Origin of the sequence: Burkholderia sp. Bp8991 (genome assembly GCF_003853795.1) — a bacterium.
GTDB lineage: Bacteria > Pseudomonadota > Gammaproteobacteria > Burkholderiales > Burkholderiaceae > Burkholderia.
Window position 1 is genome coordinate 1 of sequence record NZ_QTQJ01000014.1, and the last position, 111698, is coordinate 111698.

General features: G+C 68.4%; 108 protein-coding genes and 1 pseudogene (1 of these 109 running past the window's edge). 53 read left to right on the plus strand and 56 right to left on the minus strand.

The window, feature by feature from the left end; all coding sequences use genetic code 11:
• The 8 genes and pseudogenes from DIE02_RS17395 to DIE02_RS17430 form a co-directional block, all read left to right on the plus strand.
• Positions 1-158 (plus strand): annotated as a pseudogene (locus DIE02_RS17395) (aspartate aminotransferase family protein); the annotation flags it as partial.
• 62 nt (positions 159-220) lie between these two features.
• Positions 221-1336, plus strand: a complete 1116-nt coding sequence (locus tag DIE02_RS17400) for a polyamine ABC transporter substrate-binding protein (RefSeq protein WP_124529594.1) — start codon at positions 221-223, stop codon at positions 1334-1336.
• 188 nt (positions 1337-1524) lie between these two features.
• The gene (locus DIE02_RS17405; protein ID WP_124486635.1) at positions 1525-2679 is read left to right on the plus strand and encodes an ABC transporter ATP-binding protein; all 1155 of its coding nucleotides are present in this window, start codon (positions 1525-1527) and stop codon (positions 2677-2679) included.
• A gap of 10 nt (positions 2680-2689) precedes the next feature.
• Positions 2690-3676 (plus strand): ABC transporter permease subunit, encoded by a 987-nt coding sequence (locus DIE02_RS17410; RefSeq protein WP_124486636.1) that lies wholly within the window; start codon positions 2690-2692, stop codon positions 3674-3676.
• Positions 3673-4512 carry an ABC transporter permease subunit gene (locus DIE02_RS17415; protein ID WP_044847895.1) on the plus strand — a complete coding sequence of 280 codons (840 nt, stop codon included), beginning with the start codon at positions 3673-3675 and terminating at the stop codon, positions 4510-4512. The genes DIE02_RS17410 and DIE02_RS17415 overlap by 4 nt, the downstream gene beginning before the upstream one ends.
• Before the next feature lie 102 nt (positions 4513-4614).
• The gene (locus DIE02_RS17420; RefSeq protein ID WP_124486637.1) at positions 4615-6189 is read left to right on the plus strand and encodes a DUF3138 family protein; all 1575 of its coding nucleotides are present in this window, start codon (positions 4615-4617) and stop codon (positions 6187-6189) included.
• Between the two features lie 112 nt (positions 6190-6301).
• Positions 6302-7606: an FAD-binding oxidoreductase gene (locus DIE02_RS17425; protein ID WP_124486638.1), complete on the plus strand. Its 1305-nt coding sequence runs from the start codon at positions 6302-6304 to the stop codon at positions 7604-7606.
• Between the two features lie 25 nt (positions 7607-7631).
• A complete protein-coding gene (locus DIE02_RS17430; RefSeq protein ID WP_124486639.1) occupies positions 7632-8933 on the plus strand; it encodes an FAD-binding oxidoreductase in 1302 nt (433 codons plus the stop codon).
• Positions 8934-9081: 148 nt separating this feature from the next.
• Here DIE02_RS17430 and DIE02_RS17435 read toward each other — a convergent pair whose 3' ends face one another.
• The 9 genes from DIE02_RS17435 to DIE02_RS17475 form a co-directional block, all read right to left on the minus strand.
• On the minus strand, positions 9082-9756 hold the full coding sequence (locus DIE02_RS17435) for a DUF799 domain-containing protein (RefSeq protein WP_044847891.1): 675 nt from the start codon (positions 9754-9756) through the stop codon (positions 9082-9084).
• A 10-nt stretch (positions 9757-9766) separates the two neighbouring features.
• On the minus strand, positions 9767-10207 hold the full coding sequence (locus DIE02_RS17440; RefSeq protein ID WP_044847890.1) for a DUF4810 domain-containing protein: 441 nt from the start codon (positions 10205-10207) through the stop codon (positions 9767-9769).
• 55 nt (positions 10208-10262) lie between these two features.
• The gene (locus DIE02_RS17445) at positions 10263-10934 is read right to left on the minus strand and encodes a CsgG/HfaB family protein (RefSeq protein WP_185500359.1); all 672 of its coding nucleotides are present in this window, start codon (positions 10932-10934) and stop codon (positions 10263-10265) included.
• Positions 10935-11385: 451 nt separating this feature from the next.
• Positions 11386-12741: a glutathione-disulfide reductase gene (gene gor, locus DIE02_RS17450; RefSeq protein ID WP_124486640.1), complete on the minus strand. Its 1356-nt coding sequence runs from the start codon at positions 12739-12741 to the stop codon at positions 11386-11388.
• 244 nt (positions 12742-12985) lie between these two features.
• Positions 12986-13210 carry a hypothetical protein gene (locus DIE02_RS17455; protein WP_014895816.1) on the minus strand — a complete coding sequence of 75 codons (225 nt, stop codon included), beginning with the start codon at positions 13208-13210 and terminating at the stop codon, positions 12986-12988.
• 375 nt (positions 13211-13585) lie between these two features.
• A complete protein-coding gene (locus DIE02_RS17460; RefSeq protein WP_044847888.1) occupies positions 13586-14707 on the minus strand; it encodes a porin in 1122 nt (373 codons plus the stop codon).
• 360 nt (positions 14708-15067) lie between these two features.
• Entirely contained in the window at positions 15068-15868 is an 801-nt protein-coding gene (locus DIE02_RS17465; protein ID WP_124520520.1) for a YoaK family protein, read from the minus strand.
• A gap of 58 nt (positions 15869-15926) precedes the next feature.
• Entirely contained in the window at positions 15927-16454 is a 528-nt protein-coding gene (locus DIE02_RS17470; protein WP_044847886.1) for a chromate transporter, read from the minus strand.
• Complete coding sequence (locus DIE02_RS17475) at positions 16451-17065, minus strand: chromate transporter (RefSeq protein WP_124486641.1); 615 nt, start codon at positions 17063-17065, stop codon at positions 16451-16453. The genes DIE02_RS17470 and DIE02_RS17475 overlap by 4 nt, the downstream gene beginning before the upstream one ends.
• Positions 17066-17161: 96 nt before the next feature.
• Here DIE02_RS17475 and DIE02_RS17480 point away from each other — a divergent pair, with 96 nt between their 5' ends.
• A complete protein-coding gene (locus tag DIE02_RS17480) occupies positions 17162-18046 on the plus strand; it encodes a transcriptional regulator GcvA (RefSeq protein WP_124486642.1) in 885 nt (294 codons plus the stop codon).
• Positions 18047-18673: 627 nt separating this feature from the next.
• Here the strand turns inward: DIE02_RS17480 and DIE02_RS17485 are convergent.
• From DIE02_RS17485 to DIE02_RS17545, 13 genes are all read right to left on the minus strand, one after another.
• Positions 18674-19981: a solute carrier family 23 protein gene (locus tag DIE02_RS17485; protein ID WP_124486643.1), complete on the minus strand. Its 1308-nt coding sequence runs from the start codon at positions 19979-19981 to the stop codon at positions 18674-18676.
• Positions 19982-20215: 234 nt separating this feature from the next.
• The gene (gene flgL, locus DIE02_RS17490) at positions 20216-21454 is read right to left on the minus strand and encodes a flagellar hook-associated protein FlgL (protein ID WP_124486644.1); all 1239 of its coding nucleotides are present in this window, start codon (positions 21452-21454) and stop codon (positions 20216-20218) included.
• Between the two features lie 23 nt (positions 21455-21477).
• The gene (gene flgK / locus DIE02_RS17495) at positions 21478-23460 is read right to left on the minus strand and encodes a flagellar hook-associated protein FlgK (protein WP_124486645.1); all 1983 of its coding nucleotides are present in this window, start codon (positions 23458-23460) and stop codon (positions 21478-21480) included.
• A 192-nt stretch (positions 23461-23652) separates the two neighbouring features.
• Positions 23653-24408 carry a flagellar brake protein gene (locus DIE02_RS17500; RefSeq protein WP_124486646.1) on the minus strand — a complete coding sequence of 252 codons (756 nt, stop codon included), beginning with the start codon at positions 24406-24408 and terminating at the stop codon, positions 23653-23655.
• Positions 24409-24641: 233 nt separating this feature from the next.
• A complete protein-coding gene (gene flgJ, locus DIE02_RS17505) occupies positions 24642-25640 on the minus strand; it encodes a flagellar assembly peptidoglycan hydrolase FlgJ (RefSeq protein WP_044847879.1) in 999 nt (332 codons plus the stop codon).
• The gene (locus tag DIE02_RS17510) at positions 25641-26819 is read right to left on the minus strand and encodes a flagellar basal body P-ring protein FlgI (RefSeq protein ID WP_124486647.1); all 1179 of its coding nucleotides are present in this window, start codon (positions 26817-26819) and stop codon (positions 25641-25643) included.
• Positions 26820-26824: 5 nt separating this feature from the next.
• Positions 26825-27514 (minus strand): flagellar basal body L-ring protein FlgH, encoded by a 690-nt coding sequence (flgH, locus tag DIE02_RS17515; protein WP_044847878.1) that lies wholly within the window; start codon positions 27512-27514, stop codon positions 26825-26827.
• A gap of 21 nt (positions 27515-27535) precedes the next feature.
• The gene (gene flgG / locus DIE02_RS17520; protein WP_014895799.1) at positions 27536-28324 is read right to left on the minus strand and encodes a flagellar basal-body rod protein FlgG; all 789 of its coding nucleotides are present in this window, start codon (positions 28322-28324) and stop codon (positions 27536-27538) included.
• A 35-nt stretch (positions 28325-28359) separates the two neighbouring features.
• A complete protein-coding gene (flgF, locus tag DIE02_RS17525; RefSeq protein ID WP_044847877.1) occupies positions 28360-29118 on the minus strand; it encodes a flagellar basal-body rod protein FlgF in 759 nt (252 codons plus the stop codon).
• A 20-nt stretch (positions 29119-29138) separates the two neighbouring features.
• Positions 29139-30380, minus strand: coding sequence for a flagellar hook protein FlgE (gene flgE, locus DIE02_RS17530; RefSeq protein WP_044847876.1), 1242 nt, complete (start codon positions 30378-30380; stop codon positions 29139-29141).
• 28 nt (positions 30381-30408) lie between these two features.
• Positions 30409-31155 carry a flagellar hook assembly protein FlgD gene (locus DIE02_RS17535; RefSeq protein WP_044847875.1) on the minus strand — a complete coding sequence of 249 codons (747 nt, stop codon included), beginning with the start codon at positions 31153-31155 and terminating at the stop codon, positions 30409-30411.
• A 67-nt stretch (positions 31156-31222) separates the two neighbouring features.
• Positions 31223-31648 (minus strand): flagellar basal body rod protein FlgC, encoded by a 426-nt coding sequence (gene flgC / locus DIE02_RS17540; RefSeq protein ID WP_044847874.1) that lies wholly within the window; start codon positions 31646-31648, stop codon positions 31223-31225.
• 37 nt (positions 31649-31685) lie between these two features.
• On the minus strand, positions 31686-32174 hold the full coding sequence (locus DIE02_RS17545) for a flagellar basal body rod protein FlgB (RefSeq protein WP_124486648.1): 489 nt from the start codon (positions 32172-32174) through the stop codon (positions 31686-31688).
• A gap of 205 nt (positions 32175-32379) precedes the next feature.
• Between DIE02_RS17545 and flgA the strand changes: the two genes are divergently transcribed.
• The 3 genes from flgA (at position 32380) to DIE02_RS17560 (ending at position 34677) form a co-directional block, all read left to right on the plus strand.
• Positions 32380-33699 carry a flagellar basal body P-ring formation chaperone FlgA gene (gene flgA / locus DIE02_RS17550; protein ID WP_124529596.1) on the plus strand — a complete coding sequence of 440 codons (1320 nt, stop codon included), beginning with the start codon at positions 32380-32382 and terminating at the stop codon, positions 33697-33699.
• A gap of 119 nt (positions 33700-33818) precedes the next feature.
• The gene (gene flgM / locus DIE02_RS17555) at positions 33819-34151 is read left to right on the plus strand and encodes a flagellar biosynthesis anti-sigma factor FlgM (RefSeq protein ID WP_124486650.1); all 333 of its coding nucleotides are present in this window, start codon (positions 33819-33821) and stop codon (positions 34149-34151) included.
• An 85-nt stretch (positions 34152-34236) separates the two neighbouring features.
• Positions 34237-34677: a flagella synthesis protein FlgN gene (locus DIE02_RS17560; protein ID WP_039317824.1), complete on the plus strand. Its 441-nt coding sequence runs from the start codon at positions 34237-34239 to the stop codon at positions 34675-34677.
• A gap of 198 nt (positions 34678-34875) precedes the next feature.
• Here DIE02_RS17560 and DIE02_RS17565 read toward each other — a convergent pair whose 3' ends face one another.
• Positions 34876-36726, minus strand: a complete 1851-nt coding sequence (locus DIE02_RS17565; RefSeq protein ID WP_124486651.1) for a M24 family metallopeptidase — start codon at positions 36724-36726, stop codon at positions 34876-34878.
• A gap of 432 nt (positions 36727-37158) precedes the next feature.
• Here DIE02_RS17565 and DIE02_RS17575 point away from each other — a divergent pair, with 432 nt between their 5' ends.
• Positions 37159-37971, plus strand: a complete 813-nt coding sequence (locus tag DIE02_RS17575; RefSeq protein WP_124486653.1) for a helix-turn-helix domain-containing protein — start codon at positions 37159-37161, stop codon at positions 37969-37971.
• Positions 37972-38059: 88 nt separating this feature from the next.
• On the opposite strand, the gene DIE02_RS17580 is transcribed toward DIE02_RS17575, so the two are convergent.
• Genes DIE02_RS17580 through DIE02_RS17595 form a run of 4 tightly spaced genes read right to left on the minus strand, consistent with a single transcriptional unit; the run spans position 38060 to position 42972 of the window.
• Entirely contained in the window at positions 38060-39301 is a 1242-nt protein-coding gene (locus DIE02_RS17580; protein ID WP_124486654.1) for a multifunctional CCA addition/repair protein, read from the minus strand.
• Complete coding sequence (locus DIE02_RS17585) at positions 39298-39945, minus strand: glutathione S-transferase family protein (protein ID WP_124486655.1); 648 nt, start codon at positions 39943-39945, stop codon at positions 39298-39300. Before DIE02_RS17585 ends, DIE02_RS17580 begins: the two co-directional genes overlap by 4 nt.
• Positions 39946-39999: 54 nt before the next feature.
• A complete protein-coding gene (locus DIE02_RS17590) occupies positions 40000-40962 on the minus strand; it encodes a complex I NDUFA9 subunit family protein (RefSeq protein WP_044847866.1) in 963 nt (320 codons plus the stop codon).
• 57 nt (positions 40963-41019) lie between these two features.
• On the minus strand, positions 41020-42972 hold the full coding sequence (locus DIE02_RS17595) for a lytic transglycosylase domain-containing protein (RefSeq protein ID WP_124486656.1): 1953 nt from the start codon (positions 42970-42972) through the stop codon (positions 41020-41022).
• Between the two features lie 8 nt (positions 42973-42980).
• Between DIE02_RS17595 and DIE02_RS17600 the strand changes: the two genes are divergently transcribed.
• On the plus strand, positions 42981-43586 hold the full coding sequence (locus DIE02_RS17600) for a 5-formyltetrahydrofolate cyclo-ligase (RefSeq protein WP_044847864.1): 606 nt from the start codon (positions 42981-42983) through the stop codon (positions 43584-43586).
• 71 nt (positions 43587-43657) lie between these two features.
• Here DIE02_RS17600 and DIE02_RS17605 read toward each other — a convergent pair whose 3' ends face one another.
• Positions 43658-44170, minus strand: coding sequence for a winged helix DNA-binding protein (locus DIE02_RS17605; protein WP_059448486.1), 513 nt, complete (start codon positions 44168-44170; stop codon positions 43658-43660).
• Between the two features lie 148 nt (positions 44171-44318).
• Between DIE02_RS17605 and pxpB the strand changes: the two genes are divergently transcribed.
• Genes pxpB through pxpA form a run of 3 tightly spaced genes read left to right on the plus strand, consistent with a single transcriptional unit; the run spans position 44319 to position 46858 of the window.
• Positions 44319-44975 (plus strand): 5-oxoprolinase subunit PxpB, encoded by a 657-nt coding sequence (pxpB, locus tag DIE02_RS17610; RefSeq protein ID WP_044847862.1) that lies wholly within the window; start codon positions 44319-44321, stop codon positions 44973-44975.
• Positions 44972-46039, plus strand: a complete 1068-nt coding sequence (locus DIE02_RS17615) for a biotin-dependent carboxyltransferase family protein (protein ID WP_124520540.1) — start codon at positions 44972-44974, stop codon at positions 46037-46039. The genes pxpB and DIE02_RS17615 overlap by 4 nt, the downstream gene beginning before the upstream one ends.
• 54 nt (positions 46040-46093) lie before the next feature.
• Positions 46094-46858: a 5-oxoprolinase subunit PxpA gene (gene pxpA, locus DIE02_RS17620; RefSeq protein WP_124486658.1), complete on the plus strand. Its 765-nt coding sequence runs from the start codon at positions 46094-46096 to the stop codon at positions 46856-46858.
• A 571-nt stretch (positions 46859-47429) separates the two neighbouring features.
• On the opposite strand, the gene DIE02_RS17625 is transcribed toward pxpA, so the two are convergent.
• The 10 genes from DIE02_RS17625 to DIE02_RS17670 form a co-directional block, all read right to left on the minus strand.
• Positions 47430-48575, minus strand: coding sequence for a TraB/GumN family protein (locus DIE02_RS17625; protein WP_124486659.1), 1146 nt, complete (start codon positions 48573-48575; stop codon positions 47430-47432).
• Positions 48568-49584 carry a peptide ABC transporter ATP-binding protein gene (locus DIE02_RS17630; protein ID WP_044848858.1) on the minus strand — a complete coding sequence of 339 codons (1017 nt, stop codon included), beginning with the start codon at positions 49582-49584 and terminating at the stop codon, positions 48568-48570. Before DIE02_RS17630 ends, DIE02_RS17625 begins: the two co-directional genes overlap by 8 nt.
• The gene (locus DIE02_RS17635) at positions 49581-50579 is read right to left on the minus strand and encodes an ABC transporter ATP-binding protein (RefSeq protein ID WP_044848857.1); all 999 of its coding nucleotides are present in this window, start codon (positions 50577-50579) and stop codon (positions 49581-49583) included. Before DIE02_RS17635 ends, DIE02_RS17630 begins: the two co-directional genes overlap by 4 nt.
• A gap of 2 nt (positions 50580-50581) precedes the next feature.
• A complete protein-coding gene (locus tag DIE02_RS17640; protein WP_044848856.1) occupies positions 50582-51499 on the minus strand; it encodes an ABC transporter permease subunit in 918 nt (305 codons plus the stop codon).
• A gap of 4 nt (positions 51500-51503) precedes the next feature.
• Positions 51504-52514 (minus strand): ABC transporter permease subunit, encoded by a 1011-nt coding sequence (locus DIE02_RS17645; RefSeq protein ID WP_044848855.1) that lies wholly within the window; start codon positions 52512-52514, stop codon positions 51504-51506.
• Between the two features lie 117 nt (positions 52515-52631).
• Positions 52632-54260, minus strand: coding sequence for an ABC transporter substrate-binding protein (locus tag DIE02_RS17650; RefSeq protein WP_044848854.1), 1629 nt, complete (start codon positions 54258-54260; stop codon positions 52632-52634).
• Positions 54261-54574: 314 nt separating this feature from the next.
• Entirely contained in the window at positions 54575-55882 is a 1308-nt protein-coding gene (locus tag DIE02_RS17655; RefSeq protein WP_124529598.1) for an MFS transporter, read from the minus strand.
• Between the two features lie 188 nt (positions 55883-56070).
• Positions 56071-56382 carry a high-potential iron-sulfur protein gene (locus DIE02_RS17660; protein ID WP_021163765.1) on the minus strand — a complete coding sequence of 104 codons (312 nt, stop codon included), beginning with the start codon at positions 56380-56382 and terminating at the stop codon, positions 56071-56073.
• Between the two features lie 186 nt (positions 56383-56568).
• Positions 56569-57678, minus strand: a complete 1110-nt coding sequence (locus DIE02_RS17665; protein WP_124486661.1) for an NAD(P)/FAD-dependent oxidoreductase — start codon at positions 57676-57678, stop codon at positions 56569-56571.
• Between the two features lie 151 nt (positions 57679-57829).
• Positions 57830-58810, minus strand: coding sequence for an AAA family ATPase (locus DIE02_RS17670; RefSeq protein WP_044848851.1), 981 nt, complete (start codon positions 58808-58810; stop codon positions 57830-57832).
• 227 nt (positions 58811-59037) lie between these two features.
• Between DIE02_RS17670 and DIE02_RS17680 the strand changes: the two genes are divergently transcribed.
• The 8 genes from DIE02_RS17680 to DIE02_RS17715 all read left to right on the plus strand — a co-directional run bounded on the left by DIE02_RS17680 (position 59038) and on the right by DIE02_RS17715 (position 67239).
• Positions 59038-59766 (plus strand): nitroreductase, encoded by a 729-nt coding sequence (locus DIE02_RS17680; protein ID WP_124486663.1) that lies wholly within the window; start codon positions 59038-59040, stop codon positions 59764-59766.
• Positions 59767-59912: 146 nt separating this feature from the next.
• Entirely contained in the window at positions 59913-60401 is a 489-nt protein-coding gene (locus DIE02_RS17685) for a hypothetical protein (protein WP_124486664.1), read from the plus strand.
• Positions 60402-60406: 5 nt separating this feature from the next.
• The gene (locus DIE02_RS17690; protein ID WP_124486665.1) at positions 60407-61222 is read left to right on the plus strand and encodes an endonuclease/exonuclease/phosphatase family protein; all 816 of its coding nucleotides are present in this window, start codon (positions 60407-60409) and stop codon (positions 61220-61222) included.
• Between the two features lie 359 nt (positions 61223-61581).
• Positions 61582-62352 (plus strand): ferredoxin--NADP reductase, encoded by a 771-nt coding sequence (locus DIE02_RS17695; RefSeq protein WP_059535031.1) that lies wholly within the window; start codon positions 61582-61584, stop codon positions 62350-62352.
• A 416-nt stretch (positions 62353-62768) separates the two neighbouring features.
• The gene (rqpS, locus tag DIE02_RS17700) at positions 62769-63587 is read left to right on the plus strand and encodes a quorum system sensor histidine kinase RqpS (protein ID WP_124486666.1); all 819 of its coding nucleotides are present in this window, start codon (positions 62769-62771) and stop codon (positions 63585-63587) included.
• A gap of 7 nt (positions 63588-63594) precedes the next feature.
• Entirely contained in the window at positions 63595-64251 is a 657-nt protein-coding gene (gene rqpR, locus DIE02_RS17705; protein WP_124486667.1) for a response regulator transcription factor RqpR, read from the plus strand.
• 215 nt (positions 64252-64466) lie between these two features.
• Complete coding sequence (locus DIE02_RS17710) at positions 64467-65873, plus strand: amino acid permease (RefSeq protein ID WP_124486668.1); 1407 nt, start codon at positions 64467-64469, stop codon at positions 65871-65873.
• Between the two features lie 340 nt (positions 65874-66213).
• The gene (locus DIE02_RS17715; protein WP_124486669.1) at positions 66214-67239 is read left to right on the plus strand and encodes an XdhC family protein; all 1026 of its coding nucleotides are present in this window, start codon (positions 66214-66216) and stop codon (positions 67237-67239) included.
• A 165-nt stretch (positions 67240-67404) separates the two neighbouring features.
• Here DIE02_RS17715 and DIE02_RS17720 read toward each other — a convergent pair whose 3' ends face one another.
• From DIE02_RS17720 to fliE, 6 genes are all read right to left on the minus strand, one after another.
• Positions 67405-68139 (minus strand): PepSY-associated TM helix domain-containing protein, encoded by a 735-nt coding sequence (locus DIE02_RS17720; protein ID WP_124486670.1) that lies wholly within the window; start codon positions 68137-68139, stop codon positions 67405-67407.
• 312 nt (positions 68140-68451) lie between these two features.
• On the minus strand, positions 68452-68772 hold the full coding sequence (locus DIE02_RS17725) for an EscU/YscU/HrcU family type III secretion system export apparatus switch protein (protein WP_124486671.1): 321 nt from the start codon (positions 68770-68772) through the stop codon (positions 68452-68454).
• Positions 68769-70163 (minus strand): flagellar hook-length control protein FliK, encoded by a 1395-nt coding sequence (locus DIE02_RS17730; RefSeq protein ID WP_124486672.1) that lies wholly within the window; start codon positions 70161-70163, stop codon positions 68769-68771. The genes DIE02_RS17725 and DIE02_RS17730 overlap by 4 nt, the downstream gene beginning before the upstream one ends.
• A gap of 75 nt (positions 70164-70238) precedes the next feature.
• Complete coding sequence (locus tag DIE02_RS17735) at positions 70239-70571, minus strand: flagellar protein FliT (RefSeq protein ID WP_044849239.1); 333 nt, start codon at positions 70569-70571, stop codon at positions 70239-70241.
• Complete coding sequence (gene fliS / locus DIE02_RS17740) at positions 70568-71002, minus strand: flagellar export chaperone FliS (protein WP_044849240.1); 435 nt, start codon at positions 71000-71002, stop codon at positions 70568-70570. The genes DIE02_RS17735 and fliS overlap by 4 nt, the downstream gene beginning before the upstream one ends.
• Before the next feature lie 196 nt (positions 71003-71198).
• Positions 71199-71543, minus strand: coding sequence for a flagellar hook-basal body complex protein FliE (fliE, locus tag DIE02_RS17745; protein WP_044849241.1), 345 nt, complete (start codon positions 71541-71543; stop codon positions 71199-71201).
• 251 nt (positions 71544-71794) lie between these two features.
• Here fliE and fliF point away from each other — a divergent pair, with 251 nt between their 5' ends.
• From fliF to DIE02_RS17780, 6 genes are read left to right on the plus strand one after another with little or no spacing between them, the layout of a single operon-like run.
• Positions 71795-73558: a flagellar basal-body MS-ring/collar protein FliF gene (gene fliF / locus DIE02_RS17755; protein WP_044849242.1), complete on the plus strand. Its 1764-nt coding sequence runs from the start codon at positions 71795-71797 to the stop codon at positions 73556-73558.
• Positions 73548-74543, plus strand: a complete 996-nt coding sequence (fliG, locus tag DIE02_RS17760; protein ID WP_124486673.1) for a flagellar motor switch protein FliG — start codon at positions 73548-73550, stop codon at positions 74541-74543. The genes fliF and fliG overlap by 11 nt, the downstream gene beginning before the upstream one ends.
• Complete coding sequence (fliH, locus tag DIE02_RS17765; protein ID WP_124486674.1) at positions 74536-75219, plus strand: flagellar assembly protein FliH; 684 nt, start codon at positions 74536-74538, stop codon at positions 75217-75219. The genes fliG and fliH overlap by 8 nt, the downstream gene beginning before the upstream one ends.
• On the plus strand, positions 75213-76754 hold the full coding sequence (gene fliI / locus DIE02_RS17770; RefSeq protein ID WP_124486675.1) for a flagellar protein export ATPase FliI: 1542 nt from the start codon (positions 75213-75215) through the stop codon (positions 76752-76754). The genes fliH and fliI overlap by 7 nt, the downstream gene beginning before the upstream one ends.
• Positions 76755-76759: 5 nt before the next feature.
• Positions 76760-77218: a flagellar export protein FliJ gene (gene fliJ, locus DIE02_RS17775; protein ID WP_044849246.1), complete on the plus strand. Its 459-nt coding sequence runs from the start codon at positions 76760-76762 to the stop codon at positions 77216-77218.
• Positions 77219-77249: 31 nt separating this feature from the next.
• Positions 77250-78623, plus strand: coding sequence for a flagellar hook-length control protein FliK (locus DIE02_RS17780; protein ID WP_124486676.1), 1374 nt, complete (start codon positions 77250-77252; stop codon positions 78621-78623).
• 53 nt (positions 78624-78676) lie between these two features.
• Here the strand turns inward: DIE02_RS17780 and DIE02_RS17785 are convergent, their stop codons facing one another.
• The gene (locus DIE02_RS17785) at positions 78677-80317 is read right to left on the minus strand and encodes a GMC family oxidoreductase (RefSeq protein ID WP_124486677.1); all 1641 of its coding nucleotides are present in this window, start codon (positions 80315-80317) and stop codon (positions 78677-78679) included.
• Positions 80318-80534: 217 nt separating this feature from the next.
• On the opposite strand from DIE02_RS17785, the gene DIE02_RS17795 reads away from it, so the two are divergent.
• Positions 80535-80999, plus strand: coding sequence for a hypothetical protein (locus tag DIE02_RS17795; RefSeq protein ID WP_124486678.1), 465 nt, complete (start codon positions 80535-80537; stop codon positions 80997-80999).
• 39 nt (positions 81000-81038) lie between these two features.
• Positions 81039-82481, plus strand: a complete 1443-nt coding sequence (locus DIE02_RS17800; protein ID WP_124486679.1) for a coniferyl aldehyde dehydrogenase — start codon at positions 81039-81041, stop codon at positions 82479-82481.
• 79 nt (positions 82482-82560) lie between these two features.
• Here DIE02_RS17800 and DIE02_RS17805 read toward each other — a convergent pair whose 3' ends face one another.
• Both DIE02_RS17805 and DIE02_RS17810 read right to left on the minus strand, forming a co-directional pair.
• The gene (locus tag DIE02_RS17805) at positions 82561-83592 is read right to left on the minus strand and encodes a serine/threonine protein kinase (protein WP_124486680.1); all 1032 of its coding nucleotides are present in this window, start codon (positions 83590-83592) and stop codon (positions 82561-82563) included.
• Positions 83593-83641: 49 nt separating this feature from the next.
• Positions 83642-83854, minus strand: coding sequence for a hypothetical protein (locus DIE02_RS17810; protein ID WP_011886311.1), 213 nt, complete (start codon positions 83852-83854; stop codon positions 83642-83644).
• Positions 83855-84677: 823 nt separating this feature from the next.
• On the opposite strand from DIE02_RS17810, the gene DIE02_RS17820 reads away from it, so the two are divergent.
• Together DIE02_RS17820 and DIE02_RS17825 are read left to right on the plus strand one after the other, a co-directional pair.
• Positions 84678-85559 (plus strand): DMT family transporter, encoded by an 882-nt coding sequence (locus DIE02_RS17820; protein ID WP_124486682.1) that lies wholly within the window; start codon positions 84678-84680, stop codon positions 85557-85559.
• Positions 85560-85866: 307 nt separating this feature from the next.
• The gene (locus DIE02_RS17825) at positions 85867-86052 is read left to right on the plus strand and encodes a hypothetical protein (RefSeq protein WP_014895742.1); all 186 of its coding nucleotides are present in this window, start codon (positions 85867-85869) and stop codon (positions 86050-86052) included.
• A gap of 119 nt (positions 86053-86171) precedes the next feature.
• On the opposite strand, the gene mgrA is transcribed toward DIE02_RS17825, so the two are convergent.
• Positions 86172-87215, minus strand: a complete 1044-nt coding sequence (gene mgrA / locus DIE02_RS17830) for an L-glyceraldehyde 3-phosphate reductase (RefSeq protein WP_124486683.1) — start codon at positions 87213-87215, stop codon at positions 86172-86174.
• 184 nt (positions 87216-87399) lie between these two features.
• Between mgrA and DIE02_RS17835 the strand changes: the two genes are divergently transcribed.
• Positions 87400-87606, plus strand: coding sequence for a DUF3185 family protein (locus DIE02_RS17835; protein WP_044847854.1), 207 nt, complete (start codon positions 87400-87402; stop codon positions 87604-87606).
• Between the two features lie 158 nt (positions 87607-87764).
• Here DIE02_RS17835 and DIE02_RS17840 read toward each other — a convergent pair whose 3' ends face one another.
• Positions 87765-88538: a phytanoyl-CoA dioxygenase family protein gene (locus tag DIE02_RS17840; RefSeq protein ID WP_124486684.1), complete on the minus strand. Its 774-nt coding sequence runs from the start codon at positions 88536-88538 to the stop codon at positions 87765-87767.
• 353 nt (positions 88539-88891) lie between these two features.
• Here DIE02_RS17840 and DIE02_RS17845 point away from each other — a divergent pair, with 353 nt between their 5' ends.
• The gene (locus tag DIE02_RS17845) at positions 88892-89233 is read left to right on the plus strand and encodes a hypothetical protein (protein WP_044847852.1); all 342 of its coding nucleotides are present in this window, start codon (positions 88892-88894) and stop codon (positions 89231-89233) included.
• Positions 89234-89352: 119 nt separating this feature from the next.
• Here the strand turns inward: DIE02_RS17845 and metK are convergent, their stop codons facing one another.
• Positions 89353-90540, minus strand: coding sequence for a methionine adenosyltransferase (gene metK / locus DIE02_RS17850; RefSeq protein ID WP_044847851.1), 1188 nt, complete (start codon positions 90538-90540; stop codon positions 89353-89355).
• A 264-nt stretch (positions 90541-90804) separates the two neighbouring features.
• On the opposite strand from metK, the gene lpxL reads away from it, so the two are divergent.
• Positions 90805-91689, plus strand: coding sequence for a lauroyl acyltransferase LpxL (gene lpxL, locus DIE02_RS17855; RefSeq protein WP_044847850.1), 885 nt, complete (start codon positions 90805-90807; stop codon positions 91687-91689).
• Positions 91690-91710: 21 nt separating this feature from the next.
• On the opposite strand, the gene DIE02_RS17860 is transcribed toward lpxL, so the two are convergent.
• Together DIE02_RS17860 and DIE02_RS17865 are read right to left on the minus strand one after the other, a co-directional pair.
• Positions 91711-92013, minus strand: a complete 303-nt coding sequence (locus DIE02_RS17860) for a HigA family addiction module antitoxin (RefSeq protein WP_044847849.1) — start codon at positions 92011-92013, stop codon at positions 91711-91713.
• A gap of 14 nt (positions 92014-92027) precedes the next feature.
• Positions 92028-92306 (minus strand): type II toxin-antitoxin system RelE/ParE family toxin, encoded by a 279-nt coding sequence (locus DIE02_RS17865; RefSeq protein ID WP_124486685.1) that lies wholly within the window; start codon positions 92304-92306, stop codon positions 92028-92030.
• 419 nt (positions 92307-92725) lie between these two features.
• Here DIE02_RS17865 and dapF point away from each other — a divergent pair, with 419 nt between their 5' ends.
• The 8 genes from dapF (at position 92726) to hslU (ending at position 100895) form a co-directional block, all read left to right on the plus strand.
• Entirely contained in the window at positions 92726-93595 is an 870-nt protein-coding gene (dapF, locus tag DIE02_RS17870; protein WP_124486686.1) for a diaminopimelate epimerase, read from the plus strand.
• A 39-nt stretch (positions 93596-93634) separates the two neighbouring features.
• On the plus strand, positions 93635-94360 hold the full coding sequence (locus tag DIE02_RS17875) for a DUF484 family protein (protein ID WP_124486687.1): 726 nt from the start codon (positions 93635-93637) through the stop codon (positions 94358-94360).
• Positions 94361-94373: 13 nt separating this feature from the next.
• Complete coding sequence (xerC, locus tag DIE02_RS17880; protein ID WP_124486688.1) at positions 94374-95294, plus strand: tyrosine recombinase XerC; 921 nt, start codon at positions 94374-94376, stop codon at positions 95292-95294.
• A 76-nt stretch (positions 95295-95370) separates the two neighbouring features.
• Positions 95371-96585 (plus strand): class I SAM-dependent rRNA methyltransferase, encoded by a 1215-nt coding sequence (locus tag DIE02_RS17885; RefSeq protein WP_044847844.1) that lies wholly within the window; start codon positions 95371-95373, stop codon positions 96583-96585.
• A gap of 198 nt (positions 96586-96783) precedes the next feature.
• Positions 96784-97857 carry a GTP-binding protein gene (locus DIE02_RS17890; protein ID WP_124486689.1) on the plus strand — a complete coding sequence of 358 codons (1074 nt, stop codon included), beginning with the start codon at positions 96784-96786 and terminating at the stop codon, positions 97855-97857.
• Positions 97858-98349: 492 nt separating this feature from the next.
• Positions 98350-98766 carry an RNA polymerase-binding protein DksA gene (gene dksA, locus DIE02_RS17900; RefSeq protein ID WP_006477498.1) on the plus strand — a complete coding sequence of 139 codons (417 nt, stop codon included), beginning with the start codon at positions 98350-98352 and terminating at the stop codon, positions 98764-98766.
• A 238-nt stretch (positions 98767-99004) separates the two neighbouring features.
• The gene (hslV, locus tag DIE02_RS17905) at positions 99005-99541 is read left to right on the plus strand and encodes an ATP-dependent protease subunit HslV (protein ID WP_006760749.1); all 537 of its coding nucleotides are present in this window, start codon (positions 99005-99007) and stop codon (positions 99539-99541) included.
• Positions 99542-99551: 10 nt separating this feature from the next.
• On the plus strand, positions 99552-100895 hold the full coding sequence (gene hslU / locus DIE02_RS17910; RefSeq protein WP_044847842.1) for an ATP-dependent protease ATPase subunit HslU: 1344 nt from the start codon (positions 99552-99554) through the stop codon (positions 100893-100895).
• An 85-nt stretch (positions 100896-100980) separates the two neighbouring features.
• Here hslU and DIE02_RS17915 read toward each other — a convergent pair whose 3' ends face one another.
• From DIE02_RS17915 to DIE02_RS17925, 3 genes are all read right to left on the minus strand, one after another.
• A complete protein-coding gene (locus DIE02_RS17915; RefSeq protein ID WP_044847841.1) occupies positions 100981-101523 on the minus strand; it encodes a response regulator transcription factor in 543 nt (180 codons plus the stop codon).
• A 13-nt stretch (positions 101524-101536) separates the two neighbouring features.
• A complete protein-coding gene (locus DIE02_RS17920; protein ID WP_124486690.1) occupies positions 101537-102943 on the minus strand; it encodes an ATP-binding protein in 1407 nt (468 codons plus the stop codon).
• Positions 102944-103056: 113 nt separating this feature from the next.
• Entirely contained in the window at positions 103057-103281 is a 225-nt protein-coding gene (locus DIE02_RS17925) for a cysteine-rich CWC family protein (RefSeq protein ID WP_124486691.1), read from the minus strand.
• Between the two features lie 404 nt (positions 103282-103685).
• On the opposite strand from DIE02_RS17925, the gene argB reads away from it, so the two are divergent.
• The 7 genes from argB (at position 103686) to DIE02_RS17970 (ending at position 110745) form a co-directional block, all read left to right on the plus strand.
• Positions 103686-104585 carry an acetylglutamate kinase gene (gene argB / locus DIE02_RS17935; protein ID WP_006490510.1) on the plus strand — a complete coding sequence of 300 codons (900 nt, stop codon included), beginning with the start codon at positions 103686-103688 and terminating at the stop codon, positions 104583-104585.
• Entirely contained in the window at positions 104582-105373 is a 792-nt protein-coding gene (locus DIE02_RS17940) for an HAD-IA family hydrolase (RefSeq protein ID WP_124486692.1), read from the plus strand. Before argB ends, DIE02_RS17940 begins: the two co-directional genes overlap by 4 nt.
• Positions 105340-106002, plus strand: coding sequence for a nucleoid occlusion factor SlmA (gene slmA, locus DIE02_RS17945; protein ID WP_124486693.1), 663 nt, complete (start codon positions 105340-105342; stop codon positions 106000-106002). Before DIE02_RS17940 ends, slmA begins: the two co-directional genes overlap by 34 nt.
• A 417-nt stretch (positions 106003-106419) precedes the next feature.
• Positions 106420-107565 (plus strand): homoserine O-acetyltransferase, encoded by a 1146-nt coding sequence (locus DIE02_RS17955; protein WP_124486694.1) that lies wholly within the window; start codon positions 106420-106422, stop codon positions 107563-107565.
• Positions 107562-108170: a methionine biosynthesis protein MetW gene (metW, locus tag DIE02_RS17960; RefSeq protein ID WP_044847830.1), complete on the plus strand. Its 609-nt coding sequence runs from the start codon at positions 107562-107564 to the stop codon at positions 108168-108170. The genes DIE02_RS17955 and metW overlap by 4 nt, the downstream gene beginning before the upstream one ends.
• Positions 108171-108290: 120 nt before the next feature.
• Positions 108291-109712, plus strand: a complete 1422-nt coding sequence (locus DIE02_RS17965; RefSeq protein ID WP_124486695.1) for an AmpG family muropeptide MFS transporter — start codon at positions 108291-108293, stop codon at positions 109710-109712.
• The gene (locus DIE02_RS17970) at positions 109702-110745 is read left to right on the plus strand and encodes a M48 family metallopeptidase (RefSeq protein WP_124486696.1); all 1044 of its coding nucleotides are present in this window, start codon (positions 109702-109704) and stop codon (positions 110743-110745) included. The genes DIE02_RS17965 and DIE02_RS17970 overlap by 11 nt, the downstream gene beginning before the upstream one ends.
• Positions 110746-110809: 64 nt before the next feature.
• On the opposite strand, the gene DIE02_RS17975 is transcribed toward DIE02_RS17970, so the two are convergent.
• Positions 110810-111698, minus strand: the 3' portion of a protein-coding gene (locus tag DIE02_RS17975) for an AraC family transcriptional regulator (RefSeq protein WP_044847827.1). 56 nt of this gene lie beyond the right edge of the window; 889 of the gene's 945 nt are visible here — the last part of the coding sequence; the start codon falls outside the window, past its right edge; the stop codon is at positions 110810-110812.

Genomic DNA, 111698 nt, shown 5'->3' on the forward strand with positions numbered 1-111698 from the left:
GCGACTTCTGCTTCAACGGCAACCTGATCATGCGCGCGACCGGCGACCGGATGCTGCTGTCGCCGCCGCTCGTGATTTCGCGTCAGGAAATCGATGAACTCGTATCGAAGGCGAAGAAGGCCGTCGATGCGACCGCCCAGCAACTGGGCCTTTCGTAACGACTTTGCCTACAGGCGTGCGGCGGGTGCCGCGCGCCGCCATAACCCAGGGGAATTCCACCATGCGTGCCTGCTTTCTTCGCCAAGCCTGTTCCATCGCGGCCCTTGCCGCGGTGGCCGCGTTCACGTCGGTCGCCAGCCCGTCGGCGCATGCCGACGAGCTGAACGTCTACAACTGGTCCGACTACATCGCACCCGACACGATCCCGAACTTCCAGAAGCAGACGGGCATCCACGTCAAGTACGACAACTACGACAGCGACGACACGCTGCAGGCGAAGCTGCTGGCGGGCAGCTCGGGCTACGACATCGTCGTGCCGACCTCGAACTACATGGCCAAGCAGATCCAGGCCGGCGTGTACCAGAAGCTCGACAAGTCGAAGATCCCGAACCTCGCGAACCTCGACCCGCTGCTGATGAAGATGATCTCGGACGCCGATCCGGGCAACCAGTACGGCGTTCCCTGGGCCTACGGCACCGACGGCATCGGCTACAACGCGCAGGCGGTGAAGAAGGCGCTCGGCGACAAGGCGCCCGTCGACAGCTGGGCGCTGGTGTTCGACCCGGCCAACATGGAAAAGCTGAAGAGCTGCGGCGTGTCGTTCCTCGACCAGGCCGTCGACGTGTTCGCGGCCACGCTGCAGTACATGGGCAAGGATCCGAACAGCAAGAACCCCGGCGACTACCAGGCTGCGTTCGAAGTCCTGAAGAAAGTCCGCCCGTACATCACCCAGTTCAACTCGTCCGGCTACATCAACGACCTCGCGAACAACGACGTGTGCGCCGTGCTCGGCTGGTCGGGCGACGTCGGCATCGCGCACCGCCGCTCGTCGGAGGCGAAGCGCCCGTACGACATCAAGTTCTCGAACCCGAAGGAAGGCGGCCTGCTGTGGTTCGACGTGATGGTGATCCCGAAGGATGCACCGCACCCCGAGGCCGCGCTGAAGTGGATCAACTACGTGTCCGACCCGAAGGTCAATGCGGCGATCACCAACACGGTGTTCTACCCGACCGCGAACAAGGCCGCGCACCCGTTCGTCACGCCGGCCGTCGCGCAGGATCCGACCGTCTATCCGCCCGAGGACGTGCTGAAGAAGATGGTGCTGATGAAGCCGATGCCGGCCGACATCCTGCGCCTCGAGAACCGTCTGTGGGCGCAGCTGAAGACGGGCCACTGATCACGAACCATCACGGCGGCGCAGGCATCGGCTGAACGCCTGCCCGCCAGAGATCCGCGGACGCTTCGTCCGCCCGCGCGCACCGCGCGCTGTTCCATCCGGCACGAGCCGTTGTCCGCGAGTCGCGTTGTACGCCTCGCGCGGGAACGCTCACGCCTGCAATCCGTGAAGAACGAATGGTGACTCCCATGCAATCGATACCCTCTTCCGCTGCCGCACGCCACACCCAACCGGCCGCCGCGGCCCGCACGAAGAACGATGCGTTCGTGCGCATCGAAAACGTCGTGAAGAAGTTCGGCGACAGCACGGCCGTCGACAACGTGAACCTGACGATCGCGAAGAACGAGCTGTTCGCGCTGCTCGGCAGCTCCGGCTGCGGCAAGTCGACGCTGTTGCGCATGCTCGCCGGGCTCGAGACGGCGACCTCCGGCAAGATCTTCGTCGACGGCGAGGACCTCGCGTCGCTGCCGCCGTACCGCCGCCCGGTCAACATGATGTTCCAGTCGTATGCGCTGTTCCCGCACATGTCGGTCGAGTCGAACGTCGCGTTCGGGCTGAAGCAGGAAGGCACGCCGAAAAACGAGATCAAGGAACGCGTGGCCGACGCGCTCGCGCTGGTGCAGATGAGCAAGTACGCGAAGCGCAAGCCGCACCAGCTGTCCGGCGGCCAGCAGCAGCGCGTCGCGCTCGCGCGCTCGCTGGTGAAGCGCCCGAAGCTGCTGCTGCTCGACGAGCCGATGTCCGCGCTCGACAAGAAGATCCGCCAGAAGACCCAGCTCGAACTGGTGAACATCATCGAGAAGGTCGACGTGACCTGCGTGATGGTCACGCACGACCAGGAAGAGGCGATGACGATGGCGAGCCGCCTCGCGGTGATGAGCGAAGGCAAGATCGTGCAGATCGGCACGCCGGGCGAAGTGTACGAATACCCGAACAGCCGCTTCTCGGCCGAGTTCATCGGCTCGACGAACCTGTTCGAAGGCCGCGTGGTCGAGGACGAACCCGATCACATCTTCGTCGAAAGCGACGACCTCGAGGCACGCATGTACGTGAGCCACGGCGTGACCGGCCCGCTCGGGATGCCGGTCGGCATCTCGGTGCGGCCGGAGCGCGTGCACGTATCGCGCGAGAAGCCGGGCTCGCATCACAACTGGGCGCGCGGCGTGGTGACCGACATCGCGTACATGGGCGCCTACTCGCTGTATCACGTGCGTTTGCCGAGCGGCAAGACGGTCGTGTCGAACCTGTCGAGTTCGCACCTGATGCACGACAGCGCGCCGGCGTGGAACGACGACGTGTTCGTGTCGTGGTCGCCGGCCAGCGGCGTCGTGCTGACGCAGTGAGGACGACATGATGAGAACTTCCGCCTCCACTCCGTCCGCGCCGGTTTCGACCGGTGCCGCCGCAACGACACAGGCTTCGAAGCGCCGCAGCCGCTTCGCCGCGCTGTCGCGCTTCCTGCCGTCCGGCCGCGGCGTCGCGATCGGCGTGCCGTTCCTGTGGCTCGTGATCTTCTTCGCGCTGCCGTTCGTGCTGGTGTTCAAGATCAGCTTCGCCGACCAGGTGATGGGGATCCCGCCGTACACGTCGCTCGTCGAGATCAAGGACGGCGTCGTGCACTTCGCGCTGCAGCTGTCGCACTACGCGTTCCTGCTGCAGGACGACCTGTACATCGCAACCTATCTCAGCTCGCTGAAGATGGCCGCCGTGTCGACGCTGCTGTGCCTGCTGATCGGATTCCCGATGGCGTACTACATCGCACGCTCGGAGCCGGGCCGGCGCAACGTGCTGATGATGGCCGTGATGCTGCCGTTCTGGACGTCGTTCCTGATCCGCGTGTACGCATGGATCGGGATCCTGAAGGATGACGGCCTCCTGAACCACACGCTGATCGCGCTCGGCATCATCCACACCCCGCTGCGCCTCTATCACAGCGACGCGGGCGTCTACATCGGGATGGTCTATTCGTACCTGCCGTTCATGGTGATGCCGCTCTACGCGCACCTCGTGAAGATGGACCTCACGCTGCTCGAGGCCGCCTACGACCTCGGCGCGAAGCCGTGGGTCGCGTTCACGCGCATCACGCTGCCGCTGTCGAAGAACGGGATCATCGCCGGCAGCCTGCTGGTGTTCATCCCGGCAGTCGGCGAGTACGTGATTCCGGAACTGCTCGGCGGCGCCGACACGCTGATGATCGGCCGCGTGATGTGGGATGAATTCTTCAACAACATGGACTGGCCGATGGCGTCCGCGGTGACGGTCGCGATGGTGCTGCTGTTGCTGGTGCCGATGGCGCTGTTCCAGTACTACCAGGTCAAGGAACTGGAGGACGCGAAATGATCAAGCCGAGCAAACCGCTGTCGACGGGCGTCCTCGCCTTCGGCTTCCTGTTCCTGTACATCCCGATCATCAGCCTGGTCGTGTACTCGTTCAACGAGTCGAAGCTGGTGACGGTGTGGTCGGGCTTCTCACTGAAGTGGTACGCGGCGCTGTGGCAAGACGACGAGCTGCTCACCGCCGCGTGGCTGTCGCTGAAGATCGGCCTCCTGACGGCCACCGCGTCGGTCGTGATCGGCACGTGGGCGGGCTTCGTGCTCGCGCGCTTCGGCCGCTTCAAGGGCTTCACGCTGTACACGGGGATGATCAACGCGCCGCTGGTGATTCCGGAGGTGATCCAGGGGATCTCGCTGCTGCTGCTGTTCGTGGCGCTGGAGCAGATGTTCGGCTGGCCGAAGGGCCGCGGGATGGTGACGATCTGGATCGGCCACGTGATGCTGTGCGTGTCGTACGTGGCGATCATCGTGCAGTCGCGCGTGAAGGAGATGAACAAGTCGCTGGAGGAAGCCGCGCTCGACCTGGGTGCGACGCCGCTGAAGGTGTTCTTCGTGGTGACGTTGCCGCTGATCTCGCAGGCGCTGCTGTCGGGCTGGCTGCTGTCGTTCACGCTGTCGATCGACGACCTGGTGCTGTCGGCGTTCCTGTCGGGGCCGGGCTCGACCACGCTGCCGCTGGTGGTGTTCTCGCGCGTGCGGCTCGGGCTGAACCCGGAAATGAACGCACTGGCGACGCTGTTCATCACCGCGGTGACGATCGGCGTGATCGTCGTGAACCAGATGATGATCGCGCGCGAACGGCGCCGGGTGGCCGACATGAAGGCGGCGTTCGCGGCGGCCTGATGCCCCGCTTCCCTTTTCATCGATAACAAGACCCGCGCGCCGCGAGAAGCGGCGCGCGGGCCGATCACAGATTGACCAAGCGCACGACAAGGAGAATCCGCAATGAAGAAGAAACTGATCTGCCTGCTGGTGGCCGGCGCGTTGCCCGGCATCGCGCTGGCCGACTCGACCTCCGCCGAAATCAAGGCACTGCAGGCGCAGGTCGCCGCGCTGCAGAAGCAGATGAAGGCAATGCAGGCGCAACTCGCCGCGAAGCCGGGCGGCACCCCGGTCGCGCAGGCCGGCGCGACGACCTCGGCTAAGCCGGTGATCGTGGCCGCCGACCCGTCCTCGCCGGACTACGGCAAGGCTCAAGCCACGCTGACCAACGACGAAGTCAGTGAAATGAAGCAGCAGATCGCGAACCAGCAGCTGAAGGTCGACTCGCTGACGGACGCGGCCAACACCGGGCCGCTCGCGGGCCTGTCGGTCACCGGCTACATCGACCCGACCTACATCTACAACCGCGCGGCCGGCACGTCGTCGTTCCTGTTCGCGAACCACGAGAACGCGTACAACTACTTCAACAGCACGTTCGGCGATCTCTACCTCGACATCAAGAAGACCTTCGGCGTCGGCCCGATGGCGCCGTCGGCGGAGATCACGCTGATGCCGAACCGCGGCAACGGCATCACGCTGCTGCAGAACTCGCGCGGCTCGATCACCGACAACCTGCTGAACACCGCGGTCGTCAACGTGCCGATCACCGCCGAGACGACGCTGGTCGCCGGCTTGATCCCGAGCTTCGGCGGCTACGAGGTGCAGCAGTCGAACCAGATGCTCACGCTCACGCACAACCTGCTGTACGATTTCTCGGATCCGGGCAGCTACGTCGGTGTCGGCGCGAACTACACGAAGGGCGCCTGGGCGTGGAAGTTCTTCCTCGGCAACGAGCAGTACCGCACGTACGGTTCGGTCACGCAGACGGGCACCAACGCGCTCGGCGACCCGATCTCCACCAGCAACAAGGTGCCGACCTTCACCGCGCGCGCGGACTACACGTGGTCGAGCGCGCTCGACATCGGCGGTTCGTTCAACATCGGGCGGCAGACGCTGGCGAGCGCGATCGACGACCAGGGCAACGTCCACTACGGCCCGGGCGGCGCGGCACCGAGCGCCTACGGTTCGTTCTTCTTCGGCGAACTCGACGCGACCTACACGCTCGCCGACATTCAGTACAACGCCGAAGTCGACTACGGCCGGCAGCAGCATGCGGCGTTCAACGGCGGGCTCGCGCAGTGGTACGGCCTGTCGCTGCTCGCGCACCGCAAGTTCAACGCGCCGGTGGTCGGCCGCATGGGCGTGACGCTGCGCTACGACCTGCTCGCCAACTCGAAGAACGGCGGCGGCGGCGGCGGTATCGCGCTGAACGGCAACGGGATGGATCCGAGCAACGGCTTCGGCGTCGACGCGGACTGTCTCGCGCAGTCGAAGGCCGGCGGCGGCCTGGGCTTCGAGTGCAAGGGCGCGGTGCGCCAGGACGTCGCACTCGACCTGCTGTTCTATCCGACCCAGCAGATCACCGTGAAGGTCGAATACCGGCACGACTGGGCGAACAACAAGGTGTTCCTGCGCAACGACGGTTCGTACGGCAAGTCCAACGACCTGCTCGCGACGCAGTTCATCTATTCGTTCTGATGCGGGCCGCGCGGGACGCCCTGCCGCGCGCATGGCGTCCCGCATCGTTTCACCCGGCCGGATCGCGGTGCGTCGCGCACCGGCGCCGGCCGTCTTCGACGGAGTCGGTTTGATGACGCAGTCTTTCACCCGCCGCGCCGACGCGCTCGCGCGCGACTCGTACTACGAAGCAACCGCCACGCGCCCCGTGGCCGACGACCCCGTGCTCGAGGAAGCGATCGACGTCGACGTGTGCGTGATCGGCGCGGGCTTCGCGGGCCTGTCGACGGCGCTCGATTGCCGTGCGCGCGGGCTGTCGGTCGCCGTGATCGATGCGCATCGGCCCGGCTGGGGCGCATCGGGCCGCAACGGCGGACAGGCGATCACGGGCTTCGCGAAAGACGAGGTGATCGAGAAGCAGCTCGGCGCCGCCGGTGCGCGTGCCGCGTGGTCGCTGTCGCTCGACGGCGTCGCGCTGATCGCCGAGCGGATCGCGCGCCATGGAATCGACTGCGACTTCACGCGCGGCTACCTGACGGTCGCGACGAAGCCGCGCCGCATCGGCGACCTGCGCGCCTGGATGGATGCCGCGAGTTCGCGCTGGGGCCATCCGTCGCTGTCGTGGCTCGACACCGACGCGATCCGCGCGCGCATCGCGTCGTCCCGCTATCTGGCGGGCGTCTACGATCCGCTGTCGGGCCACCTGCATCCGCTCAAGTATTGCCTCGGCCTCGCCGAGGCCGCGCGCCGCGAAGGCGTCGCGCTCCACGCGCACACGCCCGCGCTCGACGTCGTGCGCGGCGCCCGGCCGGTGGTGCGCACGCCGTCGGGCGAGGTGCGCTGCCGCTTCGTCGTGTCGTGCTGCAACGCGGGCCCCGGCGGCATCCTGCCGGCCGCGACCGCCGCGCGCATCGCGCCGGTCGCGTCGTACATCATCGCAACCGAACCGCTCGGCCGCGCGCGCGCCGACGCGCTGATCGCGCAGCGCGAAGCCGTGTGCGACAACAACTTCTTCCTCGACTACTTCCGGCTGTCGGCCGACCACCGGATGCTGTTCGGCGGCCGTGCGAACTCCGCGGGCGCGTCGCCCGACACGCTCGCCGACACGATCCGGCAGCGCATGGTCGGCGTGTTCCCGCAGCTCGCCGACGTGCGCGTCGACCACGCGTGGGGCGGCTTCGTCGACGTCACGCGCAACCGCGCGCCGGACTTCGGCGCGCTCGATCCGAACTTCTTCTACGTCCAGGGCTTCAGCGGGCACGGCGTCGCGCTGACCGGCATCGCCGGACGTGCGATCGCCGGCGCGATCGCGGGCGACACGCGCGCGTTCGACCTGTTCGCACAGCTGCGCCACCGGCGCTTTCCCGGCGGCGACGCATGGCGGCAGCCCGCGCTCGAACTCGGGATGCTGTACCACCGCGTGCGCGAGCTGTTCTGAACCCCCTTCATTCGTTTTCCTGAACATGCAGACATTCGCCAACCAGCCGCACGTCGCGTCGTACTACGCGGCGACCGCCAACGATACGACCCGCCATGCGCCGCTCGCCGGCGCGACCGACGCCGACGTGTGCGTGATCGGCGCGGGCTTCACCGGCTTGTCCGCCGCGCTCAACCTCGCCGAGCGCGGCCATTCGGTGACCGTGCTCGAGGCGTCGCGGGTCGGATGGGCAGCGAGCGGGCGCAACGGCGGCCAGTTGATCGGCGGCTTTGCATGCGACATCGACACGTTCGGCAACTTCATGCCGGAAGGCGACGTGAAGCGGATCTGGGACATGGGGCTCGAAACGCTGTCGCTCGTGAAGTCGCGCATCGCGAAGCACGACATCGACTGCGCGCTCGTGCCCGGCTACCTGACCGCCGCGAACACCGAGCGCGACGCGGATGCGCTGAAGCGCTGGCGCGACGAGGCCGCGAAGCGCTTCGGTTACGACCGCTTTCATTTCGTCGAAGCGGACGAACTCGGCGACTACGTGCAATCGGCGCGCTATCGCGGCGGCCTGTACGACCCCGACAGCGGCCACCTGCATCCGCTGAACTACACGCTCGGGCTCGCGCGCGCGGCCGCCGACGCGGGCGTGCGGATCCACGAGGACAGCTGCGTGACGCGCGTGCGCGACGTGTCGGGCGGCCACGTCGTCGAGACCGGCCAGGGGCAGGTGCGCGCGCGCTTCGTGGTGCTCGCGTGCAACACGTACGTCGGCACGCTCGCGCCCGCGCTGTCGAAGAAGATCATGCCGGTCGGCACCTACGTGATCGCGACCGAGCCGCTCGGCGCGGCGCGCGCCGCCGCGCTGATGCCCGCGCGCGCGGCGATCTGCGACAGCCGCTTCGTGCTCGACTATTTCCGGCCGGCGCCCGACACGCGGCTCGTGTGGGGCGGCAAGGTCAGCTATTCGACGCGGCCGCCGCGCAATCTCGCCGACGCGATGCGCGCGGACATGCTGAAGACGTTCCCGCAGCTCGCGGACGTGAAGATCGACTACGCATGGGGCGGCTTCGTCGACATCACGATGAACCGCGCGCCGCACTTCGGGCGCGTCGCGCCGACGCTGTATTTCGCGCAGGGTTTCTCGGGGCACGGCGTGAACACGACCGCGCTCGCGGGCAAGCTGATCGCCGAGGCGATCGACGGCCAGGCGAGCCGCTTCGACCTGTTCGGCAAGATCCGGCATCGCGACTTCCCCGGCGGCGCGACGCTGCGCACGCCGGCGCTGGTGCTCGCGATGAGCTGGTACCGGCTGCTCGACGCGTTCGGCATGCATTGAGCGGCGGCGCACGGCACGACGCACGCGACGTACCGGCCACGCAAAACGGCCGCGCAAGCGCGGCCGTTTCATCGAATCTCGCGGCTTCGGCACGGCATGCAGGCGACCTTGCCTGCCCGACGCGCCGAAGCCGAGGTCCGCGCGCCGGTCAGTCGGTCCCGTACTTCGGCGAACGCGGCCCGTACAGCAGCCCGTTCGGCGGCCCCGCGGACAGCAGCCTGCTGCTCGTCAAACCGGCCACATCGTGCGCTTCGTCGGTCAGCGAATGCGCGACCTGCTTGACGGCCGCCTGCACCAGCATCCCGACGACCCCGAACGCGTTGACGCTCATGTTGTTGCCGACTTCCTTGCCGGTCGCACGGCCCTCGCCCTGCCACAGCACGTCGCCGGTCTTCAGGTCGACGAGCTTCGCCGACGCCGCGACCACCGTCGTGCTGTCCACCACCTGGTAGACGGATCCGTATTGCGTGATCTTCGCGTACAGCGCGGCGTCCGCGCCGAAGATTTCGCGCAGCTTCGCCGGCGACGTGCCCTGGATTTCCGCGGCGTTCGTGAGGCCGTTCTGCTTGAACGTCTCGTCCATCACCGCGACCGGTACCACGTAGTAGCCCGACTCGGCCAGCGGCTGCGTCATCTGCGACAGCACACCGTAGGTCGCGCCGACATCGGTCGTCTCGTTGAGCGGCGGCAGCACGAGGATCGAGCGCGGCTGGCTCTTCTTGAAGGCCGTGTAGTCGGGGCGTTTGACGGGCTGCGCGCACGCGCTCAACAGCGCGACGATCGACAGCACGGACAGCAGCTTGAATGAAAGTGTCTTGATCATGGCAGGCACGTCACTGTTTGGCGGGAGTCGGATCGGCATTCTTCTGGCCGGCGATCGTCTGGCCGGCGGCCGACGGATTCGCGGCCTTCGCGGCCTTCGCGTCGCCGGCTTTCTTCTTCATCAGGAAATCCATGAACGACGCGGATTCCGGAAAGAGCGCCTTCTCGGCCTGGAATTCCTGCCCGGCCTGCTGTTCGCTGCCGACGCTCGCGTAGAGCATCCCGAGATGTGCATGGAAGCCCGGCGGCGGCGTCTTGCCCTTCGCGCGAATCTCCTGCAGCGCCTTTTCGAGCGCGTCGATCTGCTCCTGCGGGGACTTCTGCCCCTTGAAGTATTCGTACACCTGCGGCTGATAGCCGTTCCATTGATAGAGCGGCGGCGTGGTCGGCGCCGCGCAGCCCGCGAGCAGCATGACGGCCGCCGTCGCCGGCAGCCAGATTCCCCGTTTCATGGTCTTGTCTCTTCTGGTTGGTGAATGATTCGTCGCCCCGTACTGCGCACGGCGCCTATTGCGGTGCCTTCAGCGTGCCGGCGTCGACCTGGTCGACGAGATGATTCACGGCTTCCTGGATCGCGAGGTCCAGCACCTTGCCGTTGAGCGTCGAGTCGTAACCGGCCGTGCCGCCGAAGCCGATCACTTCGCGGTTCGACAGGCTGAACTCGCCCGCGCCCTGGCTCGACGCGACGACTTCCGACGTCGTCGTGTCGACGATGTTCAGGTTGACCTTCGCATACGCGACCTGCGTCTTGCCGCGGCCGAGAATGCCGAACAGCTGGTGATCGCCGACGTCCTTGCGGCCGAACTCGGTCACGTCGCCGGTCACGACGTAGTTCGCGCCCTTCACCGCCTGCGCCTTCTTCATGAAGCCGGCTTCCTGCTTGATCTCGTCGAGGTTCTCGCGATCGAGCACGTTGAAACGGCGGCTCTGCTGCAGCCGCGTGACGAGGATCGTCTTCGCCTGTCCGCCGAGGCGGTCGATGCCGTCCGAGAAGATGCCGCGCATGTAGCTCGAGCGGTTGTCGAACTTGCCGACCGCGATCGCGACGGGCTTGCCCGCATACGGTTTCTGCGCGCTGCTCACGGCCGGCACGTCGAGCGTGCGCGACGATTCGGTCGCGCAGCCGGACAGCGCCGCGACGAGCGCCGCCGCCACGAGAACGGTGCGTCGTGTCTGAATGTTCACTGCGGGTCTCCTTACGTGAAAAGATTGCCCGGAACGGGCTCGCCGGCTTGCCGACAAACCGGCGGTCGATGCGATGATCGAAGCGGCCGGGGCGCGCATCGGCGCGCGCGCGACTTCATCGCCCGGACGGCGATGGAGATGGCGGCATGCGAAGGGAAAGTGCGCGCAACGGACATGTTGCGGCGAGACGCGAACGCGCGGCGCATGGATCGACGACCCCGCTTGCGCCGGCTACCGCGTGATTCTGGTTACTGCGCTGTTGATCGCGCATGATCGGCCCCGTATATGATTTTGGCCGATCATACCAAGTCTGATTGTCGAGACGGGATTTCTTTAGAAGAATTGACGATCTTTACAAATCGCCGCGAATCCGTGGTACGTCACACGCCGGCGGAGCGTGCGCGGGACGCCCGCGCCGGCCCGCGAGCCGGCGCGCCGCTGGCGGTCAGTCGGCCACCTTCTGCCGCATCGTCACGAACTCCTCGGCCGCGGTCGGGTGAATGCCGATCGTGTCGTCGAATTGCGCCTTCGTCGCGCCCGCGCGAATCGCGATCGCGATGCCCTGGATGATCTCGCCCGCGTCGCGGCCGACCATGTGCGCGCCGATCACGCGCTGGCTGTCGCGCGCGACCACCAGCTTCATCAGCGTGCGCTCGTTGCGGCCCGACAGCGTGTGGCGCAGCGCCTTGAAGGACGTGCGGTAGATGTCGACGTCACCGTGCACGCGACGCGCATCGGCCTCGGTCAGGCCGACCGTCGCGACCTCCGGCTGGCTGAACACGGCCGACGGGACGTAATCGTGATCGGCCGCGACGCGCGCGCCGCCGAACAGCGTGCGCGCGAGCAGCGCGCCGTCGCGGGTCGCCACCGGCGTGAGCTGCGGCCGCGACGTGACGTCGCCGAGCGCATGGATCGAAGGCACCGACGTCGCCGAATACGCATCGACCGCGATCGCGCCGCGCGCGTCGAGCATGACGCCCGCGCGCTCGAGGCCGAGCCCTTCGACGTTCGGCACGCGGCCGGTCGCATAGAGCACCGCGTCGTACGGCCCGTGCTGCGCGTCGCCGACCTGCACGGAGAGCGTGCCGTCGTCCGCGCGCGCGATCGATTCGACCACCGCGCGCGCGTGGATCGCGACGCCCTGCTTCGTCATTTCGTCGGTGAGGAACTGGCGCACGTCGTCGTCGAAGCCGCGCAGGATCTTCTCGCCGCGATAGAACAGATCGACCTGGCTGCCGAAGCCGTTGAAGATGCCGGCGAACTCGACCGCAATATAGCCGCCGCCGACCACCGCGATGCGCTTGGGGCACGCCGGGAGCGACAGCGCCTCGCGCGACGTGATCGCATGCTCGATGCCGGGACGGTGCGGCAGCGCCGGCCGCGAGCCGGTCGCGATCGCGATGTGGCGCGCGCGGATGGGGCGCTCGCCGATCGCGACCGTATGCGCGTCGACGAGGGTCGCGCGTCCTGCGTGCATCGCGACGCCGGATTGCCGCAGCAGGTCGATGTAGATGTCGCTGAGCCGGTTGATCTCGCGATCCTTCGCGGCGATCAGCGCGGACCAGTCGAGCGTGCCGGCGCCGAAGGTCCAGCCGAAGCCCTTCGCATCGTCGAGTTCGTGCGGATAGTGCGACGCGTAGACGAGCAGCTTCTTCGGGATGCAGCCGCGCAGCACGCAGGTGCCGCCGATCTGCTCCTGTTCCGCTATGCCGACGCGCGCGCCGTATGACGCCGCCATCCGGGCGAGCCTCACGCCGCCGGAGCCGGCCCCGATGACGAACAGGTCGTAGTCGAAATCCATCGCAAGCCCTCATCGCAGTTCGGATGACGGCACGATAGCAAGATTCGGGAATTCGTGCGGAACGTGGCGCCGCAGGACGCGCGCGCCATAAAAAACGGCGAGAGACGTTGCCTCTCGCCGGTCAAACCGGCTGCCGGGTGTGCCATGCGTCACCGATCGACCACATGCCCGGCCTGCCGGCCGCGCGGCACCGGTCCGCCCGGATGCGCGAACGGCGCACCCGCGGCGGGACCAGCCGCCTTGCTCAGGCCTGCGACGTGTCGCTGCCGTCCGTCGCCTGCGTATCGTCTGCCTGCTGCGGCTGCTCTTCCTTCTTCTCGAGCATGCCTTCGATCGCCTCGGCGCCCTTGAAGCCGGCGACGGCCGCCGCCGCCTTGGTCAGCAGGCCCGCATCCGGATCGACCTTCTCCGCCGCCTCGACGGCTGCCACTGCGCCAGCGATTTCACCCACGGTGTTCAGGATACCCATCGTCATCCCCTTTCAAGAAATTCGTGAGCGCATCGTCCCACGAAAAAAAACCGGCGGACCGTGTTTGTCATCACCGGATACACAAGTTACGCACCAGGCCGGCCGCACGCGAAACGCGCGCCGGAACGACGCCCGCGCGTGCGTTGCGGCACGCGGCGGACCCTGCACGCAGCGTAGCGGAATCGCTTCGCGCGCACTGTCAAAGTATGTTCTGGAATGCCGACGGAACCCTTACGGGCGGCGTGTTCCCGATGGAGCAATCGCTGAATGGTCGTCTGCGCGCAGGAAGGCGCGTGGCGAAAAAAAAGAGGCTCCTTCCTGGAGCCTCTTCGATGCGCGCCGAACCGGGGCCGGCGCACGCGTTGACGATTTTCGTCAGAAGATATTGCGCAGGCCGATCGCGATGCCGGTCTGGTTGCTGCGACCCGGCAGCTCGACGTTCGCCGCGCCGTTCGTCTTGTTGAAGTCGACCGTGCCGTAGACTTCCGTGCGCTTGCTGAGCGCGTATTCGGCGATGCCGACGATCGCGTAGCGGTTTCCGCTCGCGAGCGTGCCGTTGGCGGTCATCGCGTTGCGCATGTGGTCGTAGTAGAACGCGCCCGTCAGCGTCAGCGGCGTGCTGACCTGCCAGCTCACGCCCGCGAACGGACCGTCGTCGATCCGGCCCGTGCCCTTCGCGACCGGAATCGACTGCTGCGCGAGCAGGCTGTCGACGAAACCGGTGTCGTCCTTCGAGCGCAGGTAGCCCGCATAGATCTTCGCCTTGCTGAACGCATACACGACGTTCGCGTGGTAGATCGTCTGCTTGCGTGCGGAGTTGTCGCTGTTCTGCTGCGCGCCGGCCGCGATGCTGAGCGGGCCCGTCACGTACGACAGCGACACGCCCCATGCGTTGCCCTTGCCGAGCGAGCCCGGGATCTGGCCCGAGAAGCCGCCGGCGCCGGTCGATTCGTAGTTGGTGCCCGTCGAGTACATCGCCTTCGCGGTCAGGCCCGCGAACGTGCCCGTGTACTTGATCTGGTTGTCCGCATACAGGCCGCCGCCGAGTGCGACCGGCAGCCATGCATTTTCGAGGTAGTTGCCGACCGTCAGCGGATCGTAGGTGTCCGACAGCAGGTCGAACAGCGGCGTCTTCTGGCGGCCGAGGGTCACCGTGCCGTACGGGCTGTCCAGGCCGACGTATGCCGCACGGTTGAACAGGCGGCCGCTGTCGGCGAATGCGCCGTTCTGCAGGTTCACGCCGCTTTCGAGCTTGAACACGGCCTTCAGGCCGCTGCCGAGGTCTTCCGTGCCGTAGATGCCGAAGCGGCTGTTGGTGATCGCGCCGTTGGACATCGACAGCAGGCCGTCGTTCTTGGCGTTCGCGTTGGTCAGGTAGCGAACGCTGACGTCGGCGACGCCCCACAGCGTGACCGAGCTTTGTGCTGCTGCGTACTGGCTGGCGAAGGCCAGCACCGCGCCCCCTGCGATGGCTGCGAGCCGGGTGGTCTGCTTCATGAGCTTTCCTTTTTGTAGGTGTCTCCATTCATGGCCGGCCGCGTGCGCAGCCGGGTGGCGATCGCGGACGCTCATGGCGCGCGCGATGTGGGCTGAATCATAAGACCAGTGCGCACGCCGAAAGAAATTGAAACGCGCGGTCGCGCGCGATTGTCGCCCTGGAACAACGTTTCCCGCGCCGGGCTTGCCTGTCGCGCGACGGATGCGGGTCGCGGCGATGGCGGGACGAAGGCTGGCGCTGTAAGGCGCGGCCGGAGCAACCGGTTTGCGCTGGGGCAGCGTGGCGGATGGTGCCGCAATGAGCCGGTGATTCGGTCGCGCGGCGGACCGGCGGGCCGCATGGCGGCGGCCCTGCGCGCGTCAGGCCGGCCGCGGCGTCCCGCCGTCGGGGTTGCTGCCGTTGCTGCCGTTGCTGCCGTTGCTGCCGTTGCTGCCGCGAACTTCGGCGCCCCCGTTGCCGGCCGCCCCATCGCCACTGTCACGCCCACCGCCCGCGCGCCGCCGCGCCCGGCGCACGATCTCCGCGAACGCACCGGCGAGCAGCAACACGGCGCCCCACAGCGCGACGTCCGGCACGAGCCGCGTCACGAGGCCGCCGACCACCGCGCCGGCCAGGAAGCAGAAGCTGATCGTCGCGAGCAGCGCCGAATCGTGCAGCGCGCCCGCGTCGTAACGGGGAATCAGCCCGACGAACAGCTTCTGCGCGGCGCGCCGCAGGTTGCCGGTCGTCATCACCGACGTGTACGACAGTTCCTCGAGATGAGTAAACGACAGTGTCTGCAGCGTCGCGACGAACGAGATTCCGGGAATCAGCCACGCGCTCGACGCGCCGACGAGCCCGCTCGCGGCGACGCCGAGAAACGCGATCTCGACGATCAGGCTCGCGAACGCGGTGTGCCGCATCCAGCCGCGCTGCGCGGCGAGACCGAGCAGGTGCGCGACGAACACCGCGACCACGAAACCGCCGAGCGGCGGCACGTGATGCAGCGCGGCCGCCCATTCGCCGGCCGACACGTTGATGCCGAGCAGCGCGACGTTGCCGGTCATCGTGTTCGCGAACACGTGGCCGTGACCGACGTACGTGTACGCGTCGAGATAGCCGCCGGACAGCGTGAGCAGCGCGGCGACGGTGAGATTGCGGCTGGCGCCGTCGAGATCCATCAGGCCTCCCGTGAAGAGTCGCGCCAGTATCGCGCACGGGAGGCCGGTTGTGCGCCGCTCACTGGCCGATGCCGGTGAGCCCGATCAGCGCGCCGGCCGCGAGCAGCCACAGCGGATGGATGCGCGTGCGCCACGCGAGCACCGCGCATGCGGCGGTGATGCCCCACTGGATCGCGGTGCGGTTCGACGCTTCCGAGATCAGCACCGCGCTGGCCGCGACGAGCCCGGCCGTGACCGGCATCAGCCCCTGTTGCACGTAGCGGCGCCACGGCCGGTCGCGAAAGCGTTCCCACGCGTGCAGCGCGAGCACCGTGACGATCGACGACGGCCCGAACTTCGCGATCGATGCGACCAGCAGCCCGGCCCAGCCGGCCACATGCCAGCCGACCAGCGGCACGATCATCATGTTCGGCCCCGGCGCGGCCTGCGCGAGCGCGAACAGCGCGGTGAACGCGTGCGCGCTCATCCAGTGGTGCACGTCGACGACCTGCCGCTGCATCTCCGGCAGGATCGTGTTGCCGCCGCCGAATGCGAGCAGCGACAGCTGGCTGAAGATCGTCGCGATCGCGATCAGCGTGTCGTTCATGACCGGCCTCCGTCGCGCACGGCGGCGCGCTGCGGTGCCGACGCCTCGCGGCGCCGCGACGCGAGCCAGATGCTCACGGGCGTCAATACCAGCATCGCGCTCAGGAGCGGGATGCGCAGCACCGCGATCGCGGCGAATGCGAGGGCCGCGATGCCGGCCGCGGTGCGCGGCGCGTGCAGCAGCGGCTTCGCGACCTTCACGGCCATCGCGACGAGCAGGCCGGCGGCCGCGGCGGCGAGCCCGCCGAACAGGTGCTGCACGCGCGGATCGCCCTGCGTCTTCGCATACAGCACACCGAGCCCGACGACCACGAGCGTCGGGCCCGCGATCAGCCCGAGAATGCCGGCGAACGCGCCCGCGACGCCGCGAAAGCGCATGCCGACGGCGACCGACAGGTTGATCACGTTGCCGCCCGGCAGGAACTGGCACAGCCCGAGCAGATCGGTGAATTCGTCGGCGGTGAGCCATTTGCGGTCGTCGACGATCGTGCGCCGCGCGAACGGCAGCGCGCCGCCGAACGACATCAGGCCGAGCGACAGGAAGCCGGTGAACAGCTCGGCGAGGCCGACACGGCGTGGATGCGCGGCAGGCGACGGAGAAACGGATTGCATGGGGCTCCTCATCAAACGATGCCCCGAGGTTACCGCCGTGCGGCACGCCGGCAAAACGATTTTATCGGCGCGTCCTTGTGATCTAGAATCACAAGCATGGCACGCGATCTCCCGCCCTTTTCCGCGCTTCGGGCCTTTGAAGCAGCGGCGCGACATGAAAGCTTCAGCGCCGCCGGCGACGAGCTGCATGTGACTCATGGTGCCATCAGCCGGCAGATCGCCGGGTTCGAGGCGTGGCTCGGCAAGCCGGTGTTCCACCGCTACGGCAAGCGCGTGAAGCTCACCGACGAAGGCCGCCGCTATCTGGATACCGTCCGCGCCGCGTTCGACAGCATCGCGCTCGCCACCGAGCAGCTGCGCAACACCGGGGCCGCGCGCGTGCTGCGCATCAATGCGCTGCCGACCTTCGCGATGAAATGGCTGCTGCCGCGCCTGTCGCGGTTCCAGCGCGACGTGCCGAACGTTGAGCTGAAGCTGTCCACGTCGAACGCGCCGCTCGATGCGCTCGACGGTTTCGACGTCGCGATCCGCCGCGGCCCCGGCCACTGGCCGAACTGCACGAGCGGCCACTTCCTCGACGAAAGCGTGATTCCGGTCTGCAGCCCCGCGCTGCTCAAGCGCGCGCCGATCACCCGCGCGGACGATCTCGCGCGGCACGTGCTGCTGCATTCGGACACGCGGCCGGAAGGCTGGCGCGACTGGTTCGCGGCGGCCGGCGTGACGATGAAGGGGCGCAAGCGGCAGTCGTTCGACCACTTCTACCTGGCGCTGCAGGCGGCCGTCGACGGGCTGGGCGTCGCGCTCGGCCCGCTGCCGCTGATCGACGACGAGCTCGCGAGCGGGCGTCTGGTGATGCCGCTCGACGGGCCGCGCATCGCGACACGCAGCTACTGGTGGATCGCGCCGGGCACGCCGGCCGACGATCCGCTGGTCGCGCAGTTCTGCGCGTGGCTGGAAGCGCTGGGGAATGCGAACGGATGACGCGCGCCGCGTCGCCGATACCCGATCAAAACGACGCGGCGTGCCACCTCACGTCCCCGTCCGCGTTGCAGGAATGAAACCGATCCGCGCGCAACGCCCGCGATTCCCCTGCGGAATCGATGTCGCGCGCCCCTGCGTTTCCTCGTCGCTCCCGCCACCGGACGTCAGGCTTGGCATGCGGCCGACCGGCCCGCCGCCGCGCGTTTCAGCGCTGAAACATTTTCGCGTGCGCCGCCTTGCACCGGCGTCACGCGGCCCCCGCCGAGCCCCCGTTTGCGCGGAAGTCCGCGTGCTGGCCCGTTGCTTGCTGAGGGAGCCGTGCAGACCACGAAACCTGCACGGGCGAACGACCCGATGCAGGTGACAAACATTCATCCAGCGGGTCGGGGGAAATCATGTCGAAACTCATATCGGCCGTCACACGGTTGCTGTCCTGCATCACTGCTGCTGTTGCGCATCCGCTGATGCCGACGGCACGACTTCGCACCGTCGAGATCCGCTGTGCCAACACGGTCCACGCCAGCACACGACGTCACGACACCGTGATCCGGTAATCGAAATCCGCAGCCCGCGCGCTACGACGACCATGCGCGCCGTTCGCGCGGGCATTGCCGCCGGCGCCGCGGCTCACACCACCGGCCCCGGCTCCTTTTCCTTGCGCAGGATCGCGTACAGGATGATCGCGCCGAACGTCGCGGTGCCGATCCCGCCGAGCCCGAAGCCGCCGATCTTCAGCGAGAAGTCGCCGGCGCCGAGCACCAGCGTGACGGCCGCGACGATCAGGTTGCGGTTGTCGGAGAAGTCGACCTTGTTGACGACCCAGATCCGCGCGCCCGTCACCGCGATCAGCCCGAACACGACGATCGACACGCCGCCGAGCACCGGGCCCGGAATCGTCTGGATCACCGCGCCGAACTTCGGCGAGAAGCCCAGCCCGATCGCGATCAGCGCGGCGACCGCGAACACGAGCGTCGAATAGATCCGCGTGACGGCCATCACGCCGATGTTCTCCGCATAGGTGGTCACGCCGGTGCCGCCGACGCTGCCCGACACGATCGTCGCGAGCCCGTCGCCGATGAACGCACGGCCGACGTAGCGGTCGAGGTTGGTGCCCGTCATCGCGCTGACGGCCTTGATGTGGCCGAGGTTCTCCGCGACCAGGATCACCGCGACCGGCGCGAGCATCAGCATCGCGTGCGGATCGAACACCGGCGCGCGGAAGCTCGGCACGCCGAACCACGCGGCCTGCGCGACGATCGCGAAATCGACCGGCTTGCCGAGGCCCATCCCGTTGGTCGCGATCGCATAGATCACGTAGGCGATCACCAGCCCGACGAGGATCAGCAGGCGCTGCATCATCCCGCGCGCGAACACCGCGACGCCGCCGACGCACAGCACCGTGACGAGCGCCATCACCGAGTCGAAGGTCGATGCCGACACGCCCTTGACCGCGATCGGCGCGAGGTTCAGCCCGATCACCGCGACCACCGCGCCGGTGACGACGGGCGGCATCAGCGTCTCGATCCAGCGCGTGCCGATGGCCTGCACCAGCGCGCCGAGCGCGACGTACACGACGCCGCACGCGACGATCCCGCCGAGCGCGACCGGGATGTTCGGGTTCGGGCCGCTGCCGCCGTAGCCCGTCACCGCGATCACGAGGCCGATGAACGCGAAGCTCGAGCCGAGGTAGCTCGGCACGCGGCCGCCGACCAGCACGAAGAACAGCAGCGTGCCGATACCCGACATGAAGATGCACAGGTTCGGGTCGAAGCCCATCAGCAGCGGTGCGAGCACGGTCGAGCCGAACATCGCGACGACGTGCTGCACGCCCATCGCGACCATCTGCGGCCACGCGAGGCGTTCGTCGGGGCCGACCACGCGCGAGACCGCGCCGGTCGGTTGCACCCGCCAGCGCGGGAAGTAGGAATCGGACATGGGGAAAAGGGCTCCTGTCGTACGCCGGCTGCGGGACAGTGCGCCGGTCTGGAATCTGGCGCGAGTTTACGGAGCGGAAATGGGGCTGGCAAGCGCGAACCGCCGGGGCGGCGGCCGTGGCTGCCCGGCGGGCATCGGCGGGAGAATCGGCGCTGCGCGACCGCATCGGCGGCGGCCGGCCGGCGCACCGCGCGATGTAAGCGGGCGCTCACATCGCAGCGGATGCCACGCGGATCACGGATTGATGTACTGGAACAGCGACATGTTCTGCAGTTGCGCGTAGGCCTTCTGCGCGCCGCTCAGCGCGTTCTGCACCTGCAGGTACTGGCTGATGGTCGTGACCATGTTGGCGCTCGTCAGGTCCGACAGGTTGCTGGTCGTCTGCAGCGCCGCGGTCTGGTTGACGGTCTGCATCGCCTTGACCTCCTGCTCGCGGCCGCCGACCGAAGCCAGCACGGTCGTGACGTTGCGCATCGAGTTGCCGATCTTCGTCGCGGCCGTGCTCAGCGTGTTCGACAGCGCGGCGGTCGCCGTCGGATTGCCGCTGATCGGCGTCTTCAACGCCGTGATCATCGAATCGAGCGTCGAGAACACGTCGACCCCGCTCGCCTGCGGCGCGGGCGTGACCGAAAAGGTGTCGGTGGGCGACGGCGTGCCCGACACGGCGACCTTCATCCCGTTGCCGAGCGCGATCGCGGTGCCCGACGTATAGGCCTGCGCGGGCCCGGGAGTCGGGGGTGAAATCGAGTTGTCGGTCACCGTGTAGGTCGGCGCGGCCGCGGTGCCGCCGAAGGTGATCGTGAACTGATGGCCGTTGGTCGCAGCCGACGGATCCGTCACCGTGACGTTGCCGATGGTGGCCGTGCCGGTGTTGGCCGCGCCGGCCGCCTGGACGGGCGAGTTGCCCAGCGCCTGCACCGACATGAACACCGACAGGCCCGAGTCGCCCTGCGGCACGCTGCGCGAATCGTCGATCTGCACGGTGCGCGTGCCCGTATCGCCGACATAGCTGATGCTGCCGGCGGCGTCCTTCGTGAACGGCGCCGTCGAATTCTGGTAGCCGGCGAACAGGTAGTTGCCCGCGCCGTCGGTCGAGTTCGCGAGCGACACCAGCTGGTCGCGGTAGCCCTCGAGCTGCGCCGCGAGCGCCGCGCGGTTATTGTCGGCGAGCGAGCCGTCGCCGGCGCGCACGATCAACGACTGGACGCTGCCGAGTACGTTGCCGACGCTCTGCAGCGCCTGGTCCTCGGCCTGCAGCGACGCGAGCGCCGTGCTCTGGTTCGCCGCGTATTGCGACAGCGTGGCCGACGTCATCGACAGCTGCACGGCCTGCGCCGCGCCCAACGGGTTGTCGGCCGGCGTCGACAGGCTCACGCCGCTCGAGATCTGCTGGTAGAGCTGCGCGAGCTGGGCCTGCTGATCGTTCATCTGGCCGACGTTCAGCTGGTAGAACTGGGTCGTGGAAATCCGCATCGTTTCTATCCTCTCGAATCCGCTCAGCTGAACAGGCCCAGCACGGTCTGGAACAGCGAAGCCGCCGTCTGGATCACCTTCGCGTTCGCCTGGTAGAGCTGCTGGTACTGCATCAGGTTCGCGGCTTCCTCGTTCTGGTTCACGCCCGACACCGACTGCTGCGCGGACGTGATCTGGCCGACCAGCGCCGTCTGTGCGGTACTCGACGACTTGAGCTGGCTCGCCGCGTTGCCGATGTTGTTCACATAGTTCGCGTAGGCGCCCGTAAGCGTCGTCGTGCCGCCGCCGAGGGTCTTCGCGTTGACGAGCCGCGACAGCGCGAGCGCGTTGCTGCCGTCGCTCGTGCCGCCCGCGTACGGCCCGATCGTGAACGAATCGCCGTCCGACGGCGTGCCCGACAGCGTGACGGTCACGCCGTTCAGCGCACCGGCGGCCGTGCCCGACATCGTCATCGCCGCGCCGGTCGACGGGTCGTACGGCACGGGGTCGGTCGGATTGCTGATCGTCACCGACGTCGGCGGCGTGCCCGGGATCGTCACCGTGGTACCGGCCGGGAAGCCCGACAGCGACTGCGTCGCCGCGTCGTAGGTCAGCTTGGTCGACGGCACCTGATAGCCGGAGGTCACCCCGCTCAGCGCGATCTTGGCGGTGCCGATGTTGGTGCTCGACGCCGACGTGACGGCCGGCGACGCGGCCGCGATCGCCGAGCCGCTCGTCGTCGCGAGGCCGAAGCCCGTCAGCGCGCCGCGCGTCGGCAGCACGGTGAACTGGTCGCCGGCATTCATCGCGCCGGACGAGAACGAGAAGTTCAGCCCGCCGAGCGAGACCGGCATCGGCCCCGCCTTCTGGTCGACCACCGACCCGCTCGCGCGGTCGGTCAGCGTGTAGTTCGTGCCGTCAAACGACAGCGTGTAGTCGCTCGTCGTAGGCTGCGACGCGTTGGCGAACGAGACGGACAGCGCCGCGTTGCCGGTATTGCCCTGGTTCGAATAGACGGTCGGGTTCGCCACCGTGAACAGGTTGCCGCCCGGATTGCCCGCCAGGTCGACGCCGAGCGCGTTCTGCCCGTTGACCTGCGCGGCGAAGCTGGTCGCGAGCGCGCCGAGCTGCGCCTGCGCGGGGTCGAGCGTCTGGCTGCGGAACGCGAGCAGGCCGCCGAGCGTGCCGCCCGACAGCGACGCATCGGGCAGCGCCTGGTTCGGCCCCGGCGGGTTCGCGCCGGCGATCCCCTGCGACACGACGGTCAGCTCGCTCGGATCGGACGACGACGTGACGGTCGCGAGCTGGTAACTCTTGTCGGCAAGAACGAGCGGCTGGCCGCCCGCGAGGAACACGCTGTAGCCGCTGTCGTTGCGCACCACCTGCACGCCGGCGAGACTCGACAGGTTCGACACCGCGAGGTCGCGCTGGTCCATCAGCTGGTTCGGCGGCTGCCCCTGGCTGCTCGCTGCCGAGATCTGCTGGTTCAGCTGCGCGATCTGCTTGGTGTACGTGTTGATCTGCGACACGGTGTCGGTGAGCTGCGTATTCACGCTCTGGCGCAGCGCGTCGTACTGCTGGCCGGCCGCGTTGAGCTGGTTCGCGAGGATCTGCGCGTTGCTGACCGCGGTCTGCCGCACCGACGGATCGGACGCGTTGTTCGCGACGTTCTGCAGCCCGGTGAAATAGCCCGTGATCCCGGTCGAGATGCCGGTCGTCGGGCTGCCGACGTAATTGTTCAGCTGCGCGACGAGCGAATACCACGTCGACAGCGAGCCGCCCTGCGACTGCGCGCTGTTCAGCTGGTCGCTCAGGTACTGGCTGTACTGCCGCTGCACGGTGACGGTATTCACGCCCTGCGGCATGTAGCCGCTCGCCGTGTACTGACCGCTCGCCTCGGCATAGACCGGGCGCTCGACCGAATAGCCGGGCGTCGCGGCGTTGCTGATGTTCTGGCCGGTCGTCGTGAGGCCCCAGAGCGCGGCATTGAGGCCGCTGACACCGAGGTTCATGAGTGAGTTGGACATGCGCGATCCTGATGAGCCGGCCGCGCTGCGGCCGCCGGGTTGCGTGACTCCCGGTATAACGGCCGCGGATCGGAAAAATTGAGGGAAAAATGCGCGCGCGACGCGCGCATGCGCGTCGTCCGGCGAGCGGCCCGGCGCACGCTGCCGGCGCCGGTGCGAGAGCGGCCCCGAACCGGGCCGCGAGCGGATGCGTCAGGCCCGCGCGAGCGAGCGGCGCTTCATCTCGAGCTGCGTGATCAGGCGCTGCAGCGTGTTCTCCGCGCTGCCCGGCAGCGACATGAAGCGAAAGCCGAGCTGGTAGCGGCGCGAGCCGTTCGGCATCTGGGTCGAACGCTGCGACACGAGCTGCAGGTCGAGCGACAGCTTGCCGTGGCCGTTCAGCTCGAGCTCCACGCCCGGCAGCAGCGTGCCGACATCGAGCGTCTCGACGCGCTCGTCGGCGGTCCGCAGGCCGACGCCGCCGAGCGACAGGTTATGCACCTCGAACATGAAGCCCTCGCCGTCCGGCAACCGGCCGCGGCACAGGAACGGATCGACGATCGGTGCATCGACGCGGAAATACTCGCGGCGCTGGATGCACATCAGCACGTCGGGGAAATCGGCGACGAACGCGGGCAGCCCCTCGTAGCGCGTCTCGCGCGGCGTGTTCGTGGTGAATTCGACGCGCACGCCTTCCGGCGCGGCCGCGAAGGTGCAATGCGACGCGCCGAGGATGCCGGCGTTCTGCTCGGACAGCGCGCCCCAGTCGAACGTGAACGTGCGCGCGCCGACGTCGACCTCGAGCAGGCGCGTGACGAGCTGGCCGCCCGGGTACTGGACGGTCAGGAAGTCGCCCCGGTTCACGAGGTTGCGCAGCTGCACGCCGATCTCCAGCGGATTGCGGCGGGCGTAGTCGGGCCCGGAATGGCCCGCATCCAGGCTCGGATCGGTCGACGTTTCGATATTCATGGCTAGCCGGTTTTCTTTTCAGGGCGCCCGGGCGACCGGTGCGCAGTAAAACCGGGCCAGAACATGGCCCGGTTACAGGTCTCTCACACTTAGCGGCAGTGCTCACCGAAAGTTTAGATCGAAACGCCGGTATTTTTCGCGCAAACGTTGAAAACCGCGCGCGGCGGGATGCCGGGCACGGTTCGTAAGATTGTAAAAACGGCGGCAGGCGGGGCCGTTGCGGCCCTGCCCCGTCAGCCGATCTGCTGCATGATCGAGATCAGCTTCTTCGCGTAATTCGGGTCGGTCGCGTAACCGGCCTTCTGCATTCCGTGCGCGAAACCCTCGACGCTGCGGCTCGCGCTGAGCACGCCTGCATAGCGCGGGTTGTTCTTCAGCAGGTTCGCATAGTCGGTCATCGCGTGCTCGTACGAGTCGTACGCGCGGAATTTCGCGACGACGCGGCGCGGCGTGCCGTTCACGTATTCGGTCGTCAGCGCCGACACCGTGCGGCCCGTCCAGCCCTTGTTCGCCTTGATGCCGAACACGTTGTAGCTCGTCGAGCCGTCGCTCGCGCGAATCTCGCGCTTGCCCCAGCCCGATTCGAGCGCGGCCTGGCCGACGATGAAGCGCGCCGGGATGCCGGTGGTCGCGCTCGCCGCCTGCGCCGGGCCGGCGAGCCGGTCGACGAACGCGTCGGCGTCCTGCACGCCGCTCGCGCCCTTCAGCGGCGGCGTCAGCGCGCTGCCGGCCGTGTAGCCGCGCGAGCCGGCGAGCCCGCCGTTGTTCGCCGCGTTCGCGTAGGCCCGCGCCATCGCGTTCATCGCGGCGAGGCTGCCTTCGTTGCCCGACGTGCCCGAGCCGGCCGCACCCAGGCCCGCCGCAGCGAGCCCGGCCGCGCCCGCGTCGGCCGCCGTGTCGCTGCCCGTGCCCTGCCCCGCGTTGCGCAGCAGCTGCTTCATCAGCGCGTCGGCCACGCCGATCCCGCGCTTCGACATCTGCTGCGCGAGCTGCTGGTCGAGCATCGACGTGTACATCTTCGACGTGTGCGAATCGAGCAGCCCGCCGTCGGGCGACGCATCGCGCATGCTCTTGAGCATCATCTGCGTGAACATCGCGTCGAACTGGCCCGCGACCGCCTTCGCACCGGCCTGCGGCGACTGCTTCGCCTGCGCGCGCAGCGCGTCGAAGCCCTGCACGTCGAGGGCGAAGCGCTGCGTCAGGTCGTTCGCGTTCGGAAGATTCGCCGCCATTTAGATCACCTCCAGGTCTGCGCGCAGCGCGCCGGCCGCCTTCATCGCCTGCAGGATCGACATCAGGTCCGCCGGCGTCGCGCCGAGCGTGTTCAGCGCCTTCACGACGTCGGCCAGGTTCGCGCCGGCCGTCACCATCTTGAGCGCGCCGTTGTCCTGCTTCAGCTGGATCTGCGACTGCTGCGCGACCACCGTCTGCCCGTTCGAGAACGGCCCCGGCTGCGACACCACCGGCTGCGTGTTGACGACCACCGACAGGTTGCCGTGCGCGACCGCGCAGCTTTGCAGCGTGACCATCTGGTTCATCACGATCGAGCCGGTGCGCGCGTTCAGGATCACCTTCGCGGCGGCCTTGTCCGGGCTCACGTCGAGGTTCTGCAGGCGCGCCATGAACGCGACCTGCTGCGCGGAATCCGCCGGCGCGGCGAGCTGGATCGTGCGGCCGTCGAGCGCCGTCGCGGTGCCCGGGCCGAAGCTCGAATTGACCGCGGACACGATCCGCTGCGCGGTGCCGTAGTCCATGTCGTTCAGCTGCAGCTGCAGCACGCCGTTCATCTGCGCGATCGCGTTCGGCACCGCCCGCTCGACGATCGCGCCGCCGACGATCCGGCCGGCCGCGAGCTGGTTCACCTGCACGCGGCTGCCGTTCGCACTCGCGCCCGCGCCGCCGACCGCCATGTTGCCCTGCGCGAGCGCGTACACCTGCCCGTCCGCGCCCTTCAGCGGCGTGAGCAGCAGCGTGCCGCCGCGCAGGCTCTTCGCGTTGCCGAGCGACGACACGGTCACGTCGAGCGCCTCGCCCGGCCGCGCGAACGGCGGCAGCGTCGCGGTCACCATCACGGCCGCGACGTTCTTCAGCTGCATGTTGTTCAGCGACGACGGCCCGCCGTTGGCCGAGCCGTTGTTGATCGAGATGCCGAGGTTCGCGAGCATGTTCGCGAGCGTCTGCGTCGTGAACGGCGTCTGCATCGTCTGGTCGCCCGTGCCGTCGAGGCCGACGACGAGGCCATAGCCGATCAGCGGGTTGTCGCGCACGCCCTGGATCTGCGCGAGGTCCTTCAGGCGCTCCGCGTGCGCGGGTGCCGCGCCGAGCGCGCACGCCGCCAGCACGAACGCGGCGGCGATCCGCGCGACGGCACGCGCACGGGACGACAGGCGGTGGAAAAGAGGCTGCTGCATCGTCATCACCACGGTGCGATGTTGAGGAAGAAGCGCTGCAGCCAGCCCATCGTCTCGGCTTCGTTGATGTAGCCCTTCGACGAGTATTCGATCTTCGCGTCGGCGACCTGCGTCGAATAGACGGAGTTCGCGCCCGAGATCGTGTTCGGGTTGACGACCCCCGAGAAGCGCACGAATTCGTTGCCCTGGTTGATCAGCATCTGCTTCTCGCCGCTGACCACGAGGTTGCCGTTCGGCAGCACGTTGGTGACGGTCACCGTGATCGTGCCGTTGAACGTGTTCGCCGCGCTCGCGCCGCCGGTGGCCGCGAACTTGTTGGTGCCGGCCGCCGACAGGTTCGCCTTCGCGAACAGCCCGCCGAGGAAGCCGGCCGTCGGCACGTTGAAGTCGGTGTTGCCCTGGCGGTTCGTGTTCGCGCCCGACGACTTGGTCGCGTTGATGTTCTCCGCGATCATGATCGTCAGGATGTCGCCGACGTTGCGCGGCCGCTGATCCTCGAACAGCGGCCGCCCCGCATAGCCGGGGTTGTAGATCGAGCCGGGCGCCTGCATCGACATCGGCATCGGCGGCTGCGCCGTCATCGGCTGCTGGATGATCGGGTCGCGCGGAATCTGCGCGCAACCGGCGAGCGCGGCCACCGCGACCGCGCACGCGGCGCGAACGGGGGCTGACGGGAGGAGGCGAACCTGCTTCATGGCGACGACGGGACGTTCCGGTTAGCTCTTCATCTGCGTGACGGTCTGCAGCATCTGGTCGGACGTCGTCACGGCCTTGCTGTTGATCTCGTAGGCACGCTGCGTCTGGATCATGTTGACGAGCTCTTGCACGACGTTCACGTTCGACGCCTCGACATAGCCCTGGTTGAGCACGCCCGCGCCGTTCAGGCCCGGCTGGGACACGTTCGGCGCGCCCGACGACGTGGTCTCGGCGAACAGGTTCTCGCCCTTCGCCTCGAGGCCGGCCGGGTTGATGAAGGTCGCGATCTGCAGCGAGCCGATCTGCACCGCGTTGCTCGAGCCCGGCTGCGTGACCGACACGACGCCGTCCTTGCCGATCGTCAGCGACTGCGCGTTCTGCGGCACCGTGATCGCCGGCAGGATCTGGTAGCCGCTCGACGTGACGAGCTGGCCCTGTGCGTTGGTCTGGAACGAGCCGTCGCGCGTGTACGCGTTCGTGCCGTCCGGCATCAGCACCTGGAAGAAGCCCGCGCCGTTGATCGCGACGTCCTTCGAGTTGCCGGTCTGCGTGAGGCCGCCCTGCGTATACAGGCGCTCGGTTGCGACCTGCTGCACGCCGGTGCCGAGCTGCAGGCCCGACGGCAGCTCGGTCTGCTGCGTCGAGTTCGCGCCCGGTTGGCGGATGGTCTGGTACAGCAGATCCTCGAACACCGCGCGCGACGCCTTGAAGCCGTTCGTGCTGGTGTTCGCGAGGTTGTTCGAGATCACGTCCATCTGCGCCTGCTGCGCATTCATGCCGGTGGCGGCAATGTAGAGCGAACGGTTCATGTTGAATCTTCTCCTGGGTGCGAGGGCCGGGCCGCTCAGCTGAAGTTGAGCAGCTGGTTCGCCGACTGCTCGTTCTGGTCGGCCGTCTGGATCAGCTTCGACTGCAGCTGGAACGCCCGTGCGTTGTCGATCATCGCGACCATCGCGGTCACCGGGTTCACGTTGCTGCCTTCGAGCGAATTCGGCGTGACGACCACGGTCGGGTCGGCGTCGGCCGGATTGCCGTCGGCGGTGCGGAACAGCCCGTCGTTGCCGCGCGCGAGCGTGGCCGGGTCGGGGTTCACGAGCTTCATCTGGTCGACGATCGCGACCGCAGTCGGCGGGTCGCCCGGCATCAGCGCGGACACCGTGCCGTCCTTGCCGATCGTCACTTCCGCGTTCGGCGGCACCGAGATCGGGCCGCCGTTGCCGAGCACCGGCAGGTTGCTCGCGTTGACGAGCTGGCCGTTTTCATCGACGTGCAGGTTGCCGGCGCGCGTGTACGCCTCGCTGCCGTCGGCGGTCTGCACCGACAGCCAGCCGGCGCCCTGCACGGCGACGTCGAGCGGGTTGCCGGTGCGCGTGATCGGACCCGGCGCGTAATCCGCGCCGGGCGTCGACGCGAGCACGTAGGTGCGCGTCGTCGTCGGGTCGATGTTGCTGCCGTCGCCGAAATTCATCGGCACCGCGCGGTAGGTCGCGAGCTGCGCGCGAAAACCCGTCGTCGACGCGTTCGCGAGGTTGTTCGCGACGATCGCCTGCTGGTCGAGCGACTGCGACGCGCCCGTCATCGCCGTGTAGATCAGTCGGTCCATGGCTGCCGGTTATCCGCGCGTTACAGGTTGATGAGCGTCTGGTCGACGGTCTGCTGCGTCTTGATCGTCTGCGCGTTCGCCTGGTAGTTGCGCTGCGCGGTGATCAGGTTGACGAGCTGCGACGTCAGGTCGACGTTCGAGTTCTCCAGCGCGCTGCCCTGCAGCGTGCCGTGGTTCGTGCTGCCCGGCGCGGAGATCTGCGGCACGCCCGACGCGGCCGTCTCGGCGTACTGGTTGCCGCCGAGGCTGGTCAGCCCGTTCGGGTTGTTGAAGTTCGCGATCGCGATCTGGCCGAGCACCGCCGTCTGGCCGTTCGAGTAGTTGCCGGTCAGCTTGCCGTCCGAGCCGATCGAGAAGGTCGTCAGCGTGCCGCTCGCGTAGCCGTCCTGCGCGAGGTTGTTCACGCCGTCCTTGCCGCCGTACTGCGTGGTGCCGGTCAGGTCGAGCGTGAGGTTCTGCGGCGTCGCCGAGCCGTCGGTGGTCGGTACGGTGAACTGGAACTGGCCGAGCGATGCGGTCGGCGTGGCGGAACCCGGCAGCGTCGTGCTCTGGATCGCGCCCGACGTGTCGAACGTGACCGTGCCGAGGTCGGTCGCGGTGCCGCCCTGCACGCCCGCGTAGGCTTCCCACGAGCCGGCCGCCGACTTCACGAAATACATGTTGACCGCCTGCGAGCCGCCGAGCGAGTCGTACACCTGGATCGACGTCGAATAGTTGTACGTCGTGGTGTCGGTCGGGTCGAACGGCGTCTTGGCCGGCACCGTGTCCTGCGAGTTCAGGTTGAACTGGCCGGTGATCTTGGTCGTCGGGGTCGGCGCGATGTTGGTCGTCGGCGCCTGCAGCGCCACGGTCTGCGCGGTGTTCAGCACGCCGTTCTTGCCGGCCGCGTAGCCCATCAGGTTCGCGCCCGCCGAGTTGACGATGAAGCCGTTCTTGTCGCGCTGGAACGTGCCGTCGCGCGAGTATGTCGTCACGCCGTTGTTCGACATCTGGAAGAAGCCGTTGCCGTTGATCGCGACGTCGAGCGACGAGTTCGTCGTGTTGATCGTGCCCTGGCCGAACTGCTGCTGCACCGACGCGAGCGTCGTGCCGATCCCGATCTGCGTGTTGACCGACGTCGCGAGCGAGTTCGCGTACATGTCGGAGAACTGCGCGGTGCTCGACTTGAAGCCGACCGTGTTCGCGTTCGCGATGTTGTTGCCGATCACGTCGAGCGCGTTCGATGCGCCGGCGAGGCCGCTCAGACCCTGTTGATAACCCATTTCGGTCTCCGTTTTCGAGAAAGCTGGATCAGTTGCTGGTGGTCGTGCCGCCGGACGACGACGACGCGGTGTTCGGGAAAATCGACGCGACCTGGGTCAAGCCCACCGTCGTGCCGTTCGACAGCACGAGCCCCGCCGTGCCGTCGGCCTGCTTGATCACGCTCTGTACCTGCGCGGCCGCGAGCACGGTCGGCGCGTACGTCTTGCCGTCGCTGCCCGTGTACTGCGCGCTCACGGTGTACTTGCCGTCCGGCAGCGCGTTGCCGGCCGTATCCGTCGGCGTCCAGTTGAACGGCACCGTGCCGGCCGACTGCTGGCCCGCGTTGATCGTGTTCACGACGACGCCCGCGCTGTTCTTCACGGTGATCGTCAGGTTCGACACGTCGCTCGTGAGCGACACGCCGAACGGCGATGCCGCGCCGCTCTTCACCGCGACGCTGTTTCCCGGCGCGAGCACGTTCGTGCCGATCAGCAGCGCGGCCTGCGTCTGCTGGCCGGCCGCAAGTTGCGTCGACAGCGACGTGAGCGACGTATTCAGCTGCGCGATGCCGCTCACCGTGTTGATCTGCGCGAGCTGCGACGTCATCTGCGAGCTGTCGACCGGGCTCGTCGGATCCTGGTTCTGCAGCTGCGTGACGAGCAGCTTCAGGAACGTCGCCTGCAGGTCGCTCGCCGAGGTGCCGGTCGTCGACACGTTGTTGGTGTTCATCGTGTCGGTCGGCAGGGTCGACACGTTGGTGCCGCTGCTGCCGATCGTCGTGCTGGAGGAAGTCATCCTGGATAGCCTTGTGTCGAAACGGTCGGGTCTGGGCCCGGGTGTGGAAGGTCGCTCGGCGCGCGGCTTACGTGCCGATCGTCAGCGTCTTGAGCATCAGCGTCTTCGCGGTGTTCAGCGTCTCGACGTTGGCCTGGTACGAGCGCGACGCCGAGATCATGTTCACCATCTCCTGCACCGGATCGACGTTCGGCATCTGCACGTAGCCGTTCGCGTCGGCGGCCGGGTTCGCCGGGTCGTAGGTCGACTTCATCGGCGACGGATCGTCGACGACCTTCGTCACGCGCACGCCGCCCACGCCCTGGCCGGACGCGGTGCGCGCGCCGCCCATCGGGTCGGTCGCGAACACGACCTGCTTGGCCTTGTACGGCTTGCCGTCGGGGCCGGTCGCGCTGTCGGCGTTCGCGAGGTTCGACGCGGTGACGTTCAGGCGCTGCGATTGCGCGGACAGCGCCGAACCGGCGACGCCGAAGATGTTCATCAACGAGGGCATGGAGGCTCCTGGTGCTTGTGCTCGAGTTCGGTTGCGCTTACGAGTTCGTCGAGATCGCGGCGATCATCGCCTTGATCTGCTGGGTCATCACGGTCATCCCGGTTTCGTAGTGCAGCGCGTTGTTCGCGAACTGCACGCGCTCGACGTCGAGATCGACCGTGTTGCCGTCGAGCGACGGCTGCAGCGGCATCCGGTACTGCGCGCGGCCGTAGTCGTCGGCCGGGCCGCCGGCCGGCATCAGCTTCGCGGTGCCGGCCATGTGGCCGGGTGCCGTCGACACCATCGTCATCCCGCTCGCCACGCCGGCCGGCTGCGCCATCGGCAGCTGCGCGGCGTTGCTCGGCGCGAGGCCGCCGCCGGCCTGCTTCAGCGAGCGCGCGAGGGTCGACGCGAAATCGGTGTCGCGGGCCTGGTAGCCGGGTGTGTCGGCGTTCGCGATGTTCGACGACAGCAATTCCTGCCGATAGGCGCGCACGTCGAGCGCCTGTCGGCCGAACGCGAATTCGGCATCGAGTTTGTCCAGCATGTGTGCGTCTCTCCGTATGAAGCGCTGCACGCCCGTTGCGCCGGATGGCGACCCAAGGGGCTTTTTTCCATGACAGCGATGGTAGGCGGCGGGCGCAACCGGCAATCGGACGAATAACGCGGCAAAGGCCCCCTCTATTCATCGTTTGCGCGACGGCCCGGCTCCCTAGAATGCGAATCGGATCAACGGCTTCGAGGACACGGCGATGACAGGCAGCGCACTTCGCGGCAACCACGGACGCGGCACGCGCAGGTCGCGTGCGTTCGCGCTCGCCGCGGCGCTGTGGCTCGCGGTGCCGGCCGCGCACGCGGACGACGGGATGATCGTGATTCCCGGCCGCGGCGAAACGGCCGAGACCGCGCTCGCGCAGGCGAACGCGGCGAGCGGCGGTCAGTTCGGCGGGAATTCGGGGACGGCTTCGGGTACCGGCGTGGCCATGACGGGTGGTGCGGGTGGTGCTGCCGGCGTGACGGGCGTGGCCGCGGCCGGCTACGCGGCGCAGCCGGCTGGCTCGATGGTCGTGATGAACGTCCCGCCGCCGGCTGCCGTGCCGGCGCCGGCGCCGACGCCGACGCCGCGCCCCGCCTACGCCGCCGCGCGCACGAACGCCACGACCACCGCGAACGCCTCGAACGCCTCGAACGCCTCGAACGCCTCGAACGCCTCGAACGCCTCGAACGCCTCGAACGCAGGTTATGGTGCCCGGCGCGCCGCCGATCCGGGCGCCGTCGCGACCGTCGTCGCCGGCGCGGCCGACCCGGCATCGAATTCCGCGCGACCGGCCATCGCCGCGCGCCTCACCGCGGCCCGCGCCGCTTCAGCCGCGCCGGCCCCGCGCGCACCGGCGGCTGCCGCCAACCCGCCCCAGGTAGCCGCCGCGCCCCAGCCGGCGACACCGCCCGGCCAGCAGGACCCCGACACGATCCGGCGCACGGCGCTCGCATTCCTGCAGCAGCAGGTCGCGGGCCTGCCGGGCAAGACGACCGCGACCGTCGCGGCCGCGTTTCCGCGCGGGCTCGCCGCGTGCACGACGCTCGAGCCGTTCCTGCCGACCGGCGCGCGCCTGTGGGGCCGCACGACGGTCGGCGTGCGCTGCGCGGGCGAGCGGCCGTGGACCGTCTACCTGCAGGCGAAGGTTGCCGTGCAGGCCACCTATTACGTCGCCGCGCGCCAGATCGCGCCCGGCGAGCCGCTCACCGCGGCCGACCTCGTCGCGCGCGACGGCGACCTGACTGTCCTTCCGCTCGCGGTGATCACCGATCCCGCGCAGGCGGTCGGCGCGACCGCGCTGGCGCGGATCTCGGCCGGGCTGCCGCTGCGCCAGGACATGTTGAAGAGCGCCGCGTCGGTGTCCGCCGGCCAGACGGTGCGGGTCGTCGCGGCCGGGCCCGGCTTCACGATCTCGGCCGAGGGCAGCGCGCTCGCGAATGCGGCGCCGGGACAGTCGGTGCGGATCCGGATGGCCGCGGGGCAAATCGTCACGGCGATCGTCAAGGATGCCGGGACCGTCGAAATTCCGCTGTAGGGCCGGATCGCACCGCAAGATTGTAAAGAATTGTTTATTCGGAGAATTTCGGGCTCACGATGCTAAAGTTCGGGCCGACCCGGCCGTTATCTGGGTCATACCGTCCAGGAAACCCCATCGTGAAGATCGATTCCACTCCGAACCCGAGCCCACTCGCGTCGACCGGCAACGGCGCGGCCCGCGCGCAATCCGGCGCGGCTTCGTCGTCGTCCGCGCAGGCGGCCGACGCAGGATCGACCAGCGGCGACGCGAGCGTGAACCTGTCGGGTCTGTCCGGCCAGCTGCGTTCGCTGTCGGCCTCCGGCAGCGCCGACATCGACACGGCCCTCGTCCAGTCGATCAAGGACGCGCTGAACAACGGCACGTTGACGATCGACGTGAACAAGATCGCCGACGGCGTATTGAATACCGCCCGCGACCTGCTGCAACAGCAGCGCTCGCAGGGCAACTGAGCCGGCCCGGGGCCCGTCACGCCCTGACCGGTCCCCTGGTTTGCCGGCATGCGGCCCCGCGTGCCGGCGCGACGAGCATGACGCGATGAGAGAAGAGCTGCTGGCCACGGTCAACGACGAACACGCGACGGTCGAAGCGTTCGCGTCCCTGCTCGCCTACGAGGAAAAGGCGCTGACGACGCCGGAGCCGCTTGAAATGCTGCCCGGCATCGTCGAGAAGAAGAGCGCGCTGATCGACCGGCTCGCGCAGCTCGAGCGCACGCGCGACACGCAGCTGTCAGCGCTCGGCTTTCCGGCCGGCAAGAAAGGGATGGACCAGGCCGCCGAGCGCGACGCACGCCTCGCCGGCCGCTGGCAGTTGCTGCTGCAGGCCGCCGAACGCGCGCGCCAGGCCAATGCGACCAACGGGATGCTGATCCGGATCCGGATGGACTACAACGAGCGCGCGCTCGCGGTGCTGCGCTCGGCGCCCGCGCCGGCCGGCGTCTACGGGCCCGACGGGCGGGTATCGGCGCTGATGCGCTGATTCTCCGACGTACTGATTCTCCGACGTACTGATTCCCTGACGCACCGATTCCCTGACGCACCGATTCTCTGACGTACCGTTTCACTGACGTACCGATTCTCCGACGTACGGATTCCCGACGGACCGATCACGCCGGCGCATCGACGCGCCGCGCTTGCATCGCGCGGCCCGCCTGCGGCCGCGCGCCCCTTCCCCGCCTTACAGCAGCGGACACGCAGTGACCTGCGTGCCGCGTTCCACGCAAAGCCGTTCGTAGTCGCGCAGGTACGCGCGCTCGTCGTCGTTCAGCAGTTCGACGTCGATCAGGTCCCAGTCGTAGCCGACCGTGACGATGTTCTCGAACGCGACGGTGTCCGATGCGTCGTCGTCCGCGCGCACGATCACGATGTTCTCGATCCGCACGCCGCCCTTGCCCGGCACGTAGATGCCCGGCTCGACCGAAATCACCGCATTCGGCACCAGGCCGTACTGCGCGCCCGGCGCGAACCGCACGCCGCCCTCGTGCACGTGGATCCCGACACCGTGCCCGGTGCCGTGACCGAAATCGTAGCCGTGGTCGCGGCACACCTGGCGCACCGCCGCGTCGACGTCGCCGCCCGTCGCCGTCTTCGGGAAGCGCGTGACGAGCCCCTTGATGCATGCCTTCAGCGCGACCGTGTAAATCTCGCGCTGCCACGGCTGCGCGACCGTCTCCGGCCGCGTGCGGCGCAGCACGACGCGCGTGCAGTCCGTCGCGAAACCGGCGTCGTAATACGCGCCGCTGTCGAGCAGCACGAGTTCGCCTTCGGTCAGCTCGACGTCGGCGCTCGCCGCCGTGTAGTGCGCGAACGCGCTGTTCGCGCCGTTCGCCGCGATCGACGGGAAGGTCAGCGCGACCGCCGAGCGGGCGCCGTACGCGTCGTTGATCGTGCGGGCCAGGTCGTACTCGGTATGGCGCTGCCCCGGCTCGCCGGCCTTCGCCCAGCGCATCGTTTCGGCGATCGCCGCCGAACTGCGCGCGAACGCGTCGCGGAACCGGTCGAGCACCGCCGGCGTCTTGCCGGCGCGCAGCGCCTCGACCGGATTGAAGTCGGCGTGCCGCGCGTGCGGCCACACGCGGCGCACCGACTCGACGAGCGCGCAGTTGACCGACTCGAAGCCGTAACACACGTGCTCGACCGCGAACCGCGCGAGGAAGCGCTCGAGTTCGGCGAAGTCGCGCCGGATCACGTGCAGCGCCGGATACGACGCCAGTTCGACCGGGCAGCGGTCGCAGCCCTCCGGCAGGAACAGCGCGACCTGCTCGCCGATAGCGAACAGGAAGCCCAGGTGCGACGACGCATTCGGGATGTGATAGCCGCGGCTGTTCAGCAGGTACGCGAGGTCGTCCGACGCGCACGTGAAGAACGCGGTCGTGCCGGGCGCAGCGCCGGTGTGCGCGGCGAGCCGCCGGTTCAGCGCGTCGAGGTTCTGCGCGACGCTCGCGCCGGTCATCGCGTCCGGCAGCTCGAAGATCGGCCGCTCGACCACCCAGCCCGGCAGCGCGATCGCGCGGTCGATCTCGCGCTCGACGAGGCTCGTCCAGTCGAGCGATGCCGCCTGCGTCTGCTCGACCAGCCGGTCGCGCTGCGCGACGCTGATCCGCAGCGCGTCGTAGCCGACCCGCGCGAGCCGGCTCGCGTGCGCGAGCAGCCAGTCGGCCAGCGCCTGCCAGATCGTCACGTTCATGCCGAGCTTCTCGATGCGCACGCGCGCCGGGTCGCACTGCTGTTCGGCCTGCAGGTGATAGCGGCCGTCGACGAACAGCACGAACGGCGGCACGCCGAGCGCCTCGGCGGTCGCCGCGCTCAGGAAGATGCCGCAGCCGGCCGAGCCGTCGAAACCCGACAGCGCGTAGCGGGGGTTGTTGCGGCGCGGCAGGTATTCGGTGATGTATTCGTCCTGCGACGTGACCACGACCGCGTCGAGCCGGGTGGCGTCGAGCAGGCGCGACAGGCCGGCCTGCGTGTCGGCGACGGACGCGTCGTACGGGGGAAGGCCGGAGAAGCTGTATTTCAGTCGATCGATCATCGGATACCCGTTATGGATTGTTGTCGGCGGCCGGCGGCGTCACGCGGCATGGCGCACGCCTCGCGCGGCACGCTGCCCGCGCGGACGACGCGCGGCCCGGCGGGCAGCCGGGCCGTGGCGCCGTTCCAGCGGCAGGCTTTCGGGGAAATTTTTGTCTCACTTAACTTTGTTTGATGCGTGCGACAGAATCTAGAGCACGGTGAAATTGAGGTCAAGCTAAAATTTTCGTAGGGCTAAAATTGCCGATGCGTGAGGTGCGCGACGGCGGCACCGCCGTGCGCGGCGTGGCGGCGGACCGGCGCGACTGCACGGTACAATGCGCCCGCATCGTCGTCCCGACGGCCGTGCTTCGTGCGATTCGCGGAACGGCAACGTCCGGCGACTGCACCGCCCCCTCGCTCGCCTCCCGACTCGTTGCCACGAAAGAGATCCATGGATTCAGACATCATGCGTATCGGCCAGCGCATTCGCCGCCTGCGCCGGGAAGCGAAGAAAACGCTGCTGGAAGTCGCGACCGAAGCGAACCTGTCGGTCGGGTTCCTGTCGCAGGTCGAGCGCCATCTGACCGGTATCTCGCTGTCATCGCTGGTCAACGTCGCGAAAGCGCTCGACGTACCGCTCGGCACGCTGATCGACCAGCCGCGCCAGGCGCAGCCCGACTCGCACGCGGGCCGCCGCGAACCGTACGCGGTCGACGCCGCGTCGCAGTGGTACGAGCGGCTGTCCACCACCTTCGACGGCAGCCAGATCAACGCGCTCAAGGTCCGGATGATGGAGGGCTACCGGTCGGAATGGGTCGCGCACGGCGGCGACGAGTTCGTGTACGTGCTGACCGGCCGGCTCTGCTACACGATCGGCAAGAAGGATTACCCGCTGTCGCCCGGTGATTCGCTGCACTTCGACGCGAGGAAGCGCCATCGCGTCGCGAACGTCGGCGACGGGCCCGCGGAGCTGATCGCGGTCGGCACGCTGCCCCTCTTCGACGACAACTGCGCCGAGTTGGGGTCCGCCGCGATGAAAATCAGGCTGCTCGCGCGCGATGCCGGCGCGACGCCGGGCGAGCCGCGCGTGAGCCGCCGCGAACCGTCACCGAAGCGGGAGCGCGACGCGGACGCCGCGCAGCCCGCCGACAAGCCGGCCGGCGCCGCGGCCAAGACGGCTGCCGGGAAGTCCCGCGCGGCCACCGGCAAACGTCCGGCTGCCGCCACGCCGGCGCGCCGCACCGCCAAGCGCATGAAGAAATGACGGCTGGCGGCCGGGCGGCGCACCGCTCGGCACGGTCCGCACGATTTGCGGAATCGATTCACGGCCTGATTCGCAACCCGATTCCCCCCTATTCCGCGATCGCCAGCGCCTGTTTGACGGCCTCGACCCGCGCGCGATGCACGGCGTCCTTGATCTGCATCGCATCGTTGCCGACACCGCGCGCGATCGCGCCCGCGTCGACGCTGCGCGCCGCCACCAGCGCCACGCGCAGCCGCTCGGCCTGCGGATACGGCTGCGTGTCGAGCCCGAGCCGGCCGCGCGCATCCGCTTCGCACGCCTGCAGCATCTCGGCGAAGCGCGCCGGCTTGCGCAGCGCGTCGCTGCGCTCGAAGAAGCGCACCAGCGCGGCCGCGCCCATTTCCATCACGCGATGCAGGTTGCCGTGCTCGCGCGCGACCACCAGCGCGAGATCGCGGCAATCGTTCGGCACGCGCAGCCGCTCGCACAGCGGCTTGATGAGGTCGACGCTGCGGCCTTCGTGGCCGACATGGCGCGGCAGCACGTCGGCGGGCGTCGTCGCCTTGCCGAGATCGTGCGTGAGCGCCGCGAAGCGCACCGGCAGCGAATAGCCCTGCTTCGCCGCATAGTCGACGACCATCATCACGTGCACGCCGGTGTCGACTTCCGGGTGATAGTCGGCGCGCTGCGGCACGCCCCACAGCGCGTCGACCTCGGGCAGGATGCGCGCGAGCGCGCCGCACTCGCGCAGCACCGCGAACATCCGCGACGGTTTCGCCTCCATCAGCCCGCGCGCGATCTCCTGCCACACGCGCTCGGGCACCAGCGCATCCGCTTCGCCCGCGTCGACCATCCGCCGCATCAGCGCGAGCGTGTCGTCCGCGACCGTGAAATCGGCGAAGCGCGCGGCAAAGCGCGCGATCCGCAGGATCCGCACCGGATCCTCGACGAACGCGTCGCCGACATGCCGGAACACGCGTGCGCGCAGGTCGGCCTGCCCGTCGAACGGATCGATCACCGGGCCGACCAGCGCGCCCTCCGGGCTCACTTCGCGCGCCATCGCGTTGATCGTCAGGTCACGCCGCGCGAGGTCCTCTTCGAGCGTCACGTCCGGCGCATAGTAGAACTGGAAGCCGTGATAGCCGGCCGCCGTCTTGCGCTCGGTGCGCGCGAGCGCGTATTCCTCCTGCGTGCCCGGATGCAGGAACACGGGGAAATCCTTGCCGACCGGCCGGAAGCCCTGCGCGGCCATCTGCTCGGGCGTCGCGCCCACCACCACGTAGTCGCGGTCCTGCACCGGCACGCCGAGCAATTCGTCGCGGATCGCTCCGCCTACTGCGTAGATGTTCATGGCGTCGGTTCGTATTCGGCGATCACGTTGGTTTCGCGGCGCGCGCCATCGATCCAGCGCTGCACCGCCGGCAGTGCCGTCACGCGCGCCGCATACCCGGCCGCTTCCGGCGACAGCGCCGGCGCATACGTGTTGAAGCGCATCACGACGGGCGCATACATCGCATCGGCGATGCCGAATTCGCCGAACAGGAACGGGCCGCCCGAGGCCTCGATGCACGCGCTCCACAGCGCGTCGATGCGCGCGACGTCGGCGAGCGCCTCGGGCGTCGCGCCGCGCCCCGGCATCGACGCGCGCACGCTCATTCCCATCTGCGTGCGCAGCGCGGCGAAGCCCGAATGCATCTCGGCCGAGATGCAGCGCGCATGCGCGCGATCGAGCGGATCGGCCGGCCACATCGGGAACTGCGGATAGCGCTCGGCGAGCGTCTCGGCGATCGCGAGCGAATCCCAGATCGCGACGCCGTGGTCGTCGATCAGGCACGGCACCTTGCCGGTCGGCGAATACTCGCGGATGCGCGCGGCCGTGTCGTCGCGGCGCAGCTCGATCACGATCTCGTCGAACGGGATGCCGAAATGCGCGAGCAGCAGCCACGGCCGCATCGACCACGACGAGTAGTTCTTGTCTCCAATGACGAGTTTCATGGCGGTGTTCCGGAAAGCGCGAAAGTGAATGACGGAAGCGACGGTCCGCGGCGCCTAGCGGCGGCGCGAGCGGAACCAGTCGAAGCGGGAGCGCCGCGCGGCATGGCCGAGATACGCGGGCGCGATACTCTCGAGACTCGCGGGCGAGATCCCGAGTTCCGGTGCGAGCGGCCCGGACAGCACGTTCGGCACCGACATCGACGCGAGATTGTCGCGCGTGATCACCGGCTCGCCGGGCAGGCATTCGAACACGCTCGCCTGCAGCCGCGCGAGCGCGTCGGGCAGCCGCACGATGCGCGCCTGCCGGCCGACCAGCGTGCCGCAATAGCGCACCAGCTGCTCGAGCGTGTAGACGGTCGGGCCGCCGAGTTCGTAGGTCTTGCCGTGCGCGGCCGCGAGATCCAGCGTGTTGACGAACGCGCGTACGACATCGCCGACGAACACCGGCTGGAAGCGCGCATCGGGCATCGCGAGCGGCAGCACCGGCAGCGTGCGCTGCAGGTTCGCGAACGTGTTCAGGAATGCGTCGCCGGGGCCGAACACGACCGACGGGCGGAAGATCGTCAGCGCGAGCGAATCGGTCGCCGCGACCGCATGCAGCGCGGCCTCGCCGTCGCCCTTCGAGCGCTGGTACATGCTCGGGCCGTGCGAATCGGCGCCGAGCGCGCTCATGTGCAGCACGCGCCGCACGCCGACTTCGACGCACGCGGCGGCCAGCGCGGCCGGCAGCGCGACGTGCGCGCGCTCGAACCCGGGCCCGTACGGCGTGCCACGGCCGCCGTGCAGCACGCCGACGAGATTGACGGCCGCATGCGCGCCGGCGACGAACCGGGCGAGCGTGCGCGTATCGAGCGCGTCGAGCTCGACGATCTCGACCGGCAGCATCTGCAGGTGGCGTGCGTGCTCGCGCCGCCGCGTGCCGATCCGCACCTGCTTGCCGGCGTCGATCAGCGCGTTGACGAGCCGGCTGCCGATGAAGCCGGTGCCGCCCAGCAGCGCGACGGTCTGGCGATCCATGTTCGGGTCCTCAAAAGAACACTGCCGCGTCTCGCGCGGCAGTGTGAAGATTGCGGATCAGGGCGAGATCATGCCTAGGCGTTTCTTCAACGACTGCGGTTTGCCCTCGAAGAGCGCCGCGTAGTAGACGGTGTTCGACAGCACGTTCTTCACGTAGTCGCGCGTCTCGTTGAACGGAATCGTCTCCGCGAAGATCGCGCCTTCGACCGGCTGCGTCAACACCTGGCGCCACTGGCGCGGCCGGCCCGGGCCCGCGTTGTAGCCGGCGGTTGCCAGCACCGGCGAGCTGTCGAAGTTGTTGTAGATGTCCGCCAGATACCAGGTGCCGAGCTGGATGTTGGTATTGATGTCGTGCATCTGCGCACGCGTGATCGTGCCCATCCCGAGCTTCTTCGCGACGAGCTGCGCGGTGGCCGGCATCAGCTGCATCAGGCCGCCCGCGCCGACCGACGAACGCGCGTTCGTGATGAAGCGCGACTCCTGGCGGATCAGCCCGTATGCCCATTCGATGTCGAGGCCCGACGACTGCGCGTAGCGCTCGACGATGTCACGGTACGGCGACGGGTAGCGCAGCGTGAAGTCGTGCTCGGCCTTCGTGCGGTCGGCCGTGTTGACGGTGCGGTCGAGCAGGTCGATGCGCTTGCCGTATTCGGCGGCCGCGAGCAGCTGGCGATCGGTCATCCCGCGCAGCGGCCAGTTCCATTCGCGGTTGCCTTCGAGACGCAGGTTCAGCCCGTAGAAGCGTTGCGCGAGCGCGAAGCCCGGGATCTTGCTCATCGCGTCGATGTCGCCATCGCTCACCTTCGTGCGCGGCGGGATCGACGTGCGCTGGCCGAGCTCTTCGCCGGCGAGCTGCCCGTAGAAGTTGTACTGGCCCGCGACCTGCTCGAATTCCTGGTTCGCCTGCAGCGTGTCGCCGCTCTGCTTGAGCGCGCGCGCATGCCAGTAGATCCATGCCGGATCGTCGCGCAGCGACGGCGGCATCTGTTCGATCGACCAGCGCACCATCGGCCAGTTGCCGGCGAGCAGCGCGGCGCGCGTGCGCCATTCGTAGCCCGGGTTCGACAGCGGCGCGTTCGCGGATTTCGCATACCAGACCGACGCGAGCGCCGAGCGCTTGATCGCGCCCTGGTAGCCGATCGCGCCCCACGCGATCGCCTGCTCCTGCTTCGTCAGCGAGCCGGCGATCGACGTCAGCATCCCGGCGGCCGCGTCCGGATCGTTGCGCGCCATGCGGCCGAGCGCGATCAGCGCGAGCTGGTGCGAGGCCGCGTCGGGGCCGACGCCGCGCGCGAGGTACAGCGGCGGCGCGCTGGTCGCCTGGTCGAAACCGACCGGGCGCGCGCCGAGCGCGTCGACGATCTTGCCGCCGAGCGTCGTGTAGTTCTGCTCGTACGCGAGGCGCGCCTGCTGCCACACGTCGTCGCTCGTGAACTGCTGGTTGACGGTGAGCGCCGTAATCAGGTCGACACAGGCGTCGCCGTAGTATTTCGGCTCGACGAGCAGCGCACGCGCCGCCTCGGCGACGTTCTCGCCGCGCGCCGCGCGCGATTCGAGCGCGTAGCACTTGACCTGCGTGTCGTCATCGAGCACGAAGCGCTTGTACTGGTCGTCGAAGTTGCGCCAGTCGTGACGCGCGCCGAGCACGAGCAGGTAGTCGTTGCGCAGGCGGTCGGCGATCGCCTGGCCGTCGTAGCGCTGCAGGAACGACTGCACCGGCGCGTCCGGTGCGTCGACGCGTGCGCGGCCGGTCGAATCGAACAGCTGCGGCTTGATCTGGAAATACTCGACGTAGGACGGGACCGGATAGTTCGGGATCATCGACGCGAGCTGCGCGGCCTTCGCGGCGTCGTTGCGGCGCGCGGCTTCGCGCAGCTGCACGAAGATCTGGTCGTCCCCGGCGAGCGTGTCGTCGCCCGGTGCGGCGCACGCGGCCGTGCCCGCGACGAGCGCGGCGGCCGAAAGCGTGAGCGCGACCGCGCGATATACTCGGAAAAGGCTGTTCGACATCGTTATGAATGGAGCACGAAGTGAGCGAAAGCATAGCATGCAACCCTGTGCCGAACCCGAAGGTTGCGCTGCGCAAAACGCTGTCCGGCGCGCGTCGCGACGCCGCATCGCAGCCCGCCGCGAACGCCGCGCTCGACGCGCGGCTGCGCCTGTTGCTCGAGCGCCTCGCGCCCGCGACGGTCGGCTTCTACTGGCCGCTGCCGGGCGAATTCGACGCGCGCGACGCGGTGCTCGCGTGGGCCGCGGCCGGCACGGGCCGCCGCGCCGCGCTGCCGGTGATCGGCGAGCGTCACACGCCGCTCGCGTTCCATGCGTGGGATGCGGATACGCCGATGCGCGAAGGCCATCACCGGATTCCGGAACCGGCGTCGGGCGTCGTCGTCGTGCCCGACCTGCTGCTGATTCCGTGCGTGGGATTCGATCTGCAGCGCTACCGGCTCGGCTACGGCGGCGGCTACTACGACCGCACGCTCGCGGTGTGGCCCGGCGACACGCTGCCGGTGACGGTCGGCATCGCGTATGAAGCGTGCCGCGTCGATGCGCTGCCAGCCGAGGCGCACGATCTCGCGATGCGCTGGATCGTGACCGACGGCGCGCTTTACCCGGCCGCCTGATGACGCGGCGCGCGCTGCTGCGTGAGCGGCATGCCGCGCGTCACCGCGCTCACCCTCCCGTCCGCAATCGTTTACAGCGACGCCGCCGCGCGCGCGGCCGTGTCGTAGAGGCCCGATGCGTGGCGCAGCAACTGCGCCGCGTCGCCGATCTGCTCGTTGGTGAGGCCGCTGTCCTTGAGCGTCTCGATCAGGCAGTGCTCGCGCACCTCCCGATACTTCAGGCACAGCTCGCGGCCCGCCTCGGTCGCGAAGAAGAACACCTCCTTGCCGCTCTTCTCGCTCTTCACATAGCCGCGCGCGATCAGTTTTTTCAGCGCATAGGTCGCGACGTGCGTATCCTCGATATTGAGCACGAAGCAGATGTCGGCGAGCTTCTTCTTGCGTTCGCGGTGGCTCACGTGATGCAGCAGCGACACCTCGACCGCCGTCATGTCCTTCGCGCCCGCGGCCGACATGCAGCGCACCATCCAGCGGTTGAATGCGTTGCCGGCCATGATGAGCCCGTATTCGAGTTCCGACAGCTCCGCGCTCGAATCGGAAACGAGGTGTTCGGATGACACGATCTTGGTCGCAGGACGCTTCATGGAAAGGCGGAGCAAGCCGGATGACAGGGTGTGCCGAGTGTACGCCAGAAGCCCGGACATACGGGCTAGGCGAAAACGCTTATTGGGAAGTTGTCGATATTTTATTGACAATGTGCGCTAACATTGCCGTCCGAACCGTGCCAGTCCGATGACGCAACCCCGCATTTATCCGCTCGGCGATGCCGCCCTCGTCTGCGAGGTACCGCCGCCCGCCACGCTCGATTGCCAGCGCCGCGTCTGGGCCGTCGCCGAGGTCGCGCGCGCGTGGCCCGACGTGATCGACGTCGTGCCGGGCATGAACAACCTGACGATCGTGTTCGACGCGCTCGCCACGACGGCCGACTCGCTCACGCCGGCGCTGCGCGACGCGTGGGAAACCGCCGACGTCGAGCACGCGGACGGCCGGGAAATCGACATCCCGGTCGAATACGGCGGTGCCGCCGGTCCCGACCTCGCGGCCGTCGCCGCGCACACCGGGCTGTCGGCAGACGAAGTCGTCGCGCGCCACGCGGCGGGCGCCTACGTCGTCTTCTTCGTCGGCTTCCAGCCGGGCTTCGCGTATCTCGGCGGCCTCGATGCGTCGCTGCACACGCCGCGCCGCGCGGCCCCGCGCCTCGAGGTGCCGGCCGGCTCGGTCGGCATCGGCGGCGCGCAGACGGGCATCTATCCGGCCACGTCGCCCGGCGGCTGGCAGCTGATCGGCCGCACGTCGCACGTGCTGTTCGACCCGGCACGGCCGCAGCCGACGCTGCTGCTGCCCGGCGACCGCGTGCGCTTCACCATTGCCGGAGTCGACGCGACATGAGCCAGAACACCGCACCGGGCACGATCGAGGTCGTCCGCGCCGGCCCGCTGTCGACCGTGCAGGATCTCGGCCGCCGCGGCACACGCCATCTCGGCGTCGCGCAGGGCGGCGCGCTCGACGGCCTCGCGCTCGAGGTCGGCAACCGGCTGGTCGGCAACCGCCCCGACGCGGCGGCCGTCGAAATCACGATCGGGCCGGCCGCGTTCCGCTTCACGCGCGCGACGCGCATCGCGATCACCGGCACCGAATTCGGCGCGACGCTCGACGGCCGGCCCGTGTATTCCTGGTGGAGCCTGCCGGTCGACGCCGGGCAGACGCTCGTGCTGCCGGCCGCGAAACGCGGCATGCGCGGCTACCTGTGCATCGCGGGCGGCATCGACGTACTGCCGATGCTCGGCTCGCGCAGCACCGATCTCGCGTCGCGCTTCGGCGGCCTCGGCGGCCGCGCGCTGCGCGACGGCGACCGGCTGCCGGTCGGCGTGCCGCCGGCCGGCGCCGGCTGCCTCGCGGCCGACGCGCCCGAATTCGGCGTGAAGGCGCCCGCGTGGTGCGCGTTCGTGCGCGTCGACGAACCGCCGCGCCGCCACCGGCCCGCGCATGCGCCGTGGGCGATGCCCGTGCGCGTGCTCCCGGGCCCCGACTACGCGTCGTTCGCGGCCGATTCGCAGCAGGCGTTCTGGGACGAGGAATGGCTCGTCACCGCGAACAGCAACCGGATGGGCTATCGTCTCGCCGGCGCCGAACTGGTGCGCGAGCGGCCGGTCGAGCTGCTGTCGCACGCGGTGCTGCCCGGCACGATCCAGGTGCCGCCGAACGGCCAGCCGATCGTGCTGATGCACGATGCGCAGACCACCGGCGGCTATCCGAAGATCGGCACGGTGATCCGCGCGGATCTCTGGAAACTCGCACAGGCGCGGCTCAACCTGCCGATCCGCTTCGTGCGCACGACACCCGACGCCGCGCGCGCCGCCCTGGTCGCAGAACGTGCCTATCTGCGCCAGATCGACGTCGCGATCGAGATGCGCGAGGAAACGCGCCGCCGCGCGCAATCGCGTGCAGCGTGACAATGACGGAAGCAGGACGAAGGACGCGCCACGCACCCGTGGACGAGGAACATCATGGAAATCGATCTGAATGCCGATCTCGGTGAAGGATGCGGATCGGACGAGGCGCTGCTCGACCTCGTCACGTCGGCGAACATCGCGTGCGGCTGGCATGCAGGCGGCGCCAATGCGATGCGCGACTGCGTGCGCTGGGCCGTGCAGAAAGGCGTGTCGATCGGCGCGCACCCGAGCTTTCACGACCCGGAGAATTTCGGCCGCAAGGAAATGCAGCTGCCGGCCGGCGACATCTATGCGGGCGTGCTGTACCAGCTCGGCGCGCTGTCGGCGATCGCGCAGGCCGAGGGCGGCCGCATCGCGCACGTTAAGCCGCACGGCGCGCTGTACAACCAGGCCGCGCGCGACCCGCTGATCGCCGACGCGGTGGTGTCCGCGATCCACGACTTCGATCCGTCGCTGGCCGTGTTCGGGCTCGCGAACAGCGTGTTCGTCGCGGCCGCGCGCCACGCGGGGCTCGCCGCGGTGGAGGAAGTATTCGCCGACCGCGGCTACCGCGCGGACGGCTCGCTCGTGCCGCGCAACCAGCCCGGCGCGCTGATCGACGATGAAGAAGCGGTGCTCGCGCGCACGCTCGACATGGTGCGCGAGCGGCAGGTGCGGGCAGTGAGCGGCGAGTGGGTGCCGCTCAACGCGCAAACGGTCTGCCTGCACGGCGACGGCCCGCATGCGCTCGCGTTCGCGAAGCGGATCCGCGCGGCGCTCGAAGCGGCGGGTGTCGATGTCGTCGCGCCCGGCGCGCTGCAGGCCGGCGAAGACGCATGATGACGTGACGCGTCGTCGAAGCGCTCAGCCGTCGCAGGTCGAAAACCGCCGCCACAAAAGAAAAAAGCGCCCTCGTGGCGCTTTTCTGTTAGCGCAATCGCCGCGGACTTCGCCGTCTGTCGATTCGCCCCCCCGAAACCGTCTGTCGACGGTGACCGGAAACATGCTCCGGATCAAAAAACGTCCGCCGCCGCCCGCTTGCTGCTTCCCCCGGTCGGACGACGGAACGTTGCTTATGCCGCAAGTCTGTCGCATGCATTTGTTGTGCCGACGATGTTTGGCCCCGCCGTGCATGCAGACACTCCGCGGCCGGCACGTTACATACGTGCCGGCTACGCTAACCCCGCGCTTTGTTTTCTGCTACCCCGTAGAACTTATCTATTCTTTTCATTTTTTCAACTTGTGGGATGAAGAATAGAGATTGGCAGAACCGGATGTCAATCGTTTTAAACGCTATTTCCTGAAGATTCGAGGGTTTTCCTTATCGAGCCGCGTGGCCGCGCGGGCGCCTCGCAGCGCGTGCATCTCGTCGATCAAACAGGGGAGGATCGGCGCGCGGTGCGCGGCGCGATCAGTTCGCGTCGACCTGATACCCTTGCTGGCGCAACAATTCGAGCACGCCGCGCGGGCCGCCCAGATGCAGCGCGCCGATGGCCACGAATACCGGCCGGTTCGGCGCGGCGATTGCCGTCATCCGTGCAACGAAGCGCCGGTTGCGCTCGTACAGGATCTTGTTGTCGATCGACGCCGACAGCGCCTTCGAACGGGCCAGCCGCTCGCTCTTCGCGACCGCCCACGCCGAGATCGCGTCGGCGTCGCCAATTCGCCACAGCCGGTGCAGCGCCTTGATGTCGTCGGCGTTCTGCGCCGGGGTCTGCACCATGTCCTGCGCGAGCATCTCGCGCTGCTCGGCGAGCGTCAGTCCGGTGAACGCGCGCATCTGCTCGGCGAGCGTCTCGAGCCCGATCACGCGGCCGCCCTTCTTCTTCAGGAACACGTTCTGCAGCTGCGCCTCGGTGCCGTACTCGGTCTGCAGGCCGGCCGCCAGCGAGTCGTAGGTTTCGACGACCAGCGCCGCGAGCCACGGCCGCATCCGGCGGATCTCCGCGAGCGCGGCCGGGTTGCCGCGCAGGCGCGCCGCGAGGCGCTGCCACTGCGGCTCGGGCAGCAGGCGCTGCAGGCACGGGTAGCGGCACACGCCGTACTTCGACACGTCGTCCTGCGATTCGAGGAGGTCATCCGGCGACAGCTCGAGCGCGAGCGTCGGCGACGCGGCGAGCGCCGCGAGGATGCGCGGCCGGAACGGCTGCGCGGGCGGATAGTCGGACGGGTCGCCCGTGTGCAGCGTGCCGAGCACGTACAGCGTGACCCTGCCCCGGGTCGCGACATAGAACGGCATGCGCGCGGGCTGCACGCGCACCGTGCCGCGCGCGACCGTGCCGTTCGACACGGACGGCACGTGGAAGCCCGGCAGGTTCATGCCGGGCGGCGGAACCTGCGACGGATGGATCGGCGAACTCGCCGGCGCGCGCCTTTCGGCACGCGCGGCGTCGACCGGGACCAGCACGCTGGCCGCCACGCACGCGCCGGCCAGCGCCGCGCCCGTGACCGTGCGCACGCTCCAGCGCCGTGCGTTGCGGCACGCGCGCATCACGCGCGCGCGGCCGCCCCCCGAACGGCGCACGCCAGGCGCGCGCGCCGCCAAACCATCAGGCATTCACCTCCCCTACCTCCTCGGCGCGATGGCAGGCCACGCGGCGTCCGTCGACGTCGCGCAGCTGCGGTTCCTCGACGCGGCAGCGCTCGACCGCGTACGGGCAGCGCTGGTGAAACGCGCAGCCCGACGGCGGATTGAGCGGCGACGGCAGCTCGCCCTGCAGCTTGATCTGCACGCGGCGGTCTTCCTCGAAGATCGCCGGCGTCGCCGACATCAGCGCGCGCGTGTACGGATGGCGCGGATGCGCGTAGATCGTCGCCTTGTCGCCGAGCTCGGCGACGCTGCCGAAGTACATCACCATCACGTCGTCGGCGACGTGCTCGACCACCGACAGGTTGTGCGAGATGAACACGTAGCTCGTCTTGAACTGCTCCTGCAGGTCCATGAACAGGTTCAGGATCTGCGCCTGGATCGACACGTCGAGCGCGGACACCGGTTCGTCGGCGACGACGATCCGCGGATCGAGGATCATCGCGCGCGCGATCGCGACCCGCTGGCGCTGGCCGCCCGAGAACATGTGCGGATAACGCTTCGCGTGCTCGGGCCGCAGGCCGACCGTGCGCATGATCTGCGCGACGCGCTGCGCGCGTTCGGCGGCCGTCAGGTTCGCGTTGATCTCGAGCGGCTCGGAGAGCGTCTGCTCGACGGTCTTGCGCGGGTTCAGCGACGCGAACGGGTTCTGGAACACCATCTGTACGCGGCGGCGCAGGTCGGCGACCGTCTCGCGGCTCGCGCCGGCCACGTCCTTGCCGTCGATCGTCAGGTGGCCCGAGGTGGGCGTCTCGATCATCGTGAGCTGGCGCGCGAGCGTCGATTTCCCGCAGCCCGACTCGCCGACGACGGCGAGCGTCTTGCCGCGCTTGAGCGTGAACGACACGCCGTTCAGCGCCTTCACGGTGCCCTGCCCGAACATCCCGCGCTTGACCGTGTAGTGCTTCGCGAGCCGGTCGGCGACCAGCACCGCTTCCTCGTCGTGCGGCGTGGCACGCGTTTCGTGGACTGCATTCATCGTGCGCCTCCCGTCAGGTCGAGGTTGGAAACATTGAGCGGCTTGATGCAGCGCGCGCGCATCGCATCGTTGGCCGGCACCAGCGTATCGAGCGCCGGACGCGCCTTGCGGCAATCGTCGACGACGTACTTGCAGCGCGGCGCGAACAGGCACCCGGACGGGCGATCATCGCGGCCCGGCACCATGCCCGGCAATGCGGCAAGGCGACGCGCCCCCTGATTGTGCTCGGGAATCGCCGCGAGCAGCGCTTCGGTATACGGATGATGCGGCGCACGGAAGATGTCCGGCACGCGATTGGTCTCGATGACCTCGCCCGCATACATCACGGCGACGCGCTGCGCGACCTCCGACACGACGGCCAGGTCGTGCGAGATCAGCACGAGCGCCATCCCGCGCTCCTTCTGCAGCTTCACGAGCAGGTCCATGATCTGCGCCTGGATCGTCACGTCGAGCGCGGTGGTCGGCTCGTCGGCGATCAGCAGCTTCGGGTTGCACGCGACCGCCATCGCGATCATCACGCGCTGGTTCATGCCGCCCGACATCTGGTGCGGGAACGCCGTGATGCGGTTCTTCGCATCCGGAATGCCGACCTGGTCGAGCAGCTCGAGCGCGCGCCGGTGCAGCGCGTCGCCGCGCAGGCCTTCGTGCAGCTTCAGCACCTCCTTGATCTGGTAGCCGACCGTGTAGCTCGGGTTCAGGCTCGTCAGCGCATCCTGGAACACCATCGCGATGTCCTTGCCGACGATCTTGCGGCGCGCCTTCGGCGACGCCTTCAGCAGGTCCACACCGTTGAACGTGACCTCGTCGGCCGTCACCTTGCCCGGCGCATCGATCAGGCCCATCAGCGCCATCATCGTCACGCTCTTGCCGGAGCCCGATTCGCCGACGACGCCCACCACCTCGCCCGGCGCGATCGACAGGTTGATCCGGTCGACCGCGGGCAGGCCGTTGAAGTTCACCGCGAGATTGCGGATAGTCAGTAGATCTTGGCTCATGGTCACGCCATCCGCTTCAGTTTGGGATCGAGCGCGTCGCGCAGCCCGTCGCCGAGCAGGTTGATCGCGAGCACCGAAATCAGGATCGACAGGCCTGGCATCGTCACGATCCACCACGCGTTGTCGATGTAGTCGCGCGCGGACGCGAGCATCGCGCCCCACTCGGCGGTCGGCGGCTGCACGCCGAGGCCGAGGAAGCCGAGCGCGGCCGCGTCGAGGATGGCCGACGAGAAGCCGAGCGTCGCCTGCACGATCAGCGGTGCCGTGCAGTTCGGCAGCACCTGCGAGAACATCAGGCGCAGCGTGCCGGCACCGGCCACGCGCGATGCCGTCACGTACTCCTTCTGCAGTTCGCCGAGCGCGGATGCGCGCGTGAGGCGCACGTAGGCCGGCAGCGCGACGATCGCGATCGCGAACATCGTGTTGGTGAGGCCCGGTCCGATGATCGCGACGACCGCGACCGCGAGCAGCAGCGACGGCAGCGCGAGCAGCACGTCCATGATGCGCATCACGGGCGTGTCGGCCCACTTCTGGAAGAACGCGGCGATCAGCCCGAGCACGATGCCGGGGATCAGCGCGAGCACGACCGACACGAAGCCGATCCAGAACGACATGCGCGCGCCGAACATCAGGCGCGAAAGGATGTCGCGGCCCGCTTCGTCGGTGCCGAGGATGAACTGCCAGTTGCCGCCCGCGAGCCATGCGGGCGGGATCTTCACGTAGTCGCGGTATTGCTCGACCGGGCTGTGCGGCGCGATCAGCGGCGCGAACAGCGCGACGAGGATCAGCACCAGCACGACGATGCCGGCGCCGACGGCGCCGCGGTTGCGCGAGAAGTTGGCCCAGAACTCGCGCAGCGCGAGCGCACGGCCGCCGGCCGGCGCGGATTCGCTCGGCAGGGTGTTTTGCAGATTGCTCATGGAATTACCTCGTGTGGCGGATGCGCGGATTCAGCACGCCGTACAGCAGGTCGACGACCAGGTTCACGACGATCACGAGCGTCGCGATCAGCAGGATGCCGCCCTGGACGACCGGATAGTCGCGGCGGCCGATCGCATCGATCAGCCACTTGCCGACACCGGGCCACGAAAAGAGCGTCTCGGTCAGCACGGCGCCGGCCAGCAGCGTGCCGATCTGCAGGCCGATCACGGTGACGACCGGGATCAGCGCATTGCGCAGCGCATGCACGACGACCACGCGCACGGGCGACAGGCCCTTCGCGCGCGCCGTGCGGATGTAGTCCTCGCGCAGCACTTCGAGCATCGACGAGCGCGTCATCCGCGCGATCACCGCGAGCGGGATCGTGCCGAGCACGATCGCCGGCAGGATCAGGTGGCTGACCGCCGATTTGAACGCGCCTTCGTCGGGTGCGAGCAGCGCGTCGATCAGCATGAAACCGGTCGGATGCGGGAAATCGTATTCGACCGCGATGCGGCCCGACACGGGCGTCCAGCCGAGGTACGACGAAAACACCATGATGAGGATCAGCCCCCACCAGAAGATCGGCATCGAGTAGCCGGTGAGCGCGGTGCCCATCACGCCGTGATCGACGACCGAGCCGCGCCGCAGCGCGGCGATCACGCCGGCCGGCAGCCCGACCGCGAGCGCGAACACGAGCGCGCACAGCGACAGTTCGACGGTCGCCGGGAAGCGCGCGAAGAATTCGCCCGCGACGCTGGTGTTGGTGATGATCGACGTGCCGAGGTCGCCATGCAGCGCCCGGCCGATGTAGTGGATGTACTGCAGGGGCAGCGGCTGGTCGAGCCCGAGGCGTTTCATGGCCTCCGCATGCATCGCGGGATCGACGCCGCGCTCGCCCATCATCACTTCGATGGGGTCGCCCGGTATCAGGTGAATCAGCGCAAACGCCAGGATGGTGATGCCGATGAAGGTCGGGATCACCATGCCCACGCGGCGCAACACGAATGTGAACATGATGCGTCTCGTATTTTCTTGTGGGAAATGTACGACCGGCGACGAGGGGCTTTTGGCCCCTCGTCGCCGGATGATTTCAAGCCGGTCTTCTCAAGACGACAGCTTACGCCAGGCCGGTTACTTCACGCTGACACCGTCGAAACGCGCATAGCCGAGCGGCTCGATGCGCATGTCGACCACGTTCTTGCGTACCGGCTGGTAGACCGTCGAGTTCGCGATCGGCGAGAACGGCAGCTGCTGCGCGAAGATCTGCTGGGCCTGCGTGTAGATCTTCGTGCGCGCGTCCTGGCCCGTCGTCGTGCGACCCTTCTGGATCAGGTCGTCGAACGGCTTGTAGCACCAGTGCGAGAAGTTGTTGCCCTTGATCGCCTCGCAGCCGAGCAGCGTGCCGAGCCAGTTGTCGGGGTCGCCGTTGTCGCCCGTCCAGCCGATCAGCATCGTGTCCTGCTCGCCCGTGTGCGCGCGCTTGATGTACTCGCCCCACTCGTACGTGACGATCTTCGCCTTCACGCCGATCTTCGCCCAGTCGGCCTGGATCATCTCGGCCATCAGGCGGGCGTTCGGGTTGTATGCGCGCTGCACCGGCATCGCCCACAGCGTGATGTCGAAACCGTTCGGATAGCCGGCCTTCGCGAGCAGCGCCTTCGCCTTCTCGGTGTCGTTCGGGGCCATCTTCAGGTTCTTGTCGTACGACCATTGGGTCGGCGGCATCGGCGCGCTGGCGGCCTGGCCGGCACCCTGATAGACGGATTCGAGAATCGCCTTCTTGTTGATCGCCATGTCGAGCGCCTGACGCACTTCGAGCTTGTCGACCGGCTTGTGCTCGACGTTGTACGCGAGGTAGCCGAGGTTGAAGCCCGGCTGCGACGGCATGTCGATGCCCGAGTCGGCCTTCAGCGCCGCGATGTCGGCCGGACGCGGATAGCTCATCACCTGGCATTCGTTGCGCTTGATCTTCTGCACGCGCACGCCCGGGTCGGGCGTGATCGAGAAGATCAGCTTCGACAGCTTCACCGCGCCCTTCTTCCAGTAATCAGGATTGCCATCGAAACGGATCGTCGCGTCCTTCGTATAGCTGCGGAAGATGAACGGGCCCGTGCCGACCGGCTTCTGGTTGATGTCGGCGGCCTTGCCGGCCTTCATCAGCTGGTCGCCGTACTCGGCCGACAGGATCGACGCGAATTCCATCGCCATGTTCTGGATGAACGGCGCGTTCGGCTCGGACAGCGTGAACTTCACGGTGTACGGATCGACCTTCTCGATCTTCGTGATCAGCTTGTCGAGGCCCATGTCGGTGAAGTACGGGAACGACACCGGGTAGGCCTTGCGGAACGCATTGTTCGGATCGAGCATGCGCTCGAACGAGAACACGACGTCGTCCGCGTTGAATTCACGCGTCGGCTTGAAGAAGTCGGTCGTGTGGAACTTCACGCCATGACGCAGGTGGAACGTGTACACCTTGCCGTCGGACGAGACGTCCCACTTCTCGGCGAGGCCGGGCTCGACCTTGGTGCCGCCGCGCTCGAATTCGACGAGGCGGTTGTAGACGGTGAACGTGGCGGCGGTGAAATCGACGCCGGTCGTGAATTGCGCGGAATCAAAACCCGCCGGGCTGCCTTCTGAGCAGTAGACGAGCGTTTTGTTCGGGATCTGTGCGAATGCAGAACCCGCGACGCCGAGCGATGCCGCTGCCACGCCTGCGATGGCGGTAACACGCAGGGTGTGCAACAGACGGTTGTATTCCATGTTTCCTCCAGGTCTCCAGATCGGAACCGGTCCCCCTGGGGGCCGGGTACGCGGATATTACTTGAGCTAGCGATTTTGCAACAAGCTGGAGAAAAAACTCTTCTAGACGCGCATCCACGCGGGTTTTTGCCGATGTCTTGCACACGCGAAAAGTGCCTCTGCGCGCACGAGCGGCCATTTCGTTCATCCCGCGCATGTTTCGTTCGACAACTAAACAATTCGGGCGCGAACGCAGAGGGTTGTCGCGCCGTGTTCGCGGCCAGTCCGCACATCGTTGCGGCTTCCGAAACGATGCATGCGATGCAATGCAACCGTCAGGCCGGCGCGTCGAGATCCGCGCTGCGCGCGGGCACGAATGCGACCGCGACGATCGACAGTGCGATTCCCGCCATCACGTAATAGGTCGGTGCGAGCGGCGTGCCCGTCACCTTGATCAGCCACGTGACGATGAACTGCCCGAAACCGCCGAACAGCATCACCGCGACGTTGTACGCGATCGACAGCCCGGTCGAGCGCACGTTGGCCGGGAACAGCTCGGCGATCATCGCGCCGAACGGCCCGTAGTAGCCGGCGAGCGTCACCGACAGCACGGCCTGCACCACGATCAGCCGCGCGATGCTCGGCGCCGCGTCGAGCCACGCGAACAGCGGATACATCAGCACGAGCGTCAGCCCGAGCGACCACAGCGACAGACCCTTGCGGCCGATGCGGTCGGACCATGCGCCCGCGACCGGCGACAGCACCATCAGCAACAGGTTGCCGATGATCACCGCATAGAACGATTGCGCATACGGCAGCTTCAGCTGCTTCACCGCGAAGGTCGGCAGATAGCTGATCAGCACGTAGACCGTCACCGTCAGCGCGATCACCGAGCCGAGCCCGCACAGCACCTCGCGCGGATGGCGCGTGAACACTTCGCCGAGCGTTGCGCGGCGTGCGCTTTGCTGTGCATGCAGGAACGCTTCGGAATCGGCGAGATGACGGCGGATGTAGAAACCGATCGGGCCGATCACGAGCCCGAGGATGAACGGCACGCGCCAGCCCCAGCTGCGCAGCGCGTCGTGCGACAGCCCGCGCGTGACGGCCGCGCCGACGAGCGCGCCGATCAGCAGCGCGCCCGCCTGGCTCGCCATCTGCCAGCTGCCGTAGAAGCCGCGTTTCGAGAACGGCGCGGCTTCGATCAGCAGCGCCGTTGCGCTACCGAATTCACCGCCCGCCGAGAAGCCCTGCAGCAGGCGGCCGAGCACGATCAGGAGCGGGCCGCCGATGCCGATCGCCGCATAGGGCGGCGCGATCGCGAGCAGGAAGATGCCGGCCGTCATCAGCAGGATCACGAGCGACAGCGCGGCCTTGCGGCCCGCGCGGTCGGCGTACAGCCCGAACACGATGCCGCCGATCGGGCGCATGAAGAACGCGACGCCGAAGGTCGCGGTGCTCAAGAGCAGCGACGAGTATTCGCTGGTCGTCGGGAAGAACAGTTCGGCGATCACGACGGTCATGAAGCCGAACACCGTGAAGTCGTACCACTCGAGCGCGTTGCCGATCACGGCGGCGACTACCGCGCGGCGGTTCAGCGCGCGCTCGGGCCGGATCGTTTTCGTTGAATTCGCAATCGTCGCCATGCGAGCCTCGTTCTCGTGAATCCGCCGTATCGGGCGCGGCGCGCGGAGGGCCCGCGGCGCGTTGGTTTGCAGCGAGTGTAGAAAGCGACGGAACCGTTTTCAAGCATAAAAAACGCCCGCCATCGTCCGATGGCGGGCGTTTTGCGGTTTTCGCCACATTGCGGCATCGCACGATGCCGCCGCGGGCATCAACCCATCTTCGAGAATGCGCTGCACCAGCCCTTCGCCGATACCTGCTTGCCCGGGAATGCACCGCAGGGGCCCGACGCCGAGCCCTTCTTGCCCTGGTACAGCATGCAGGCCGCGCAATCCTGGCCCGCTGCGTATTTCGGATACTTCGTCTTGTCGACCTTCGTCGCATCGGCCTTGTAGCCGAGCGCCACGGCGGTCGGATCCGTTTCCGACAGCATCGGCGCATCGGCCAGCGCTTCGCGCGACAGCGCCAGCGCGGACACGGCGCCGATGCTCGTGATCAGGAAACTCCGACGGGATGTTTTCATGGGGGACTCGCTCCAACGTTATCGGTTTGAAAGCCGTTCTGGCGACGGCCGTTCAACAGAATAACGCTCAAGCGCATGAATGTGCGCGCCGAAATGCCGGAGATAAGGGATTTCACACAAGGGATTTCACACGGGTCTCGCCCGGGGTTTCGCACGGCCGGCCCGCACGGATGCGGGCCGTGAGTGTCAGCCATGCGACGTCATGTCGGCGACGCGCTGCCCGAGCGCGAGCGACGCGGTCAGCCCCGGCGACTCGATGCCGAACAGGTTCACGAGGCCGCGCACGCCGTGCTGCGCCGTGCCTTGCACGATGAAGTCGGCCGGCGGCTCGCCGGGCCCCGCGAGCTTCGGCCGGATCCCCGCGTAGGCCGGCTGCAACGCGTCGTCCGGCAGGTCGGGCCAGTACGTGCGGATCGACGTGTAGAACGCCTGCGCGCGCGCCGGATCGACTTCGTAGCGCAGCGCATCGACCCACTCGACGTCCGGGCCGAAGCGCGCCTGCCCGGCGAGATCGAGCGTCAGATGCACGCCGAGCCCCGCGCGGTCGGGTATCGGATAGACGAGATGCGAGAACGGCGCGCGGCCGGACAGGCTGAAGTAGTTGCCGCGCGCGAGATAGAGCGGCGGCACCCAGCGCGGATCGAGGCCGCGCGTGCGGCGCGCGAGCGCCTGCGCGCCGAGGCCCGCGCTGTTGATCACGCACGCGGCCTCGATTTCGGTCGGCGCGTCGCCGCCGGTGCGCACGACGAAGCGGCCGCCGCGCAACACGTCGATCGACTCTACCGGGGATTTCAGCGCGCACACCGCGCCGTCGCGCTCCGCGTCGCCGAGCAGCGCGAGCATCAGCTGGTGGCTGTCGACGATGCCGGTGCTCGGCGAAAACAGCGCCTCCACGCAATCGAGCGCGGGCTCGAGGGTCTGCGCCTCGGTACGCGTGAGCGGCATCAGGTCGAGCACGCCGTTTTCCGCCGCGCGCGCGGCGATCGCCTTCAACTGCTTCACCTGCGCGGCGCTTGTCGCGACGAGCAGCTTGCCCACGCGCCGGTGCGGCACGTGACGCGTCTCGCAGAACTCGTACAGCAGGTCGCGCCCGCGCACGCACGACATCGCCTTCAGCGAGCCGCGCGAGTAGTAGAGCCCCGCGTGAATCACCTCGCTGTTGCGCGAACTCGTGCCCGTGCCGATTGCGTCGGCCGCCTCGAGCACGATCGTTTCGCGTCCGCGCGCGGCCAGCTCCCGCGCAATCGCAAGACCGACGACACCCGCGCCGATCACCACACAATCCATCTGCTCCATGGCGTTTCGCGTCGCTCACGCGTCGAGGGGAGAGAAGAGAATTGTACGTCCCGGTTCGCCCGCCTGCCGAACGCGCTTGCATCGGCATGTCGCGTGCGCCGCGCCGCACGGCGCGACGCGCGCAGGCCGCGGCGAGGCGCGCGCCGCCGGCTCAGAACCCGATCGGCCGGCGCTTCGCCGCGCCCTCGTCGGCGCGGATGTCGGACGGTGCGATCACGTCCCGGCCGTCGAGCCGCGCGGCGCCGAACGCATGCAGCAGCGCACGGCGCATCGTGCGCGGCGGCGTCGCGGCCAGCACGTCGAGCGCGTCGTCGTCGAGCGTGTCGGGGAAGCGCCGCCCCCACGCGTGCGACGTGCGGATCTCGTCGTAGATCGTCTGCGCGATCCGGCGCGCGCCGGCCGCGTCCGGCGGCGCGATCTCGTACACGTTCATCCGGTTCAGCAGCGGCTCCGGGATCGCCTGCGCATCGTTCGCGGTCGCGACCCAGATCACGTTGCCCGCATCGATCGGCACCTCGGCGAATTCGTCGACGAACGCGCGCGCGGTGTCGTGCTCGAGCAACGCGTACAGCGCGCCGAGCGGATCGTATTGCGCGTCGCTGCCCGCCTTGTCGATCTCGTCGACCGCGATCACCGGGTTCGCGTAGCTGCCGTTGACGAGCGCTTCGAACACCTTGCCGGGCTTCGCGTTCTTCCATTGCGACGATGCGCCCGACAGGATCCAGCCGGCCGTCAGCGAACTCATCGGCACGTAGTGGTACGCGGTGCCGAGCAGCTGCGCGAGCGCCTTCGCGAAATGCGTCTTGCCGATGCCGGGCGGCCCGAGCAGCAGGATCGGCATCAGTTCGAGCCGGTCGTCGGTCTCGAGGCACAGCGCGACCTGCTTGCGCACGTCGTCGAGGGGTTCGGTGAAATTGGGCAGCGCGTCGCCGAGTTCGTCGAACGACGGCATCCGGTTCGGCTTCACGCAAAAGCGCAGATTGCCGGTCTTGAGCATCCGCTCGTAGGTGGCGCGCAGTGCGTCGCTCGCGCTCTCGTTCAGCTCGTTCAACGCGGTCTCGACCTGCTCGAGGTCGTACACCGTGCTGAAGGACGCCACCGCCAGTTCCTGTTTCACCATCGCCGTCGTCATACCAACCTCGCCGCTGCTGCCGTCACACGATCATCAGACCCTTACGATTTCAGTGTAGCGATCCCGCATCGGCGTGCAAGCAAGCAGCCACCGCGGTCTGCTGCTAACACCGTGCGCGCGCTGCGGCGTCGCGCCGCGCGGCGTATGATCGATGGTTCACCGGCCGTCGCGCCGGCCTCGCCACGGCGCCCGCACGGCGCCGCGCGCTTCGTCTCGAAGGGTTGCCGATGTCCGTCCCCGCTGCTGCCCCGCGCGTCGATCCCGACGCGATCCACGCCGTCGACGCTGTCGACGCCGCGCTCAAGTCGCGCCGCGCGATTCGCGCGTTCCTGCCGACGCCCGTGCCGCGCGACACGCTCGAGGCGATCCTCGAAGCCGCGAGCCGCGCGCCGTCGGGCACCAACATCCAGCCGTGGCACGTGTACGTCGCGACCGGCGCGACCCGCGACGCGCTCGCCGCGGCCCTCACAGCGGCATACGACGATCCGGCGCGCGACGAGAAATACGTCGCCGAGTACGACTACTATCCGCGCGAATGGGTGTCGCCGTACATCGACCGGCGCCGCAAGGTCGGCTGGGACCTGTATGGTCTGTTGAACATCGGCCGCGACGAAAAGGCCCGCATGCACGCGCAGCATGCGCGCAACTTCCGCTTCTTCGATGCGCCGGTCGCACTGTTCTTCACGCTCGACCGCGTGATGACGCACGGCGCATGGCTCGACTGCGGGATGTTCCTGCAGGGCGTGATGACGGCCGCGCGCGCACGCGGCCTCGACACCTGCCCGCAAGCCGCGTTCGTGCCGTTCCACCGGATCGTCGCCGAGCATCTCGGCATCCCGGCCAACGAGCAACTCGTGTGCGGGATGTCGCTCGGCCATGCGGACCCGCACGCGATCGAGAACCGCCTCGTCACCGAGCGCGCGAGCGTCGCCGAGTTCGCGCGCTTTTTCGCTTGAAAACGCGTGACGCGCACCTACCTTTCGATCAGGACCAGATCGTGCTGCGAACCCGCGGCGACGCATCGTGTCACGCGACCGTCCGGATCGATCGGGCGTAAGATGTGCGTCCGTTCCCCGCTACCCCGCGTTTCCGGAGAAGTTTCATGCTGAAACACGGCCTGGCCGTCCTGCTCGCGAGCGCCGCGCTCGCGGCCCATGCGCAGAGCGCCGCACCGGCAGCCGTCGCATGGGAGATCCAGGTGGTGCGCGACGGTCAGACGATCGACACGTTCCAGCAACGCACCACCGTCGGTCAGACCCGCACCGACACCCATCGCTATCCGTCCGCCGTGCCCGTCGGCTGCGGCAACGCCGCGCGCGTCGTGCCGACCGAGCGCTCGCGCTCGGTGACGGTCGCGCCGCTCACCGTCGACGACGCCGCCCGCACCGTGTCGCTCGCGCTCGACGTGCAGGAAACCCTCGACGACGAAAACGCGACGCGCAGCGATCCGTGCGTGCCCGCGTCGCCGCGGCAGATCGTCGCGAGCCATCCGGGGCTGTCGGTCGGCGGCGACGCATGGACCGACTGGACCCTCGTCGAGCAACGCCCGCATCTCATCTACCGCGTGCGCGCGCACGTCGCGAAGGACTGAGCGCCATGTCCGCCGACGCCCTGTCCCTGCCGTTCGCCGAACCGCACGCCGCGCCCGACGAAATCACCGCGGTCAGCTGGAACCTGCACAAGGGCCGCTCGCCGCTCGGCTTCACCGCATGGAACGCGATGCGCAACTGGATGCAGTCGACGCACGCCGACGTGTATTTCCTGCAGGAAGCGATGGCGCGCCGCATGCCGCGTCCGATGCTCGCCCCCGGCTTCGGCGCGCCGATGGACGACGCGGTCGACGACGTGTGGCACTGCCAGGCCACCGAGATCGCGCAGGCGCTCGACTGGCAGATCGCGCTCGGACCGAACGTGTTCAAGCCGTCGTGGCGGCACGGCAACGCGATCCTGTCGCCGCACCCGCTCGACCTCGGCGGCCGCTGGGATATCTCCGCGCACCGCTTCGAGCGGCGCGGGCTGCTGGTCGCGCGCGCGACGCTCGCCGGCGCGCGGCCCGTCACGCTCCTGTGCGCGCACCTCGCGCTCACGCGTGCGGCGCGGTTGCGCCAGATGCACTGGATCGCGCACTGGATCGTGCGCAACGCGGGCGACGACCCGCTCGTGCTCGCCGGCGACTTCAACGACTGGCGCAACGATTCGGTCGCGCTGTTCGCCGAGATCGGGCTGTCCGAGGTCGCGACGCTGCTCGGCGAGTCGGGCCGCACGTTCCCCGCGTTCTCCCCGGCGCTCGCGCTCGACAAGATGTTCGTGCGCGGGCTGACGCCGCTCGAATGGCAGGCGCCGTCCGGCGAAACCGCGTGGCTGTCGGACCACCTGCCGTATATCGCGCGGCTGCGCCTCGATTCGCAGTGACGCGGCAGCACCGCATGCCCGCGACTACCGAAGCGCATATCGCAGCGGCCGGTTCACCTGCCTGACCGGCTCGCAAGCGTGCGCGTCCCGGACCAGCGTGTTCGCGGCGCGAAGCTCGCTGCCGATTACTGAAAGCTGTTTGCAAGATTCCGTTGCGCCAAATCCGCGCAGCCGCGCGGGTCAAGCCCGCATCTGCCCCAAGCAGGGTAAAATAAAGAGTTCCTCAAACGTCTGTCATCGAGAAGGCGCGTGTCCGACGCGCCGGCCGGCCGATCCGCGATCGGGCCGACGCACTCGGTTTTTTTGCCCGTTTTTGGGCCCGTTACACGCGTCCGCTACGCGCGTCCGTTTTCAAAGCCATGAGCAAATACGACACCGCCACCGTCCAATCCGTCCATCACTGGACCGACACGCTTTTCAGCTTCACCTGCACCCGTGAGCCGAGCCTGCGCTTCAACAACGGCGAATTCACGATGGTCGGCCTCGAGGTCGACGGCAAGCCGCTCGCGCGTGCCTACTCGATCGTCAGCCCGAACTACGAAGAGCACCTCGAATTCTTCAGCATCAAGGTCCAGAACGGCCCGCTGACGTCGCGCCTGCAGCACCTGAAGGTGGGCGACTCGGTGCTGATCGGCAAGAAGCCGACCGGCACGCTCGTCGCCGACAACCTGCTGCCCGGCAAGACGCTGTGGATGCTGTCGACCGGCACGGGCCTCGCGCCGTTCATGTCGATCATCCGCGACCCGGACATCTACGAACGCTTCGACAAGGTCATCCTGACGCACACCTGCCGCCTGAAGGGCGAGCTGGCGTACATGGACTACATCAAGCACGACCTGCCGGGCCACGAGTATCTCGGCGACATCATCAAGGAAAAGCTCGTCTACTACCCGACGGTCACGCGCGAAGCGTTCGACAACGAGGGCCGGATCACCGACCTGATCGCGACGGGCAAGCTGTTCACGGACCTCGGCGTGCCGGCGTTCTCGCCGGAAAACGACCGCGTGATGCTGTGCGGCAGCACCGCGATGCTGAAGGACACGACCGACCTGCTGAAGCAGGCCGGCCTCGTCGAAGGCAAGAACAGCGCGCCGGGTCACTACGTGATCGAGCGTGCATTCGTGGACTGACCGAACCCCGAATTTGTGCCGTATCAAGAACCGGAGCAAAAGCTCCGGTTTTTTTTCGTCCCTACTTGGCGAATTCGTAACAAACTGGGACTATTCCATGTCAAATCGTTACATTTGGATACGCGCAACGCCGGTGCTTTCGTGTCGGTGTTTTTCCTACAGCCAGCTTCATTCCGATTATTCACATTTACCCTTAAACCTCCGTCTGACATGACCTTTTCAAAATTTTTGAGATATTATTCGGCCCGCATGGTTAGCGTCGGGACGGTCATTGAAGGGTCGGACTCAAACGTTACAAATTGTAACTTCTGTTACCTCGGCAAGGGACGATTCTCTGACGGCGACCGTCATCGAAACGGCAGCCGATCCACGCAGCCAGCCGGTGCCCGAACCGCTTTCTGACAGCAGGGAGAGTCATGGATACGTCGCTCAACGCGCCCCCGGGCGCCCACGCCCCGTTCCCGTCGCAGCCGCGCGTGCCTGGCGACGGCGCGGCAGCAGCCCCCGTGGCCGAAGCCCTGCCCAACCGCGACGCGTCCGCCGCCCGGATCGCGGCGCTGTCCCTTCAGCTGACGGCCGCCGACGAAGCGGCCCGCCGCCATCTGGCCGGCGAACTGCATGACGGGCTCGGCGCCGAACTCACCGCCGCGCGTTTCGCGCTCGCAAACGTTCAAACCTGGCTGCCGGCCGATGCGCCGGAGGGCTGCCTGCGCGCGCTCGAGCTGGCGCAGCGGTCGCTCGACGCCGCGACCGACGCCAACCGCAGGCTGATCGACGAGCGCGACACGCCGGCACTCGACGGCGGCGTCGTCGGCGCACTGTCGACGTGGGCCGACAGCCACGCGGCCCGCACTGGCCTGCGTACGAGCTTCGTCTGCGCGGCCGACGCGCGGCTCACGCAACTCGGCGGCGCCGGCGCGCTCGCGATCTTCCGTGTCGCTCAAGAAGCACTGTCGAACGTCGCGAAGCATGCGCGCGCGACGTCCGTCGACGTGCAGATCGATACGGACGACACGCATCTGTCCCTGATCGTCACCGACGACGGGACCGGTTTTACCCGCAGCCGGCGCGCCGGCTACGGCCTCGCCGGGATGCGCGCACGCTGCGAGGCGTTCGGCGGCAGCTTCGACGCGCGTGCGCCGGAAGCGGGCCGCGGCACGCGCGTCATCGCGCGCTTCGCGTGGGACTCGCTGTTCGCGGTGCCGGCCGCCGCGCGCCGCGCGTCGCTTTCGTGAGGTCGTCATGAGCCTGAACATCCTGCTCGTGGACGATCATGCGATCGTCCGCCAAGGGATCCGCCACCTGCTGATCGACCGCGGCGTCGCGCGCGACGTGACCGAAGCCGAGACCGGCAGCGATGCGATGGCCGCCATCGACCGCCAGGCCTTCGACGTGATCCTGCTCGACATCTCGCTGCCGGACGCGAACGGCATCGAGGTGCTCAAGCGCATCAAGCGCAAGCTGCCGGGCGCGCCGGTGCTGATGTTCTCGATGTACCGCGAGGATCAGTACGCGGTGCGCGCGCTGAAGGCCGGCGCCTCCGGCTACCTGTCGAAGACGGTGAATGCCGCGCAGATGATCGGCGCGATCCAGCAGGTCGCGGCCGGCCGCAAGTACGTGAGCCCGGCGATGGCCGAGGCGCTCGCCGAATACGTGTCGTTCGAGAACGAACCGCTGCCGCACGAGAAGCTGTCCGACCGCGAATACCAGACGCTCTGCATGCTCGCGTCGGGCAAGCGCCTCACCGACATCGCGAACACGCTGTCGCTGTCGGTGAAGACGGTCAGCGTGTACCGATCGCGGCTGCTCGAGAAGATGCGGCTGTCGAACAACGCGGAACTGACGTTCTACGTGATGAGCAACCGGCTCGTCGAGATGACGCCCGCGTCGGGCGCCTGATCCGTCGGAATTCACCGGAATCGCGCCGTTCACCGCGCCGGCCTGCGCCGCGCCGGCGCCGGCCGCCGAATGCTGCGCGCAAGCGCTTGTTTTGTCGGGCGATTCCGCAGCACGCCGCTGCGCCGCAGCGGGTCTTTCACGCCAAATCGGCTAAAATTGCGGGTTTTCACTCACTCGGCGCCGCCGCGCTCGCGCGCGCCGGAGACACATCCGCAATGTCCCTCTTCCGCAAGAAAAACGTCGATCGCATGATCGCCGGCGCGCACGGCGCCGGGCTCAAGAAAGCGCTCGGCGCAATCGACCTCACCTTCCTCGGCATCGGCGCGATCATCGGCACCGGCATCTTCGTGCTGACCGGCACGGGCGCCGTGCAGGCCGGCCCAGCGCTGATGCTGTCGTTCGTGATCGCCGCGATCGCATGCGGCCTCGCGGCGCTGTCGTACGCCGAATTCGCGTCGACGATTCCGGTCGCGGGCTCGATCTACACGTATTCGTACGCGACGCTCGGCGAGCTCGTCGCATGGATCATCGGCTGGGACCTGATGCTCGAATACGGTCTCGCGGCGTCGGCCGTGTCGGTCGGCTGGTCGGGCTACCTGCAGTCGCTGCTGCAGGGCTTCGGGCTCTCGCTGCCGACCGTGCTGACGGCCGCACCCGGCGCGATTCCGGGCGTCGTCACGTGGTTCAACCTGCCGGCGTTCCTCGTGATGCTGGTGATCACGACGCTGCTGTCGATCGGCATCCGCGAGTCGACCCGCATCAACAACATCATGGTGTTCATCAAGGTGTCGGTGGTGCTGCTCGTGATCGCGGTCGGCGTGTTCCACGTGACGCCCGCGAACTGGAAGCCGTTCATGCCGCACGGCTGGAACGGCGTGTTCGGCGCCGCGGCCGTGATGTTCTTCGCGTTCATCGGCTTCGACGCGGTGTCGTCGGCGGCCGAGGAAGTGAAGAACCCGAAGCGCGACCTGCCGATCGGCATCATCGCGTCGCTCGCGGTGTGCGCGGTGCTGTACGTGACGGTCGCGGCGGTCGCGACCGGCATCGTGCCGTCGGCGCAGTACGCGAACGTGTCGCATCCGATCTCGTATGCGCTGCAGATCGCCGGCGAGACGTGGGTCGCGGGCTTCATCGACCTCGGCGCGGTGCTCGGCATGCTGACCGTGATCCTCGTGATGAGCTACGGCCAGACGCGGATCATCTTCGCGATGTCGCGCGACGGGCTGCTGCCGGCGACGCTGTCGCGCGTGCATCCGCGCTACGCGACGCCCTTCCTGACGACCTGGCTCGTCGGCCTGTTCTTCGGGCTGATCGCCGCGCTCGTGCCGCTCAACGTGCTCGCCGAGCTGATCAACATCGGCACGCTCGCCGCGTTCTCGATGGTGTCGATCGCGGTGCTGGTGCTGCGCCGCACGCACCCGGAACTGCCGCGCGCGTTCCGTTGCCCGGGCGTGCCGGTGGTGCCGATCCTCGCGGTCGGCGCGTGCCTGTTCCTGATGCTGAACCTGCAGCCCGTCACGTGGGCCGCGTTCGGCATCTGGCTCGTGATCGGCCTCGTGATCTACTTCCTGTATTCGCGGCGCCACTCGAAGCTCGCGCACGGTCACCACGACGCGCATTGACCGCCGCCGCTGCGCGCGCACGCCGCGCGCAGCACCCAGCGTGTAGCGGTACGACGCCACGCCGGGCCGGCACCGGCGCCGTGCGCCCCGCTCCCTCCCGCCTGAATCGTCCCCGCCCGAATCGTCCCCGCCACAGGCGCACCCGCGCGGGCGGCGCGACATGCGCCGCTTCGCCCCGCCCGCGCACGATCGCTGCCCGATCGTCGCGATTTCTTGCCCGATCGTCCGGATTTGCCGCCACGATCTGCACGCTGCCGGCACGCGCGCGCCGGCCGGTTCATAATCCCGCCATCGAACGACGGCCCGGCCCGGCGGGCCGTCCGGCAACAGGAACAGGATGATGGAAAGCGTCGATCTCGATGTACTGAAATCCAGCGCGCGCTGGCTCGACGAAGGGCGCCGCGTGCTGCTCGTGACGGTCGTGAAGACATGGGGCTCGTCGCCGCGCCCCGAAGGCGCGATGCTCGCGGTGCGCGAGGACGGGCTCGTGGTCGGCTCCGTGTCCGGCGGATGCATCGAGGACGACCTGATCGCGCGCGTGCATGCGAGGGGGATCGCGGCCGACGCGCGCCCGGAAGCCGTCAAGTACGGCGTGACGGCCGAGGAAGCGCACCGCTTCGGGCTGCCCTGCGGCGGCACGATCCAGCTCGTGCTGGAGCCGCTCACGCGCGACAGCGGGATCGCCGCGTTGTGCGCGGAAGTCGAAGCCGGCCGCCTCGTCACGCGCACGATGACGCTCGCGACCGGGCGCGCGTCGCTGTCACCCGCGCAGGCGACCGACGGGCTCGCGTTCGACGGCGAGCGGCTCGTGACGATCCACGGGCCGCGCTACCGGATGCTCGTGATCGGCGCCGGGCAATTGTCGCGCTATCTGTGCCAGATCGCGGTCGGCCTCGACTATCAGGTGACGGTTTGCGATCCGCGCGAGGAATACACGGATGCGTGGGATGTGCCGGGCACGCGCGTCGTGCACACGATGCCCGACGACACGGTGCTCGACATGAAGCTCGACGCGCGTTCGGCCGTGATCGCGCTCACGCACGACCCGAAGCTCGACGATCTCGCGCTGATGGAGGCGTTGAAGACGCCCGCGTTCTACGTGGGCGCGCTCGGCTCGCGACGCAACAATGCGGCGCGGCGCGAGCGGCTGCTCGAATTCGACCTGAGCGAGGCGGAACTTGCGCGGCTGCACGGGCCGGCCGGCATCTACATCGGCAGCCGCACGCCGCCCGAAATCGCGATCTCGATCCTCGCCGAAGTGACGGCCGCGAAGAACAACGTGTCGCTTCCGACGATCCTGCAGGTCGAGGGCGCGAAGGCCGCCCGCGAAATCGCGGCAAACGGCGGCGCGGCCTGCGGCCTCTGAGGCCCCCTCCAAACCGGTCGCTTCGCGCCAGCCCCCCAAGGAGACTTCCTTCGGGACGGAAAACCTGGGGCGGCCCGGCGTTTTCTTGACGCCGTCGCTGCGGTGCAAGGCCGCGCCGGATGGCCGTCATGCGTCGGCGAAAACCGGCGCGCGTCGATGCCGACGTCAGGCGAGTCCCGCCGCGAGCGCCGCAGCGACCGAGCCGGCCACCAGCACCACGCCGACCGTGCGGCGCTTGTTCAGCTCCGTCCACAGCAGCACGCCCGTCAGCGATAGCAGGATCAGCGAACCCGCGATCGTGTCCATCAGCAGCACCCAGCCGAGATTCATGCCGACGCCGCGATGCAGGTTGTTCAGCGTCGTCAGGAACGTGTTGCCGGTGCGCTTCACCGACACGTAGCCGTTGCCGACCCAGTATTCCGCCTGCAGGTTCTGGTGCGGACCGAACAAGCCCATCTGCCAGTGCTCGGGCTGCATCACGCGCTTGTCGCCCCAGGCGACCGGCTGCGCAGGCTCCTTGCGCACGCGGCCCGGCCGGCCGTCGAAGTGCAGTTCCTGCTGGAGCCACTTCGTCATCGCGGCGGGCGACTTCGGCATCGGGTCCGGCAACGCGATCTGCATCTGCTCGACCTGCGGTTCCCCGGTCGGGATCTTCAGCGGCGGCGCACGGTGGTTCAACAATACGCCCGTCACGCCGAACAGCAATCCGAGCACCGCGCCCCACAGTCCGACCCAGCCATGCACCTTGCGCAGCCATTTGATGAAGGTCGCGCGGCGCGAGCGCTGGCGGCGCGCCGCCAGTTCAGCGTCGCTCAGGGGCCGTGCGGCCGGATGCAGCACGGTAACGCCCGCGGGGGGCCTGCCCGCCTGCGGCGGGGCGATCGTTTCGGGCGCGTTCACGCGAGAGTATCCATTCGTTCAAAGCAACGGGCGGCGCACGGAAAACGTGCGCCGCCCGGACAGCATGAAAATGAGAATGGATATCATTACATAAATGACGCGGCCGCTCAATCCGCCGGCGCACGATGGAGCGGGCGAGAAAGTCCAGAGATAACCGAAAAAGCACACTGATCGCGCGCAGATTCCGGTCAATAGACGAAAAATGCCGACGAAATGATCGCGAAAGACCCGGATAGCATTTCGCAAGAAAACCCGGGCGGGCGTGGGCGTGGGCGTGGGCTCAGCGACTCAGTGGCTCAGCAGCTCAACCGCTCAGCGGCGCAGCGGCGGCAACGGAAAGCGCGGCGCGGCGTCACCCGGTTCGGGCTCGGTGCGATCGAGCGCATACAGCCACGCGAGCAGATCCGCGACGGCCTGGTAAAGCTGCGGCGGAATCCGGTCGTCGAGGTCGACCTGCATCAGCAGCGACACCATCTCCGGCGCGGTGTGCACGTACAGCCCCGCATCACGGGCACGCGCGACGATCATCTCGGCGAGCAGGCCATACCCCTTCGCGACCACGCGCGGCGCGGCATCGCCGCCTTTCGGATCGTAGACGAGCGCGGCCGCGCGCTTGCGCAACGTCATGCTCATCGCGGCACCTCGTCGTCGGCGCCCGGCACGCCGCCAGCCGCACTGCGCGCATACGCGGCAGCGGCGGCCTGTGCGACGAGCGGATCGAAGCCGTCCGGCTCGTCGCCGACCGCGCGGATCGACAGTCCGCCGAGCTGCAGGCCCGATCCCTCGAACCGTTGCCGCAACGCCGCCTCGTTTCGCGTGAGCCGGTCGGCACCGGCCGAATTCGCGCGCAGCCGCGCGACGAGCTGCTTGCCGTTCAACACCAGCTCCGCGTCGACCGTGCCGAGCGACGGCAACGTGAGCGTCAGCCGGGTGCGCCAGGCGATCCCGTCCCCCGTGTCGTCGCCGCCGCGCGACGCGCGGCCGCCCGGCTCGTCGGGCTCGATCGTCCAGTCGAGCCGCGCACCGGGCCATGCCTCGCCGGCCCAGCGAAACTGGTCCGTCGCGAGTGCGTCGAGCTGCTGCCGGACGATCGGCACGGCGGCCGGATGCACGGGAGCCGATGCCTGCGCCTGCGGATCGGCCGACGCGGTGGCCAGTTCGGCGCGCGCCGGCGTCCAGCGCGGGTCGGGATGGTCGCCGAGCGGGTCGGTCAGCGCGGCCGTGCCCGACGCGGTACCCGGCCGGGCGACCAGCTGGGCGTTCTGCACAGGCTCGTGCGGCACTGCACCGCCCGGCGCGGGCGCGCCCGGTTGCATGGCGAATCGCGGCGCGGCCGCCGGCAACGGCAGACGCGGCGCGAGCAGTTCGTCGAGCACATCGGGCGCATCGTGCTGCGCGGCATCCGGGGCGGGCTGCACCGGCACGGTCGTGAGGCGCGCCTGCGGTTCGCGCATCAGCGCGGCGAGCGGGCGCTGGCCGGCCAGCCACTGCGCGAGATGGGATTCGTAGAAGAGGCCGCTTTCGCTCACGGCCTGCGCGAGCGCCGCGCGCAGCGCCGCGACGGGTGGTGCGGCAGCCGCAGCGCGCGTGGCCGCGACGTCGGACGCGGGCGACGCGGTTGAAGAAGTGCTGGAAGAAGCGGTGTAGGAAGCAGTGGAAGAAGCGGCGGCCGAAGCGGCCGGATCGGAGGCGCTCTGCCCGACCGGCGGCGCGGTCGCCGCGACGCCCAGCAGCACGGAAGGGTCGGCCAGCAGCGGCGTGCGCCCGGCGATCACGGGCGTCGCGACACCGCCAGAGCGCGAGATCGCATCGAGCACGAGCGCGACATCGGATAACGCCGTCTGCGCGGACGCCGGCGGCGCGGCCGGCGTGGCCCCCGTCGCGGGCGGCGACGACGCGCCGGCACCCGGCGTGCCGACTTGCGCGGTCGCGCCGCCGCCGGCGGGCGCCGTCACGGTACCGGCCAGCAGGCTGTCGAGGCGGCTCGCCAGCAGGGCGGCCGCAACGGAGTCGATACCGGTCATGATCGAAGCCTGCTCACCTCAGCCACATCGTTGCGATGCCGGGCACGCGGCTACCGCCGCCCCGGCAAACGGGCACTATCCGCGAGCGCGGTAGAGATCGGTCAATACCTCGGTCGAGCGCCGCGCCTCGAACAGCGCGGACAACCGCGCGACTTCCGGGCTCGCGAGATCGCGGATCGCGGCGTCGTCGGCGAGGATGCGGCGGATCAGCGCGAGCTTGCGGCCGAGGTCCGCTTCGTCGAGCGCGACACCCGGAGCGGCCGCCTTCAACCCGTCGACGAGCCTCAGGAATTCGGCCTGCAACTCCGGCAGCGCGCGCCAGTCCGCGCCGCGCGCCGCGCACAGCATGCGGCCCGACACGGCCGCGAGCGCCTCGTAGCGAGCGAAGTATTCGGCCTTGAGATTCATCGCGCCGCGCCCGCCGCCTGTTGCGCGGCCATGCGCGCGACTTCCGGAGCGATGCCCGTCCATGCTTCCTCGAGCGTCGCGAGCAGCCCGTCGACCTCGACCAGCATCGCGTCGCTCGCGTGCATGTTGGCTTCCAGCAGGCGCCGGCCGATATAGGTGTACAGCGCGTCGAGGCGCTCGGCGATCTGGCCGCCCGCGTCGCGATTCAGCGACACCTGCAGGCCGTTCTCGACGATCCCGATCGCCTTGCCGATCGCTTCGCCGCGTGCGGACACGTTGCCCTGCTGCAAATGCATGCGCGCGAGCGCGATGGCCTGCCGCGCGCCCTGATACAGCATCGCGATCAGCCGGTGCGGGGAGGCGCCCATCACCCCCGTCTCGACGCCGACACGCGCGTACGCACTGGCTCCAGCGTGTCCTGGGGAAAACATGCGCTTCTCCTTGTGATGCGTTGGCTATGCGGTGGCCGCCGCCTTGCGATGCACGACGCGGCCTCGTTCCAGAGTTATCGGAACGGAATTGGAAAGCTTTAGGTGCGCGGGCCGCCGGCGCGGCAGGCAGGCTGCTCCCCTGGGCGGCTGCCCCGGGAAGCCCGTCGCCGGATGCCCGTCGCCGGTTGCCGGCGGGTCAGACCGACATCTGCATGATGTCGTTGTACGCGCTCACGAGCTTGTTGCGGACCTGGAGCCCGAACTGGAAACCGATGTTGGCCTTCTGCATGTCGACCATCACGTCGTTCAGCGACACGTTCGCCGCGCCGACCTCGAACGCGTGCGCCTCGCCGAGCGCGTGCTGCTGGTCGCCGCTGATCTTGTCGAGCGACGCCTTCATCGCGCTCGCGAACGTGCCGGCCGTCGCGGCGCCCGAGCCGGCGAGCGCTGCCGCCGGGCTCCCGACGCCGCCGCTCGCCTGCGCGGCCATCGCCTGCATCTGTTGCAACACCGAACCGATTCCGCTGACGTTGGCAGCCATGTTGTCCCCAGACCTGTAAGAGATGAGACCCGGGCACACCGGGCGTTTCCGACGGCGCCGTACGACGCGCACCATGCCGGATCGCGAAAAAGGATAGCAGCGCGGCGCGCGCCAAAGCCGCGAAAGTACGGGGGAAACCCCGCTCTTTTCGGTCGATCGGAGTCGCGCCCGGGTCCCGATAATCGCATCGTGTCATTGTCCGTCCGCTCGTCCGAGCGGCTCAGTCGTCCCGCTCCGGAGAAACTCCACGCATGGATTCGCAGGCCAACTCGCTGATCAACCCCGACGCCCGCACGGGCCTCGCCAGCCCGGTGCCAGGCGCCACCGCGGCCGCCGCGTTGCCGGGAGCAGGCGGCGCCGGCGCGGACTTCGGGTTCGGCGGCTTCGCGGAACGCATCCCCGGCATCTCGCGGATGAAGGGCAACCCGAAACTGCCGTTCGTGATCGCGGTCGCGTTCGCCGTCGCCGCGATCACCGCGCTCGTGCTGTGGAGCCGCGCGCCCGACTATCGCGTGCTGTACAGCAACCTGTCGGACCGCGACGGCGGCGCGATCATCACCGCGCTCCAGCAGGCAAACGTTCCCTACAAGTTCGCCGACGCGGGCGGCGCGATCCTGGTGCCGTCGAACCAGGTGCACGAAACGCGCCTGAAGCTCGCCGCGATGGGCCTGCCCAAGGGCGGCTCGGTCGGCTTCGAGCTGATGGACAACCAGAAATTCGGCATCAGCCAGTTCGCGGAGCAGGTGAACTACCAGCGCGCGCTCGAAGGCGAGCTGCAGCGCACGATCGAGTCGATCAACGCGGTGAAAACGGCGCGCGTGCATCTCGCGATCCCGAAGCCGTCGGTGTTCGTGCGCGACAAGGAAGCGCCGAGCGCGTCGGTGTTCGTCGACCTCTACCCGGGCCGCGTGCTCGACGAGGGCCAGGTCCAGGCGATCACGCGGATGGTGTCGTCCGGCGTGCCCGACATGCCGGCCAAGAACGTGACGATCGTCGACCAGGACGGCAACCTGCTGACCCAGACGGCGTCGGCCTCCGGCCTCGACGCGAGCCAGCTCAAGTACGTGCAGCAGGTCGAGCGCAACACGCAGAAGCGCATCGACGCGATCCTCGCGCCGATCTTCGGCGCCGGCAACGCGCGCTCGCAGGTCAGCGCGGACGTCGATTTCTCCAGGCTCGAGCAGACCTCGGAAAGCTACGGCCCGAACGCCTCGCCGCAGCAGACCGCGATCCGCAGCCAGCAGACCAGCACGGCCACCGAACTCGCGCAGGGCGGCGCCTCGGGCGTGCCGGGCGCGCTGTCGAACACGCCGCCGCAGCCGGCCTCCGCGCCGATCGTCGCCGGCAACGGCCAGAGCGGGCCGCAGTCGACGCCCGTCAGCGACCGCAAGGACCAGACGACCAACTACGAACTCGACAAGACGATCCGCCACGTCGAGCAGCCGATGGGCAACGTGAAGCGGCTGTCGGTCGCCGTCGTCGTCAATTACCAGCCGGTGGCCGACGCGAAGGGCCACGTGACGATGCAGCCGCTGCCACCCGCGAAGCTCGCGCAGATCGAGCAGCTCGTGAAGGACGCGATGGGCTACGACGAGAAGCGCGGCGACTCGGTGAACGTCGTGAACAGCGCGTTCTCGACCGCGAGCGATCCGTACGCCGACCTGCCGTGGTGGCGCCAGCCGGACATGATCGCGATGGCGAAGGAAGCCGCGAAGTGGCTCGGCATCGCGGCGGCCGCGGCGGCGCTCTATTTCATGTTCGTGCGCCCGGCGATGCGCCGCGCGTTCCCGCCGCCCGAGCCGGCCGCGCCGGCGCTCGCGGCGCCGGAGGATGCGGTCGTGCTCGACGGCCTGCCCGCCCCGGACAAGGCCGACGAGCCCGATGCGCTGCTGCTCGGCTTCGAGAACGAAAAGAACCGCTACGAACGCAACCTCGACTACGCGCGCACGATCGCCCGCCAGGATCCGAAGATCGTCGCCACCGTCGTGAAGAACTGGGTGTCCGATGAACGCTGAAGGCCTGACCAAGAGCGCGCTGCTGCTGATGTCGATCGGCGAGGAAGAGGCCGCTGAAGTATTCAAGTTCCTCGCGCCGCGCGAGGTGCAGAAGATCGGCGCCGCGATGGCCGCGCTGAAGAACGTCACGCGCGAGCAGGTCGAGGACGTGCTGCAGGAGTTCGCGAGGGAAGCCGAGCAGCACACCGCGCTGTCGCTCGATTCGAGCGATTACATCCGCTCGGTGCTGACCAAGGCGCTCGGCGAGGACAAGGCCGGCGTGCTGATCGACCGGATCCTGCAGGGCAGCGACACGAGCGGCATCGAGGGCCTGAAGTGGATGGACTCGGGCGCGGTGGCCGAACTGATCAAGAACGAGCATCCGCAGATCATCGCGACCATCCTCGTGCACCTCGACCGCGACCAGGCGTCCGAGATCGCATCGTGCTTCACCGAGCGGCTGCGCAACGACGTGCTGCTGCGGATCGCGACGCTCGACGGCATCCAGCCGGCCGCGCTGCGCGAGCTCGACGACGTGCTGACCGGCCTGCTGTCCGGCAGCGACAACCTGAAGCGCAGCCCGATGGGCGGCATCCGCACCGCGGCCGAGATCCTGAACTTCATGACGAGCAATCATGAGGAAGGCGTGCTCGAAAGCGTGCGCCAGTACGACGCGGAGCTCGCGCAGAAGATCATCGACCAGATGTTCGTGTTCGAGAACCTGCTCGACCTCGAGGATCGCGCGATCCAGATGGTGCTGAAGGAAGTCGAGTCGGAAACGCTGATCATCGCGCTGAAGGGCGCGCCGCCCGCGCTGCGCCAGAAGTTCCTCGCGAACATGTCGCAACGCGCGGCCGAACTGCTCGCCGAGGATCTCGACGCGCGCGGCCCGGTGCGCGTGTCCGAAGTCGAGACGCAGCAGCGCCGCATCCTGCAAATCGTCCGCAATCTCGCCGAAAGCGGCCAGGTCGTGATCGGCGGCAAGGCGGAAGACGCGTATGTCTGATTCCGCGCGCGAGCCCGCCGGCACCCTCACCGCGTACCAGCGGTGGGAGATGGCGTCGTTCGATCCGCCGCCGCCCCCGCCGCCGCCCGACGCTGCCGCAGCGGCCGCCGCCGCGCTCGCCGCGGACCTGCAGCGCGTGCGCGACGCCGCGCATGCCGAAGGCCATGCGGCCGGTCACGTCGAAGGCCAGGCGCTGGGTTATCAGGCCGGTTTCGACCAGGGCCGCGAGCAGGGTTTCGAAGCCGGCCAGGCCGAAGCCCGCAAACAGGCCGCGCAGCTCGCGGCGCTCGCCGCGTCGTTCCGCGAAGCCGTATCGAGCATCGAGCACGATCTCGCGTCCGACCTCGCGCAGCTCGCGCTCGACATCGCGCAGCAGGTCGTGCGCCAGCACGTGAAGCACGATCCGGCCGCGCTCGTCGCGGCGGTGCGCGACGTGCTCGCCGCCGAACCGGCGCTGTCCGGCGCGCCGCATCTCGCGGTGAATCCAGCCGACCTGCCCGTCGTCGAAGCCTATCTGCAGGACGAACTCGATACGCTCGGCTGGAACGTGCGCACCGACGCGTCGATCGAGCGCGGCGGCTGCCGCGCGCACGCCGCGACGGGCGAGGTCGACGCGACGCTGCCCACCCGCTGGCAGCGCGTCGCCGCCGCGATCGGCAAGGTGAGCGCATGGTGACGCCCACGCCCGAATCGATCCTGCACGACGGAATGACGCCGCTCGAGCGCGAACTCGCGCTCGCGTCGTTCGGCCCCGACGGTCCGCACGACACCGCGCACGACGCGCCGGCACACGCGACGGATGCCGCCTGCGACACGCCGCGCGCGCCGCACAATCCGCATCTCGCGCACTGGCGCACGCACCTGAACGGGCTCGCGACACGCAGCCACCGCGCGCTGCCGCTGCGGCCGTGCGGGCGCCTCACGCGCGCCGCGGGCCTCGTGCTCGAGGCGATCGGGCTGCGCCTGTCGGTCGGCGCCGAATGCACGATCGAATTGCCGCCCGGCAGCACGCTGCCGCACGCGGAAGCGGAAGTCGTCGGGTTCTCCGGCGATCGCCTGTTCCTGATGCCGACCACCGACGTCGCCGGCGTCCTGCCCGGCGCGCGCGTATGGCCGCTGGAGGCCGCGCCCGTCGCCGATCCGCTCGCGGGCGCCAAGCGGCTGCCGGTCGGCTGGGAAATGCTCGGGCGCGTCGTCGACGCGTCGGGCCGCCCGCTCGACGGCCTCGGCCCGCTCGGGTCGAAGGTCGATGCGCCGCTGTCGGCGCCGTCGATCAACCCGCTCGATCGCGAGCCGATCCACCACGTACTCGACGTCGGCGTGCGCGCGATCAACGGCCTGCTCACCGTCGGCCGCGGGCAGCGGATGGGCCTGTTCGCCGGCTCCGGCGTCGGCAAGTCGGTGCTGCTCGGCACGATGGCGCGCTACACCAGCGCGGAAGTGATCGTGATCGGGCTGATCGGTGAACGCGGCCGCGAAGTGAAGGAATTCATCGAACAGATCCTCGGCGAGGACGGGCTCGCGCGCTCGGTCGTCGTCGCGGCGCCGGCCGACGTGTCGCCGCTGCTGCGGATGCAGGGCGCCGCCTACGCGACGTCGCTCGCCGAGTATTTCCGCGACCAGGGCAAGCACGTGCTGCTGCTGATGGATTCGCTGACGCGCTACGCGATGGCGCAGCGCGAGATCGCGCTCGCGATCGGCGAGCCGCCCGCGACCAAGGGTTATCCGCCGTCGGTGTTCGCGAAGCTGCCCGCGCTCGTCGAGCGCACCGGCAACGGGCCCGAAGGCGGCGGCTCGATCACCGCGTTCTACACGGTGCTGACCGAAGGCGACGACCAGCAGGACCCGATCGCCGACTCGGCGCGCGCGATCCTCGATGGCCACGTCGTGCTGTCGCGCGCGCTCGCCGAGGCCGGCCACTATCCGGCGATCGACATCGAGGCGTCGATCAGCCGCGCGATGACCGCGCTGATCGACGAACCGCATCTCGACCGCGTTCGGCAGTTCAAGCAGATGCTGTCGCGCTACCAGCGCAATCGCGACCTGATCGCGGTCGGCGCCTATGCGCCCGGCCGCGACGCGCAGCTCGACCGCGCGATCGCGCTCTACCCGCGCATCGAATCGTTCCTGCAGCAGGGCTTTCGCGAATGCGCACCGTTCGAATCGAGCCTCGCCGCGCTCGATGCGCTGTTCGACGTACACGGAGGCTGATCCCGATGGCACACGGCTTTCCCCTTCAACTGCTGCTCGACCGCGCGCAGGAAGATCTCGATACGGCCGCGAAGCAGCTCGGCACCGCGCAGCGCGACCGCACCGCTGCCGCCGAGCAGCTCGATGCGCTGCTGCGCTATCGCGACGAATACCACGCACGCTTCGCGCAGTCCGCGCAGAGCGGGATGCCGGCCGGCAACTGGCGCAATTTCCAGGCGTTCATCGACACGCTCGACGCTGCGATCGCGCAGCAGCGCAACGTGCTGGCCGCAGCTGAACGCCGCATCGACGAGGCGCGCCCGAACTGGCAACAGAAGAAACGCACCGTCGGCTCATACGAAATCCTGCAGGCGCGCGGCGTCGCGCAGGAAGCGCAGCGTACCGCGAAGCGCGAACAGCGCGACGCCGACGAACACGCCGCGAAGATCCTGCGCATGCGGGCCGACGCCGCCCGCTCGGCATAGCCGCTCACCGCTTTCGAACGAGAGAATCGTCATGCCTCCCCTGCCCCTGCTCGGCGCGCTGCTCGACACCGCCGGCACCGCACTCAAGGCCGTCCGCGACGCGGGTTCGTCGGCCGCCGCCGGCAAGACCGCCGGCAACGATGCCGCCGCCAGCCCGGCCGCCGTACCGTTCGCGCAGACGCTGAAGCAAAGCGTCGACACGCGGCACGACGCGACGAATGCCGGCATGCCGGACGCCACGACGAAACAGGTGTCGGCGACGCCAGCCGCCGGCACGAAGCCGTCCGGCACGGGCGACGACAAGCCGACCGACGACGCGAACGCGACGCCCAATCCCGACGCCGCCGCGCTCGCAGCGGCCGCCGCCGTGCAGGCGCAGCTGCTGGCTCGCACGAACGACGCGGCGCCGGCCGATGCCGACAGCACCGCCACTGCCGCGCAGACGACGGCCGTGTCCGGCCAGCCCGACGCCACGGCCGCGCTGACGAATCATGCCGGCAAGGATGCGGCCGCCGAGCCGGCTGCCCCCGCGCCGGGTCGCGACGCGCTGCAGGCCGCGCTGGCGAAGCTGACCGGCGGCGCGGGCGCGATCGCGATGCCCGCGACGGGCGCGGCGGCGGGCGCGGCGGCGGCCGCAGCGCCCGCACCGGCAGCGACGACGTCGGCCTCGGCCGCCGCCCCGCTGACGCCGAAGGTCCCGACGTTCGACCGCGCGCTCGCCGACGCCAAAGGCGCGCCCGCGACACAGCAGCCCGCCACGCAGGCCGCCGCACCGGCGCTACAGGCCGGCGCAACGGCACAACCCGCCGCGCAACATGCATTCGCGGCCGCCGAAGAAAGCGCCAGCCCGGCCGCCGACGCAACGGTCGCTGCCGCCGCCACGGCTGCGGCAGCCGCCCAGGCGAACCTCCAGGCATCGCCCGCCGCAAGCACGATCGCCGCGGCCAACCCGCACGTGCTGGCCCCGCACGTCGGCACCGCCGACTGGACGGATGCGCTGAGCCAGAAGGTCGTGTTCCTGTCGAATGCGCACCAGCAGAGCGCCGAGCTGACGCTGAACCCGCCGGACCTCGGCCCGCTGCAGGTCGTGCTGCGCGTCGCGGACAACCACGCGCATGCACTGTTCGTATCGCAGCACGCGCAGGTGCGTGACGCGGTGGAAGCCGCGCTGCCGAAGCTGCGCGAGGCGATGGAAGCGGGCGGGCTCGGCCTGGGCAGCGCGACCGTCAGCGACGGCGGCTTCGCGTCTCAGCAGCAGAACCCGCAGCAAAGCTTCGCCGGCGGCCGGTCGTCGCCGCGCGCGCGCGCCGGATCGTCAGCCGTCGACGCACCGCTCGACGCCGCGCAATCCGCATCGGCCGCCGCCACCGTGAGCCGCGCGGGCCTCGTCGATACGTTCGCCTGAGCATCGCGTCGCTCGCGTGCCGGTATGTGCCGGTACGTGCGAGTATGTGCCGCTCAGCGGCCGTGCGCGGCCGCGGCCGCCTCGCCGCGCGGCACGCTGCCCCGGCGCGCCGCGACGATGAAGTCCGCCGCGCGTTCGCCGATCATCACCGACGGCGCATTCGTGTTCCCGCCGATCAGCGTCGGCATCACCGACGCATCCACCACCCGCAGCCTTTCGACACCCCGAACGCGCAGTTGCGGATCCACGACCGCGCGCGCATCCGAGCCCATCCGGCAGGTTCCGACCGGGTGATAGATCGTGTCGGCGTGCGCGACGATCGTCGCGCGCAGCTCGGCTTCGCTCTGGCCCGCGCGCGTGTACAGCTCGCGCCCGCCCTGCGACGCGAGCGGCGCCTGCGACAGGATCCGGCGCATCGCCTGCGCACCGCGCACGAGCAGGTCGAGATCGCGCGTATCGCTGAAGAAACGCGGATCGATCAGCGGCGCGTCGCGCGCATCGCCGCTCGCGAGCGCGACCGTGCCGCGGCTGAACGGGCGCAACGCGCACACGTGCAGCGAATAACCGAAGCCCCAGTGCATCTTGCGGTTGTGATCGTCGACGAGCGCCGTGCAGAAATGCAGCTGCAGGTCCGGACGATCGAGCGACGGATCGCTCTTGATGAAGCCGCCGGCCTCCGCGACGTTGCTCGTCATCATCCCCGTGCGGCTCGAGAAATAGCGCGCGAGCGCCGGCGCCATCTTCGCGATCCCGCGCAGGCAGATGCCGACCAGCTCCGACGAATTCACGCGCGTGTTGATGATGAAGTCGATATGGTCGATCAGGTTGGTGCCGACATCCGGCGCGTCCTGCACGACCGCGATCCCGTGCCGGCGCAGTTGTTCCGCCGGCCCGATCCCCGAGCACATCAGCAATTGCGGCGAATTGAACGCGCCGGCCGACAGGATCACTTCCGCGCGCGCGCCGAGCGTCTCGACGCGTCCGTCGCGCGACACCACCACACCGACCGCGCGCCTGCCGTCGAAGCCCACGCGCAGCACCGTCGCATCGGTGATCACATGCAGGTTCGGCCGGTCACGGTCGTAGATGTACGCACGTGCAACGCTGCAGCGCGAGCCGTCGCGATGCGTGACCTGATAGAAGCCGACGCCTTCCTGCGTCGCGCCGTTGAAGTCGTCGTTGAGCGGATAACCGGCCGCGTGCGCGGCCTGGATGAATCGTTCGGAGAACGGATTGCGAAAGCGCAGATCGGACACCGTCAGCGGCCCGTCCGCGCCGTGCCAGGCGTCGGCGCCGCGCGCGTTGCCTTCCGCGCGGCGGAAATACGGCAGCACGTCCTGCCAGCCCCAGCCCGTCGCACCGAGTTGTGCCCACTCGTCGTAGTCGCCCGGATGGCCGCGCGTGTAGATCATCGCGTTGATCGCGCTCGAGCCGCCCATCCCGCGTCCGCGCGGCTGGTAGCCGCGGCGGCCGCCGAGGCCCGGCTGCGGCACCGTTTCGTAACCGTAGTTCGTGCCGAGCTTGAACGGCACGAGCGCCGCGATCCCCACCGGCATGTTGACGAGCAGGTTGCGGGCCGTGTGCGAACCGGCCTCGATCAACGCGATCGTCGCGTCGGGGCATGCATCGGCGAGGCGGCTCGCGAGGCTCGACCCGCCCGATCCTCCGCCGACGATGATGTAGTCGTATTGCATGTCACGTCTCCTTCGTGTCATGAACGGCGCCCGGCGCGGCCCGGCTCCCGCTTGTAATGTTCGGGCATTGTAGGAATGGCCGTCGCGCGCGCGGCACGCCGATTCAAGAGCGATTCCTCTAAACGCCCGCGTGAACTAAATTTAAGATGTATCGATGAATTCGACGCGATGCAGCGGCCGCCAGAAGCCGCGCCGTCGCGAAACTGGGGAGACGACGATGCAGCGCGACGTTCTGCAGGCCGCGTGCCGACCGGGTTGTCCGGACGCACCGCGCGCGGCCCGCATTTCATTTCAAACGGATGCCTTGGCGGTGACGTGCAACACCGTGCGCGCGGCCGGTCGAAATCGAACGACGCCGCGTATCGCCGACCGTTTGAACGGCGCGTCGCATGCGCGGCTCGACCTGCCGATTCATGCATCGTCGCGCGCATCGCGTCATGCCGCTTCGGTGCGCCGGCAAGCATCGGCAATTCGCGATCGCGCACCATTCGGAAGTCGCAGCGAGCCGCACGCGCACCCCGAGCAATCCCGTTTTCGAACACGAATACCGTCGCGCGGATACGACGCTTGCCGCACGTTGCACCCTGTTTTCGACCGTGCATTGCATCCGGCCCCGTGCCGCGCGACGCGCGCCATCCCGACCCGCCCCACCACGCTCGCCGAGCGGGTACGTGCGGCCTGACTGCTGGCCGACGTGCCACGCCCAACTGGAGTAGACGACATGAAGAACGACCTGCCCGAACTGGCCCCGCAAACGGCGCCGTCGGTCGATGCGCTGACGTCGCTGCTGCGCGACCAGCGCGCGGCCTACCTGCGCGCGCCGTATCCGGAGTGGGACACCCGCGCGCAGCACCTGCGCGCGCTGCGCACGATGCTGCTCGATCACGCGGATGCGCTCGCCGATGCGATCAGCGCCGACTTCGGGCATCGCGCGAAGCAGGAAGTACTGCTGTCGGAAATCTGGATGGCGAAGGAAGAGATCGACGATGCGCTCAAGCACGGCAAGCGCTGGATGAAGCCCATCCGCAAGCCGATGAACAAGTGGCTGCGGCCGGCGCGCGCGAAGGTGCTGCCGCAGCCGCTCGGCGTGGTCGGCATCGTCGTGCCGTGGAACTATCCGCTCCTGCTCGCGGCCGGGCCGCTGATCTGCGCGCTCGCGGCCGGCAACCGCGCGATCATCAAGATGTCCGAACTGACGCCGCGCACGTCGGCGCTGTTCGCGCAACTGATCGGGAAGACCTTCTCGCGCGACCACGTCGCGGTCGTGAACGGCGATGCGGAGATCGGCGCCGCATTCAGCGCGCTGCCGTTCGATCACCTGCTGTTCACCGGGTCGACGCACGTCGGCCGCCATGTGATGCGCGCCGCGGCCGACAACCTCACACCCGTCACGCTCGAACTCGGCGGCAAGTCGCCGGCGATCGTCGGTCCGAATGCGCGCTTCGATGCAGCCGTCGACGCGATCATCGGCGGCAAGACGCTGAACGCGGGCCAGACCTGCATCGCGCCCGACTACGTGCTGCTGCCGCGCGGAATGGAAGCCGCGTTCATCGAGCGGGCACGGGCGCGCTTCGCGAAGCTGTATCCGGACCTGTCAACCAACGGCGACTACACGACGATCGTGTCGCCGCGCCATTACGCCCGGCTGCAGCAGCTAGCGACCGACGCGCAGGCGGCAGGCGCGCAATTGCATCCGCTGTCGGACGCGCAGTCCGATCCCGCGTCACGCCGCTTCGTGCCGTGCGCGGTCACGCACGTGCCGGCCGCATCGCAACTGATGCAGGAGGAAATCTTCGGGCCGTTGCTGCCGCTCGTGCCGTACGAGCGGCTCGACGAGGCGATCGCGTACGTGAACGCGCGGCCGCGGCCGCTCGCGCTGTACCTGTTCGACGAGGATGGCGGCACGGTCGAGCGCGTGATGCGCGAAACGATCTCGGGGGGCGTGACGGTGAACGACGCACTGCTGCACATTGCGTGCGGCAGCCTGCCGTTCGGCGGCGTCGGCGCGAGCGGGATGGGCGCGTATCACGGCTACGACGGCTTCGTGACGTTCTCGAAGATGAAGCCCGTGCTCACGCAGGCGCGCCTGAATACCCGTGGGCTGATCGCACCGCCTTACGGCAAGCGCTTCGCCGCGGTCATCAGGATGATGCTGAAGTTCTGAGCGATGCGGGCCGCGCGCCACGCGCGCCGGCCCGCCCGCGAACGCCGCGCGGCGACGCTGCCGCGCGCGCCGTCGCACGTCACACGGGCCAGAGCGGCCCTTCCTGCATCGCGCCGATCTGCTCGCGCAGCTCGAGCACGCGTGCTTCCCAGTAGCGATGCGTGTTGAACCACGGGAACGCGGCCGGAAACGCCGGATCGTCCCAGCGGCGCGCCAGCCAGGCCGCGTAGTGGATCAAGCGCAGCGTGCGCAGCGCTTCGACCAGATGCAGCTCGCGCGGCTCGAATTCGCAGAAGTCCTCATAACCTGCGAGCAGGTCCGCGAGCGCGCGCGACGCGCCTTCGCGATCGCCCGGCAGCAGCAGCCACAGATCCTGGACGGCGGGCGCCATCCGGCTATCGTCGAAGTCGACGAAATGCGGGCCTGCGTCGGTCCACAACACGTTGCTCGGATGGCAGTCGCCGTGCGTGCGCAGCAGGCGAATCTCGCCCGCACGCTCGAACGCGGCCTCGACGCCTTCGAGCGCGAGGTTCACCGCCGTCTCGTAGGCGGGCCGGACATCGTCGGGAAGAAAATCGTGCGCGAGCAGGTAGTCGCGCGGCTCGTAGCCGAACGTGCGGATGTCGAGCACCGGACGCGCGACATACGGCTCGGTCGCGCCGACCGCGTGAATCCGGCCGATGAAGCGGCCGAGCCATTCGAGCGTGTCGCTGCGGTCGAGATCGGGCGCGCGGCCGCCGCGCCGCTCGAAGATCGAGAAGCGGAAGCCGTCGAACGCGTGCAGCGTGCGGCCGTCGAACGTGCGCGCGGGCACCGCCGGAATCTCGCGCGCGGCGAGCTCGGCGACGAACGCGTGTTCTTCCAGGATCGCGTCGTCCGACCAGCGCGCGGGCCGGTAGAACTTCGCGACGACCGGCGGGCCGTCTTCGATGCCGACCTGGTAGACGCGGTTTTCGTAGCTGTTGAGCGCGAGCAGGCGCCCGTCGGTGCGCAGCCCGGACGGCATCAGCACGCTGTCGAGCGCGTCGAGCACGCACTCGGGCGTGAGGCCGGCGAACGGCGGGCCGGCGGGAGCTGCGGGGGCGGGAGTGTCGTCTTTCATGCCCCGCATTGTGCCGTCAGCCGCGCCGAAACACGAGCGCCCGGTGCGGCACGCGCGCTCAGTGGATCGCGGCGCCGGCCGGCAGCACGGATTCGCCGGTGTCGATCAGGTCCTCGAGAAAGAACGGCTCGGTGTTGAGTTCCTTCGACTCGCCCGGCACGCCCGCGTACCAGGTCACCATGGCCATGTCGCCCAGAACGCGCTGAACGATGCCGCGCGCGCCCTTCGGCACTGCGATATGGGTAGTGCAGACAATCGACCCGACATGCATGATGGTTCCCCACTCTTGAAACTTGAAACCCGGCTCGCTGGCGAGCCGGCAAATGCACGATCCGCGCCGCCCTCGTCGGGGTGTTGCGCGTGATCCCATTGTTCACGGTTTATCGAAGCGCGAAAAGAAGAAGAAGCAGGCGAAGTGCCGCGAATTCGTCGAATGTCTCCAATCAACCACTGCGCCGCGCGTGCGCTTGCACGGGCGGATACCCCCATCATACCCTGTCGAATGTGACTGTCCGCCGAATCCGGCCATACGCGCGGCGCGCACGCGAATCGCACGACAGGCGTATCGTCTGCCCTTTGCCCGGTCGCGAGGAGACTTCGCGTGAGCGCAGCGAACGGAACCACGCCCGCGGCCTCGCGCCTCAATGCCGCGCCCCCTACCTCGAACGAGACTCACGCAGCTACCGACGCGCGGCGTGCGGCGTGATGTCGTAGCGTCGTGGCGCCATAGCGTATGGCGGTGCCGGTGCGCCAGCGGTTGCGCGGCACGGCCGCCTTGCGTTACCTTTGACGTTCATTCGCGTTCAAGCGCATTTCGACACGATGCATCCGCTCACGTCCGCTCTCGCAAAATCCCGGCCGCAGTTCGACTCGCGGCCGCAGGCGTGCGCGCATCCGTCGGTCCTCCCTCCTCCTGTCGCACCGCCGCGCGTCGGCGCCGCGCCGCCCCCGCCGGCGGCACGCGTCGGCTGACCAGCCGGCTTTCGGTTTCCGTTTTCCATTTGCCCGTTCGGGCCGTTCGTGCGTGATCGCGCACGACGCGTTCCCGCACGCGCGACATGGAACGTTTCGATCCGTTCGACAGGTGGATTCACATGGTTTCGTTCAAACGCGCGCTCGCCGCGCATGGCGTGACGTCGCTCTTCGTCCTGCTGTGGAGCAGCGGCGCGATCTTCGCGGAACTCGGTCTGCATCACGCATCCGCGTTCGTCTTTCTCACCGCGCGATTCGCGCTCGCGTCACTCGTGCTGCTCGCGCTGGCCGTCATGCGCGGACGCTGGCTGCCGCCGCGCGGCGAGCGCCGCATGGCCGCGCTGACCGGCCTGCTGATGATGGGCGGCTATTCGATCTTCTACCTGCTCGCGCTCGACCGCGGGATCGCGCCGGGCGTGCTCGCGACGATCCTCGGCGTGCAGCCGATCCTCACGCTCGCGATCGTCGAGCGGCGCTGGCAACCGATGCGTATCGCCGGGCTCGGGCTGTCGCTGGCCGGTCTCGCGCTCGTCGTGTGCCGCGGCGTGGGCGGTGCCGGCCTGCCGGCCATCGGCGTCGCCTGCGCGCTCACGGCGCTCGTCGCGCTGACCGCCGGCTCGCTGCTGCAAAAGCGCGTGCGCGCGGCGCCTGCCGACGTGCTGCCGCTGCAGAACGCGATCGGCCTCGTGCTGTGCGTGGCGATCCTGCCGTTCCGGCCGATCTCGCTCGAGATCGGCTGGGCGTTCGTCGTGCCGCTGCTGTGGCTCGGGATCGTGATCTCGGTGATCGCGCAGTTGCTGTTCTACCGGTTGATGCAGCGCGGCGATCTCGTCAACGTGACGAGCCTGTTCTATCTCGTGCCCGTCGTCACCACGCTGATGGACGCGCTCTGGCTCGGCAACCGGCCCGAACCGCTCGCGCTCGCCGGCATGGGGGCGATCGTCGGGGGCCTCGCGCTCGTGTTCCGCACGCCCGCCGTTCGCGCGCAACCCGATCGCGCGTAAGCGGCCGGGCTGCCGCGCCCGCGGGTGCGGCAGCCCGTAGCGAACACGTACGACGTTTCCGCGCCAATCGAAAGGAACGGGAAAGACTGGCGCAAGGCATTCGTCCAATTCGCGGGAAAAATGCGGAATCCCCGGGGTTTTCCGCATACTTTTAATGGTTCGGATAGCGAAAATCGCGGCGAGCTTGCCTATACTCGAACTGTCCGACCCGCTCGCAATCGCGAATCGGTCGGCCGAACAAGAGAAATGCCCGGCATGGGGCTGGAAGTCGCGCCTGCGCCTGTTCCGGCCCACTACGGAGACACGCATGACGACCTATTTCACGATCGGCGACTTCATCCTGTTGATTCCGATGGCGCTGGCCGGAGCGCTATTTCTCGGCGCGGTGCCGTGCGCAACCGAATTCCGCCACAACCTGCTGCGCGTGCTCGGCGTCATCCTCGGCGTCGGCGTTGCGGTATTGCTCGTCGAGGGCCTGCCTGCACTCCTCTAGCCACGCGTCGGCGCGCGGCGGTCACGTCGCTGCATTGCAGCGACGCGACGGCGTGTGTGCGTGCGCGGCGATACGGCATGCAATGCTTCGCATCCCGTATCGACGGTCGTTGCTGCCGGTCAGATCGCCTGATCGGTGGACGGCTTTTCCCACAGATTGATGCCGCCCTCGATCGCGTGGCGATCGATCTCCGCGAGTTCGTCGGCCGAGAATTCGAGATTCTTCAGCGCGCCGACGTTTTCACGCACCTGCTCCGCACGGCTCGCGCCGATCAGTGCGGACGTCACGCGGCCATTGCGCAGCACCCACGCGAGCGCCATTTGCGCGAGGCTCTGCCCGCGCCGCTCGGCGATGCCGTTGAGCTTGCGCACGTGCTCGAGGTTCTCCGCGCTCAGGTGATCCTGCTTCAGCGAGCCGCCGCCCGGTTTGTTCACGCGTGCGTCGTCCGGCACGCCGTTCAGGTATTTCGACGTCAGCAGCCCCTGCGCGAGCGGCGTGAACGCGATGCTGCCCGTGCCGATCTCGTCGAGCGTGCCGAGCAGGTCCGGCTCGATCCAGCGGTTCAGCATGTTGTACGACGGCTGGTGGATCAGCAGCGGCACCTTGTATTGCGCGAGCAGTTCGGCCATCTCGCGCGTCTTCGCGGCCGAGTACGACGAGATGCCGATATACAGCGCCTTGCCCTGCTGCACGGCCGATGCGAGCGCGCCGGCGGTTTCCTCGAGCGGCGTGTGTGCGTCGAAGCGGTGCGAATAGAAGATGTCGACGTAGTCGAGGCCCATGCGCTGCAGGCTCTGGTCGAGGCTCGCGAGCACGTACTTGCGCGACCCGCCGCCGCTGCCGTACGGCCCCGGCCACATGTCCCAGCCGGCCTTCGTCGAGATCAGCAGCTCGTCGCGGTACGGCCGGAAATCTTCCTTCAGCAGCCGGCCGAAGTTGGTTTCGGCGCTGCCGTACGGCGGCCCGTAGTTGTTCGCGAGGTCGAAGTGATTGATGCCGAGGTCGAACGCGGTGCGCAGGATCTCGCGCTGCGTCGCGATCGGCGTCGAGTCGCCGAAGTTGTGCCACAGGCCGAGCGACAGGGCGGGCAGTTTGAGCCCGGATTTGCCGCAGGTGCGGTATTGCATGTCGGCATAACGTTCGGAAGCTGCTTCGTAGGCCATGAGTCGGTTCCGTCAGGACGTCGGGGAAGGGACGCGCGCCGCGCGCGAACATCACGCGCCGGCGGCGAAGGAAACATACGACGGCTATGGTAGCGAACGTGGCCGATGCGCGCACGGCAATGGACGCGGCTGCGCGCGTCGCCTACACTGCGGCGTCTCGAATCACCGTTACAGCGAGGTTGGTATGTCCCGGGTCATCTCGGTTGCGCTGCTCGTCGGCGGCGTCGTGCTGCTGTATTTCGGCGGCCAGTCGTTCCATTCGATCAACGACAACGTGTCGCGCTTCTTCACCGGCTCGCCCGCCACGAAAACGATCCTGCTGATCGCCGGCGGCGCCGTCGCGATGCTGATCGGCCTGATCGGCCTCGCGATGCCAGCCAACAAGCGCTGATCACGCAGCCGCGCGACGCATGACGACGTGCCCGCCTCGCGCGATGCGGGCCGCACAAAACGCAACGGGCGGCCAGGCCGCCCATTTCTTCATCCGCTCATGCGGCCGCCGCGCCGCATCGAACCATCGACGCGGCTGCAGCGCTGCCCGAACCGCTGCTAGAACTGCACTTCCGGCTTCGCCGCCGAACGCGTGCCCGGCACCGGCCGGTTGCTCACGCCGTGATACGTGTAGACGAGCGAGAACTTCACCTGGTCGGAGCGGTTCTGCCCCGCCGAATGCAGCGTGTTGCAGTGGAAAAACACGACGTCGCCCGTCTGGAGCGGCGGGCAGGTTGCCGCGTCGATCATCTTGCGGTTTTCCGGCAGGTCGCTGCGGAAGAACTTCGCGTCGTCGAACGCTTCCGGCCCGAATTCGGCCGTGTGCGAACCCGGCACCAGCCAGAGCGCCCCGTTTTCATTCGTTTCCGGGCCGAGCGCGAGCCACACCGACACCATGTCCGCGCGTTCGAACGACCAGTAGCGGAAGTCGCGATGCCAGCCCGTCAGGCTGCCGTACGCCGGATGCTTCGTCATCATGCAGTTGTGATGCGCGCGCGACAGCACCGGCTGCTCGCCGAAGTACTCGCGCATCCACGCGCCGATTTCCGGCGCGATCGCGCGCTCGGCGAACGCCGGATCGCGCGTGTAGGCGTCCAGCAGCCGCCGCACCGTATGCCCGCCCGGCGCATGCTTCGACTCGGGCGCGCCCGGGTAGCGCAAATCCGCCTCGAACTCGATCGGCTCCGCCGCTTCCTGCAACTGGCGCGCCGCGATCCGCTTGAGCGTCGCGCACTGCGCTTCGCCGACGAGGCCGCGCGCGACGACGAAGCCGCGTTCGCGCAATTCCGCGACTTGCGCGCGGATCGATTCCGACTGCAATGAAGACGACATGGGATGCCAGACGTTTATTGTGTGAATGTGACGATTGTAAATCGGCGCCGGATGCCGCGAACAGCGCCATTGTCGTACGCAGGGGCATGCCAATCGCCGATTTGATCTGGCTCAAGGGAACTGTGCGGCGCGGCGCGAGCCTCAGCGACAGGCGGTATGCGACGACACGCTTGCGGCACAAGGGTTTATCGCGACTTTTGCACGTCATGAAACCCCGGTAGCCTGTCGCGGCCTGTCAATTCTGGCGGGCGCGGCGCGCAACGACTTTCGGTAAGATCCGTTGCGCCATCCGAGGCCGTTCATACCAGTGCGCTCTTCAAGGGCGCCATCCATACAAGCGAAGCATCGTTCACATGCCATTCCGTCTGACTTCCCGTCTCAGCCGCGCTGCGAAGCGCGTCGTGCCGTCCGCTCCCGCCCGCCCGCTGCGCCATCACCGCGCGCGCACGCAGGCGCTCGCCGAGCACACGCACGCGCACAGCCGGCTGGACGGCATCCGCGCGTGGTTCCACGCGTTCTTCTCGATGATGAGCGCACAGGCATTCGCCCGCCGCGCCGGCCTGCGCTCGCTGCTGCAGAAGCCGTCGTCGCTGCGCGCGCTCGCGCTGCGCCGCACGCTGGGCCCGCAGCGCCGCGTCAATCGCCCGCGCCGCCTCGCGGCGAGCAACGGCTGGTTCGGGTTCGGCGCACGCTGAAGCCGAGCCGGCGGCACGCTGCCCTCCACGATCGTCGCGCGCGCCGTCATTCCGCCGGCGCGCGACGCGCATAAAAAAACCCCGGCATGCCGGGGTTTTTCGTTTCAGGCGGACGACGCTTATGCGACGCGTGCCGTCGGCTCCACGCCAGCCGCTTCGGCCAGCGCGAGTGCCTTGTCGGTTGCTTCCCACGAGAATTCCGGCTCGTCGCGGCCGAAGTGGCCGTAAGCGGCCGTCTTCTCGTAGATCGGGCGCAGCAGGTCGAGCATCTTGATGATGCCCTTCGGACGCAGGTCGAAATGCTCGCGGACGAGCTTCGTGATCACCGCATCCGACACGCGGCCCGTGCCGAACGTGTTGACCATCACCGAGGTCGGCTCGGCAACGCCGATCGCGTACGACACCTGGATCAGCGCGCGCGATGCGAGACCTGCCGCGACGATGTTCTTCGCGACGTAACGGCCGGCATACGCTGCCGAACGGTCGACCTTCGACGGATCCTTGCCCGAGAACGCGCCGCCGCCGTGCGGTGCGGCACCGCCGTAGGTGTCGACGATGATCTTGCGACCCGTCAGGCCGCAGTCGCCCTGCGGGCCACCGATCACGAACCGGCCGGTCGGGTTCACCAGGAACTTGATGTCGCCCTTGATCAGGTCGGCCGGCAGCGTCGGCTTGATGATTTCCTCGATCACGGCTTCGCGCAGCGCCGGCAGCTCGATGTCCGGTGCGTGCTGCGTCGACAGCACGACGGTGTCGATCGAATCGGGCTTGCCGTCGACGTAGCGGACCGTGACCTGCGACTTCGCGTCCGGGCGCAGCCACTGCAGGCGGCCGTCGCGGCGCAGGCTGGCCTGGCGCTCGACGAGACGGTGCGACAGGTAGATCGGCAGCGGCATCAGTTCCGGCGTTTCGTCGCATGCGTAACCGAACATCAGGCCCTGGTCGCCCGCGCCTTGATCGAGGTTGTCGTCATGCGCGCGGTCGACGCCCTGCGCGATGTCCGGTGACTGCTTGTCGTACGCGACGAGCACCGCGCAGCCCTTGTAGTCGATGCCGTAGTCGGTGTTGTCGTAGCCGATGCGCTTGATGGTGTCGCGCGCGATCTGGATGTAGTCGATGTTGGCCGTCGTGGTGATTTCACCGGCCAGCACGACGAGACCCGTGTTGCACAGCGTTTCGGCCGCAACGCGGGAGTATTTGTCCTGCTCGAGGATGGCGTCGAGAATCGCGTCCGAGATTTGGTCCGCGACCTTGTCCGGATGGCCTTCGGAGACGGATTCGGACGTGAAGAGATAATCGTTTGCCACTTTTTCAGGCTCCTGTGTGGTTACGGTGGGTTTCACGTAGCCAGCTTCGTTGGCCTGAAGCGGCGACGCTTTAGCGGATTACCAGGACCGGGCAGCGCGCTTCGCGCCAGCCGGCTTCGCCCCGCAAGTTGTCAGTTAACTCGGCGAAGCCCGTATTATAGCGGCTTTCGTGAATTGTCACAGAGCGCCACCCGTGCTGCATCGTCCGCTGTCCTACCCCCCTGTTCGCAACGCGCCGGCCAGCCGGCCCCACGGAGATTCCGCATGCTAGGCCGCCTCGGCACGCACCTCGCCATCGGCTTGCTGAAGCTGCTCGCCCTGCTGCCGTACGGCCTGACCGCACGGTTCGGCGACGGCCTCGGCTGGCTGCTGTACCAGATTCCCAGCCGGCGAAAGCGCATCGTACATACCAATCTGAAACTCTGCTTCCCCGACTGGAGCGACGAGCGGCGCGAGGAAGTGGCGGGCCGGCATTTCCGCCACGCGATCCGCAGCTACGTCGAGCGCAGCGTCCAGTGGTTCGGCTCCGAGCGCAAGCTCGCGAAACTGATCCAGGTCGACAGCGCGGTCGATCTCACGGACCCCGATCTGCCCCCGACGCTGTTCCTGGGCCTGCATTTCGTCGGCATCGAAGCCGGCTCGATCTGGCTGAACCGTTCACTGCAGCGCCGTTGCGGATCGCTGTACCAGCCGTTCTCGAATGCGATACTCGAGGAAGAAGCGAAGAAGGCGCGCGGGCGTTTCGACGCCGAGATGGTCGGCCGCGCGGACAGCGCGCGCGTCGTGCTGCGCTGGCTGCGCGACCGCAAGCCGGTGATGCTCGGCGCCGACATGGACTACGGGCTGCGCAATTCGACGTTCGTACCCTTCTTCGGCGTGCCCGCGTGCACGCTGACGGCCGTCGGCCGGCTCGCGAAGACGGGCCGCGCGCAGGTCGTGCCGTTCATCGGCGAAGTGCTGCCGAACTACCAGGGTTACCGGCTGAAGGTGTTCAAGCCGTGGGATCACTATCCGACCGGCGACGACGATCTCGACGCGCGGCGGATGAACGAATTCCTCGAAGAGCAGATTCCGCTGATGCCCGAGCAGTATTACTGGGTGCACAAGCGCTTCAAGACGCGCCCGCCCGGCGAGCCGAGCCTCTACTGAGTCGAACCCGCGGGCGCGTCGTCAGATACGCGCCTGTACCCTCGCCACTTTCGGCGCGCCTTTCGCGCGCGCCTGCCAGAGATCGTAGGCCGACTGCTGCGCCAGCCACAGATCCGCCTTCCCGCCGTTTTCCTCGCCCAGCCACGCTTCGAGACGCAGCGCCATTTCAGGCGAGATGCCGGCATGGCCGTGCAGGATGCGCGACAGCGCCGCGCGCGTGACGCCGAGCTGCGCGGCGGCTTCGGTGACGGTCAGGCCGAGCGCCGGCAAGACGTCGTCGCGCAGCGCCTCGCCCGGATGGGGCGGATTGAAGATGCGAGTCATGGCGTTGAATGACCTCAGTGATAGTCTTGATAGTTGACCAGGACGGCATCCGGGCCCTCGAATCTGAACGTCAGGCGCCAGTTGACGCTCACGCTCACCGAGCAGTAACCCTCCAGCCCGCCGGCGAGGCCATGCAGGCGCCAGCCGGGTACGTTCATGTCGAACGGCTGGCTCGCCATGTCGAGACGGGCAAGCTGGCGCCGCAACCTCGGGGCATGATCCGGCCGGATGCCAGCCTTGCTCCCGTTCGTGAAAAACGCTTCCAGCCCCTTGTGCTGCCATGACTTGATCATGGGCCTCCCACACTCGAGTGCGATTCGACGGCATGGCCCACATGGCGTATAGCCAGACTATACGAATCGCCTGATTGATTTGTCAATTTGACCGGTACGAAAACGCGCACGCGGCGAAATCCCGTGCGCTGGAAACGGCGCGACGCGTACCGCCGGATTCACCTGTCCCGACAACGCTCGCCACACCGCACCACCTCAATCTGCCGACTCGGTGCCCACGCGACCAGTCAGCCGATCGGCCGGCATCGCCGCGCTCCGCCGCCCGAACGGCACCCGGCGCCCCGCCCGCGCAGGACGCCCCTGTCGGCTGCATGTATCATTTGCGGTTGAGATCAGCACGACGAACGACGCCGCCCGGCATGACGGCGCGCCGCGTCCGTCGTGCCGGCCGCCCTGTTCGCCATGGAATTCCGGACCCAGTGAAACTCTCGTTCACCAAGATGCACGGCGCGGGCAACGACTTCGTCGTGCTCGACAGCTATTCGCGCGCGCTGCCGCCGCTCACCGAGGCGCAGGTGCGCGCGCTCGCCAACCGACACTTCGGCATCGGCGCCGACCAGTTGCTGCTCGTCGAGAAACCGACCGTCGACGGCGCGGATTTCAAGTACCGGATCTTCAATTGCGACGGCGGCGAAGTCGAACACTGCGGTAACGGCGCGCGCTGCTTCGTGAAGTTCGTCAGCGACCGCGGCCTGACCGACAAGCGCAGCGTGCGCGTGCAGGTGATGAAGGGCCTGATCACGTTGACGATGCAGGACAACGGCGAAGTCGTCGTCGACATGGGCGCGCCCGTGTTTGCGCCGGCGGAGGTGCCGTTCGACGCCGCGGGGCTCGACGGCCGGACGGAAGGCAACGACACGCTGTGGCCACTCGACGTCGGCGGCCACACGCGCTGGATCTCGACGGTGTCGATGGGCAACCCGCACGCGGTGCAGGTCGTCGACGACGTCGAAGCGTATCCCGTGCTCGACGAAGGCCCGCTGATCGAGCGCCACGCCCGCTTCCCGCAGCGCGTGAACGCCGGCTTCATGCAGATCGTGTCGCGCAGCGAGGTGAAGCTGCGCGTGTACGAACGCGGCGCGGGCGAGACGCTCGCATGCGGCACCGGCGCGTGCGCGGCGGTGGCGGCCGGCATCCGGCGCGGCCTGCTCGATTCGCCGGTGACCGTGCACACGCATGGCGGCACGCTGACGATCGGCTGGGGCGGCGCGCGCGACGAAGCCGCCGCGCTGATGATGTCCGGGCCCGCCACCACCGTGTTCGAAGGCGAGATCGACCTGAACGTCTGACCCTTCAACGTCCCGATAACCGAAGAACGCTCCAGCCACATGAACGATCGCGAAGTCGCCGACTACCTGCTCGCCAATCCCGAATTCTTCGCGCAACATGCGGAATTGCTCGCGACGATCCGTCTCGCGAACCCGCACGGCAAGGCCGCGATCTCGCTGCAGGAGCGGCAGATGGAGATGCTGCGCGACAAGAACAAGCATCTCGAGCGCCGGCTCGCCGAGCTCGTGCGCTACGGCCACGAGAACGACAGCCTGTCCGCGAAGTTCAGCCGCTGGACCGCGCGCGTGATCGCGGAACGCGACCCGTACGCGCTGCCGCGCACGATCGCCGAAGGCATCGCCGACGTGTTCGATGTGCCGCAAACCGCGCTGCGCGTTTGGGACGTCGCCGACACCTATGCGCAGGCCGATTTCGCGCGCCAGGTCGGCGAGGAAGTGCGGCTCTTCACGAACGGGCTGTCGACGCCGTACTGCGGCGCGAACACCGGATTCGAAGCGGCCCAGTGGCTCGCGCCCGCGCTCGCGGCGCCGGCCGCGAATGCGGCGGAAGGCGCCGAAGCCGCGCCGGCCGGCGACGGCGCGGCCACGTCGGTCGCGCTGCTCGCGCTGCGTGCGCCGCTCGGCGGCACCGATGCGCCCGCGTTCGGCCTGCTCGTGCTCGGCTCGCCCGATCCGCGCCGCTTCCACGACGGGATGGCGACCGACTTCCTCGCGCAGATCGCGACGCTCGCGAGCGCCGCGCTCACGCGTCTGCTGCCGCATTGAGATCGCTCCCGCGATGACCGACGATCCGATCGCCGCCTACCTGTCGAACCTGAAACACGTCAGGCAGCTGTCGGAACACACGCTGCGTGCGTACACGCACGAACTCGACGAACTGAAGAAACTCGCCGCCGGCCGCCCGCTCGACGCGCTGACGGCCGCCGACATGCGCGGCGCGGTCGTGCGCGCACACGCGGGCGGCTTGTCCGCTCGCTCGATCTCGCACCGGCTTTCCGCATGGCGTGCGTTCTATCGCTGGCTCGCGCAGCGCGTCGAGCTGCCCGCGAATCCCGTTGCCGGGGTGCGCGCGCCCAAACGCGAGAAATCGCTGCCCAAGGCGCTGTCGGTCGACGATGCGGTCGCACTCATGGATACGCCGCTCGCCGGCACGACCGAAGGCATCCGCGATCACGCGATCCTCGAGCTGTTCTATTCGTCCGGGCTGCGCCTCGCGGAACTGGTCGGGCTCGACGTCATGTATACGCAGGCCGACGGCTACCGCTCGGCCGGCTGGCTCGATCTCGCCGAAGCCGAAGTCACCGTGCGCGGCAAGGGCAACAAGGAGCGCAAGGTGCCGGTCGGCCGCAAGGCGATCGACGCGCTGAACGCGTGGCTCGCGGTGCGCGGCGAATTCGTGAAGCACGATCCGCATCCGCTGTTCGTGTCGGTGCGCGGCAACCGGATGGCGCCGGGCGTCGTGCGCGACCGCGTGAAGCGCGCGGCGCTGGCCGCGGGCATCCCCGCCAACGTCCACCCGCACGTGCTGCGCCATTCGTTCGCGACGCACGTGCTGCAGTCGAGCGGCGACCTGCGCGCGGTGCAGGAGCTGCTGGGCCACGCGAGCGTCGCCGCCACGCAGGTCTACACGTCGCTCGACTTCCAGCATCTCGCGAAAATTTACGACAGCGCGCATCCGCGCGCGAAGAAGCGCGACTGACGCGCGTTCCGCCCTACCCGCCGCGCGCGGCGGCCGGCAACGGCCGGCGCCGTCCGCGGCCCCAATCGATCCGATCATGCAAACCGTCACACTCAGACCGTCCAAGGAAAAATCGCTGCTGCGCCGGCATCCGTGGATCTACGCCAATGCGATCGACCGCGTCGACGGCACGCCCGCCCCCGGCGCGACCGTGGTCGTGCGCGCGCACGACGGCCGCTTCCTCGCGCGCGGCGCGTACAGCCCGCAGTCGCAGATCCGCGTGCGCGTGTGGAGCTTCGACGAAAACGAGCCGATCGATCACGCCTTCTTCAAGCGCCGCGTGCAGCGCGCGGTCGCGCACCGCACGACGATGGTGTCGGGCACGGGCGCGGTGCGGCTCGTGTTCGGCGAAGCCGACGGGCTGCCGGGGCTGATCGTCGACTACTACGTCGCGGACACGGCGGAGCCGGGCGCCGCGCCGCGCGGCCAGCTCGTGTGCCAGTTCATGGCCGCGGGCGTCGAGGCATGGAAGGATGCGATCGTCGCGGCGCTCAGCGGCGCGACCGGCTGCCCGAACGTGTACGAACGCTCGGACGTGTCGATCCGCGACAAGGAAGGGCTCGCGCAGACGACCGGCGTGCTCGCCGGCGACGCGCCGCCCGCTACGCTGATCGCGAACGAAAACGGCGTGCGTTATCACGTCGACGTGCCGAACGGCCACAAGACCGGCTTCTACGTCGACCAGCGCGACAACCGCGCGCTCGTCGCGCAATACGCGGACGGCCGCGACGTACTGAACTGCTTCTGCTACACGGGCGGCTTCTCGCTCGCGGCGCTCAAGGGCGGCGCGAAACGCGTCGTGTCGATCGATTCGTCGGGCGACGCGCTCGCGCTCGCGCAGCAGAACGTCGTCGCGAACGGTTTCGATCCCGACCGCGCGACCTGGCTCGACGCGGACGCGTTCAAGACGCTGCGCCGCCTCGTCGACGAAGGCGAGCGCTTCGACCTGATCGTGCTCGATCCGCCGAAGTTCGCGCCGACGCGCGACAGCGTCGATCGCGCGTCGCGCGCCTACAAGGACATCAACCTGAGCGGCTTCAAGCTGCTGCGTCCGGGCGGCCTGCTGTTCACGTACTCGTGCTCGGGCGCGATCGACATGGACCTGTTCCAGAAGATCGTCGCGGGCGCGGCTGCCGACGCGAAGGTCGACGCGCGGATCCTGAAGCGGCTCGGCGCGGGCGTCGATCACCCGCTGCTCGCCGCGTTCCCGGAAGGCGAATATCTGAAGGGCCTGCTGTTGCAAATCGTCTGATCGCCCCGATCTAGACGCACACCCGTCCGCCGGCCGTTCGTGCGCTGGCGGAACCGCGCTCTCGCCTGTCGTCCGGACGACGGGCGAGGGCTTGACAGGTATGTTTCAATGGATGGTTGTGCGCCCCGGCTCGCGAGTCGACGGCGCGACGCACACATCCTGGTTTTGACCCCGATTCACGAACCACAGGCGACCGACATGGCCACTCCCGTCACCATCCTCACCGGCTTCCTCGGCAGCGGCAAGACGACGCTGCTCAAGCGCATCCTGAATGAACAGCACGGCATGAAGATCGCCGTGATCGAGAACGAGTTCGGCGAAGAGAACATCGACAACGAGATCCTCGTCCAGGACACGAACGAGCAGATCATCCAGATGAGCAACGGCTGCATCTGCTGCACGATCCGCGGCGACCTCGCCCGCGCGCTCGGCGATCTGGCCGCGAAGAAGCGCGAAGGCAAGCTCGACTTCGACCGCATCGTGATCGAGACGACCGGCCTCGCGAACCCGGGCCCCGTCGCACAGACCTTCTTCATCGACAGCGAGATCGCCGACGATTTCCTGCTCGACGCCGTCATCACGCTGGTCGACGCTAAGCATGCGAACGCGCAGCTCGACGAACACGAAGTGGTGCAGCGCCAGGTCGGCTTCGCCGATCGCCTGTTCATCACGAAGTCGGACCTCGTCGACGACCAGGCCGTCGCGGCGCTCAAGCACCGCCTGATGCACATGAACCCGAAGGCGACGATCAAGGTCGTGAATTTTGGCGAAGCCGACATCAAGGAAATCTTCGACCTGCGCGGCTTCAACCTGAACGCGAAGCTCGAGATCGACCCGGACTTCCTCGCCGAGGACGACCACGCGCACCATCACCACGATCACGACCATGATCACGATCACGCGGATTGCGACCACGATCACGGTCAATGCGCGCACGATCACGACCACGGCCATCATCATCACGCGCACCACGACGACAAGATCAAGTCGTTCGTGTACCGCAACGACCGTCCGTTCGACCCGAACAAGCTGGAAGACTTCCTCGGCGGCATCCTGCAGATCTACGGGGAACGGATGTTGCGCTACAAGGGCGTGCTGTACATGAAGGGCGTCGACCGCAAGGTCGTGTTCCAGGGCGTGCACCAGATGATGGGCAGCGACCTCGCCGCGAAGTGGCTGCCGGTCGAGAAGAAGACCAACAAGATGGTGTTCATCGGCGTCGACCTGCCGCAGGACCTGATCACCGACGGCCTCGACGCCTGCCTCGCCTGAGCGGTCGGGCCGGTGTCGCAGGCCTTCCGTGCGGCCGCCTTCGCGGGCGGCCGCGGGGCTTGCGGGGTGCCGTTTCCGGGCAGGGTTTCGCCGTCATCGCTTTTTCGCGATTTGCGCGTTATATTTTCTAGATATTGGCGCAGCCGACGGGGATCGACCCGATACGGCGCCCGCTTGCGATTCAGTTACAATACGTGCCCGCTGGAGTACGGCAATAACAGGCCCGGTTCTTGCAGAACCATTACCCGGGCATCGCAACCGCGCCGGATCGCCCATCCGCCACCCGGCCGCGGCCGATGCGATCTGCCGCGCAGTACCGGTTCGCCGCGCGCGCAAATCCGCGCCAGGCCTGTCCTGGTATTTGAGAACCGGTTTTCCAGAGGCTTTCGGCCCCGCGACGGCAAATCGCAAATGATTGCAAGCGGCAGTTGCGGGTAATCCCAAAGTGCAGGCACTATCTCCTGATTTGCCGCACATTGAAGAAGCAAGCAGATGACGAAGAAACTCTTGACCGAAGCCGAAATCCTGAAGATGAGCGACAAGGATTACATGAATGAGGATCAGCTCGCCTTCTTCAAAAATCGGCTCGAACAGTTGCAGGCGGACATCCTCAAGAACGCAGGCCAGACGACCGAGAACCTGCGCGAGACGGTGATCGTCCCCGATCCCGCCGACCGCGCGACGATCGAGGAAGAGCACGCGCTCGAGCTGCGCACGCGCGATCGCGAGCGCAAGCTCCTCAAGAAGGTTCAGCAGTCGCTCGCCCGCATCGATTCCGGCGACTACGGCTGGTGCGAGGAAACCGGCGAACCGATCGGCATCCCGCGCCTGCTCGCGCGTCCGACGGCCACGCTGTCGCTCGAGGCGCAAGAGCGCCGCGAGCTGCGCCAGAAGCTGTTCGGCGACTGATCGAGCGGCGTTCCGCTCCGACACGCTGCTTCCCGAAAGCGCGCGGCCTGCCGCGCGCTTTTTGTTTTTCCGGCACCCGTTCCCGGCCCGCCGGCCGATTTGCGTCCCCCTCTTGATATCCCGGCGCCCGCCCTAAAATGAAACGGACGCGCGCCGGGCCGCTCCCCGGCGCACTGCGGATTCACGCGGCGGCGCGTCGCGCCGCCCGACTCTTCCCCGTTTTTCTCAAGGAACGCAGATGGAGCAATTTCACGGCACGACCATCGTTTCGGTCCGGCGCGGCGACAAGGTCGCGCTCGGCGGCGACGGCCAGGTAACCCTCGGCAACATCGTCATGAAGGGTGGCGCGCGGAAAGTGCGGCGGATCTACAACAACCAGGTACTGGTCGGATTCGCGGGCGGCACCGCCGATGCGTTCTCGCTGCTCGATCGCTTCGAGGCGAAGCTCGAGAAGCACCAGGGCAACCTGACCCGCGCGGCCGTCGAGCTCGCGAAGGACTGGCGCACCGACCGGATGCTGCGCCGCCTCGAGGCGATGCTGATCACGGCCGACGCGACCACCACGCTCGTGATCACCGGCAACGGCGACGTGCTCGACCCGGAAGGCGGCATCTGCGCGATCGGTTCGGGCGGCGCCTATGCGCAGGCCGCGGCCCGCGCGCTCGCGGAGAACACCGAGCTGTCGCCGCGCGAGATCGTCGAGAAGTCGCTCGAGATCGCCGGCGACATGTGCATCTACACGAACCACAACCGCATCATCGAAACGATCGAGTAAGGACCGCCCCATGAGCACCATGACCCCTGCCGAGATCGTCTCGGAACTCGACAAGCACATCATCGGCCAGGCCAAGGCGAAGAAGGCCGTCGCGGTCGCGCTGCGCAACCGCTGGCGCCGCCAGCAGGTCGCCGACCCGCTGCGCCAGGAAATCACGCCGAAGAACATCCTGATGATCGGGCCGACGGGCGTCGGCAAGACCGAAATCGCACGACGCCTCGCGAAGCTCGCCGACGCGCCGTTCATCAAGATCGAAGCGACCAAGTTCACCGAGGTCGGCTACGTCGGCCGCGACGTCGACAGCATCGTGCGCGACCTGATCGAGATCTCGGTCAAGCAGACGCGCGAATCCGAGATGCGCAAGGTGCGCAGCAAGGCCACCGACCAGGCGGAAGACCGCATCCTCGACATCCTGCTGCCGCAGCCGCGCGCGGTGGGCTTCGGCGGCAATGCCGACCACGCGAACGACGACAACAACGCGACGCGCCAGACCTTCCGCAAGCGCCTGCGCGAAGGCCAGCTCGACGACAAGGAAGTCGAGCTCGACCTCGAGCAGCCGTCGGCCGGCATGGACATCATGGCGCCGCCGGGGATGGAAGAAATGACCGAGCAGATCCGCTCGATGTTCTCGAACCTCGGCAGCGGCAAGAAGCAGCGCCGCAAGGTGAAGATCAAGGAAGCGCTGAAGCTGCTGACCGACGAGGAAGCGGCGAAGATGCTCAACGACGAGGAAGTGAAGACGAAGGCCGTGCAGAACGTCGAGCAGAACGGCATCGTGTTCCTCGACGAGATCGACAAGATCACGTCGCGCAACAACGAAGGCAGCGGCGGCGAAGTGTCGCGCCAGGGCGTGCAGCGCGACCTGCTGCCGCTCGTCGAGGGCACGACGGTCAACACGAAGTACGGGATGGTGAAGACCGATCACATCCTGTTCATCGCGAGCGGCGCATTCCACCTCGCGAAGCCGAGCGACCTGATTCCCGAACTGCAGGGCCGCTTCCCGATCCGCGTCGAGCTCGACTCGCTGTCGGTGAAGGATTTCGAGGCAATCCTCGTCGCGACCGATGCCAGCCTCGTCAAACAGTACCAGGCGCTGCTCGCCACCGAAGACGTGCAGCTCGAGTTCGCCGAAGACGGCATTCGCCGCCTGGCCGAGATCGCGTACGCGGTCAACGAGAAGACCGAGAACATCGGTGCGCGCCGGCTCTACACGGTGATCGAGAAGCTGCTCGAGGAAGTGTCGTTCTCGGCCGGCAACCACGCCGGCGAGCGCGTGACGATCGACGCGCAGTATGTCGACCGTGCGCTCGGCGAAGTGTCGCAGGACGAAGACCTGTCGCGCTACGTGCTGTAACGCGCGCGGTGGCGAATGCGAAACGGGCGGCTCCTTCGGGGCCGCCCGTTTTCGTTGGGGCGGCCGGCCGCTGCCGCCGCGCCGCTTACTGCCGCACCGGCTTCTTCGCGAGCTTGCGCTGCAGCGTGCGGCGGTGCATGTTCAGCGCGCGCGCGGTTGCCGAAATGTTGTTGTTGTTCTCCGCGAGCACGCGCTGGATGTGCTCCCATTCGAGCCGGTCGACCGACAGCACGACCGGATTCTCGAGCGCCTCGTCGGCCTGCACTTCGCTCGCGTTGGTCTGCAGCGCGGCCAGGATCGACTCGATGTTCGCCGGCTTCGCGAGATAGTTGTCGGCGCCTTCCTTCACGGCCTGCACGGCGGTCGCGATGCTCGCGTAGCCGGTCAGCACGAGAATCCGCGCGTCGGGCTGCAGGTCGCACAGCGGCGCGATCAGGCTCAGCCCCGAATCGTCGCCGAGGTGCAGGTCGACGGTGATGAACTGGAACTTGCCGCCGGCCGCGAGCCGCAGCGCCGCCTCCTTGTCGTGCGCCTGCTGGACCGCGTAGCCGCGGCGCTCGAGGCCGCGCGCGAGCGTGCCCGCGAACACCTCGTTGTCGTCGATCACCAGGAAATTGTTCTCGCTCATGTGGTTTCTCCGTCTACGTGTTGGTTGAAGCGGCCGGCGCCGTGACGCGCGCCACCGGCAGGCGCAGCACCGCGCGGGTGCCGCGGCCGGGGACGCCAGCCGGGCGGCTGTCCGGCGCGGCTGCCGCTCGTTCGCTCGCGCGCTGGCCCGACGCAGCAGCTGCATGACCGTTCGCACCGCCACCCGCGCGCCCGTTGCCGCCCGCCGCGCGCGGCGTGACATCGGACAGCTCGACCTCGCCGCCGAGGCGCGCGGCCGCGCTGAACGCAAGATACAGGCCGACCCCGTGTCCGCCCTGCGTGCTGTCGACCGGCATCGCGCCGAGCGATTCGCGCAATGCGGCCGGAATGCCCGGGCCGTCGTCGCATACTTCGAATTCGATCTGGTCGCCCGCCCGGTCGTTGTGCGCGAGCTTCGCGGCCAGCGTCACGCGGTGCGGGCTCGCCCGCGCGGCATTGTCGAGCAGGATCGTCAGGATCTGGCCGGCCGCGACCGTGTCGTCGAGCGCGACGCCAGACGGGCGCGCACCCAGCAGCTCGAACTGCACGTGCGGATGCCGCAGGCGCCAGTGCTCGACGAACGTGTCGAGCCAGTCATCCACCGGCTGACGGCTCGCCGGCGCGCTCGCGCGGCTGCGCAGCCGCGCGAGCGCCGACGTGCAGAGCGTCATCTGTTCTTCCAGCACCTTCAGGTCGCCCTCGTAGCGCGCGAGCCCCGGATCGGCGCGGGCCGCATCGCGCAGTTCCTCCGCGAGCATCGCGATCGTCGACAGCGGCGTGCCCATCTCGTGCGCGACGGTGGCCGCCTGCACGCCGAGCGCGACCGCCCGCTCGTCGCGCAGCAGGTGCGCCTGCGCCTCGCCGAGCGCCGCATCGCGCTGGCGCAGCGCGTTCGACATGCGCGCGACGAACCATGCGATCAGCCCGACGCTGACCATGAAGTTCGCCCACATCCCGGTGCGGTAGTAGTCGAACAGGTTCGCCGGGTTATCCATGTTGAGCGGCACCGAATCGAAGCCGAGCGCCGCGTAGCACGCGACCGCGAACGCCGCGAGCCAGATCATCAGGTGCCACGGCAGCACGGCCGCCGCGATCGCGAGCGACGGCAGGTACAGCGACACGAACGGGTTGGTCGTGCCGCCCGACAGGAACAGCAGCGCCGACAATGCGCCGAGGTCGACCCACAGCTGGCCGAGCAGCTCGAAATTGGTCTCGGGCCGCGCGCGCAGCACGCGCACCCAGGTCAGCGCGTTGAAAACGATTTCGAGCGCGATGACCATCAGCATCGCCGGCAGCGGCAGATGCACGCCGAAATAGGTCTGCACGACGCCGATCGTCACGAGCTGGCCGATGATCGCGAGATTGCGCAGCCAGAACAGGTGACTGAGGTTGACGCGCCCGGTGGTGGTGATTCGTTGCATCCGAGCAGTTTACCCGTTTAGCGCCCGGCGCCTCTACCGGGGGCCGGATCGGTGGGGACGAACGGAGCACCGGGCGAGCCGGCGTCGCATCGGGTTGCACGGGCCGGCAACCGTCAGCCGGCCGCACCGGTCATGCGTTGCGCGATCTCGTCGGCGAGGCACTCCGGACAGCGGCAACGCGTACCGGCTGCCGACGGCGCGCCGCCGGGCAGGGCCGGCATCGATGCACACCAGCACTCGAACGGCTGCGTGCCGGCGCCGCAGTCGAAGCCGCGCCCGCAGTGCGGGCAACGCGCTCGGCGCGGGGTCGAACGGGCGGCGGCGGCGGAATCGGTCATGGCTCAAGCGTGAAAGCGGGCATGCACGTCGCCCTACGCGACAAGCATAGCGCGGCGCACGGATTTTGCACGTCTGCCGTCCGGCCGATGCGTGCCGCCGACACCGCGCCGCACGCGGCGCACGTCGCCCCGCTCGCGCCGCCGGCGCGGGGGTCGGCGCGGGGGTCGGCGCAGGGTTCGGCGTGGGGTTCGGCGTGGGGTTCGGCGTGGGGTTCGGCGTGGGGTTCGGCGTGGGGTTCGGCGCAGGGTCCGGCGCAGGGTCCGGCGCCATGGCCGACGGGCCGCCGCGCGTGGCGCCGGGCCCGCGCGATCGGCCGTCCGGCCAGCCCAAAAACCCGATGCTGCGCTGCGCCACTCCTGTACAATTCGCCCTGTTTCAACCGTTCCCAGCCAGAGCCGCCGCCATGTCCGAGCCCATCGACCTCTCGCAGATCGCCCCCACGCTGAAGGCAGAAATCCTCGCCGAGGCGCTGCCGTACATCCGCCGCTACCACGGCAAGACCGTGGTGATCAAATACGGCGGCAACGCGATGACGGAAGAGCGGCTCAAGCAGGGTTTCGCGCGCGACGTGATCCTGCTGAAACTGGTCGGCATCAATCCGGTGATCGTCCACGGCGGCGGCCCGCAGATCGATCATGCGCTGAAGAAGATCGGCAAGGCCGGCACCTTCATCCAGGGCATGCGCGTCACCGACGAAGAAACGATGGAAGTCGTCGAATGGGTGCTGGGCGGCGAAGTCCAGCAGGACATCGTGATGCTGATCAACCACTTCGGCGGCCATGCGGTGGGCCTGACGGGCAAGGACGGCGGCCTGATCCATGCTCGCAAGCTGCTGATGCCGGACCGCGACAATCCGGGCCAGTACATCGACATCGGCCAGGTCGGCGAAGTCGAGGCGATCAACCCGGCGGTCGTGAAGGCGCTGCAGGACGACGCATTCATCCCGGTGATCTCGCCGATCGGCTTCGGCGAGGACGGCCTCTCATACAACATCAACGCCGATCTGGTCGCGGGCAAGCTCGCCACGGTGCTGAACGCCGAGAAGCTGCTGATGATGACCAACATCCCCGGCGTGATGGACAAGGACGGCAACCTGCTGACCGACCTGTCGGCGCGCGAGATCGACGCGCTGTTCGAGGACGGCACGATCTCGGGCGGCATGCTGCCGAAGATCTCGTCGGCGCTCGACGCGGCGAAGAGCGGCGTGAAGTCGGTGCACATCGTCGACGGCCGCATCGAGCACTCGGTGCTGCTGGAAATCCTGACCGAGCAGCCGTTCGGCACGATGATCCGCTCGCATTGAGCGCGCGCCGCAAGACCACCCGCCCCGACCTGCCGGCGTCGCTGCGACGCCGGCGCATCTCCCGCAGCCGGCCGCGCGCCGGCTCGCCTGTCTGGCTGTTCGATCTCGACAACACGCTTCACCACGCATCGCACGCGATCTTCCCGGAGATCAACCGCGCGATGACGCAATACATCATCGACACGCTCCACGTCGGGCGCGTCGAAGCCGATCGCCTGCGCACCGGCTACACGCAGCGCTACGGCGCCGCGCTCCTCGGCCTCACGCGCCACCATCCGATCGATCCGAACGACTTCCTGCGGGTCGTGCACACGTTTTCCGACCTGCCCGCGATGCTGCGCGCCGAGCGCGGCCTTGCGCGCATCATCGCCGCGCTGCCGGGCCGCAAGTTCGTGCTGACCAACGCGCCCGAGAACTACGCGCGCGCGGTGCTGCGCGAGCTGCGCATCGAACGCCTGTTCGAGCGCGTGATCGCGATCGAGCACATGCGAGACCGGCGTGCGTGGCGCGCAAAGCCCGATCACACGATGCTGCGCCGCACGCTGCGCGCCGCGCACGCGCGGCTCGCCGACGCGATCCTCGTCGAGGATACCCGCAGCCACCTGAAGCGCTACAAGCGCCTCGGCATCGGCACCGTATGGATCACGGGCCACCTTCCGGGTCATCTGCCGAACATCGGCCGGCCGCATTATGTCGACCAGCGCATTCGTTCGTTAAAATCGCTGCGACTGGGCACACGATCGGGGCGACAAAAATGCAGCCGACTTACCCGCAGGACCAAGCCGTAACGGAAGACCAGGCCACGCCGTCCCGCCCGCGCCCGAAGCCGGGCGAGCGGCGCGTGATGATCCTGCAGACGCTCGCCGCGATGCTGGAGGCGCCGAAGCCCGAAAAAATCACGACGGCCTCGCTCGCGGCCCGGCTCGACGTGTCGGAAGCCGCGCTGTACCGGCACTTCTCCAGCAAGGCGAAGATGTACGAAGGGCTGATCGAGTTCATCGAGCAGGCGCTGTTCGGCCTCGTCAACCAGATCGTCGCGAAGGAGCCGAACGGCGTGCTGCAGGCACGCACGATCGCGCTGACGATGCTCAATTTCGCCGCGAAGAACCCCGGCATGACGCGCGTGCTGACCGGCGAGGCGCTGGTCGGCGAGGACGAGCGGCTCACCGAGCGCGTGAACCAGCTGCTCGACCGGATCGAGGCGACCGTCAAGCAGTGCCTGCGGGTCGCGCGCACCGAATCCCAGGCGCCCGACGGCGCGGCGCCGTTCGTGCTGCCGGCCGATTACGATCCCGCCGCGCGCGCAAGCCTGCTCGTCAGCTATGTGATCGGCCGGTGGCATCGCTTTGCCAAAGGCGGGTTCCAGAAGCCGCCCGGGGAACAGGCCGATGCGCATTTGCGGCTGATTCTGCAGTGACGCGCGCTTCCATCCGACTCGGCACGACCGGACAAGTGAGCCAGCGCTTCTCGATATCGGCCAGCCTCCGCGTGGAAGGAAACCTGTCCGACTACTCGGTGGCCACGGGGCAATTCACGGCAAAGTACCGCTGCTGGTAACGCGGCCAGCGGGTCGCACGCCCCGATGCAATCCGCCTCCGGCGGAATTCCGCTATACTTTGCCGACTTGCCGCCCCCTTGGCGGCAGGCCGGAAGCGCGCCGATTTGCTGACTCGATTGCGGGCGCGCGAACCGGCCGGGGCCTTGACGCGTCGATGCGTCGTTCCCCGGCGGTTCACTACAAATGCGGCTAAAGAGGTCGTCAGCCGCGCACCTTCGACTCCGCGCCTCGCCGACACCATTTAGCCGCCCAGTCATATGGCATAAGGCGGAACGAATGGAATCGATCGGCATCGTCGCTCCACAGACCATGCACTTCGCCGAACCGCTGCGCTTGCAAAGCGGCAGCGTGATCGGCAACTATCAGCTCGTCGTCGAGACGTACGGCGAGCTCAACGCCGCGCGCTCGAACGCGGTGCTCGTCTGCCACGCGCTCAACGCGTCGCACCACGTCGCTGGCGTCTACGCGGACGATCCGCGCAGCACCGGCTGGTGGGACAACATGGTCGGCCCCGGCAAGCCGCTCGACACCAACCGCTTCTTCGTGATCGGCGTGAACAACCTCGGGTCGTGTTTCGGCTCGACCGGCCCGATGAGCGTCGATCCGTCGACCGGCAAGCCGTACGGCGCGCGCTTCCCCGTCGTCACCGTCGAGGACTGGGTGCACGCGCAGGCGCGCGTCGCCGACGCATTCGGCATCGAGCGCTTCGCCGCCGTGATGGGCGGCAGCCTCGGCGGGATGCAGGCGCTCGCGTGGAGCCTGATGTATCCGGAGCGCGTCGCGCACTGTATCGACATCGCGTCGACACCGAAGCTGTCCGCGCAGAACATCGCGTTCAACGAGGTCGCACGCTCGGCGATCCTGTCCGATCCCGACTTCCACGGCGGCGACTACTACGCACACGGCGTGAAGCCGAAGCGCGGCCTGCGCGTCGCGCGGATGATCGGCCACATCACGTACCTGTCCGACGACGACATGGCCGAGAAATTCGGCCGTGCGCTGCGCCGTGCGGACGGCGCGCTCGACGCGTACAACTTCAGCTTCGACGTGGAGTTCGAGGTCGAGTCGTACCTGCGCTATCAGGGCGACAAGTTCGCCGACTACTTCGACGCGAACACCTATCTGCTGATCACGCGCGCGCTCGACTACTTCGATCCGGCGAAGGCGTTCGACGGCAACCTGACGGCCGCGCTCGCGCACACGCAGGCGAAATACCTGATCGCGAGCTTCTCGACCGACTGGCGCTTCGCGCCGGCGCGTTCGCGCGAGATCGTGAAGGCGCTGCTCGACAACAAGCGCACGGTCAGCTACGCGGAAATCGACGCGCCGCACGGCCACGACGCGTTCCTGCTCGACGACGCGCGCTATCACAACCTGCTCCGCGCGTATTACGAACGAATCGCCATCGAGGTGGGGGCATGAACCAGCAAGCACTCAATTCCCTGTCCGCCCGCGCGGACTTCCGCGCGATCGCCCGCTGGGTCGAACCGCGCGCGACCGTGCTCGACCTCGGCTGCGGCGACGGCTCGCTGCTGTCGCTGCTGTCGGAAGAACTCGACGTGTCCGGCTACGGGATCGAACTGAACGACGCGGGCGTGCTCGCCAGCGCGAAGAACGGGATCAACGTGATCCAGCAGAACCTCGAGGACGGCCTGCGCCTGTTCGAGGATCACAGCTTCGATTTCGCGATCCTGTCGCAAACCCTTCAGACGATCCACCAGACGGCCGCGATCCTGCGCGAAACCGCGCGCGTCGGACGCGAATGCATCGTGTCGTTCCCGAACTTCGGCTACTGGGCGCACCGGTTGTCGGTGCTGCGCGGCCGGATGCCGGTGTCGAAGTCGCTGCCTTACCAGTGGCACAACACGCCGAACGTCCGGGTGCTGACGATCAAGGATTTCGAGGCGCTCGCGCCGGAAGTCGGCGTCACGATCCTCGACCGCATCGTGCTGCACGAAGGCCAGCCGATTCGATGGGGAGCGAACTGGCGTGGTAGTCTTGCTGTCTATCGCGTCAAGCGCAGCTGAGCCGGGGGGGCCGTTGACGGACGCCGACGGCCCGCACGCACGTACGGCCGCGCTCCTGTGCTACCCGCGCCGCCGCCTGCGCTGCCGCCGCCATCAGTCAACGCTACCCAGTTTCCGTCCATGTCCAAAACGCCACACGAGGCGCCCGCACTCACCGCTCACGAGGATCACCCCGGCTGGCGCGCCTATCTGAACACGCACATGCTGATCTGCGTGTTCCTGGGCTTCACGTCGGGGCTGCCCCTGTTCACGCTCGTCTACCTCGTGCAGGCATGGCTGCGCTCCGAGGGCGTGAACCTGAAGGAAATCGGCCTGTTCGCGCTGATCCAGTTCCCGTATACGTGGAAGTTCCTGTGGGCGCCGCTGATGGACCGCTACATCCCGCGCCTGCCCGGCTGGCGGCCGGGCCGCCGGCGCGGCTGGATGCTGCTCACGCAGGTGCTGGTCGCCGGCGCGATCGCCGCGCTCGGCTTCGTGTCGCCGCGCGACTCGATCTGGACGGTCGCCGCGCTCACGACGCTCGTCGCATTCTTCGGCGCAAGCTCCGACATCGTGATCGACGCCTATCGCCGCGAACTGCTGCGCGACACCGAGCAAGGCCTCGGCAACGCGGTACACGTGAACGCATACAAGCTCGCCGCGCTGATCCCCGGCTCGCTGGCGCTGATCCTGTCCGACCACATGCCGTGGGACGCCGTGTTCGCGCTCACCGGCGCGTTCATGCTGCCGGGTATCCTGATGACGCTGCTCGTGCGCGAACCGGAAGTCGTCGGCGCGCCGCCGCGCAACCTGCGCGACGCGATCGTGCTGCCGTTCCGCGAATTCATCCAGCGCGACGGCTGGAGCGGCGCGCTGCTCGTCATCGCGTTCATCTTCCTGTTCAAGATCGGCGACACGATGGCCACCACGCTGTCGACGTCGTTCTTCCTCGACATCGGCTTCACGCGCACCGAGATCGGCATCGTCGCGAAGACCACCGCGCTCGTCGCGAGCGTCGCCGGCGGCATCATCGGCGGCGTCTGGCTCGTGAAGATCGGGATCGGCCGCGGGCTGTGGATCTTCGGCGCGCTGCAGATGGTGTCGACGCTCGGCTTCGCATGGCTCGCGCAACTCGGCCCCGGCTCGCCGGTGCTCGCGATGCTGTACGACTTCACGGTATCGACGAGCCACGCGATCGCGGCGGCGCTATCCGTGTTCGGCGTCGCGGTCACGCCGCAATTCAGCCCGATGACGGTCGCGCTCGCGATCGTCTACGGCGTCGAAACCTTCACGACCGGCCTGACGATGGCCGCGTTCGTCGCGTATATCGCGAGCACGACCGATCCGCGCTACACGGCCACGCAGTTCGCGCTGTTCACGAGCCTCGCGTCCGTGCCGCGCACCCTCGCATCGGCCGCGAGCGGCTTCATCGTCGCGAAGATCGGCTGGTTCGACTACTTCATCGTGTGCACCGCGCTCGCGATCCCCGGCATGCTGCTGCTGTTCAAGATCGCGCCGTGGAACGGCACCGCGCGCAACGGCGAGGCCAGCCGTGCGCAATGACCGCCTGCATCGCGTGGCGCGCGTCGCCGCCGCGCTGGGCGTCGGCTTCGCGATGCTCGGCGCGGCGGGAAGCGCTCATGCGTCCGACACCGTTGCGGCCATGGCCGGCTCCGCGCCCGCTGCCCCGGCATCGCCGTCCACACCGGCTGCATCCGCTCCCCCGCCTGCAGCCGAAGCCGCGCAGCCGACCGGCGCCGCCGTGCCCGCGAAAGCCTATACGCCGGCGCCGCAGCAGGTTCGCTACGGCAATGCGATCGCGTTCCGCACGCTGATCCCGTCGCCGCTGCTCGAACAACTCACCGCGAACGAATACGCGCAGATCGTCCAGGCCGCCGCCGACAGCGACCGCCTGCTGCCCGCGAACCAGCCGCGCGTGAAGCGGCTGCGCGCGATCGTCATGAAGCTCGCGCCGTATTCGGTGAAGTGGAACGATCGTGTGAAGGGCTGGGCGTGGGACGTCAACGTGATCCGCTCGCGCGACATCCGCATCACCTGCCTGCCGGGCGGCAAGGTGCTCGTGTACGGCGGGCTGCTCGATCGCGTCCGCCTGAACGACGACGAGTTCGGCGTGCTGATCGCACACGGCATCGCGCATGCGCTGCGCGAACACGCGCGCAGCAATTTCAGCGCGACGTCGCAAACGTCGCTGCGCGCGGCCACGCTGCCGCCGCTGTTCGGCGTCGGCGATCCGCTGCCGCAGGCGCTGAACCTCGGCGAACGCCTGCAGACGTTGCGCTACGACCCGACCGATGAAACCGAAGCCGACGTGATCGGCGGCGACATCGCGGCCCGCGCGGGCTTCGATCCGCGCGCGGCGATCACGCTGTGGGACAAGCTCGCGGCGGCGACGCGCGCGAACAAGACGTCGGGCTTCATCTACATGCATCCGTACAGCGCCGCGCGGCGGCAGGATCTGCTGAACCGCCTGCCGGACCTGATGCCGCTGTATGCGAAGGCGACGGCCAAACGCGTCGACACGCTGCCCGACTACGCGGGCATCAGCGCGCAGCGACGCAAGGTCGTACGGCGCTGAGCGCCGCACCCGGCGGCTTCCCCGGGAATCACCGGCACGCATCACCGGCGCACGAGGCCAGGCGCTACGCGCCGACTTCCGACTCGACCGGCCGGCTGCCGATTTCGCGCATCCAGCGTACTTCGTCTCCCGGGCTGCGGCCGAACAGCCGCTTGAACTCGCGGCTGAACTGCGACGCGCTCGCATAGCCGACCCGTGCCGACGCCGCACCCGCGCCGAGACCGTCCTGCACCATCATCAACCGGGCCTGGTGCAGGCGCGCGGCCTTCACATACTGCATCGGCGACGTCGCCGTCACGTGCTTGAACTGCGCGTGGAACACCGCAACGCTCATCCCGGCCTCGCGCGCGAGCGTCTCGACGTCGAGATCTGCCTTCAGGTCCGCATGGATGCGCCGCAGCGCCTTCGCGATGCGGCCGAAATGATGCTGCTGGACGAGCGCCGCCCGAATCGCGTCGCCCTGCGCCCCCGTCAGCACGCGGTATGCGATCTCGCGCATGATCGCCGGCCCGAGCACGCACGTGTCGTGCGGCGACGCGAGCGCTTCGAGCAGCCGCACCACCGCGTCGGCGAGCGGCGCGTCGAGCGGCGTCGAATAGACGCCGTGCGGCTCGCTGACTGAAGCACCCAGCGTCTCGTCGAGCAGGATCGCGAGCTCGGCGATCACCGCGAGATCGACGCGGATCGAGATCGCGAGAAACGGCTCGTCCATGCTCGCGAAGGTCTCGCATTCGAACGGTAGCGGCACCGACAGCACGAGATACTGCTGCGCGTCGTAGACGAACGAGCGGTCGCCGAGATAGCCGAGCTTGCGGCCCTGGCACACGACGATGATGCTCGGTTCGTACAGCACCGGCATGCGCGGCACGGGGCGGTTCACGCGGAAGAAGCGCACGCCGTCGAGCGCCGCCGGCGTATCGCCCTCGTTCGGCGCGAGACGCGCATGCAGCTCG

What these genes read in the sequence shown, in the direction of transcription:
- DIE02_RS17400 (WP_124529594.1), top strand. Translation starts at nt 221, where the DNA reads ATGCGTGCCTGCTTTCTTCGCCAAGCCTGTTCCATCGCGGCCCTTGCC.
- DIE02_RS17405 (WP_124486635.1), top strand. Translation starts at nt 1,525, where the DNA reads ATGCAATCGATACCCTCTTCCGCTGCCGCACGCCACACCCAACCGGCC.
- DIE02_RS17410 (WP_124486636.1), top strand. Translation starts at nt 2,690, where the DNA reads ATGAGAACTTCCGCCTCCACTCCGTCCGCGCCGGTTTCGACCGGTGCC.
- DIE02_RS17415 (WP_044847895.1), top strand. Translation starts at nt 3,673, where the DNA reads ATGATCAAGCCGAGCAAACCGCTGTCGACGGGCGTCCTCGCCTTCGGC.
- DIE02_RS17420 (WP_124486637.1), top strand. Translation starts at nt 4,615, where the DNA reads ATGAAGAAGAAACTGATCTGCCTGCTGGTGGCCGGCGCGTTGCCCGGC.
- DIE02_RS17425 (WP_124486638.1), top strand. Translation starts at nt 6,302, where the DNA reads ATGACGCAGTCTTTCACCCGCCGCGCCGACGCGCTCGCGCGCGACTCG.
- DIE02_RS17430 (WP_124486639.1), top strand. Translation starts at nt 7,632, where the DNA reads ATGCAGACATTCGCCAACCAGCCGCACGTCGCGTCGTACTACGCGGCG.
- DIE02_RS17435 (WP_044847891.1), bottom strand. Translation starts at nt 9,756, where the DNA reads ATGATCAAGACACTTTCATTCAAGCTGCTGTCCGTGCTGTCGATCGTC.
- DIE02_RS17440 (WP_044847890.1), bottom strand. Translation starts at nt 10,207, where the DNA reads ATGAAACGGGGAATCTGGCTGCCGGCGACGGCGGCCGTCATGCTGCTC.
- gor (WP_124486640.1), bottom strand. Translation starts at nt 12,741, where the DNA reads ATGGATTTCGACTACGACCTGTTCGTCATCGGGGCCGGCTCCGGCGGC.
- DIE02_RS17455 (WP_014895816.1), bottom strand. Translation starts at nt 13,210, where the DNA reads ATGGGTATCCTGAACACCGTGGGTGAAATCGCTGGCGCAGTGGCAGCC.
- DIE02_RS17460 (WP_044847888.1), bottom strand. Translation starts at nt 14,707, where the DNA reads ATGAAGCAGACCACCCGGCTCGCAGCCATCGCAGGGGGCGCGGTGCTG.
- DIE02_RS17465 (WP_124520520.1), bottom strand. Translation starts at nt 15,868, where the DNA reads ATGGATCTCGACGGCGCCAGCCGCAATCTCACCGTCGCCGCGCTGCTC.
- DIE02_RS17470 (WP_044847886.1), bottom strand. Translation starts at nt 16,454, where the DNA reads ATGAACGACACGCTGATCGCGATCGCGACGATCTTCAGCCAGCTGTCG.
- DIE02_RS17475 (WP_124486641.1), bottom strand. Translation starts at nt 17,065, where the DNA reads ATGCAATCCGTTTCTCCGTCGCCTGCCGCGCATCCACGCCGTGTCGGC.
- DIE02_RS17480 (WP_124486642.1), top strand. Translation starts at nt 17,162, where the DNA reads ATGGCACGCGATCTCCCGCCCTTTTCCGCGCTTCGGGCCTTTGAAGCA.
- DIE02_RS17485 (WP_124486643.1), bottom strand. Translation starts at nt 19,981, where the DNA reads ATGTCCGATTCCTACTTCCCGCGCTGGCGGGTGCAACCGACCGGCGCG.
- flgL (WP_124486644.1), bottom strand. Translation starts at nt 21,454, where the DNA reads ATGCGGATTTCCACGACCCAGTTCTACCAGCTGAACGTCGGCCAGATG.
- flgK (WP_124486645.1), bottom strand. Translation starts at nt 23,460, where the DNA reads ATGTCCAACTCACTCATGAACCTCGGTGTCAGCGGCCTCAATGCCGCG.
- DIE02_RS17500 (WP_124486646.1), bottom strand. Translation starts at nt 24,408, where the DNA reads ATGAATATCGAAACGTCGACCGATCCGAGCCTGGATGCGGGCCATTCC.
- flgJ (WP_044847879.1), bottom strand. Translation starts at nt 25,640, where the DNA reads ATGGCGGCGAATCTTCCGAACGCGAACGACCTGACGCAGCGCTTCGCC.
- DIE02_RS17510 (WP_124486647.1), bottom strand. Translation starts at nt 26,819, where the DNA reads ATGCAGCAGCCTCTTTTCCACCGCCTGTCGTCCCGTGCGCGTGCCGTC.
- flgH (WP_044847878.1), bottom strand. Translation starts at nt 27,514, where the DNA reads ATGAAGCAGGTTCGCCTCCTCCCGTCAGCCCCCGTTCGCGCCGCGTGC.
- flgG (WP_014895799.1), bottom strand. Translation starts at nt 28,324, where the DNA reads ATGAACCGTTCGCTCTACATTGCCGCCACCGGCATGAATGCGCAGCAG.
- flgF (WP_044847877.1), bottom strand. Translation starts at nt 29,118, where the DNA reads ATGGACCGACTGATCTACACGGCGATGACGGGCGCGTCGCAGTCGCTC.
- flgE (WP_044847876.1), bottom strand. Translation starts at nt 30,380, where the DNA reads ATGGGTTATCAACAGGGTCTGAGCGGCCTCGCCGGCGCATCGAACGCG.
- DIE02_RS17535 (WP_044847875.1), bottom strand. Translation starts at nt 31,155, where the DNA reads ATGACTTCCTCCAGCACGACGATCGGCAGCAGCGGCACCAACGTGTCG.
- flgC (WP_044847874.1), bottom strand. Translation starts at nt 31,648, where the DNA reads ATGCCCTCGTTGATGAACATCTTCGGCGTCGCCGGTTCGGCGCTGTCC.
- DIE02_RS17545 (WP_124486648.1), bottom strand. Translation starts at nt 32,174, where the DNA reads ATGCTGGACAAACTCGATGCCGAATTCGCGTTCGGCCGACAGGCGCTC.
- flgA (WP_124529596.1), top strand. Translation starts at nt 32,380, where the DNA reads ATGACAGGCAGCGCACTTCGCGGCAACCACGGACGCGGCACGCGCAGG.
- DIE02_RS17560 (WP_039317824.1), top strand. Translation starts at nt 34,237, where the DNA reads ATGAGAGAAGAGCTGCTGGCCACGGTCAACGACGAACACGCGACGGTC.
- DIE02_RS17565 (WP_124486651.1), bottom strand. Translation starts at nt 36,726, where the DNA reads ATGATCGATCGACTGAAATACAGCTTCTCCGGCCTTCCCCCGTACGAC.
- DIE02_RS17575 (WP_124486653.1), top strand. Translation starts at nt 37,159, where the DNA reads ATGGATTCAGACATCATGCGTATCGGCCAGCGCATTCGCCGCCTGCGC.
- DIE02_RS17580 (WP_124486654.1), bottom strand. Translation starts at nt 39,301, where the DNA reads ATGAACATCTACGCAGTAGGCGGAGCGATCCGCGACGAATTGCTCGGC.
- DIE02_RS17585 (WP_124486655.1), bottom strand. Translation starts at nt 39,945, where the DNA reads ATGAAACTCGTCATTGGAGACAAGAACTACTCGTCGTGGTCGATGCGG.
- DIE02_RS17590 (WP_044847866.1), bottom strand. Translation starts at nt 40,962, where the DNA reads ATGGATCGCCAGACCGTCGCGCTGCTGGGCGGCACCGGCTTCATCGGC.
- DIE02_RS17595 (WP_124486656.1), bottom strand. Translation starts at nt 42,972, where the DNA reads ATGTCGAACAGCCTTTTCCGAGTATATCGCGCGGTCGCGCTCACGCTT.
- DIE02_RS17600 (WP_044847864.1), top strand. Translation starts at nt 42,981, where the DNA reads ATGGAGCACGAAGTGAGCGAAAGCATAGCATGCAACCCTGTGCCGAAC.
- DIE02_RS17605 (WP_059448486.1), bottom strand. Translation starts at nt 44,170, where the DNA reads ATGAAGCGTCCTGCGACCAAGATCGTGTCATCCGAACACCTCGTTTCC.
- pxpB (WP_044847862.1), top strand. Translation starts at nt 44,319, where the DNA reads ATGACGCAACCCCGCATTTATCCGCTCGGCGATGCCGCCCTCGTCTGC.
- DIE02_RS17615 (WP_124520540.1), top strand. Translation starts at nt 44,972, where the DNA reads ATGAGCCAGAACACCGCACCGGGCACGATCGAGGTCGTCCGCGCCGGC.
- pxpA (WP_124486658.1), top strand. Translation starts at nt 46,094, where the DNA reads ATGGAAATCGATCTGAATGCCGATCTCGGTGAAGGATGCGGATCGGAC.
- DIE02_RS17625 (WP_124486659.1), bottom strand. Translation starts at nt 48,575, where the DNA reads ATGCCTGATGGTTTGGCGGCGCGCGCGCCTGGCGTGCGCCGTTCGGGG.
- DIE02_RS17630 (WP_044848858.1), bottom strand. Translation starts at nt 49,584, where the DNA reads ATGAATGCAGTCCACGAAACGCGTGCCACGCCGCACGACGAGGAAGCG.
- DIE02_RS17635 (WP_044848857.1), bottom strand. Translation starts at nt 50,579, where the DNA reads ATGAGCCAAGATCTACTGACTATCCGCAATCTCGCGGTGAACTTCAAC.
- DIE02_RS17640 (WP_044848856.1), bottom strand. Translation starts at nt 51,499, where the DNA reads ATGAGCAATCTGCAAAACACCCTGCCGAGCGAATCCGCGCCGGCCGGC.
- DIE02_RS17645 (WP_044848855.1), bottom strand. Translation starts at nt 52,514, where the DNA reads ATGTTCACATTCGTGTTGCGCCGCGTGGGCATGGTGATCCCGACCTTC.
- DIE02_RS17650 (WP_044848854.1), bottom strand. Translation starts at nt 54,260, where the DNA reads ATGGAATACAACCGTCTGTTGCACACCCTGCGTGTTACCGCCATCGCA.
- DIE02_RS17655 (WP_124529598.1), bottom strand. Translation starts at nt 55,882, where the DNA reads ATGGCGACGATTGCGAATTCAACGAAAACGATCCGGCCCGAGCGCGCG.
- DIE02_RS17660 (WP_021163765.1), bottom strand. Translation starts at nt 56,382, where the DNA reads ATGAAAACATCCCGTCGGAGTTTCCTGATCACGAGCATCGGCGCCGTG.
- DIE02_RS17665 (WP_124486661.1), bottom strand. Translation starts at nt 57,678, where the DNA reads ATGGAGCAGATGGATTGTGTGGTGATCGGCGCGGGTGTCGTCGGTCTT.
- DIE02_RS17670 (WP_044848851.1), bottom strand. Translation starts at nt 58,810, where the DNA reads ATGACGACGGCGATGGTGAAACAGGAACTGGCGGTGGCGTCCTTCAGC.
- DIE02_RS17680 (WP_124486663.1), top strand. Translation starts at nt 59,038, where the DNA reads ATGTCCGTCCCCGCTGCTGCCCCGCGCGTCGATCCCGACGCGATCCAC.
- DIE02_RS17685 (WP_124486664.1), top strand. Translation starts at nt 59,913, where the DNA reads ATGCTGAAACACGGCCTGGCCGTCCTGCTCGCGAGCGCCGCGCTCGCG.
- DIE02_RS17690 (WP_124486665.1), top strand. Translation starts at nt 60,407, where the DNA reads ATGTCCGCCGACGCCCTGTCCCTGCCGTTCGCCGAACCGCACGCCGCG.
- DIE02_RS17695 (WP_059535031.1), top strand. Translation starts at nt 61,582, where the DNA reads ATGAGCAAATACGACACCGCCACCGTCCAATCCGTCCATCACTGGACC.
- rqpS (WP_124486666.1), top strand. Translation starts at nt 62,769, where the DNA reads ATGGATACGTCGCTCAACGCGCCCCCGGGCGCCCACGCCCCGTTCCCG.
- rqpR (WP_124486667.1), top strand. Translation starts at nt 63,595, where the DNA reads ATGAGCCTGAACATCCTGCTCGTGGACGATCATGCGATCGTCCGCCAA.
- DIE02_RS17710 (WP_124486668.1), top strand. Translation starts at nt 64,467, where the DNA reads ATGTCCCTCTTCCGCAAGAAAAACGTCGATCGCATGATCGCCGGCGCG.
- DIE02_RS17715 (WP_124486669.1), top strand. Translation starts at nt 66,214, where the DNA reads ATGGAAAGCGTCGATCTCGATGTACTGAAATCCAGCGCGCGCTGGCTC.
- DIE02_RS17725 (WP_124486671.1), bottom strand. Translation starts at nt 68,772, where the DNA reads ATGAGCATGACGTTGCGCAAGCGCGCGGCCGCGCTCGTCTACGATCCG.
- DIE02_RS17730 (WP_124486672.1), bottom strand. Translation starts at nt 70,163, where the DNA reads ATGACCGGTATCGACTCCGTTGCGGCCGCCCTGCTGGCGAGCCGCCTC.
- DIE02_RS17735 (WP_044849239.1), bottom strand. Translation starts at nt 70,571, where the DNA reads ATGAATCTCAAGGCCGAATACTTCGCTCGCTACGAGGCGCTCGCGGCC.
- fliS (WP_044849240.1), bottom strand. Translation starts at nt 71,002, where the DNA reads ATGTTTTCCCCAGGACACGCTGGAGCCAGTGCGTACGCGCGTGTCGGC.
- fliE (WP_044849241.1), bottom strand. Translation starts at nt 71,543, where the DNA reads ATGGCTGCCAACGTCAGCGGAATCGGTTCGGTGTTGCAACAGATGCAG.
- fliF (WP_044849242.1), top strand. Translation starts at nt 71,795, where the DNA reads ATGGATTCGCAGGCCAACTCGCTGATCAACCCCGACGCCCGCACGGGC.
- fliG (WP_124486673.1), top strand. Translation starts at nt 73,548, where the DNA reads ATGAACGCTGAAGGCCTGACCAAGAGCGCGCTGCTGCTGATGTCGATC.
- fliH (WP_124486674.1), top strand. Translation starts at nt 74,536, where the DNA reads ATGTCTGATTCCGCGCGCGAGCCCGCCGGCACCCTCACCGCGTACCAG.
- fliI (WP_124486675.1), top strand. Translation starts at nt 75,213, where the DNA reads ATGGTGACGCCCACGCCCGAATCGATCCTGCACGACGGAATGACGCCG.
- fliJ (WP_044849246.1), top strand. Translation starts at nt 76,760, where the DNA reads ATGGCACACGGCTTTCCCCTTCAACTGCTGCTCGACCGCGCGCAGGAA.
- DIE02_RS17780 (WP_124486676.1), top strand. Translation starts at nt 77,250, where the DNA reads ATGCCTCCCCTGCCCCTGCTCGGCGCGCTGCTCGACACCGCCGGCACC.
- DIE02_RS17785 (WP_124486677.1), bottom strand. Translation starts at nt 80,317, where the DNA reads ATGCAATACGACTACATCATCGTCGGCGGAGGATCGGGCGGGTCGAGC.
- DIE02_RS17795 (WP_124486678.1), top strand. Translation starts at nt 80,535, where the DNA reads ATGCAGCGCGACGTTCTGCAGGCCGCGTGCCGACCGGGTTGTCCGGAC.
- DIE02_RS17800 (WP_124486679.1), top strand. Translation starts at nt 81,039, where the DNA reads ATGAAGAACGACCTGCCCGAACTGGCCCCGCAAACGGCGCCGTCGGTC.
- DIE02_RS17805 (WP_124486680.1), bottom strand. Translation starts at nt 83,592, where the DNA reads ATGCGGGGCATGAAAGACGACACTCCCGCCCCCGCAGCTCCCGCCGGC.
- DIE02_RS17810 (WP_011886311.1), bottom strand. Translation starts at nt 83,854, where the DNA reads ATGCATGTCGGGTCGATTGTCTGCACTACCCATATCGCAGTGCCGAAG.
- DIE02_RS17820 (WP_124486682.1), top strand. Translation starts at nt 84,678, where the DNA reads ATGGTTTCGTTCAAACGCGCGCTCGCCGCGCATGGCGTGACGTCGCTC.
- DIE02_RS17825 (WP_014895742.1), top strand. Translation starts at nt 85,867, where the DNA reads ATGACGACCTATTTCACGATCGGCGACTTCATCCTGTTGATTCCGATG.
- mgrA (WP_124486683.1), bottom strand. Translation starts at nt 87,215, where the DNA reads ATGGCCTACGAAGCAGCTTCCGAACGTTATGCCGACATGCAATACCGC.
- DIE02_RS17835 (WP_044847854.1), top strand. Translation starts at nt 87,400, where the DNA reads ATGTCCCGGGTCATCTCGGTTGCGCTGCTCGTCGGCGGCGTCGTGCTG.
- DIE02_RS17840 (WP_124486684.1), bottom strand. Translation starts at nt 88,538, where the DNA reads ATGTCGTCTTCATTGCAGTCGGAATCGATCCGCGCGCAAGTCGCGGAA.
- DIE02_RS17845 (WP_044847852.1), top strand. Translation starts at nt 88,892, where the DNA reads ATGCCATTCCGTCTGACTTCCCGTCTCAGCCGCGCTGCGAAGCGCGTC.
- lpxL (WP_044847850.1), top strand. Translation starts at nt 90,805, where the DNA reads ATGCTAGGCCGCCTCGGCACGCACCTCGCCATCGGCTTGCTGAAGCTG.
- DIE02_RS17860 (WP_044847849.1), bottom strand. Translation starts at nt 92,013, where the DNA reads ATGACTCGCATCTTCAATCCGCCCCATCCGGGCGAGGCGCTGCGCGAC.
- DIE02_RS17865 (WP_124486685.1), bottom strand. Translation starts at nt 92,306, where the DNA reads ATGATCAAGTCATGGCAGCACAAGGGGCTGGAAGCGTTTTTCACGAAC.
- DIE02_RS17875 (WP_124486687.1), top strand. Translation starts at nt 93,635, where the DNA reads ATGAACGATCGCGAAGTCGCCGACTACCTGCTCGCCAATCCCGAATTC.
- xerC (WP_124486688.1), top strand. Translation starts at nt 94,374, where the DNA reads ATGACCGACGATCCGATCGCCGCCTACCTGTCGAACCTGAAACACGTC.
- DIE02_RS17885 (WP_044847844.1), top strand. Translation starts at nt 95,371, where the DNA reads ATGCAAACCGTCACACTCAGACCGTCCAAGGAAAAATCGCTGCTGCGC.
- DIE02_RS17890 (WP_124486689.1), top strand. Translation starts at nt 96,784, where the DNA reads ATGGCCACTCCCGTCACCATCCTCACCGGCTTCCTCGGCAGCGGCAAG.
- dksA (WP_006477498.1), top strand. Translation starts at nt 98,350, where the DNA reads ATGACGAAGAAACTCTTGACCGAAGCCGAAATCCTGAAGATGAGCGAC.
- hslV (WP_006760749.1), top strand. Translation starts at nt 99,005, where the DNA reads ATGGAGCAATTTCACGGCACGACCATCGTTTCGGTCCGGCGCGGCGAC.
- hslU (WP_044847842.1), top strand. Translation starts at nt 99,552, where the DNA reads ATGAGCACCATGACCCCTGCCGAGATCGTCTCGGAACTCGACAAGCAC.
- DIE02_RS17915 (WP_044847841.1), bottom strand. Translation starts at nt 101,523, where the DNA reads ATGAGCGAGAACAATTTCCTGGTGATCGACGACAACGAGGTGTTCGCG.
- DIE02_RS17920 (WP_124486690.1), bottom strand. Translation starts at nt 102,943, where the DNA reads ATGCAACGAATCACCACCACCGGGCGCGTCAACCTCAGTCACCTGTTC.
- DIE02_RS17925 (WP_124486691.1), bottom strand. Translation starts at nt 103,281, where the DNA reads ATGACCGATTCCGCCGCCGCCGCCCGTTCGACCCCGCGCCGAGCGCGT.
- argB (WP_006490510.1), top strand. Translation starts at nt 103,686, where the DNA reads ATGTCCGAGCCCATCGACCTCTCGCAGATCGCCCCCACGCTGAAGGCA.
- slmA (WP_124486693.1), top strand. Translation starts at nt 105,340, where the DNA reads ATGCAGCCGACTTACCCGCAGGACCAAGCCGTAACGGAAGACCAGGCC.
- DIE02_RS17955 (WP_124486694.1), top strand. Translation starts at nt 106,420, where the DNA reads ATGGAATCGATCGGCATCGTCGCTCCACAGACCATGCACTTCGCCGAA.
- metW (WP_044847830.1), top strand. Translation starts at nt 107,562, where the DNA reads ATGAACCAGCAAGCACTCAATTCCCTGTCCGCCCGCGCGGACTTCCGC.
- DIE02_RS17965 (WP_124486695.1), top strand. Translation starts at nt 108,291, where the DNA reads ATGTCCAAAACGCCACACGAGGCGCCCGCACTCACCGCTCACGAGGAT.